Source organism: Nostoc sp. MS1 (assembly GCF_019976755.1).
Classification (GTDB): domain Bacteria; phylum Cyanobacteriota; class Cyanobacteriia; order Cyanobacteriales; family Nostocaceae; genus Trichormus.
Map to the genome: position 1 here is coordinate 3760662 of NZ_AP023441.1, position 115343 is coordinate 3876004.

Genomic DNA, 115343 nt, shown 5'->3' on the forward strand with positions numbered 1-115343 from the left:
AACAACTACCGACACCCGACTCACTAGTCAAGCGAGTAGAGGTAGTAAATAACCAAACCCTAATTACCCTGAATGTTCCCTTGGCTTTATCACCCAAGGTTAGCACCATTAATAATCCTGATCGCCTAGTTATCGATTTACGCCCCGACCCCTTAGAACCACGAGATATTACTTGGGCAAACGGAATACGTTGGCGACAACAGTTTCTTAATTTAGGTACAGACCGCTTCCCTGTGGTATCTCTAGAAATTAATCCCCGCACTGTGGGGCTAACCTTAAAACCTATTATTACTAACTCAGATACTTTAGTAGGCACAGCCCCCATTCTGCAAACAGCCCAACGTTATTTCGCAGTTGGGGCAATTAACGGCGGATACTTTAACCGCAACAACCGTTATCCCTTGGGTGCAATTCGCCAAGACGGTCAATGGTTATCAAGCCCAATTTTAAATCGAGGTGCGATCGCCTGGAATAATGCTGGAGAATTTTACTTCGGTCGCCTCAGCCTACAAGAGACATTAGTAATATCAAATGGTTTGCGATCAGCTACGCTGGGCGGAACGCCATCGCCAATATTATTTCTCAACAGTGGTTACGTGCAGAGCGGTATCGCCCGTTACACACCAGCCTGGGGGCAAACATACACCCCCCTAACCGACAACGAAAGAATTTTCCTAGTCCAAAACAACAAAATTAGTAATCAGTTTGCTGGGGATAAAGCAGGACAAACCAGCTTTCCCATTCCCAGAGACGGGTACTTATTAACATTACGTGGAAATGCTAGTGCGCTCACATCACAACTACCAATAGGTACTGATGTACAAATTACCAGTAACACTACACCTGCTGACTTTAACCGTTACCCCAACATCATCGGAGCCGGGCCACTGTTAATTCAAAACAGTCAAATTGTCCTCAATGCCGAAAGCGAACAATTCAGCAAAGCCTTCATCACCGAAAGAGCCATCCGCAGTGGTATTTGTACAACTGCCAACAACACCTTATTAATCACCGCCACCCATAACCGTGCAGGCGGACTAGGCCCAACCTTAGCAGAACACGCCCAACTCATGAAGCTTTTAGGCTGTGTCAATGCCTTAAACCTAGATGGCGGTAGCTCAACCAGCCTCTATTTAAGCGGACAACTACTAGACCGCTATCCCAACACAGCCGCTCGCGTCCACAATGGCATCGGTATTTTCCTCCAACCCCGCTAGAAGAGATGAGGGAGACAAGGGAGAGAGGGAAGACAAGGAAGAATAACTTTTGACTGTGGACTAATGACTAATGACCAATGACCATTCTTAATTTAAAGCTGAGAATAAGTCATCATCGCAATTGATGAAGAGTTTGTGTAAACCCCAAGTTTCAACCAATATTCTGCACCCTAGCCAATTTCCCTTTGCTATGTTTAGCAAGGTGCTACTAAATTACTAATTTCACGGTTGTAAAATTGCCCCAAATTTTCCATTAATTGTTCAGCTTAATAACGGTTTGTTTTGTCTCTAAAAGAGGTAACTATGGCCCAAACTCAAGAAACCACCACAAAAACCAACACCCTGCCCCTACCTACCACCATTAATAACCGTAGTGTTGCTGCAACTGAACTGCGTCCTTGGGGTTCTTTTACAGTTCTGGAAGAAGGACGCGGATATAAAATCAAACGCATCGAAGTTAAACCTGGACATCGCCTCAGCCTCCAAATGCACCACCACCGCAGCGAACACTGGATTGTTGTTTCTGGTACAGCTAGAGTAGTGTGTGGTGAAGCAGAAATTTTATTAGGCAATAATCAATCTACCTACGTACCCCAGTGTACTGCTCATCGTTTAGAAAATCCTGGTGTAATTCCTTTGGTACTAATTGAAGTACAAAACGGCGAATACTTAGGCGAAGACGATATTATTCGCTACCAAGATGATTACGCCCGTACAGGTAAATAAACTTCTTCTCAGTCTCAAAAATTATTAAACTCCCTCTGCGTCTCTGTGGTGAGAATTTAACCACAGAGTCACAGAGAATAAATTTCTCAGCACTCTCACAAGTTCAATTGGGCAACCCATCTGTAATACTGAAAGATGGTATCTTCACTTGCCCAAACAAGTTATGATTCATTTAAGCCAAGCCGCAGCTAGTGAAATCAATCGCTTAAAGTTAAAACAACAGCCAGCAGCCTTTTTTAGAATCACGGTGAAACCGGGTGGCTGTTCCGATTGGTTTTATGATATGTCCTTTGACGAAAAAATCCAACAAGGCGATCGCATCTTTGACGAACATAACGTCCAAGTCGTCATAGACAACGCCAGTTATAATTATATTAATGGTTTAGTCATAGATTATTCAGAGGATTTAATGGGTGGTGCGTTTCGTTTCCAAAACCCCCAAGCAGTAGCTACTTGTGGTTGTGGTAATTCATTCTCTACCACTAGACCATCTGCTATTTAATAAATAATATGGAAGTTTGACATAAAACCATTAAAAAAGATATAATCAGGATTTGTTAAAACTTAGACCTATAAGCAGCTTCACGCGCTGTGACTCATGCCAACAATACAACAGTTAATCCGTACTGAACGCGAGAAAGCGCGTCAGAAAACCAAGTCCCCTGCTCTAAAACAATGCCCTCAGCGTCGAGGAGTTTGTACAAGAGTATACACGACCACTCCTAAAAAGCCCAACTCAGCTCTACGGAAAGTAGCACGGGTGAGATTGACTTCAGGATTTGAAGTTACAGCTTATATCCCAGGAATTGGTCACAATCTACAAGAACACTCAGTTGTAATGATTCGTGGCGGTCGGGTGAAAGACTTACCAGGTGTAAGATATCACATCATCCGAGGCACATTAGATACAGCCGGAGTTAAAGACCGCAAGCAAGGTCGCTCCAAATATGGAACTAAGCGCCCGAAAGAAGCGAAAAAATAAATTAAGCAATTAATCGTACTTGATGCGGTTAGTTGCTTCAGCAAAAGCGGCTAAAACTGTAAAGTATCAATGTTTTTTCTGAAACAGTGATTAATTCATAGAATAGATAATCTGTTTTAGAAAATTAGCTCAAGCTTCTACCGCCAACTTACACTCAGCGAGCAAGTGTAGGCAGAATCAAAAAAACATTATGTATAGAAAGAGGCTAGGGACTAGAGGCTAGGGAGCAGAAAAGCAGAGGAGCAGAGGAGCAGGAGAAGACATTCTTCATTCAACTCAAAACTCAGCACTCAAAACTCAGCACTCAAAACTCAGCACTCAGCACTTTTTCAAATCAGCCAAAATGCTCAATTCTGAGCCGCGTTAGCGCTCAGAGATTACGCTGTCTGATAGCATATAATTTCGTTGCCAAGTCTGAATTAAGGGTAAAGTATGTCTCGTCGTGGTGTTATTCAAAGGCGGCCAATACCGCCTGACTCTGTGTATAACAGCCGGTTGGTGAGTATGATCATCCGCCGAATTATGCGTCATGGAAAAAAATCACTATCTGCACGCATTGTTTATGATGCGATGAAAACAATTGAAGAACGCACTGGTAATAATGCTCTAGAAGTGTTTGAAAGAGCAGTCAGAAACGCAACACCGTTAGTTGAAGTGAAAGCTCGTCGTGTCGGTGGTGCTACTTACCAAGTACCGATGGAAGTGCGTTCAGACCGGGGTACTACCCTAGCACTGCGTTGGCTGGTACAATTTTCTAGAAGTAGACCCGGCCGCACAATGGCAAGCCGATTAGCTAATGAGTTACTTGATGCTGCCAACGAAACCGGGAATGCTATTCGCAAACGGGAAGAAACGCACCGGATGGCGGAAGCAAATAAAGCATTTGCACACTATCGTTACTAAGTACAAAAGCGGTATATCGTGCATTTAAAAGCGGTATATCGCGGAATTACCAAAGAAAAGTCGGTTTTCTCTAAGAGTATAGAATCTTAACAAAGAGTAATATACAAGATATCATGAGGCAAAAACTATAGGAGGCTATTGTGGCACGTACAAACCCGCTAGAGAAGGTACGCAATATCGGTATTGCGGCGCATATAGATGCGGGCAAAACCACGACTACAGAGAGAATATTATTTTACTCTGGCATTATTCATAAAATTGGTGAAGTTCACGAAGGAACTGCTGTAACTGACTGGATGGAGCAAGAGCGGGAACGGGGTATTACCATTACTGCTGCGGCTATCAGTACCAGTTGGAAAGATCACCAAATTAACATTATCGATACTCCTGGTCACGTAGACTTCACAATTGAAGTTGAACGCTCAATGCGGGTGTTGGATGGTGTAATCGCGGTATTTTGTTCCGTAGGTGGTGTACAACCCCAATCTGAAACAGTGTGGCGGCAAGCAGACCGTTACAAAGTGCCTCGAATTGCCTTCATTAACAAGATGGATCGCACAGGCGCGAACTTCTACAGAGTTCACGAACAAATGCGCGATCGCCTGCGGGCTAATGCCATTGCCATTCAGTTGCCCATTGGTAGTGAAAACGACTTCAAAGGCATCGTAGACTTAGTACGTAAACGTGCATATATTTATACCAATGACCAAGGTACGGATATCCAAGAAACGGATATCCCGGAAGATATGCAGGATAAAACCGAAGAGTACTACACCAAGCTCATAGAAGCAGTTGCTGAAACTGATGATGACTTGATGACTAAGTACTTTGAGGGTGAAGCACTCACAGAAGAAGAAATTCGTACTGCTCTGCGTAAAGGTACAATTGCCGGTACTATCGTACCCGTACTTTGTGGCTCCGCCTTTAAAAACAAAGGTGTGCAGTTAATGTTAGATGCAGTTGTAGATTATCTACCTGCACCAACAGAAGTACCCCCCATTCAAGGCACACTTGCTAATGGGGATACCGTAGAGCGTCGAGCTGATGATGCAGAACCCCTAGCGGCTTTGGCATTCAAGATTATGGCTGACCCTTACGGCCGCCTCACCTTTGTTCGTGTTTATTCAGGCGTTCTCAAAAAAGGTAGCTACGTCTTAAATGCTACTAAAAACAAGAAAGAACGGATTTCTCGTCTAGTAATCTTGAAAGCAGATGAGCGACAAGACGTTGAAGAACTAAGAGCAGGTGATTTGGGTGCTGCACTAGGATTAAAGGAAACTTTGACAGGTGATACCATCACTGATGAAGGCGCACCAGTAATTCTAGAATCCCTGTTTATTCCTGAGCCTGTAATCTCAGTAGCGGTTGAACCCAAAACTAAGAACGACATGGACAAATTGTCCAAGGCTCTGCAATCTCTGTCTGAGGAAGATCCAACCTTCCGCGTCAATGTTGACCCTGAAACCAACCAAACTGTAATTGCCGGGATGGGTGAACTCCATCTGGAAATTCTCGTAGACCGGATGTTGCGCGAATTTAAAGTGGAAGCGAACGTTGGTGCGCCACAAGTGGCTTACCGCGAAACGATTCGTAAAACAGTCACCAACGTGGAAGGTAAGTTCATCCGTCAAAGTGGTGGTAAAGGTCAATACGGTCACGTTGTGATCAATTTGGAACCAGGAGAACCCGGTACTGGCTTTGAGTTCGTCTCTAAAATTGTTGGCGGTGTAGTACCTAAAGAGTACATTGGCCCCGCAGAACAAGGTATGAAAGAAAGCTGTGAATCAGGTATTTTAGCTGGATATCCTTTAATTGATGTCAAAGCAACGCTAGTTCATGGTTCTTACCACGATGTAGACTCTTCAGAAATGGCTTTCAAAATTGCTGGCTCAATGGCAATGAAAGAAGCTGTACTCAAGGCTTCACCAGTTCTGTTAGAACCTGTGATGAAAGTTGAAGTAGAAGTTCCTGAAGACTTTATCGGGAACGTTATTGGCGACCTCATCGCCCGTCGAGGGCAGATTGAAAGCCAAAGCACTGAACAGGGACTCGCTAAAGTGGCATCAAAAGTTCCACTGGCGACCATGTTTGGCTACGCCACAGATATCCGGTCAAAAACCCAAGGTCGGGGTATCTTTACGATGGAGTTCAGCCACTACGAAGAGGTGCCTCGCAGCGTAGCTGAAACTATCATCGCAAAAAGCAAAGGGAACGCTTAATTAAAAAAGGAAACGAGGATTCATGGCACGCGCAAAGTTTGAAAGAACCAAACCCCACGTAAACATCGGTACAATTGGCCACGTTGACCACGGTAAGACAACCTTAACAGCAGCTATCACCATGACCTTGGCTGCTTTAGGCCAAGCAGTAGCTAAAGGCTACGACCAAATTGATAACGCACCTGAAGAAAAGGCGCGGGGTATCACCATTAACACCGCTCACGTTGAATACGAAACCGCTAACCGTCACTATGCCCACGTAGACTGTCCTGGTCACGCTGACTATGTGAAGAACATGATTACTGGTGCGGCGCAAATGGACGGAGCAATTCTCGTAGTTGCTGCTACCGATGGTCCTATGCCCCAAACCCGTGAACACATCCTGTTAGCTAAACAGGTAGGCGTTCCCAAGCTGGTAGTCTTCCTCAACAAAGAAGACATGATGGAAGACGAAGAACTACTAGAGTTGGTAGAACTAGAACTCAGAGAATTGTTAACTGAGTACGACTTTGATGGCGATGAAATCCCCATCGTGAGAGGTTCTGGTTTGCAAGCTCTCGAAGCAATGACCAAGAGTCCTAAGACTCAACGTGGCGAAAATCCTTGGGTAGACAAAATCTACGCATTAATGGATGCTGTAGATTCTTACATCCCCGACCCAGAACGCGCCATTGATAAGCCCTTCTTGATGGCGGTAGAAGACGTATTTTCTATTACTGGTCGTGGTACAGTTGCTACCGGCCGGATTGAGCGTGGTAAGGTGAAAGTCGGCGATACTGTGGAACTAGTAGGTATCAGAGATACCCGCAACACCACTGTTACCGGGATTGAAATGTTCAAAAAGAGTCTTGAGGAAGGTATGGCAGGAGACAACGCTGGTGTACTCCTCCGTGGTATCCAAAAGGCTGATATTGAACGCGGTATGGTAATCGCTAAACCCGGTTCTATCACCCCTCACACCCAATTTGAAGGTGAAGTTTACGTTCTCACCGAGAAAGAAGGTGGTCGTAAAACTCCATTCTTCCCAGGCTACCGTCCTCAATTCTACGTGCGGACAACAGACGTAACCGGCACTATTACAGCTTTCACCTCAGATGAGGGTGCTGCGGCTGAAATGGTAATGCCAGGCGATCGCATCTTGATGACCGTAGAATTGATCAACCCCATCGCTATTGAGCAAGGTATGCGCTTCGCTATTCGTGAAGGTGGTCGTACCATCGGTGCTGGTGTCGTTTCTAAAATCGTCAAGTAGCACCTTTTAAACCATAACTAAGAGCAGAGATGCTAAATGCTTCTCTGCTCTTTTATCTGACCTTATATTAGGCATTGGGAAATAGTGAACTAGATAAACACAAACTTCACTACTCCCAACTCCCCACTCCCCAAACTCATCAGAACCTGGAAAATTTAAGATGGCAACTCTACAGCAGCAGAAGATAAGAATACGTTTACAAGCTTTTGACCGTCGTTTATTAGATACATCTTGCGAGAAGATTGTTGATACAGCTAACCGGACTAACGCTACAGCCATAGGCCCCATTCCCTTACCTACAAAACGGAAAATCTACTGTGTGCTGCGATCGCCACACGTAGATAAAGATTCCCGCGAACACTTTGAAACCCGCACCCATCGCCGGATTATTGACATCTACCAACCTTCATCTAAAACTATCGATGCGTTGATGAAACTAGATTTACCCTCTGGTGTAGATATCGAAGTGAAATTGTAATTTAGTCTATAGTCCACAGTCCGTAGTTGAAACTAATGACTATTGACTAATGACTAATGACTTCTGTATGAATATTTACTCTGCCCTGAGAAATTTCTTTCAGGGCTTTTTATTTACCTAAGAACAAGTGATAGAATGTAAAGGAAATACGGGAAAAGCAGAGAAAGAGAAATTTTAAAGATTAAATTTATACTCAGGTAAAAATGACATCTTCTTCTAGAATTGCCGTCCGCGAACTACCTCTGTTCCCGTTACCCGAAGTAGTTCTGTTCCCCACCAGACCGTTACCCCTACATATTTTTGAGTTTCGCTACCGAATCATGATGAACACGATTTTGGAAAGCGATCGCAGGTTTGGGGTGTTAATGGTTGACCCAGTGAAGGGTACAGTTGCCAATGTAGGCTGCTGTGCAGAAATTATTCACTACCAGCGCCTACCAGATGACCGGATGAAAATGTTGACTTTGGGACAGCAAAGATTTCGGGTTTTAGAATATGTAAGGGAAAAACCCTACCGCGTTGGTTTAGTAGAATGGATAGAAGACCATCCGCCAACAAAAGATTTGCGTCCTTTGGCGACTGATGTAGAACAATTACTACGGGATGTTGTTCGTCTTTCAGCAAAAATTACCGAACAAAATATAGAAATTCCCGAAGAATTGCCAGACCTACCTACAGAATTATCATACTGGGTAGCTAGTAACCTATATGGTGTAGCTGGAGAGCAGCAATCATTGCTGGAAATGCAAGATACGGCTGCCCGCCTAGAACGAGAAGCAGAAATTTTGACCACCACCCGTAATCACTTAGCAGCTCGTTCTGTTTTGAAAGACACTTTTAATACGAAGTAATAGCCTGCATCATTGTGGATTATTAACTGACAGTACACTATAGCTACCAAAAATTTTTAAAACTTCTGTGTAGGCATTTAGTTCTGCCAGAGCAGTTTCCATCTGTGGTGTACTGACATCAGATTCTATATCAATAAAAAATAGATATTCTCCTAGCGATCGCTTTGTAGGACGAGACTCAATACGACTCAAGTTAATTCCCAAGTGAGCAAATATTTGTAGTGGTTTAAGTAAAGCTCCGGGTACGTTGGCTGGCACACTAAAAGCAATAGAAGTGTGGGTAGGATTTTGTCTAGGTAGTTGATGCACAACCTCAGCTTGTGCTTGACTAACTACCCAAAAGCGAGTACAGTTCTCTGGATAGTCGTTAATATTACGGGCTAGTATGGGTAAATTGTACAATTGCGCCGCTCTACTAGAAGCGATCGCTGCTATTGTCAAATCCTGCTCTAATTTTTGTAGAGCTTCAGTTGTAGAATTGATGGGGATAACTTGGACATTGGGGAGAAAAGCGCCCAACCATCCTTGACACTGGGCTAAAGCCTGGGGATGAGAATAAACAGCTTTGATTTGATCTAAACTGTTAGCACAAGAAATTAAAGTATGAGCGATCGGCAAGACTAAAGCTGAGTGGATTTGCAAGCTGTCCAACTGCCACAATGTATCCATCGTCATAGTGACGCTGCCTTCAATTGAATTTTCTACAGGCACAACAGCTAACTCAGTTTTTCCGGCAGCAACGGCTTGTAGGGACTGGGCTATGCTTGGACACGGATATAAAATAGCTTCGCTTTCAGTTGTGTGAGTTAGCCAGTTAACATACAAAGCAGCAGCTTGTTCCGCATAAGTGCCTGGCGGCCCCAAATGGGCAATAGTTAAGGACATACGTTTAAACCTGATCGTTCTGTGAGATTTATAGACTATACCTCAGCCAAACCATGCTTGAGGAAATGATAAATTATTTTTGCTAATTCATTGAACTCTGGCAATGGTACAGTTTGTAACTGTATTCCCCCGCAGTTTTACCATATTGTTTATCCTGTACACATTGCTGAGATGCCAAATTAATCGGAGTACGGAACTCAACTAACCATACATCCAGAGGTCGGGTAATTTTCGCTATTGTGTCCTGTAATTTCTGCTCAGAATCAGTATATTCTTGACTGTTGGAATCTTTACCTGCTAGAAAAAATTGGACATTAAAATCTGCTTGCTGTTGAAATTCCCAAGCCAACCCCATCATCCTGCCAGTTTGCCCATGATGTAAATGTTTTGTTGCAATCAGCGTATTATGGGGGGAAACTCTATGAATAAGCGAAGCGAGAATATCTGGACGTTGGTTTTGCAAATAACCAAAATTCCCATCTACAATTATTCCTCCCAATAACGCCATTAGCAAAATTATACTGACGCTAACTTTCCCGTTTACAAGATGCTGCCAACAACCTGCTAATCCAGCCCCTAAAAGTAAAATAATTGCTGGTGCATAAATATATTGAAATCGTGCAGCTAAAGTTAAATCCTTACTTAGAATATAAGTAAAGAATAAACAGAGGAAGACGGTTGTTAACAGATACTCATACAAGATTTGTATCTCTAAACGACCATCAGACGATTTTTGTTGTGTTTTCAGCCCATAAATAATCTTAGGTAAGCTCCACAATAAAAATAGTAAAGTTGCCATACCAGAAGCAATAACAATCCCTATAGATAAGCTTGTAAACGCAGAAGGTAAGAGCAATAGCATACTAATATTCCACAGCAGTAATCGCCCTATAGGTTCTAGCCATCTGGTCTGCGGGTTACTAATGGCTACCCAATTTGTTAAGTCATTATCAGGAATACTTTGCCAGAAAGGTATCCAAACAAGACAGCCAATTAATGTACCTAAGACGGCTATCAAAATAGGCCACCAATTTGATTGTCGAGAGTTTTGCTTTCTGGTGCGCCAAATGTGAGCAAATAATACTAGTGCTTCCGCAGCCAGAGTTAAAGCAAAAAAATAATGGGTAGCCATACCTAAACTATTAATGGCTACCCAAGCTAATACCGTCCACAAAGGTAGAGATTGCTGGCTGTGGATAGATTGAATGGCTTTGATACAACAATATAAAGAAGCAATTACCAATAACATCGCCAAAGTGTAATGTCTGGCTTCTCTACCTAGAAAAACAATGTAGGGAGAAAGTGCCATCATCGCCGCCGCCATCTGTCCGACTAACTTAGAACGGAAGGTAAGATAACCAAAGCTAAACATGGCGGGAATTGATAACACACCAAAAATAGCACTAAGCGATCGCGCCAGCCAAATTGAGGCAATTTCCCCTGTTGGTGAAAACAGTTTCATCCAGAAATGGGCTAAGACAAAATAGGCTGGTGGATGGGTACTCTGCGTTAATAGTTCATGAATAACGCTGTTAATACCATTTGCCGGGTCAACTCGTAATGGCTGCAATAGTATATCGGAACTAATAACTTCATTGAGTGGTACGGTGCGGAAACTATTGCCCAGGCTGAAAACCATCGTGGCGCATTCATCAGTCCAAGGCGGTAAAGCCGCCAGACGCAGAAATCGTAAGAAAATACCAATAACTAGCCACAACAGCAATAGTAATAGGTGAGGGCGGTTTTTTATGATTGATGTTGTCAACATCCTCCAACCCTGAATTTTTGATTCACTATGCAACTCATATTTGTTATATTTTTTACATCAAAATGACTTTGAATCATTAACTCCTGCACTGCAAAAATTTATTAAGCAGAAATGCGTGCAATTTGATTTATAATTCCTATGTCTAAAGATAGTGATAAAGCTTTTTTAAATTATACATAGAGGGAAAACAATAACAAAAGATAGAGTTTTTATATAAGTAGTATTTATTTTGCAATTACTTTGGCAAAAACAAAGAATAAATATCATAAATTAATTAAGATATATAGATATAAAACAATTGATTTTTCTAAATCATGCTTACCAAGTTTACTGCCTCCCAACCAGTAGAAATTGCAGTACCAGATCAACCTATTCCTATTCAGCACTACTTACGTCAGCCACAACGTCTAGTTAATGCTTTAGTTGATCAAAAACGTATTCAGCAACTTTCTGAGGAAATATTTCGTTTAAAAATGCGTCCTCTATCTTTCATGTCATTAAGTATTCAGCCTACCGTAGACATGAGAGTTTGGGCAGAATCTAACGGAACTATTTATCTGCGATCGGTGGGTTGCGAAATTCGCGGTTTTGAGTATATTAACCAACGTTTCTCTTTAAATTTAAGAGGATATTTATCACCGTATCAATCTAGTACTGGTACTCGTCTAGAAGGTAGAGCTGATTTAGAAGTGCAAGTTGATTTACCTCCACCTTTTTCTTTCACTCCTAAGCCAATTTTAGAAACTACTGGTAATGGTTTACTCAAGAGTGTTTTATTGACGGTAAAACAAAGATTATTGCATCATTTATTAGCAGATTACCGCCAATGGGTAATTTCGCAAACTCAAGAACAATCTTTAAGTAAGGATGATACTCAATTGCCAATTCTGAATATAGAGTAGTTGAATCTTGAAAAGAGTTACTGCTAAGACTTGACTGTATGGCGTAAACAATATTACCTATGTCTATTTGGTATCAGTTGTCAGTGATAGATAAAAACTGACAACTTTTTTATTTTTTGAATTAACAAAAATAATGATGAATTAGCTAAGTAAGCTGAATTTGGCAGGGACGGAAAGACTGACGGTGTAAAGGTGAAGCACCGTATTCTTGCAGGGCTAATAAATGCTTTTTACTACCATAACCTTTATTACTTTTTAAATCATACATGGGGTATTTTACTGCTAGACGCTGTATCAAATCATCACGCCAAACTTTAGCCACGATACTAGCGGCGGCAATATTGAGCGATCGCTCATCTCCCTTAATAATAGTTTGTTGTGGCATAGGTAAACCTTTTACTGGCTGATTACCATCCACTAAACATAGTGCAGGTTGTACTTTCAGCTTTTGTACAGCCCGCCTCATAGCTAAGATTGTTGCCTGTAAAATATTGATTTGGTCAATTTCCGCAGTTGCCGCATAACCAATTCTCCAATCTATAGCCAAAGTGCAAATTTGCTGCGCTAACTGAACTCGCCGAGAGTGAGATAATTTCTTACTATCTTTAATCTCGGCTGTGACTAACTGAGAAAAAGCACTAACAGGCAATATTACAGCCGCCGCAACTACAGGGCCAAAAAGAGCGCCCCGCCCTACTTCATCTATCCCTGCTACTAAACCTGAGATATTTGCTAAATCAAAAGAAAACTCTAGCCAACTAGTTGCCTCTAGGGCTAAGGGTAACTCTAGAGTGTGGGCAGTTTGCCCCCTCTTCACCATAATGACAACTCACACCGATACAAAATATCTGAGCGATAGGTTAATGCCATTCTCCAAAACTCAGCAACAGCCACAAACACAAGAAATCCTGTCTAATCTAGCTTTGTTAATTTTGAATTGGCATAACATCTAAATAACACTAGCGCGTCTACTTTAAAGTGGTGCAAAAAATCCCTTTTCTTATCTCTAAGCTTTCTGTACCTCTGTGGTTTATTCATGCACTATTTGAACATAGACGCGCTAGTCATGTTATTTACAAGTAAAATTCAGCCTAGATTCTTAACTCTCATCACCCGTGTCTGAGTCTGTCGCAGAGGAACGACGACGACGACGACGGCTGGCTGTAGTAGCGCTGGTAGTTTCGGACTCTTCAAGAGTTGAGACTACTTTTATCGGCTCAGTTACCGTTGCTGAGACAGGTTTAGGTTCTGATTTTACTTTTGGCGTACTCACTTCAACACTAGGTGTCACTGTCGCTACTGGCTCTGGAGTAACTTCGGGTGATGCCGCCGGTGTTTGTCCTGGTTGAACAATGTTAATAATTACCGCTTTAGGATTTTTCACTTCCTGCTCTAACTTAATGAGCGGAGAAACTCCCATCAAGGCGAAAATATCTTGCTCTTCTAACGTCATTTCCACAGTCTTGATTTCCGGTGGTTCTACCACTGGCTTAACTGGCTCTGTTTTGATGACTTTAGTCCGTTCTACTCTGTCAGTCCAACTAGATTTACCCAAGTTAGGTGTGGGTAACTCTGGTGTTGTGCTTAATTCGCCATCCGTATCTAGGTCTAAATCTGGTTCACCAATAAAACCTATAGGATTACCATTAATTCTTGGTTCATCTTTGCCATTAGTCCCATTGATGCCAATGCGACTACGACGGGTACGGGCGCGGCGTTTGTTTTGGTCGTTTAGTTCTTGGTAACTAGGATGATTAATTAAATTTAAAGAACCCAAGTCAGAATCATTTTCAAATCCATCACCAAAGCTATCGTAAGTTTCCCGTGGTTCGGGAATACGTGCAGTTGGTAAGCGTGGCTCTCTTGTAGGCAAAGATACAAAACGCTCTGGCGCTTCTACTGGTGCTGATGGCGTAGGTAAGCGACTTTCGTTTTCTCCAGGTAAATGTACTGTATGTCCTAAGCCGCCACAGGTGGGGCAGGTATTACCAAACAATTCATATATATTTTGCCCTTGACGCTTCCGAGTCAGTTCTACTAAACCTAGTTCTGTGAGTTGGGCAATTTGCGGACGGGCTTTATCTGCGCGGAGTGCTTTATTAAAGTGTTCGAGAACCTGTAACTGGTCACGCCGGGATTCCATATCGATGAAATCAACAACTATCACCCCAGCAATGTTTCGCAGACGTAGCTGACGAGCAATTTCTGTGGCTGCTTCGCAGTTTGTCCACAAAACTGTTTCTCTCGCCGTTGCCGATCGCGTGAAGGAACCAGAGTTAACATCTATTACAGTGAGTGCTTCTGTTGGCTCAATTATGATATATCCGCCGGAAGGCAAATCTACCCGTGGTTTGAGGGCTTCGCGGATGGCGGCATTGATGCGGAAATATTCTAAAATTGGAGAGCGATCGCGGTGATGGTCAATCAGCAGTCCTTGTGGTGTCTGTCCACCGCTCCAGTTTTGTAAATACTGTTTGACTCGCTTCAAACCGGTACTAGAATCAACCACAATTCTATTGACATCCGCACCGTACATATCACGTAATACGCGCTGGATGAAGTCATCATCACGGTTAAGTAGTGCTGGCGCACGAGTTGATTGTGCTTCTTGTTGGATAGCTTCCCATTGCTTTTGCAGCACTTCCAAATCTTCAATAATTGCTTCTTCTGGCTTGCCTTCTGCTTCTGTACGCACCAACAAACCCATACCAGCAGGTTTAATTAAAATTGCTAATGCACGTAAGCGGTTACGTTCACTTTCACTCTTAATCCGTCGTGATAAATTTACACCCCGACCGTAGGGCATCAATACCACATAACGTCCGGGCATTGTGATATTACCTGTCAGCCTTGGGCCTTTTGTTCCCGTTGGCTCTTTCATTACCTGCACCAAAACTTTTTGTTGTGGTGCTAATAATTCTGTAATTGCTGCTGCGGATCGTTTTAAGCGTAAAGGGCCTAAGTCTGTTACATGAATAAAACCGTTACGTTCTGGATCGCCAATATTTACAAAAGCGGCATCAATACCAGGTAATACATTTTCTACTGCACCCAAGTAGATGTCACCGATTTGATGATGGCCTGTAGCTACAACGAGTTCTTGTATTTGATCTTCCGAAAATACAGCAGCAATTTGATGCTGCTCCGCGATAATAATTTGTTTTGGCATTCAATTTCCTCAAAAATCGGCAGTATCAACAGGCTTGGAGGTTTGTTATGCCTCTCGCCCCTGCCAGCCTCCAAAGACACTGCTGGTAATAAAAATTGTGAAGTTGAGCTTCAAAATAAAAAGCTATTGACTAGAAAATTGCGTTGATACGCCTGATTATTCCAGAACGGCTGCATATTGTCTAAGCAAATAAATCAACCGTCCTTGGTTGATTTCTGAATGTGATACCTTCACCATCTAGGGATTAGGCATTCAGCAGTGGTTTTTAAAGCATGGTGGTAGAGAAGCCGGCGAGCCTGCTGTTAATCCTAGTTCACAAGATAGCTATAAAGAGAGTGTTTTTTAATCTGCCTTAATTTGTCCGGGATAAAATCCTAGAATTTGCACTCTAATATCTTTACTTTTGCTCCCTGATTATCAGGGTAGTAGTGAACCAGTTTGTTCAATGCAGCGCCAGAAAATTTCTCTTGACCCCATTCTAACGCAACCTTGCCAAAAATCAATTCCCACGATGTACCACAAAAGAGTAACTACTAGCAAGTTACTCTCTAGGGATTATACCGCTAAAATTAGTTGATTGCGATGAATGTGCAGAAGATGAAATTCTTCTTTACCAGCAACTGCTTCTAGCATAAATAGAATTTGTTCGGGACGCAATAGTACACCGTCAAGACGGCAGCTACCCACATAACGCAAAACTGCTGTAGATTCAGCTTCGCGCTTATGGGTTGAGACTAATTCCAACTCAAACAAACGTGAGCGCAGATTTACTATTTGGCTCTTACCAGATTTGGTAATCTGTTCGTAGAAGATTTCGTCTCTTGCTTGGATGGCTTCAATCCAGTTTTGCCATTGTATAGATGTTACTTCCCCAAATACTGCTACTTTAATTACATACTCTGCCTTATCTAAGATTTGGTTAGCGGCTGGGGATTTTAAATCTATCTGTTCTACACGATATACAGGTATATCTGGAGGTAGTTCATCAGTTAGTTTTTGGAGAAACGCATCTACTTCTACTGGTTGAGTTAATTCAAAATCCACAATTTCACCACTGCTAGTAGCGCCCAATGCTAAGGCACTAGCTACAGCAATGCGAGGATTGGGATGAAACCCACCAGTATAAGCCACTGGTAAACTTGCCCTTCTCACCACGCGGTCGAATAGACGCATTAAATCCAAGTGGCTGAGTAGAGCTATATCGCCTTGTTTACCAAACCAAACTCGTAGCCTTTGAATTTTGGTGGTGTTAGGGACAAACTCTCCCGCAAATTGAGGAATTGGTGGTGGTTCAATGACGATGTTGTGACCAAAATCAGTGCCACAAACGCCACAATGCGAACAACCTTCAAAAGAGCAATCAGGAACAATTGCCGCTTCTAGAGCGCGTTGTAAGTCCTCTTGCAGCCACTTTTTATCTATGCCTGTATCTATATGATCCCAAGGAAGGGGAGCGTTAAGAGAATGGGGAGTGGGGAGTGGGGCGTTGTGAGTAGCTATAACTTCTCCCCCTACTCCCTCATCTCCCTCATCAGTATGGAACAAATTCCACTCGCCGTTTTCTACTTGGCGATACTTCCAATCTAGACCAGCTTCAGCGATCGCATTTTCCCAAGCGGTGAAAGCTTTATCTAAGCCTTCATACCAAGAATCCATACCTGCGCCTAATTCCCAGGCTCTACGCAATACTTTACCCAAAGTGCGATCGCCTCGTCCAATGAAGTCTTCCATTGCCGAGATGCGAACATCGGTAAAGTTGACTTTTACCCCACGTATCCGGCGGAATGCTTGACGCAATAAGTTTTGTTTGCGCTTAAATTCTGCCGTCGCTACAGAGTGCCATTGAAATGGGGTGTGAGGTTTGGGTGTAAAGTTGGAAATTGTAATGTTGAAGTTAAGGGGTCTTCTGCCTTTGGCTCTACATTCCCGTTGTAACCAACTTACCGTTTCTGCAATCCCGAAAACGTCGGCATCAGTTTCCCCTGGTAAGCCGATCATGAAGTATAACTTGATTTTATCCCAGCCTTGTTCCCAAGCTGTTTTTACACCTCTTAATAATTCTTCGTTGGTTAACCCCTTGTTGACTATATCCCGCATCCTTTGAGTACCGGCTTCTGGGGCAAAGGTGATGCTACCTTGCCTTGTACCGCCCAAGATGTTGGCAATGTTCTCATCAAATCTATCTACTCTTTGGCTAGGGAGAGATAAGGAAATATTTTCATTTTTTAATCGATTCTTAATTTCCATCCCCACAGCTGGTAGGGATAAATAATCAGAACAACTCAGGGACAATAAGGAAAACTCATTATAACCAGTTGCCCGCATTCCCTGCTCGATCGCATCTACTACTTTCTCTGGTTCAACATCTCTAGCAGGACGGGTCAGCATTCCTGGTTGACAGAAGCGACAGCCACGAGTACAACCCCGGCGAATTTCTATTGTTAAGCGATCGTGTACAGTTTCTACATATGGTACTAAACCAATGGAATAGGCGGGTATGGGGGTAGCAACTCGCCGTAAAATTCGTTTGGGTACATTTGGGCGTAGCGGTTCTACAGCACCACTGGCTGTCATTTGGTAAAACATCGGCACATAGACACCTGGTATTTGTGCCAAATCGAGGAGTAAATCTTCTCGACTTAATCCTGCTTTTTTACCTTCTTCTAATATCAAGCCAATTTCGCTTAGAAGTTCTTCACCATCTCCCAAGGCAAAAAAGTCGAAGAAGTCGGCATAAGGTTCAGGATTTGATGTTGCTGTTTGTCCGCCAGCAAAAATTAGGGGGTAATTCCCTTGTAGGCGTTCTCGCCAAGTTAGGGGTATTCCTGCTAAATCCAACATTTCCAGAATGTTAGTAGCCCCTAGTTCATAACTGAGACTAAAACCTAAAATATCAAATTCTCTGAGCGATCGCTTGGACTCGACAGCAAATAGGGGAGTATTTGTCGCCCTGAGTTTTGCTGCTAAGTCTGTCCCTGGTAAATAGGCGCGATCGCATAGTTGTCGTGGTTGGGCATTCAGGATGTTATAGAGAATGATATGCCCTAAATTGGATGCCCCGACCTCATAAATTTCTGGATAAGTTAATACCCAACGTATGACGGCGGTATCCCAAGGTTTATGTACTGCTAGGCGTTCGTTACCTAAGTAACGCGCCGGTTTTAGAATATCCGGTGTGATTAAGTTTTCAAATGCAACAGCCACTGTGCTAACTTCGAGCTACTTTGAATTACAGCTACTCACCTCCAACATTAGCATTGATTAGCTCTTTCCACAGGGTTTACTCTAGCAACTTAGGACTCCTTTACATAGAGTTGCTCTCAACCCAGAGTTTTTGTTAACATTATGTAACGTATTCTCAGAAAACTTTTATACTAACAACTCTGCTTTGTATTCAAAAATTTCAAACACACAGTCGAGTTGAGTGAGTTCAAAAATAATGCGGATGGCTGGCGAGACAGAGTAAAGTTGGAAACCCTTACCTAAATTTTGAGCTAGTTTTAGCGCAGATACCAAAGCCATTAGTCCAGAACTGTCTAAAGATTCAACATCTGCTAAATCTACAAACAGGCTTGAGACATCCTCCTGTGCCAGAGTAGTAGTTAAGTCTCGTTCAAATTCCAAAGCATTAGTCGCATTCAGGCAACCATAAGGACGGATTACCTGAATTTTGTGACTCTTCAGTACTGCCTGCATATAAAATCCTAATTAGAGTTACTGAATTGTGAAGCTTGAATTTATTTGAACATAAACTTTTTACTCTAGCATCGACCATATGTCCTAACTCTCTTTGCTGAATCTTTATGTTTTCTGTATGTCTGTTTAAAGATTGTCAGAACTTCTCAGGCAAATGTGTTTATATATACTTTTTTTTCATGAAGCTTGAAAAAAAATCATCATAGTAAGCCCCGCAAAGGAAAATTTACTCAAGATTCTGCTGGTAAGTTCTGTTTGTTAGTCAGTACAACTTATTGAAGTATCTTCTTAGAGGCGATTTAGGTGCAGAAGTCGTCATAAATCTTCAGATCAGTTGCGGGTCAATCAGGAACTATCTACCTAGTTTAATTGTGATCTAAATCACAGCTATATCTGTAGTAAGATCACATTTTATACTTAACTCTATCCTAGATAATTTAGTATCACCGAAAGTGGGTTCATACACCTATGAGAACTAGATATGCAATTCGGCAATTAGTAGAAAAGGCACTAGATATTAAAAAGTTAACACCAGAGATAGAAGACGAAATTAATTCTGAGCTAACTGCAATGGGTCACATCTCTGATGTTGATTATGAAGCTCTAGAATTGTTAATGGCAGAGATGGATGCTGGACGTATCCAACTAGTCCCTAGTTTTGGGTTAGGCTTTTAAATCTGCTGAGTTTTGTAGTCTTTTTTCCGTAAAACTTAATTTTTGCAATAATTAGTAACACTAAGCTTAATAAAAATTGATAATTAGCAGCGCATAGCCTTTATTACAAGCAAAGTGTATTTACTAATAAATTGCTTTAGTGATTTAGCTGGCTAGTGTGACGTAAACTGTGCTAATGAGCATCAACTTTTTCATTAGTCACAAGCTACCATGCAGTTTGCTAAACGTTTAGAAAAAATTCCTCCTTATTTGTTTGCGGAAATTAACCGTAAACGGGAAGAGCTGATAGCCCAAGGAGTTGACATTATTAATATAGGAGTAGGTGATCCTGATAAGCCAACTCCTACTCATATCATCCAGGCGTTGCATGAGGCAATTGAAGACCCCTCTACTCATAACTATCCTCCCTATGAAGGGACGCAGGAATTTAGAACAGCAGCCGTTAGGTGGATGGAACGGCGGTTTGGCGTGGCTGACTTAAACCCAAACACAGAAGTTGTTTCATCGATAGGTTCAAAAGAAGCAATACACAATACTTTTCTAGCTTTTGTAGAAGCAGGCGATTACACATTGATACCAGATCCTGGTTATCCGGTGTATCGCACTTCCACAATTTTTGCTGGTGGCGAACCATTCACTATGCCATTAAAGGCAGATAATAAATTTTTACCAGACTTGAATGTAATTCCAGAAGAAATAGCTCGTAAAGCAAAACTATTATGGATTAATTACCCCAACAATCCCACTGGGGCTATAGCAACGATAGAATTTTTTGAGGAATTAGTAGCTTTCTGCCAGCAATATAGTATTTTGTTATGCCATGACCATGCGTATTCAGAAATGGCTTATGATGGCTACAAACCGCCAAGCATTTTACAAATTCCTGGTGCAAAGGATATTGCTATTGAGTTTCACAGTCTGTCTAAATCGTACAATATGACAGGTTGGCGCATTGGCTTTGCCGTTGGTAATGCCCATGCTATCAAGGGATTAAGCCAAGTAAAAACAAATATTGATTCTGGAGTATTTAAAGCAATTCAAAAAGCAGCGATCGCAGCCTACGCCACTGATGAAGTAGAACTAAAAGCTTTAATGTCAGTTTACCAAAATCGCCGTGACATCATTGTTAAAGGATTGCAATCTTTAGGATGGCCTATCGAACCGCCAAAAGCCACGCTTTACGTTTGGGTTCCCGTACCTGCTGGCTATACCTCAACAGAATTTGCAAATTTACTCCTGGATAAATGTGGTATTGTAGTTCCCCCAGGTATTGGCTACGGTGCATCAGGCGAAGGTTATTTTAGAATAGCCCTGACTATCTGTGATGAACGTTTACATGAAGCAATTCAACGAATGCGAGATGCAGGAATTAGATATAGTCATTAGTCAACAGTCCATAGTCATTAGTTATTCTCCCTAACTTTTCCTACTCCCTCATTCCCCATCTCTCCCACTCCCTACTCCCTCCTGATAAGCTTGCCAAACTTGCTGGATAAATTGATGCAGTTGCTGTTTAGCTGCTAAGTCTGGTTCAGATTTTGGTTCCTTAACTAAAATCTGGCTTAGGAGGATGATGACTTCTGTGTCTAGGGCGTGGCGAAATAGTTGTATGGGCCAAAGTAAATCAGAACAATCTCTCAAGTCGGTGATGATGGGCTGTTCTTCGGTGTGAGTAACAAGTAGTAAAGGGCGTACCCAGCAAAGCTGGCGGGAAACTACAACTTGAATGACTTCTGCATATAAATTCTTTTCACCATGCTCTAAAGACACAATTTGTCCTGGTTGGAAGTTGAAACTCATTTCCATAATCATCTAAGGCAGTGGCAAGAATATATAGCTAAAGTGAGGTATTATAGTAAAAATATACTGCAAAACTCTTGTATGTAGTATCTCCGGTAATTCCGTTCTGCCTAGCCTAAGTCATGGCAAGAAATTTTTTCATGCCATCGAGTTTTGATGAAAATGTTATAAAATGAGTAAATAACTGTTAAGCGTTCAGCGATCGCCTAACATTTACATTGTTTTAGAAATTACAAAACCAAGAGCAAAAGCTGTGTCAGTCGAAACCATTGAGAAGCGTTCCACATCCCGCAAGCTCGCGCCTCGGTATCGCGTTTTGCTCCATAATGACAGCCATAATTCTATGGAGTATGTAGTACAAGTACTCATGACCACCGTGCCGAGCCTTACCCAGCCCCAAGCTGTTAGTATTATGATGGAAGCCCATACTAATGGGTTAGCCTTAGTCATTACCTGCGCTCAAGAACACGCAGAGTTTTATTGCGAAACCCTCAAGAATCACGGTTTGAGTAGCACAATAGAACCTGATGAATAATTTATAATTCGTAATTCATAATTAACAATTACCGATCAGTCATAATCTAGATTGCTGACTTGTGACTGAGTATGAAAAACAGACTTGATACTTTAGCCCAGCGTCCTGCTCCAATTAGGCTGGGTTATTTTATTTTCGCATTATTATTATTATGGTTGCCCTTGGCTGCACCGATTTACTTACTAATCGGTGATACTAATTTAGAGAGTATTTTGACAATCGTGCTGCTGTATATAGAGTTTATTTTCCTGCTCAAGCTATGGGGGAAAAACGTTTATCAGCAACCGCAAATACTTTGGCACTACGGCTTACAATTCACACAGCGTAACGGTATAGAAATGCTGTGTGGCTTGGCTATAGGTTTGATTAACATTGTAATTCTATTTGGCATACAAGGTTTATTGGGTTGGTTAATCTGGCAACGGCCAACAGTCTTATTACTTAAAATAATTTTAGAAGGGTTTTTCGTTGGCTTGGGTGTAGGATTTGCAGAAGAATTACTGTTCCGTGGTTGGTTGTTACATGAGTTGGAACGAGACTACAACCCTAGCTTTGCACTGTGGATAGATGCAGTTACATTTGCAGCATTACACTTTATTAAACCATTAGAGGCAATTATGCAAACACTGCCTCAATTTCCAGCTTTGGTGTTGTTGGGGTTAACGCAGGTATGGGGAAAGCGTTGGCGTAAGGGACGTTTGGGCTTACCAATAGGGTTACATGGTGGCTTAGTTTGGGGATACTACATTATTAATGTGGGAGGGTTAATTCAATATACAGGACAAGTTCCTAACTGGGTAACTGGAGTGAATAATAATCCTTTACAGGGTGTCATGGGAGTGGTATTTATGTTTGTTTTGGCATTATGGATGCGAAAGCAGAGTTTAAAAGCACCTTCTTAAATACATCTTTTAAGCAATATGATTTTCTATAAACTTAATCACTTCCTCTGAGTCTGGTGCAAATTTTCTAGCAAAAAGTACTTCACTACATCCAGATATACTTTGTCTATTAATTACATCCTCAAATTTAAAAGATTGTAACAATTCTACAGTTATGTAGTTTGGATGTTCTGAGTCATCCCACTTTGTAAAAGTTAGATTAGGCTTAATCCTTGACATAAAACTTGAATTACCTAATATTGTTTGGAAGAATGATTCATCAGGAATGAAAGCTGTTTGAAAGAATCTGACTACCTTCGGATTCTTTTCAATAAAATCTAAGATATATTGGCAAGCATCTCCAGATAATGCCCACCATTGACCACCTGCGTATGGTTTAAGATCACCTAGAGATTTTTTATAGTTACGCTGCCAATGGAGTACATTATTAATAACGAAATTTAATACCCTTTTAACACCACGTAAAATTTTATTATTAGAGGGAAAGCTAATTCGATATTGATGAAATCTATCCCAACCTTTACGATATTCTTCATGGGGAACTTCTACTAAAGTTATAAACTCTGACCCTTTTTTTCTTTGCAAAAAGTCTTTGATATATTGTGCATTCTTAAGAGGGTAATCGCTACCACTTATTAAAATCAAATACTCAAATTTTTGTTTGCTTAAAGCAGCTTTAATTAAATCTATAGTAGCTTGAACTATAGAAAACTCACCCCAAAAAATGATACTTCTTTCTTTAATAAAAGAGATATTTTCATTGCTGATTTTAGATTGAAAAGGTGATATATCTTGCTTTGCATCTATATGTATAAAAAAATGCGTGTCAGCCCCATCAAGAGCCTTAATCAGCTTCTGTAAATGGCTTGGGTTATTATGTGCCAATATTAAATATGCTAAATTCATTTGGTATGTTAATGGTAAAAATGAATTTTGTAGCTACTTATGGATTTGTTAGTGATATGATAAAAGTCTACTAAATAAATTTTCTCAGTTTAGAATTTAGTTTTTTAGAAATAAATATTAATTTTTCTAAAATAACTTCATAAAACTTATACCATACAAATACTAAAAAAAAATATACCTAAAGTTATATAGCTATAAATCAACAATAAGTATAGGTAGGAAATTGGCTATTGGGTAATCTGAAGTCGTGTTGATTTGAGTTGTCTGATAAATAAATATTCAAAATTTCTATATTCAGCAATGACACAGAGAATGCCATTGTTTAATATTTTTATGTACATATTGAGCCGAGATATACAAAGCTTCTGTTTTAGTCTTATTGAGATTTAATTCTAAAATACTCTCAATGCCTGTTAATCCCAATTTGCAAGGAACACCAATCACTACATGCTTTAAACCATATTCACCTTGCAGATATGCAGCCACAGGTAATAGACGGGACTGATTCAACAAAATGGCTTCTATCATCACACTTGTAGCTGATGCAGGGGCAAAAAATGCACCACTAGTCTGCATTAATTCTACAATTTCAGCACCGCCTTTACGGGTTCTTTCTACCAAGCGTGCGATCGCAGCTACATCTAACAATTCTGTTATAGGGATACCGTTAACTGTAGCATAACGAGATAAAGGAACCATTAAATCTCCGTGGCTTCCTATGACCATCGCCTTGACATCCGCAGGTAACACTCCCAATTCCAAAGCGATAAAAGTCGCAAATCTGGCTGAGTTTAAAACCCCAGCCATACCCATAATGCGGTGACGAGGTAAACCTGTAGCTTGCCAAGCTACATAAGTCATCACATCCAAGGGATTGGTGACTACGATCAAAATAGCATGAGGAGATTAGGCGATCGCTTGCTTTGCTGCTTCGATCTCAATCCTCGATATTTCATTGATTTGGATAATTCACATCAGACGTTAATTCGTAATGGGGTGAGTGGGGTTGAAGCAGAAAAACTCCAGGCTAGTCTTTTCCCCACTCCCAATACGGTTCGGATAAGCATTTTGAACTAATAATTGGTTTAGGGAAAAGGTTAAAGGGTAAGGGTTAAAGGTTTTTTCTTCCCTTTTCCCCTTCGCCTTTCCCCTTTAACCGAACCGTATTGTCCCCACTCCCTACTCCTATTTAAAATGATTCAAGTTGATCCAAACGTAACCAAATATTTGGTGTTGGTACTTGTCCAAACATAACAAGTGCATAATCACCTTTGATATCTACAACTTCACCTTTAGTTTCAAACAAGTAAGCTGGAAAACGAGTATCACTAGCTTTTGCTTCTACACTATTTTCTAGTTTCTCGCGGACAGCGCGAACCATTTCTCCCTTTTTAACTGGCATAAATTCCCCTCTATTTGTTCACATTGCTTTATAGAGGATTTTAGCTTGCAGCCGAGTAAAAAAGTTCAACTTATCTAGGTTTCAGTAGGTATCAATACTTTCAATAGAAACAATCATTTTTCCTCTACACCCCTAACGTTGACAATGTAGGCAAAAATGACTGGATCTTCCACCTAGCTTAATACGTTGAATGACATCGCCACAAACTCTACATGGTTCTCCCGCACGGTTGTACACCCAGGCGACACCACCATAGTTACCGTTAACGCCCTTAACATTCAGGAAATTACTAAAAGTTGTTCCTCCAGCTGCAATGCTGGTTTCTAGGACTTGAATTATAGCTGTTCGCAAAAGTTCTACTTGCTTTGGCTGCACATCTGTACATAGCGTTTCTGGTAACACGCCGCTTTTAAACAGTGCTTCATCAGCGTAGATATTTCCTAACCCCGCCACAACAGACTGATCTAATAATGCTGTTTTGATGGGACGGCGACGATGATGCAGCTTATCCACAAGATATTCAACAGTAAATTCTGGTGAAAAGGGGTCTACAGCAAGTTTACTTAAACCAGTAATCACACTTTCTACAGCCACTCCCGGCGGAACCCACCACATTTGACCGAAAGTTCGCTGGTCAACAAACCGCAATTCCTGCTGATTTTCCAAAAATATTCTTACGCGCGTGTGTTTGTGCAAAGGTTCCGCTTGGTTTAACCAAAGTAATTGACCAGTCATCCTCAGATGTACACCTAGCCAACCGAAGCCAGGAGAAAGTTCAGCCAGGAGATATTTACCGCGACGATGCCAAGTACTAATAGTACTCCCGGTAATACCTTTAATAAATTCACCAACAGAAAAAGGGTGGGCGATGGTGCGATGAAGCAACACATCTCCACCCGTAATTTTTTGGTTCAGGGTTAGTTGATTTAAACCCCGTCGGACTGTTTCAACTTCAGGCAATTCAGGCATTTAAGCTGATTGAGCAAGCAATAGGACTATTTTTGTGGAAATTCAAAGGTAGAAGGGATATAGATACTCTAAATTTTGTTTGCACCACTCAAAAGAATCCGTAAATACTCGCATGGCGGTTTTTAGGCGGTAGAGTAGGCTGGGGTGAAGAATGAAATTATAAATTTTCATACTTCATATCTATATTTGACCCTTCTCTTCATCATCCCATTAAATAATCCCTTTGAAACTGGGCTACTTATTTTTTAGCAGCCTTAGCTTTAGGTGCTTCTACTTCGATTAACTCATCTACCGCAAAGTTGTTGGTGTTGATACCAGCGTAGTTGACCTTATCAAAGCGGACAATTACTGGGTATTTGATGCCACTTTGGTCAACAGAAGCTACAGTTCCGACATCTTGGAACCAGTAGGATTCTGGGCGAAGAACACGTACTTTAGAACCACGTTGAACCATGATTATCTTCCCTTTTAGTTATCAATCGCCGAATATTTAGGGCTATTTGATTTCACTCTACATCTTGTAGGTCGTTACTAGAAGGTTTGTTAAGTTATTTGTCATTGGTGACTGGTCATTAGTCATGAGTCGGTTGTCAGTTTTTCTTCCTGTTCTTCCTTGTCTCTTTCCTAGCCTTGATCCCCGGTCATCAGTCAACCGCCAACTGTCAACCGTTAACAAATGTCTGCCTCTAGTCGCTGTTCTTCCTCACAATCTCGACTTTAATATGGGGTCAGACCCCACTTGACAAAGACCAAATGTTCGCGTAACTTCGTTCGCAACTACATTTTTCAGGAAAAGTTTATGTTTTACTTAAAACAAACACGCTACCCTCGTTACCCCTGCCAATCCGTAAATCGTGATCTATATACGTGATATCTAACCATCCCTTTTGGGTATCACTGTTTATAGGTACATCAATGGCTGTGAATTTTTTACCAGCTTCAATTTGTTGGATAAAATCTTCCGGGGAATTGTACCCAATTAATCGTTGTAAGCCTACAATAGAACGTTGAAATTTTACTTGGACTCGTCGCCCATCAACTGGTTCAAATTTAGCAGCCACGCTAACTAATCCTTCGAGATAAGGTAAGCCGTAAATCTCTGCTATGTTGTACACGCTGGTAGTTTCTACTCGAATACACTGGTAAATTTGTCCCAGTTTAGCTAAAGGCACACGATCTAAGTTCAAAAGAGCTTTACTTGTGGTATAAAGTAATCGCCAATCACCTTCGAGTAAATTGGCGGCTTCTACAGGACGAGGTGTAGGGTTGTGGTCTTCTAATGTAGCGATCGCTGCTAAGATAGACTGTTTCTGTTGTTCATTGGCTAACAAACCGCGATTTGTACCCGCGATCGCATCTAATAAAGCTGATTTTTTCAACATTACCCATTCCCTCAACAATCATCACAATTAAACTCACATTAAATTGATATTAATGCCCTATATATGGAGGTAGAAAATAACTCAGAATGTATTCCTAATTGGTTTATCTTTATTAAAGATTTTATTTTTATCAGCTTACGGATTTATTCCCCTAAGAGTTGAAGAAATAACTAAATTCTCCCGTCTCAAGTGATAGACTGCTTAATGTCTAGTTACAATAAGTTTTTTCTGCATTCATCGATATGTTGAACTCTCCTTTACGTGAAGAACCTCGTAATCAACGTGCTGCTGTCATCCCCCTAAAGCAAGAATCATCTCTATTAGATTGGTTGCAAGCTAATGGTCGCTTAATTGCCCGTGACGTGCATGAGCCTGATTTCTCCGAGGAAGAAGAAGAAATTTCAGAGTTCCTTGGCGGAGAAGATGGAATTGATTACTTGGATGATGATGATGACGAAATCACCATAGACGAAGATTAGTCTTTTGAGACAGGGATTTGTAACACATAATCCTTATAATTCAGTGTATTTAAGTGTGGAGTGAAGGGAAACATTTGTGGACGCTAAACTATCGCCTAATCAAGGATTAAACATTTCTGGAATTGGTCTAGCTTCTTCCTTAGCCGCCGGGTTAAGTATAGTAGCAGTAATTTTAGATTGGCTGGCAAACAGAACACCTTGGCAAAGTACATCTTTAACCTTGCCACTGGTACTGTGTGCTATCACATCAGCTGTGGTAGGTTACTTTGTCATACCTGTACTGCAAGCACTCAAAACAGGACAAATCATCCGCGAAGATGGCCCACAGGCACATCTGAAAAAAGCAGGTACACCCACAATGGGGGGAATATTCTTTATTCCCGTCGCTGTGGTGGCTGCTTGTGTATTATCTAACTTCTCTACAGATGTTCTGGCTGTCTCCGCCCTCACCCTCAGCTATGGGTTAATTGGTTGGATTGACGATTGGCAAATTCTCCGCCGCAAGTCAAACAAGGGTATATCCCCCCGGATGAAACTGGCTTTACAAATCGGTTTCGCGGCAGCCTTCTGTTTATGGTTAATGTTTAATCAACCTATTAATATTACGAGTATTGCTTTACCTTGGGTAAGCTTTGCTATACCTTTGGGTTTCTTATTCTGGCCTTTGGCTGGCTTTGTCCTGGTGGCAGAGAGTAATGCAACTAATTTAACTGACGGTATTGATGGCTTGGCTGGTGGAACTGTAGCGATCGCCTTACTCGCGTTAGGTGCTATAGTTGCTCCCACAGCACCCGGATTAATGATTTTCTGTGCAGCTTTAAGCGGTAGTTGTTTGGGTTTCTTAGCTCATAACCGCAACCCAGCTAGAGTATTTATGGGTGATACCGGTTCTCTTGCCTTGGGCGGTGCTTTAGCGTCTGTGGCTTTGTTAACTAACAGTTTGGTTGCCTTGTTTATCCTCAGTGGTATCTTCTTTGTGGAAACCATGTCTGTCATGGCACAGGTAACTTACTACAAAGCTACTAAAGGCCCCGATGGCAAAGGTAAGCGCCTGTTCAAAATGGCTCCCTTACACCACCACCTAGAATTATCAGGTTGGTCAGAATTGCAAGTAGTGGGTACATTCTACGCGATCGCTGCTATCTTAGCTGCTCTTTGTTTGGCGATCACTTCCGGTGGGGCGTAGCCCATCGCTCCCTTCTAAAGCGTTCATAAATCTAGTAACAAAAAAACAATCCTCTGCATATGTAAAGGGTTGTTTTTTTGTAAGTCCTTAAAAAACGAAAAACATCTTGTGAATGTTGTAGTTAATAAACACTGAACTTACTACTACATTGAATTTACAAGCAATGAAGACAAAAATCTCGTCTATATTTTTAGCTGGAGTTACTGCAACTTTAATGCTCAGTAATCCTAGTAGCGCCAACACAGCCAGCCAATCTTCTAATAGTAATTTCTTAATTTCTCAAGCGAATAATAGAGGTAGTGAAGAATTAATTGTCAATGGTACAGAACCATTTTGGAGCGTAACAATTAGCCGCAAGGGAATAGTTTACTCCACCCCTGAGTCCCGTCAAAACTTTCCTTATGTTGCACCTGTAACAGCATCAGGACGACCAGCAGATGTAGTTAGGGTGTACCGTTTAAGAGGGAGTAATAACATAACCAGCACATTAGTAATCAGAAAAGGCTCCTGTAGTGATGGTATGTCAGATACTAAATACCCTTACTCAGCAGTCTATATTTCAGGCAATAAAGTTTTAGAAGGTTGTGCTAGGGCAAAATAACCTAAATCTTTTGTCATTCAGCGAGGAACATCTGGCTTCTTTCCTTGTAAGCCAGGATGATGATAATCCAAGTTGCTAGTTATGTGAATGTAATTTTGAGATTTAGTAATAGGTCATAGGTAATTGAAAGAAAAAGCTTTACCAATTACCTATTGCCTATCACTGCTTTTTAATAGATAACTAACAATTTACACAAGTACTCCATTTCCCAAAATTTCAGCCATTTTGGCGCTTGACCCTTGCAGATAATGTGTTATGATCATCTGCGTGAATTAAGAAAACTGTCACTATTACTTAGTGGTAGTCGGGCTGTGGCTCTGTCTTCATAAAGTTTGAAGCATCGTACAAGTAGCGGCTAGCTTCCTCCTCTAAACGATGAATCAGATAAGGCTCAATAACGTTACTGTGCCGCAGTGCGGCTAGATAACCATCCAGATACATCCGCATTTCTTCCGTGCGATAACCGCGATTCCACAACTCGACGAAGGCATCGGTGATTCGTTGGTAATAGCGGATTGTTTGTGTGTCTTGGAGCATAACTGCTGATTGATCTCTTTGGAATGAGAATTGTAAATGATTCGGGCTGAAATGTGAAGGGTTATTTCTGCTTCAATTTCAGATGCAATTCTGAGTGGTCACTTTTAATGCTTTCTCCAGCAGCTACAATACAGTTAGATTTTATTCCAGAAAACTGGTTACTAATATCAGTCGTTAGGCTATTTTTATACTTTTTGCAGAAAACCCCTTAACTAAACCGAAAGATACAGCCATCAACTGAATTACAAAAGATTTAGGCAAAGATATTTTGAGAAATTGTTGTTGCTGAAGTTGTGTCAGCACTTTGCTTGATTGTAAGCGAAAATTATTTATTTAAAATAACTTTCAATAACTATAACAAAAATTTAATAAAATTATCAACTAAAGGCTGGGCAACGCATAAACTCAACATTTTGCCAACATAATTTATAAAAAAACGTAAAGGTAAATGCACCTGAAGTAACAAAGGCTACAAAACCTTGAGCATGGGCTTGTTACTTTGAAATTCTATCGACGCTAAGGGGTCTAGCCGCCGTGGGTTCGGTTTGTATTGAAATCGTTGAGGGGAATCCCCATCTGAGGTCGTTGCTGGGTTGGCACTTGCAACAATTGGAATATCGTGTCCATCAAGCTGCCAGCATATATCAAGCAAGAGAAGCCTTTTTGAGTCATCAGCCAACTCTAGTCATTCTAGATGCTGATTTACCGGATGGTGACGGTATTGAATTTTGCCGTTGGCTGCATCGTCAGCAACAGCCGTTAATTCTCATGTTATCTGCCCGTACAAATGAGGCGGATATCGTTGCTGGATTAAAAGCGGGGGCTGATGATTACTTGAGTAAACCTTTTGGGATGCAGGAGTTCTTGGCCAGAGTAGAAGCATTAATTCGCCGTAATCGTACACCTAGCGCACCTGCTTATCTAGATTATGGAACTTTGCAAATTGATCTAGTCCAGCGCCGTGTAAGATTCCAAGGAGAGTTTATTGACCTCACTCCACAGGAATTTAGTTTACTGTACGTTTTGGCGCAAGCTGGGGGTGTACCCTTAAGTCGGTCTGAATTGCTGCGTCGTGCTTGGCCTGATGCCATCGACAATCCGCGTACCATTGACACCCATGTCTTATCGTTACGCAAGAAAGTAGAGCTTGATCCTCGCCAGCCTAGCCTCATTCAAACTATCCGTAATGTTGGATATCGATTTAACATGGAAATTTTGAATGCTAATCTTCCCCAAACACAAGTAAAGTTAACAAAAGAGAGATTTAGCAATCAACGCTCAACGTTGAGTGGGCAGAGGGTGTAGAGGCTTAGGAGACAAGGAAGATGAGGGAGTAGGGGGAGATGAGGGAGAAAGATATTTGCATTTTTCACTCAGCACGCTGCTTACCGCTCCACTTCCGCTAACATAACTCAGCACTAGTGACTATGGACTAATGACTAATGACTTAGTTCCATTCCTCATTGGCTTGGTTTTGGGCGTGCATCAGCCTTTGTTGCAAGTCTAGCCAGTCAATTTCAGCAGGTGTTTGATTTACTAATAAACATCCTTGGTGTAAATATAAAAGCCGATTACAAAACATCTTGGCTAGTTCTAGCTGACTGTTGACCATCACAACTGTTGTTTGATGAGTTTGAGTTAGCTGGGTTAGGGCTTGGATGAGATGGGAGGCTATACCAATATCTAAATTAGAGGTTGGCTCATCCAACATGAGAATTTTCGGTTGAATGACTAAAGCACGAGCGATCGCTACGAGCTGTTTTTGTCCTACCGAAAGTTGTAATTCGGTGCGTCCCAACCAATCATTAGGAATTTGCAGTTGTTCTGTCCAATGACTGACTCGCTGGTGAATTGTTTCTTTGGACAAACCACGCAAAACTAAAGGATAAGCCAACGCTTGCTGGACTGTCATCCCCAGCAGTTTTGGTTCCTGTAATACCAGTGTCACCACCTGGCGTAACTGAGTTACCGGGATTTGGTGATACTCTTGGTTTTCTAAAAAAATTTTACCGCTAGTAGGTTCAGCTAGACGGTTTATTAAACGTAGCAGGGAAGTCTTACCAGCCCCAGAGGGGCCGATAATGGCAGTGCGATCGCCTAGATTAACCTCAAAAGAGATATCCCGTAATATGGGGTATCCCTGAAGCTGGGTTTTGAGCTTGGCATACAGATTAACTTGTTCTAGCCGTAATAGAGGTGTCATTTGTTATTAGTCATTAGTCATTAGTCCATAGTTAATTTAAAAGGAAGAGGTAAAGGAGTGAAGTTCTTTCACCTTTGACCTTTTCCCTACCCCCTAGTTCCTAATTGCTAATTCCTATTGCTGTGGCGATCGTCCAAGCATCAATTAAAAGTAATAATCCTGTACAACCTAATAAAATCAAATACATCCACGGCTGCGCCAAAGGGCGAACATCTGTGGTGTCTATTCCCGTTTTGGTTTGCACGATATTAACTAAACGGGCAAATCCAGCTACCCGCATCGGCAGCAAATAAGCTTTACCATCATGACTGAGAAAATAATAAACCAGCCCTCCTTGGCCAGTAGAGCGGGGCTTAATCTGTTTTACCTCTTTCCAAGGTAAAGACCAACCTTTGCGGAAAAATTTAGGAACCCAACCTGGGTAAGTCACTTGTATTCCTTGCTCATCTACAACGACTCGTTCTGTCAGCACTGCATACAAGCCAACAAAACCGATGCTAATTCCCACCCATAACAAAGTAGGTGGTGTAGGTGCTTTTGTCACCTGGGCTAAGAAAGGTAAGGGAACTGTCAGTGCTATGTACAGACTTAACAGGGTAATGCGAATTAAGGGAGATAAGCGAAAAACTGAAGTTGAATTATCGACTAAATTTGCTGTCACGGCTGAATTATGCTGATGGGCTTTTAAATTTAGTCTAACTGGGAAGTGAAGAATAGGGAGTGGCGATCGCTCATGTTGGGATCGGCTTTATATTGAATTAAATAGAGTCAGTAGTGTTATGACCAATTCACCTACCCTTGTCGAAAAATATATTGAACAACGAAATCAAGGTTATTGGATTAAGGGTAGCCGTATCTCTCTTGATTCAGTGGTTTATGCGTTTTTAAATGGCGACTCTCCTGAAAGTATTGTCCAAAACTTTCCTCTACTTTCTCTAGAAAAAGTTTATGGGGCGTAGGCGTAGCCCGTCGTAGACATCGCCTTTTATCTTGCCAACAGGGAGCTAGTTGATGCTTATTTAACGTGAGTTCGATGAGAGAAGAAAGCCAGAAAGCTAGTATAAAAAGGAATTGGCGAACAAGGAAATCAAAGAACAGTAAAATTTATGGCAAGAGGGTGAAAAAAACATAAAAAAGACCGAGACTAAAAAATATCATTACAAAATCAGGGTCTCGGCTATGTCTACTATTGTATCTCGCCTCGATATTACACAAGTATTCTGTGATGTAGATGATTTCTGTAAACAGTGGGAACAGTTATGGCAAGTGATCCCACAGCTACCATCGATAACAGGAGAACGTCGTAGTCGCTCAAGGATGAGCATATCGGAAGTGATGACAATAGTCATTGCCTTTCATGGTAGTGGATATCGAACATTTAAGGAATTTTATACATTGCACGTACTACCTGGTTGGCGTGGGGCATTTCCCAACTTGGTGAGCTACAACAGATTTGTAGAATTGATGCCGTGGTGCTTAATGCTGTTGTGCTGCTTTTTGCATACAAGGACAGGAGAAATTACGGGAATTAGTTTTATTGATTCAACGCCTATTAATGTGTGCCATAATTGCCGCGCCCATGCACATAAAGTATTTAAAGGATTAGTAAATTGGGGCAAAAACTCGGTCGGTTGGCACTTCGGATTCAAACTTCATTTGATAATTAATGACCAAGGTGAATTGTTGGCATTTAAATTAACTTCTGCCAACGTAGATGACCGCAAGCCAGTGCCAGAAATGACTGAGGATTTGATTGGCAAACTGTTTGGTGACCGAGGATATGTTTCACAAAAATTATTTGAAGAGTTATACGAACGAGGTTTAGAGCTAATTACTAAATCCAAGAAAAACATGAAAAATCGCTTGGTCAAGTTGCTTGATAAAATTTTGTTACGTAAACGAGCAGTCATTGAATCAGTGAATGACCATCTCAAAAATATTTGTCAAATAGAACACTCTCGACATCGTAGTCCACTTAACTTTTTGGTTAATTTAATGGCAGGCTTGGCAGCTTATACTTATTTGCCTAAAAAACCATCTATTGATATTTATCCAAAAGACTTGCCTGCTCTACCTCCTGCCATTTTTTAGCTCCGTCGAACTCACGTTTATTTAAAAGAAGGTGAGGCAGAGTTTGAAAAATTACAATTCCTTAAGAGATAAAAATCCCAGCCTCTATCAAAAATTGAAAGCTGCCCAAGTACAGAAACAAAGCTAATTATGACAGTAGTTCGATTTCAAGGCGACGCTGACCTTAAGCAAGCAAGATTAGAGATCGCTTAATCTCCTCATGGTAAATACTTTTGTACTACACTCCAACCAGTGAGCGATACCCAAGCAAAACCTGTAAACAAAATTATATTCAAGGTGATATGTAAAGACCTAGCCCAAGGTTTTCCAGCACTAATTTGTGTGGCGCTGAAAGCAGATAACAGAACCAAGGCGACTACAATGATTCCTGCCCACAAATGCGAGGAATGACCTAAAGAGCCAAAATGTCCCAAAGTGCCAACAATCCCAATTGCCAACAGCAGCAAGACTAAACTCACCATGCTGATACCCATGACCAAGTGTAGGGTGATCAGTTGGGAACGCGATACTAAAAAACCAGAAATAGACAGAGAATTTCTCATCCGCCACATCAAAAAGCCAGTGAGTGATAGCAGCAAATAAGCCATGAGCGACAACCCCATCGACCACGCCGCTATTTTCCACAACCAAATAAATGAAGGTAGGTGCATAAATATTTATTGTAGTGGGAGTGGGGAGAGATGTAGCTTGCTTCTCGTAGAGTGGGAGAAAGGGAAAACTGTGGACTATGGACTGTGGACTAATGACTAAATAAACAAAAAGGTTGCTGGAGTCAGCAACCTTTAATTTTTGGAAAACATTGTTTTTTTATTCAACGGATGCTAGATGAGCAACTGTTAAAGGTTTTGTATTATTTGTTTGCGAAATTGATTTTGTACTAATAGGGTCTGTCACTACGCTATCTGTATTAAATTCACTGTTGCTAGGCTCGTCCATGAGCAGGCGATCGCACGGAATGGTATCTGACAAAATTGCACTTGCCATCATACCTGTATGGATTTCCATTTGCCCCTCAATGGGAGCTTCAAACACGAGGCGTTGTCCAGGAAAGACCACCCTTTCAAAGTACCAATTAGGAATATTGGTGATGCGAGCGACCTGGATTTTGCTCGTGGCATTAACGTAGCAGCAGAGAACTTTTCCCGATTGCTCAGGTGGTAGAGGGTCTAATATTTGAGCCATAACTGCGGAGGAGCTTGTTGCCACAATTTTACATTACACTTGCAAAGTTAACACCTGCTGATCCCCATCTGCTGTAACTCCGACTACCAACTGAAAATTTCTACGTTATTTATATCTAAAGTTATGTTCAAGTTATGAATTTTTCATACAAAAAATTGCTGTACTGGAAATTTTACAGTAACAAATAATTTTTTCAAATTTTTTACCTATATTAATTAAGAATTTCTGTTTTTGAACAAGTCAGGGATCAACCTTAATGCTGATTAATTTGCTGGAACTCTGAGAAAATTTCTCATCTTATCTATTTTTAGACTTAGCCGCAGGGATCATCGCTTAAGTAATAAACTCAATGTTATGGTAAAGATATATGAATTTTTTCTTCATAAAACCAATCTATATTTCTTTGCAGCCAAGCCCTGTTTTTTATCAAGAATCTGGTGAAATGTCAAGCAAGCTTGCCATCAACCTTTCAAATTAACTCATACTTGGCAATTGAATTTCCCCGGTACACGGCAAGATGGAAGTTAAAACACCCACGATGGAAAATAGAATCCTCTATGTTCGCCTTCCTTGTAACCCCATCTTTCCTATTGGGGTTGTTTACCTGAGCGATCATGTCCATAAGATTTTTCCTCATATCGAACAACGTATTTTCGATTTAGGAACCGTCCCACCCTTAGATTACGCTTCCGCCTTAGATAGTTGTATAGACGAATTTAAACCCACATTATTGGTATTTTCTTGGCGGGATATTCAAATCTATGCTCCTGTTGGTGGGCGTGGCGGTAATCCTCTGCAAAATGCTTTTGAATTTTACTACGCCAAGAACCCGCTAATAAAATTACGTGGCGCTCTGGGTGGTTTACGCATCTTCATTGCCTACTATGTGGAGTTATGGCGTAACCTGGGACTGATTAAACGTGGTTTAAAACGTGCTGCCAAATATCATCCTCAAGCCCGTGCGGTTGTGGGTGGTGGTGCTGTTAGCGTATTTTACGAACAACTGGGTAAAAGCTTGCCTAATGGCACTATTATTTCCGTTGGTGAAGGCGAAACTTTACTTGAGAAATTTTTAGGTGGTAAAGAGTTCCAGGATGAACGCTGTTATGTTGTGGGAGAAGCGAAACCACGCCAGCGCCTTATTCACGAACAACCAACGCCACTGGAAAAAACTGCTTGTAACTACGACTATATCGAAAGCATCTGGCCGGAGTTTAACTACTACTTACAAGAAGAAGATTTTTACATCGGAGTGCAAACCAAGCGTGGTTGTCCTCACAACTGTTGTTACTGCGTCTATACCGTTGTGGAAGGTAAACAGGTACGCATTAACCCAGCCGATGAAGTCGTAGCGGAAATTCGCCAACTATATAATCGTGGGATTCGCAACTTCTGGTTTACCGATGCCCAGTTTATCCCCGCGCGGAAGTTTATTGATGATGCTGTCGAACTGTTACAAAAAATTGTCGATTCTGGCATGACAGATATTCATTGGGCAGCATACATCAGAGCCGACAACCTCACACCAGAATTATGTGAGTTGATGGCGAAAACTGGGATGAACTATTTTGAAATCGGCATCACCAGTGGTTCTCAAGAACTTGTCCGCAAAATGCGGATGGGTTACAACTTGCGGACTGTGTTGCAAAACTGTCGTGATTTAAAAGCGGCTGGTTTTAACGATTTGGTTTCCGTCAATTACTCCTTTAACGTCATTGACGAACGTCCCGAAACTATCCGCCAAACTATCGCCTACCACCGCGAACTAGAAAAAATCTTTGGTGCTGATAAAGTCGAACCTGCGATTTTCTTTATTGGGTTACAGCCACACACCCATCTAGAAGAATATGCTTTAAAAGAAGGTATCCTCAAACCAGGATACAATCCCATGAGTTTGATGCCGTGGACGGCTAAAAAACTTCTATGGAACCCTGAACCCCTTGGTTCCTTCTTTGGTGAAGTCTGCTTGCAAGCTTGGCAACAAAATCCCAATGACTTCGGACGGGAAGTGATGAACATCCTAGAGGAAAAACTGGGATGTGCTGATTTAGAAGAAGCACTATCCGCACCAATTGAGTCAAAAGGTAAAGAATTGGTGGGGGTTTGAGTCAAAAGAATTAAATGATGCGTAATTTATAGTTAAGTATAAATTACGCATTTTTTATATAAAAATATAAAAGCGATCGCCATTTACATCAATAGTGGACAGTTTGTGGTGTTACGGCTTAAAATCATTGGTCTCTCTGTATCAGGAGACATAACTTGCCACTACTGACGGATATTCGCTGGCGAACCATTATTTCTATAGCTATTATTCTCCCCATTGGACTTTTATACAGCCAATATCGGTTTTCTGTTTCTTGGTTAAACCAAGAAGTAGGAGGAATTTTTTATGAAATATTTTGGTGCTTGTTCGCCTTCCTATTTCTTCCTACTCGCCGCGCAGTTTGGCAAATTCCTTTATGGGTATTAATTAGGGCTTGCTGAAAAAGTCATTTCAAAGGAAGAGAAAAATTGATTAAGTAGTCAGTCCAGAAAAAAGATAAGTTTTTGTTGTTTAAGGTTTAATGAAATATCAGTTTCGATAATAGAAGAAGTAAAAAAAGACTCAGTTTTGAAAAATAGGCAAAAAAATACACAAAAAAGCCGTAATAGCAGAGTAGAAAGATTCATAACTAAAAAAGTTATGGCAATAGCGGTGAAAGAAGTATGAGGAAGTTTAGCCATAACTCTACCAAGGCTAAATCTTCGTTTACCTTGTCCAAACTTGCCCTCAATACAATTACGAATCCTTTCGTCATAAGCGGCTTGTTTCTTCTTTTCAGGGCTGACATTTTGGGGGGGTCTACCTAGTGGTGGGCCACTAATTCTAATTCCCCTTTCTTGACACCAAGCTCGATTCTCCCTCGTCCGATAAATCTTATCAACATGAACTGATTCAGGATAATATCCGGTGTAGTTTTTGTATGCTTCTACTTGTGATTTTAAGTCTCCTGATTCGTTAAAGTTGTCCCAACTAATATGGTCTAAAAATACATAGCCATCATAGTAACTAGCTGAAAACTTAGCCCCAAACTCTACTGTTCTCCCGGCTTTACCTCGGATAATCGGACGAATGTGTGGTTGGTTTAAACTGACAATGCGGTCTTGTATACTAATTTTTTGATTTTCATATAACCATAACTGTTGACGATAAACTTCTGCTACTACTAGCAACATCTTATATTGACTGTTGCTCAGTTTTAATAGTGACGCACCTAAATTTATTAGCTGCTGAATATGAGTTAAATTTCTGTTGATATATTGCAGTTGCTTTCTGATAGCTTTCCTTCTTTCTTTAACTGTTGGTTTTCTTTTCTTGGCTACTGCTAAATAATCCTTTCTTGCTTTGTTTCTGTAGGTTCTTGGTTTGTTGATATTTCTTACTAATAAGGACTTATATAATGTATCTATGATTGTTTCTGTTTGCTTTCTGGCTTGATTTAATAATCCTAAATCTGTCGGATAACTTATGTCTGCTGGCGCACAACTAGCATCTAATATTAATTTTCCTCTATTGGCTGGCTTACTTTTTGAATCCTCGACCTCTGGCTTTTTTGCTCTTACTTCTACCTCCTGTTTATTTTCTAACATCTTCCTGACTATTTCTTGATTGATTTTATTGACTAATTCTATATCTATCCTTTCTCTAAAATGAACTAGCATTGACGGGTCAAATGCAGATTCATTACTATATGCTGACATTCCTATAAAGTATTGCAGATACGGGTTCTCCCGAATTTGTTCTACTGTCTCTCTGTCACTTATTCCTAATTTTTCTTTAATTATTAATGCTCCCAACGCCATTCTAAATGTTTTGGCTGGCGCTCCCATTCTTGCTGAAAATATTTCTGCGTACTCTGCTTCAAATTTTGACCAAGGTATCATGTTCGCCATGATTACCCATCGGTTATCTGACGCTAGTTTTCCCCCAAAGGGTAGTTCAAAGTTTTCTGCTGCTTTTTCTTGCTTTTGCGCTCTTCGATACATTTTAACGCAACTTGCTACAAGGATTTTTACTTATCTTACCCTTTTTCTTTTCACCTTATTTTTCTTTCCTGACCCTGAAACTCTTCATTCTGCTATCTTTCGCCCTTATTCAGCCAGCCCTAATTATCACTTGCTTATTAGAATTTCTGCAATTGTGGCAGCCACCCTTTCTGCTTTGGGTGCGTTCATCATGGGCGGGAAGGATGGTATTTGGTAATGTTTTTAGTTGGGTCGATTTCCCCTATTATTTCGTTGGTAGTGGCTTAGGATGGCTGTGGTTAAGGCTGATAATTCGTGGGGCAAAATTAAGATAATTTTGTGATTACCTGTCCTGTGTTATCTCTGGTGGTAAAGCTGGTCTTCCTAATTCCGCTTGCTGCATTTCTGCTACCATTTGTTGACTACGACGCAAATATGCGACAAATAACAGAATTGTAAAACCGATAATGACAAGACCAAGCACACTATCACTAAATGTATTGTAAGAACCGTGTAACACCGCAGCCAAAGTCACACCTATAAACATAATTGGTAGTTGCCTTGAACGGTTAATTGCTGCTAGTCCGAGAAAATAGCCGACGATTCCGGCTAAGATGGCGTGAAATAATGGCAGTGAGACAAAGCGAATGGTATTTGCCAGAATATATGAACCAAAGCCAGATTGACCTCTAGCTAGGTTAAAAGCATATAGGATGGAGTAAGAGCTACCTTCAGCGATCGCAAATCCTAATCCTGACATAGCCCCATAAAAAGCCCCTGTCAGTGGTTCATTTAATTTCCTGGGACGCAACAGAAATAAATATACAGGTAAAGCTTTACATATCTCCTCCAATACTCCCACACCCAAGATAAAACCAATTAACTGTGGAATAATCCCTAAATTCGATTCCGCCGCCGCGTAAAGTAGTTGGAACAGGGGGAATCTTTGAATTAACAATAGTAAAGGGATACCAACAATAGCTGTAAAGAAAACACACTTCAGCGTCTCTTGCCATGAAAACCAAGTAGGTTTAATCAAGTTGTATAAAACTACGCCCCAAATACTGGCGTAGTAGATACCCAATATCCAAGCCGTTTGCTCAAGATTTGCTGGATTAGCTACTAAGCCAATCACTAAAGGGAATAGTCCGAAAAATAACAATAACTTTACCGTATTACTACTATATAGTTCGGAACTAAACACATCTTTATAAGGAACGACGGAAGTGAATTTAAACGTCCTTAGAGTGGCTAAAAACGTTGCTGTTTCCGCTTGCTGCTTTACCAGTAGAAATGTTTCTTCCCAGTCAGGGAAAGGTTCATCAGTCCTACGACCGTAAACTCGGACAGTATTAATTAATCTAGGTTGCCAAGTTGAAAGTTCTTGGCGTATAAATGCCATAGATGAGGCTTTATCAGGAACCTGCTCAGATTCCAAGATTAATTGTAAACAACCGTCATCAATACTAGCTTTGGCAGTCACACCCTGCGGTTGAAAATAAAGGTTCATCAACGAGGCGATCGCATTTACATCGCCTTGTTTGGCAAGTTGTAAATAGTCATTGGTCATTGGTCATTAGTTATTAGTCGACAGTCAACCTATCCATTACCTTAGTTTTAACTGCGATCGCAATTTACAGGGTAAATTTTTATATAGAAGCACATAGAACATATGTAGCGGTGGGTTGACAAATATCGACGATGATTTTGGTGAACCTGCCCCTACAACTGACACGCAAAGCACAGTAAACTAAAGATTCAGAAGCATAATCCCTTTTAGATCAAATTCCATTGTCCCTAGTGCCTCTGTGGCTCATATAACCAAACCCCATGTTAGAAGGTTCAATCCTACAACGGCTAGAAGCGTCCCATCGTCACAGCACCAGACCGATTCGATTCGGGGTGTATTACAAAAATACTCTGGTTGCCCTTTGTCATGCTTTGGAAGACCATATATTGGCAGATGAAAGTCAACCCTTGGTTATTACTGCCTTCCAACGGGGTAAGTGGTATTTACAAGAAGCCCAAAGATATGCAGACATTGCCAAGTCTAGCCGCCAAATTGCGATTATGGCAGCACCAGATGCGGGTTTTGCTGAACATCCTACCAGCCAATTGCCAAATGTGGATTTAGTCGCTTTAGATCCATCTGACCCAGTAGCGCAAGAATGGCATTTGATTATCTTGTCATCAAATTACACAGCAATGGTACTTTGTCAAGAGTTATCTGAGGCTGATTATGGTGTAGGTGGAAGACCGGATTCTGATTTAGAGCGGAAGTTTTATGGGTTGTGGACTTTTGAGCCGGAGTTGGTGAGAGAGACAGCAGAGTTAGCGATCGCGCATATTCAAAAGTACAATCCAGAGTTAGCCGAAAAACTACTCGCCTATGACCAGGAGATTGAGAAAGGAGCGATCGCCTCAGACGAATTGAGTAGTGTCGTTTCTCTTGTGGTAGATTACCTGCAAATAGGACAAGAAGAATTATCTATCCCCGCCGCCATTCGCCACCAAGCCTTAGATAACAACTTAGTTTCTAACGAAATTCAAGCATTTTTGCGCATGGCGCAGCTAATGGATTTAGCCGATATTAAAAATCCCCAAGCCGCCGCCGAAGTCGCAACTTTAGCAGAAACCTTGGCGCAACTTTTGGATCTACCTGCATGGCAAATTAAAAGATTAAAACTAGCAGGATTATTACACCGCATAGATCCATTGCAAAAAGCCGAAAGTATTTTCACGGGTGGAAGCTACCCACAATATCAAGAATCAGCCCCCAGTTGTCCATTAACTTGTGCTTTAGTACCAGGAGCGCAAGCATTACGCAAAATGTCAAGATTACGGGCTGTAGCGCAAATTATTACTCATCAGACCGAGTGGTGGGATGGTACAGGGCAACCTACTGGTTTAGCCGGTGATGAAATTCCCCTAGAGTCGAGAATTTTAGCTTTAGTTGCAGAGTTTCAGTGGCAAGTTAACCAGAAAAAAGTCACAAATCAAAATCGCCAAGAAATATTTGTACAAGCGTTGGAAGAATGCCGCAAGCAAGCAAGCCGCTTTGACCCTAAACTGATAGATGCCCTATCTTTATTAGTCATGGGCTTGCAACAGGGACTTGACTTACCCTTAATGACACCAAAATTTAGTACAGGTATGTGGCTACTTGATTCCCGATGGGATAGCCATAGTAAGACTAATGAGCAGATGAGTAGTTACCCACAATGAATATTGATGCTATTAAACAAGGACAACTCAAACAACTGCCAGGAGCTAATCTAGAAGATGAAGAACTCTCCCAACTAGATTTAAGCCGCATCAATTTGGCTGGCGCTAACCTTGTCGGTACTAATTTCGCTGGTTCTAAACTCGAAGGTGGGCATTTAGAAGGGGCTAACTTGATGGGTGCAACCCTACAAGAAGCTGACTTGAGGGCGAACCTGATGGGAGCCAATTTGATGCAGGCAGATTTAACAGGCGCGGACTTGCGTGGTAGCAATTTACGTGGTGCTAACCTGATGGGAGCCAGACTTAGCGACGTTACTTTGGCAGGTGCTTTCTTGAGTGGCGCTAATTTGATGAACGTCAATTTACAAGGCGTTGACTTACGCAGTGCTGACTTGCGAGGCGTTAACCTGACAGGGGCTAACTTGAAAGGCGCAGACTTAAGCCGTACTGATTTACAAGGTGCGTTGTTAAGCGAGGCGAATCTCGAAGAAGCCGACTTACGGGGGGCAAATCTGGCGGGGGCGAATTTGACAGGAGCTAACTTACTCTGTGCAGAGTTAGAAGGCGCAAATTTGCAAGGTATTAACTTAGATAAAGCCTGTTTTGTAGGAACATTACTAGAAACGAGTTTGTAAATATAGAATGGGTAAGTTGCGAATGGGTAACGGGTAATAGGTAATCGTTAAAACTAATTACCTATTACCACAGATGTCAATACAATATGCAGATTTCCCCAATCCGGTAGGATAGGCTTAGGCTAGACCTAAATGCGATCGCTATGGTAAGAAATCATCCACAATATCAAACAATTCCTCAATTAGAAAACGGCGACAAACTCACTCGTTACGAATTTGAGCGCCGCTACAACGCTACACCTAACATTAGAAAAGCCGAATTGATTGAGGGAATTGTTTATATCGCGCCTAATGCTGTGCGTTTTAGAAGTCACGCTGAACCGCATGGTTGGATAACTGGTTGGGTAGGTACTTACGTAGCAGCTACACCTTGTGTATCTTCTGGAGTGAAAACAACTGTACGCCTAGACTGGGATAACGAATTTCAACCAGATATTATTTTACTCATTGACCAAGCAGCAGGCGGTCAAGCAATAATAAGCGAAGATGATTATATTGAAGGTGCGCCGGAGTTAGTTGTAGAAATTGTTGCTAGTAGTGTAGCGATTGACCTTCATGCTAAAAAACAAGCTTATCGTCGTAACGGAGTTAAAGAATACATCGTTTGGCAAGTGCTTGAGCAAAAATTGACTTGGTTTTATCTAGAACAAGGTGAGTATTTAGAATTAGAGCCTGACGCTGATGGAATTATCCGCAGTCTCATTTTTCCTGGCTTGTGGTTAGCAGTGACCGAGTTATTAGCAGGAAATAAGCAGGCTGTTGTGAATGTTTTACAAACAGGCTTACAATCTCCTGAACACGGGGCTTTTGTTCAGCAATTAGCACAGGGAAGTAATTCGTAATCGCCATGCTCTAATACTATGATCGCAGCCAATATACTGATAAATGATACAATCGCCTGTACTGAATCATACTGAAGCGGTTGATATGGCAGCGCAATCTAACGTAGGGCTTGCTGAAAAAGTCATTTCAAAGGAAGAGAAAAATTGATTAAGTAGTCAGTCCAGAAAAAAGATAAGTTTTTGTTGTTTAAGGTTTAATGAAATATCAGTTTCGATAATAGAAGAAGTAAAAAAAGACTCAGTTTTGAAAAATAGGCAAAAAAATACACAAAAAAGCCGTAATAGCAGAGTAGAAAGATTCATAACTAAAAAAGTTATGGCAATAGCGGTGAAAGAAGTATGAGGAAGTTTAGCCATAACTCTACCAAGGCTAAATCTTCGTTTACCTTGTCCAAACTTGCCCTCAATACAATTACGAATCCTTTCGTCATAAGCGGCTTGTTTCTTCTTTTCAGGGCTGACATTTTGGGGGGGTCTACCTAGTGGTGGGCCACTAATTCTAATTCCCCTTTCTTGACACCAAGCTCGATTCTCCCTCGTCCGATAAATCTTATCAACATGAACTGATTCAGGATAATATCCGGTGTAGTTTTTGTATGCTTCTACTTGTGATTTTAAGTCTCCTGATTCGTTAAAGTTGTCCCAACTAATATGGTCTAAAAATACATAGCCATCATAGTAACTAGCTGAAAACTTAGCCCCAAACTCTACTGTTCTCCCGGCTTTACCTCGGATAATCGGACGAATGTGTGGTTGGTTTAAACTGACAATGCGGTCTTGTATACTAATTTTTTGATTTTCATATAACCATAACTGTTGACGATAAACTTCTGCTACTACTAGCAACATCTTATATTGACTGTTGCTCAGTTTTAATAGTGACGCACCTAAATTTATTAGCTGCTGAATATGAGTTAAATTTCTGTTGATATATTGCAGTTGCTTTCTGATAGCTTTCCTTCTTTCTTTAACTGTTGGTTTTCTTTTCTTGGCTACTGCTAAATAATCCTTTCTTGCTTTGTTTCTGTAGGTTCTTGGTTTGTTGATATTTCTTACTAATAAGGACTTATATAATGTATCTATGATTGTTTCTGTTTGCTTTCTGGCTTGATTTAATAATCCTAAATCTGTCGGATAACTTATGTCTGCTGGCGCACAACTAGCATCTAATATTAATTTTCCTCTATTGGCTGGCTTACTTTTTGAATCCTCGACCTCTGGCTTTTTTGCTCTTACTTCTACCTCCTGTTTATTTTCTAACATCTTCCTGACTATTTCTTGATTGATTTTATTGACTAATTCTATATCTATCCTTTCTCTAAAATGAACTAGCATTGACGGGTCAAATGCAGATTCATTACTATATGCTGACATTCCTATAAAGTATTGCAGATACGGGTTCTCCCGAATTTGTTCTACTGTCTCTCTGTCACTTATTCCTAATTTTTCTTTAATTATTAATGCTCCCAACGCCATTCTAAATGTTTTGGCTGGCGCTCCCATTCTTGCTGAAAATATTTCTGCGTACTCTGCTTCAAATTTTGACCAAGGTATCATGTTCGCCATGATTACCCATCGGTTATCTGACGCTAGTTTTCCCCCAAAGGGTAGTTCAAAGTTTTCTGCTGCTTTTTCTTGCTTTTGCGCTCTTCGATACATTTTAACGCAACTTGCTACAAGGATTTTTACTTATCTTACCCTTTTTCTTTTCACCTTATTTTTCTTTCCTGACCCTGAAACTCTTCATTCTGCTATCTTTCGCCCTTATTCAGCCAGCCCTAACGTACAAGTGACGATTTCTTTAACAGAACTGGGTTTAGATGATGAAGACTTGCAAGCAGCAGTAGCGAATTTGCGATCACAGTTAGAAGAAGTGGATGGAGTAGAAGCCGCAAATTTAGTTCCTGTCGAAGATGCACCGAAGAACAGTAAAGCTTTAGGTGGGTGGTTGTTGGGGTTGTTGAATGCAGAAGTTAACCCAGCTAATATTACAAAGTTGTTTCAATTTTTAGGCGATCGCTTCGGTAACAAACCGATTAAGATAGGTGTCAAAGCGCCTGATGGCAGAGAACTAAATATAGAAGCCAGCAGTCGAGAAGAATTTGAATTTGCCCTCCAAAAAGCCCAAGAATTTCTCAACGATAAATCAAACAATTAAGATGGCGAAGGTAGCACTGCTAATCGGGATTAGTGAATATCAAGAGGGATTAACACCGCTACCAAAGGCTGTTAATGATGTGGAAGCGATGCGGCGCATTTTGGTAAACCCCGAAATGGGTGGTTTTGCTGAAGCAGATGTAACAGTCTTGAAAAATCCTGAACGGCAGCAGATGGAAACTGCTATTTTTCAGTTGTATGCCAATTGTCAGAAAGACGATTTGGTACTGTTTTACTTTTCTGGTCATGGCGTGACAGTAGAAAATGGTGATTTTTACTTCTCAACTCGCATTACCAAGAAAGATAAGAATAAATTAATACTTCCCACAGCCGTAGACGCTACAAATGTTCATAAATGGATGAACCAGAGCAAGTCTAAGCGACAGGTAGTAATTTTAGATTGCTGCTTTAGCGGTGCTTTTGCCAAGGGTTTGACAGCCAAAGATGACGGAATTATTGACTTGCAAAAGTATCTAGGTGGTGAAGGAAGGGCAATTCTTACGGCTTCGACTTCTACGCAATATGCTTTTGAGTCTGATGGGTATGACCTTTCGATTTATACCCATTATCTGATACAAGGAATTGAGAAAGGCGCAGCCGATCAAGACGGTGATGGTTTAATTGCAGTAGATGAATTGCATGGCTACGCGAAAAGCAAGGTGCAAGAAGCATCTCCTGCTATGTCACCAGAGTTTTACCCCACTAAAGAAGGTTATCGGATTTTTCTGGCAAAATCACCAAAGGATGATCCTAAACTGAAATATCGTAGGGAAGTAAATAATATAGCGATTGAGGATGAAGGAGATATTTCTGCTCTCAACCGCATCTCTTTGAATTTCTTGAGGAATAATCTAGGTTTGTCAACTGATGAAGCTGATGCAATTGATTTTGAGGTTTTAGAACCTTATCGGAAACGTCAGGAAAAATTGCAAATTTATGAGCAGGCTTTATCTCAAATACAAAGATATCCCCTTAGTGACAGAGAACGCAATGCTTTAAAACGCTTACAGAATGTACTCAATTTTAGAGATGAAGATATAACACAGATTGAACAACGAGTATTGGCAGCAAAACAAGCAGAATATCAACATCAACAGCAGGAAGTTGAGAAGTTGCGCCAAGAACAAGAAGCGGCTGAACTTCAAAAACAACAAGCTGAAAAGCTACGTCAAGAACAAGAAGTAGCTGAATCTTCAAGAAAACAAGCTGAATTACAAGAACAACAAGAAAAGAAATTATCTATTTTAGATATTCCAACTAAGCCTTGTGAATTTGACAGAGCTAGCATAATCATAAACTCTGGGTTTTTAGGTTTCGGGAAAAAGCTTGAAATTAAGCGCAGTCGGGGACAGGCACAATATTTTACAGAACACTTGGGTAATGGCGTTGTTATAGATATGGTGGCAATTCCTGGCGGACAATTCCTCATGGGTTCACCAGAGAATGAGCCACAACGAAGTAACGCAGAAAGCCCACAGCATAAAGTTACTGTTCAACCTTTTTTTATGGGGAAGTTTCCTATTACCCAAGCTCAATGGAAGGCTATTGCTGCTTTGAATAAAGTAAATATTGATTTGAAACATTACCCTTCCAATTTTAAAAGTGCGAATCGACCTGTAGAGAGCGTGTCTTGGTATGATGCAGTTGAGTTTTGCTTGCGTCTCGCTGCCCATACAAACATAGAGTACCGTTTGCCTAGTGAAGCAGAATGGGAATATGCCTGTAGAGCCGGAACGACAACACCATTCCATTTTGGCGAAACAATTACATCAGACTTAGCCAATTATAATGCTAACTATACTTATGGTGCTGGTGTGCAAAGAATATATAGACAACAAACCACAGAAGTAGGGAGCTTTGGAGTAGCTAACGCCTTTGGATTATACGATATGCACGGAAACGTATGGGAATGGTGTCTCGACGATTTGCATAAAGACTACCAAGTTGCGCCAATAGATGGCAGTCCTTGGTTTAACGATATGGTTACTGAGCGCAGCACAACTAATGATAACCTTTATCAAAAGCAAGGAAGAGCCTTACTGCGGGGCGGTTCCTGGGTCAGCAATCCTAATAACTGCCGTTCCGCGTCTCGTGACTACATTTACCGCGATAAATATTCCTACAGTATTGGTTTTCGTGTGGTATGTGCCGTCGAGAGGATTCTCCGTTAGCCCTTTTTACTTTAGTCTTTTTACCCTTTACACTTGTTCTTTTTTCCTTTTTTGTTGCCTCTGACGACTAGATTTTTTTGACAAAAATACCTTCATAATCTTAGGGGCGGACTGTGGCACTGATAATTCTGAGTCATTACAGGAGCGACCAATTAACGTTGTGATGTGACTCGATTGTGATTGAAAATGAGCAGAGCGATCGCTAATTAACATTGTGATGTGACTTGATTGTCATGGAAAATGAGTAAAGCGATCACATCTAAATACTATGTCAGGGATCACAAACTACTAAAGCCGATAACTGTAACGTAGCATACTTGACAGTAGTCTAAATCAAGCATAAGGCATCTTGATTAGTAAAGGCGTAAACTTTTTCAACATAAACACCCGACTCTAGTTATAATTTCCTATAAGTTGAAAAAACTCTTAAGAATAAGCGTAACCAATACGCTGCTCTCACACCGACTAGCTGACAACTAAATTAGGAGGACTATCTATGGCGCTTGTACCAATGCGGCTGCTGTTGGATCACGCGGCTGAGAACGGTTACGGCATCCCAGCTTTTAACGTTAACAACCTGGAGCAAATCCAGGCAATTATGAAGGCGGCTGAAGAGACAGATAGCCCCGTCATTTTGCAAGCTTCCCGTGGCGCTCGTAACTATGCAGGTGAAAACTTCCTACGCCACTTGATTTTGGCTGCGGTAGAAACCTATCCTCACATTCCCATTGTCATGCACCAAGATCATGGTAATGCTCCTTCTACCTGCTACTCAGCTATCAAGAACAACTTCACAAGTGTAATGATGGATGGTTCTTTGGAAGCTGATGCTAAGACACCTGCCAGCTTCGAGTACAACGTTAATGTTACCCGCGAAGTTGTAAATGTAGCTCATGCTTTGGGCGTAAGTGTTGAAGGTGAACTCGGTTGCTTGGGTTCTCTAGAAACCGGCGCGGGTGAAGCTGAAGATGGTCACGGTTTTGAAGGTACTCTTGACCATTCTCAACTGTTAACTGACCCAGATGAAGCAGTTAGCTTCGTAGAAGCAACCCAAGTAGATGCTTTGGCTGTAGCTATCGGTACTAGCCACGGTGCTTACAAGTTTACCCGCAAACCCACTGGGGAAATTTTGGCAATTAGCCGCATTGAAGAAATTCACCGCCGTTTACCTAACACCCATTTGGTAATGCACGGTTCTTCTTCCGTACCCGAAGATTTAATCGCTTTGATTAACGAGTACGGTGGTGCTATTCCTGAAACTTACGGTGTACCTGTAGAAGAAATCCAAAAAGGTATCAAGAGCGGTGTTCGTAAAGTTAACATCGACACCGACAACCGTTTGGCTATCACCGCAGCTGTGCGCGAAGCTTTAGCAAAAAATCCCAAGGAATTTGACCCCCGTCACTTCCTCAAGCCTTCCATCAAATATATGCAGAAGGTTTGTGCTGAACGCTATCAGCAATTTGGTACTGCTGGTAATGCAAGCAAAATTAAGCAAGTTACTCTCGAAGATTTTGCTGCTAAGTACGCTAAGGGCGAACTCAACGCTGTTACCAAGGCTGCTGCTAAGGTTTAATTTTAGTCAAAAAGTTAATAGGGGCAATTGTTTGCTTCTGCAAGGTTTTTGATATTCATATAAATTAACCGGGGGATTTAGTTTTCCCGGTTTTTTGTATTTAGTCCTTCTTTGAGGACTAATACCGTTTCACTTTAATATTGATACACATAGGCAGCAGGGAAAACGAATTAGAGATTTATCATGTGTATCATGTATTTCGTGAATTGGTATAAAGTCCTCTCTGCGTTCGCGCAGCGTGTCGTAGACAGACGCTACGCGAACACTACGAACCTATTATTTCAAATAAATTAATAAATTTAAGCCTGGGATAGTGCGGGAGAGCGTCCACAAAACTAAGGTAATGTATAGCAAACCTAGAGTCCATTGATACCAAGCGAGGGTAGCAACTAGTCCTGGGAGGTGTTCGTCGCGCAGGCGGATATCGTTGAAGCCTAATTTGACTAAATTATTGAGACTAAAATCATAATAGTTGAGCCAGTTCCAACGGCGATCGCTAAGTAATGGCATATATCTTTCCCGAAAGGTTTGATTGCGGGGAATGACTGGTAAACGTCCAATTAGTAGCCGTAGTTGGCGAAAGGTTCCATCTTCTGTAAAGTAAGAGACTTTCAATAAATCATGATAGCGACCTTGTTGATAAAGGCGAACTAATAAACCTACTGGGACGGGAACAATAATTAAGAAAATACACAATAATGTGAGTAAAGGCTGCTCTGCATTTTGAAAAATAGCTAATAAACTAATAAATTCTAAACAAATAAAACTAACTAATATAGAAACAGTTTCGTAATATGTAGGAATAATCGCTAGAGGACGCAGACGACGCGCTCTGTCTATTAACCAAAAGAGTAACCCAAAATAAGCTATGATTACTCCCCCCACGCCAAATACTAACCAAAAGCTTGTTCCATAACCACTCAACAATAGTAATACACTCAATGCCAACCACTGTAAAGCTTCTAGCATCCAATTTCCTATAGATAGAGGTTCAGCTACGACTAGGCGATCGCTCAATTTGGTATATGTTTCTAAATCTATATCTGCTAAACTTAGCATCTCACTGCTATTACGAAATGGTTTGGCTTCCCGACGTTGAATAATTACATTTGCTTGGTTGAGTGAAAAACCTAAATTAATTAAACTTGTTACAGATGCACTATTAATATTTGTTCCTATTAAACGTTTAGTTAACTCTTTGAGGCGGAGTTGTTGTTTGGTGTATTCTAATTGATTAGCATCAGCGACTTGCTGCTGTTGTCGAAAATTCTGACCTAAATTACGCAAGACATTTTGATTACCTTGTAGTGTAGGAACATTAAACATTTTACCAATCTGCCCAGGATTACCTAAAATTTTGGCTTGATTAGAATTAAATGTTAATCCTGGCACATTTAAGAATGCTTCTTGAGAAAAGATAACATCGCTAAAATCTGCTTGGTTGAGAATACTTGCACCACGTAAATCAACTGGCTGATTAAATAAAGCTTCCCGAAAAATGACGGCTTGCTCAAAAGTTGTTTCTGTTAAGGAAAGTGTCTGATTAAAATTACCTCTTGTAAACCTTGCTTGATTAGCAAATCTCACACCAGAAAAGTCAGACTTTTCTTGCCATTGGACACTATTAAATTTAGCTAGTTGTTTAAAATAAGCTTGTTGGAAGCTGGCAGTATTTTCAAAGTTAGTCCCTTGAAAATTAGCAGTTTCTTGAAATTGTGTTTGTTTAAAATTGGCTTTATCGAAAAAAATACTATCTTGAAAATTACTGACTTGGCGAAAACTAGCATTCGTAAAGTTGACTGAACGGCTAAATCTCGCCTCATTCCAGCTAACTGGTTGTAGAAATGTGGCATTTTTGGCATCAACAGATTGTAAAAAAAAAGTATTAGCAAAGGTAACTTCGCCATTAAAACGGGCTTGTTCTAGTGTTAATACACCACGAAAAACCGTCACTTCACCCGATAATGGTGATTGAGTAGCCAGTAGCGATCGACAGTCTCTGGAATGGGGTAAACCTACAGCTAATGATTGCAAGCAAACAAGGCGGAGACGTTCTAATTGTGATTGTTCGGTGGCGGTGAAGATAGGGGCGATCGCTTGAGCATATAAAGGTGTTCTCAAGCCTAAATCACTACCAACAAAATCCCCTTGAATTAGAGCATAACTTAAATCTAAACCTAGAGGTTTTGCACCAGTTTTTTGTAATTCCTTGCGTAACAACTGATAAAAAGCATCACGAAAGCCGGGGTTTTCTGGACGCAAATCGATTACCATCTGCCGCAAATCTACTGTTAAATTACCTTCGCGGAGAATTGGCGATCGCAATCTTTCTTGTAACAATTCCAAAGTTAAAGGTGTGCGTTCTGGTTGTGTTGGAGCCGCCCAAACTGGTAAAGGCAGCAATAACACTAACAACGCACACAAACTTATCAATAATTTCCAGCAAGTAAACAATCTAGGCAATGGGATTTTGGCTTATTCATCGCTAAGGAGCAGAACAATTTTACCCGCAATACTCCCAGATTCAATTAATTGATGCGCCTTAGCTGCATCTTGCAAGGGGAATTTGTGGCTAACATGGATTTTTAACTTACCCTGATCAATCCAGTCAGCACATTTAGCTAAAATTTCTGCGTGATGTTCCTGCACCTCTACCAAGTTTAACAACATTGGTGTCAGCATTAATTCAAAACCAATCCGCAAGTTACGGTTTCTTGCTACCTTCCAAACTGTATTTGCATCTGGTTCGAGAATAGTCACAATATCGCCGTATATCCGCACGGCTGGAAAGGTTTTGTGAAAGGTTTCGCCGCCAACAGTATCAAAAGCTAAATCCACACCTTCGCCGTTAGTCCAGTCTAAAGCAGCTTGGGCAAATTCTGTCTGTTGATAATTGATGACATGATCAGCGCCCAGTTGTCTAACAAAACGCGCCTTTTCTTCAGAACTAACGGTAGTAGCGACACTTGCGCCTTTCAGTTTCGCCAATTGAATCGCTACATGGCCAACACCACCCGCACCCGCATGGATTAAAACTTTTTCTCCTGGTTCTAATCTTCCCCTTTCATATAATGCCTCCCAAGCTGTGATAAGTACCAGAGGCGCAGCTGCGGCTTCAGCAAAGGAAAGGGAATCTGGTTTATGTGCAGTAAAGCGTTCATCAACTACAGTATATTCCGCGTAATTACCTTGATGTCCACCTAAACCCCCATTGCAGAAGTACACCGCATCCCCCACACGAAAACGCTGTACACCTGCGCCTACAGCCTCTACAATACCTGCACCATCACATCCTAAAATAGCAGGCATTTTATCTGGGTAAAAAGTACCACGTTTGCGTAGTTTAGTATCAATGGGGTTAATTCCAGCCGCTACTAAGCGAACTAACAGTTCTGTACTTCCCACCGGAACACCAGGATTTAGAACTTCCTGTAATTGCAATACATCAGGATTTCCTGGCGCTGTCATCACAACGGCTTTCATGAGTTTTTCCTCCACGCTGAAATTATTTGCACATAGTGCAAATTTAGCGTATTTAAGAGGTAATACCGATTCAAAAAATATTTTCAACACATTTATGATCTGTATGAGCGTACAGGACTACCCCCGCGATTGAATAGTTTTAATTAATTCATAGAAAGGTTGCCAATTGTCTTCTTGAACAATTGGTTCCCAAACTTCCTCAATTACTGGTCTTAATAATGCTGTTTTGGGATTGTAATAAGCCAAATTTCGAGCAATTACATCCATTTTTTCCATGTCAAAATCATTGAGAATCTGATGATAAAGTACACACAAATGATCAAAATTCCCATCTGTACCTGAAGGGGGAACGATATCTGAACTACTTAACACTAATCCTGGCTCATCTCTCCATTTAACAGAAAATGTGCGTGCCAACTCATAGAAAAACTGATGGTAGCCGACTTGACTTTCTTGTAAAAATTTAATGGTGAGGCTTAAAAGCTCATCGGCTTTTGGAGTATCCAATTGTTCAAAGCCTAGTTTCTTCAACATTAAAGAGCGATATTCTGCATGACAATACTCACTAAACTTAGCTAACCCAGCCTCCATGTCAGCTTTGTCAATGACTGCTCTTAATGGAACTTGCAACATTTCCAAGTTCCACTGACAGATACTTGGTTGATGAATGTAACAGTAACGCCCATAATAATCAAAATATGCGGCTGTAAAGTAAGGATTATAAGTAGGAATAAACCCATAAGGGCCATAGTCAAAGCTTTCCCCAGTAATTGACATATTGTCAGTATTGAGAACCGCATGGCAAAAACCAGCCGCCATCCATTGGGCTACCAGTTCGGCTACTCGTTTAACTAACTCTGCATAAAATAAAGCGTATTTATCTGATTTATCGGCTAGGTGCTGATAATAGTAATCAATTACATGGTCTAAGAGTTTGTGAATTAAATCTGGGCGTTGAAGATAATGTAAACGCTCAAAAGTGCCAAAACGGATATGCGACTTGTTCATCCGCACCATGACAGATGAACGGGTAGGTGAAGGCTCATCACCCCGCCACAAAGCTAAACCAGTTTCAATCATGCTGAGACAGCGAGAGGTGCGTACCCCCAACTGATGTAGTGCTTCTGCGGCTAAAACTTCCCGTATACCGCCCTTGAGGGTGAGCATACCATCACCACCACGAGAATAGGGTGTGCGACCAGAACCTTTTGTCCCAAAATCGTACAATTCACCATCAGTCCCGCGCACTTGTCCATATAAAAAGCCTCGACCATCGCCTAAGTTGGGATTATACTCACCAAATTGATAGCCGTGATAACGTAGGGCTAAAAGAGGTTTACGTCCTTGGAATAGACCAAAAGCTGTGATAAAGTCCTCGTCTGTAACTGTTTGCGGTTCTAGCCCCAGTCTTGGTAGCAGCGCATCATTACGCCAACGTAGGGTGAGTTGAGGAAATTCGGCGGCTGTCACTTCATCGTAGTAGTCATTACCCAAAGCTTGTAAGGCAGGTTCATAATTGAGGGCAATCAGAGGATTGTGATGATTTTGGGGATTGGAAGTTTCCGCTAAGGTCATTGATCAGCAGGCTTAATTGATTCTTCCCTCAATACTATCGTTCTGGGCAAGCTATGAGGAAATTTCCCCAGAAACTGAGAATTTAGATGAGTATAAAAGCTTGAACCACAATGTAATAAATTTTTCTCAATGGTTATCACATTGATTATCTATGGAAGCTTACAGGTGTACACCCTTACAGATACACTCAGTGGAATCAAAACTGTAACTATAGTTTTAAATGATAGTTTACATCAATAATTACCCATTATTTTTTTAAAAAATCACATCATATATAGATTAAACGGCTATACCATTCTATAAATAAATGATTATCATCTACAAACCTCGATACATTGAATGGAACTACCTGTTTTGGGGATCAAATATAAAATTTTACTTATACAATCAATCTAATATTTATTTAATAAATCTAATTTTGAGTTGACCATTTTGACATTAAAACCTGTAAACTTAATTTCAATACAGTGAGTGAACCGAAAGGAAGCTCAAGTAAGACCAAGCAATTCAACTATTTTTATTTACTCAGTAAATGTATCTGCCATTTCCTAGCAGGAGTGGTGGGGATCGATTTGCTTAGTGTAGTGAAAAGGTTTGTGTAAGGAACAAGAAAATTTGTTCACCTTGCACTAAATTATCATGCTTAAAAAACTTAATTTGACTCAAGGGGCTGTGATGACAGAGTTTTTTAATCAAATTTCTCGCCGTAAATTTATAGTCACAGCAGGGGTATCTGCTAGTGCTGTACTTTTAAAAGGTTGCTTAGGAAATCCGCCAGACACTACTGCTAGCACACAACCTGCGGCAACAGCTCAACCAGCCGCTAATAACAGTAACCCAGAGCAAGCACCAGAAGTTACAACAATCAAATTGGGCTACATTCCTATTATTGAATCAGCTCCTTTAATTATTGCTCAAGAAAAAGGCTTTTTTGCCAAGTATGGCATGACTAATGTAGAGCTTTCCAAGCAAGCTTCTTGGGGTTCTGCTAGAGATAACGTAGAGATTGGTTCTGCTGGTGGCGGGATTGATGGTGGTCAATGGCAAATGCCTATGCCACATCTGATTACAGAGGGTTTAATTACCAAAGGTAATCAAAAAATTCCTATGTATGTGTTAGCGCAGTTAGTTACACATGGAAATGGAATTGCGATCGCCAGCAAACATCAAGGTAAGGGTCTTACCTTAAAATTAGAAGGCTCTAAGTCTTTATTTACTCAACTCAAATCTTCTACACCTTTCACAGCTGCATATACCTTCCCCCAAGTTAACCAAGACTTTTGGATTCGCTACTGGTTAGCAGCAGGTGGTATTGATCCAGATGCAGATGTCAAGTTATTGACTGTACCTGCGGCGCAAACTGTTGCTAATATGAAAACAGGTACAATGGATGCCTTTAGTACAGGTGATCCTTGGCCTTACCGGATTGTCAAAGATAAAATCGGCTTCTTGGCAGCTTTAACAGCCGAAATTTGGAAGAACCATCCCGAAGAATATCTTGCTATTAGAGCTGATTGGGTTGATAAGAATCCCAAGGCGACAAAAGCGCTGCTCAAAGGCATCATGGAAGCACAACAATGGTTGGATAACTTTGATAACCGCAAAGAAGCTGCACAAATTCTGGCGGGAAGAAATTATTTCAACCTCAATAATCCAGAAATTTTGGCGGAACCATACGCAGGTAAATATGACATGGGTGATGGTCGCAAAATAGATGATAAATCACTAGCGGCTTACTACTGGAAAGATGAAAAAGGTAGTGTTTCTTATCCCTACAAGAGCCATGATTTATGGTTCATTACCGAAAGTGTACGTTGGGGATTCTTGCCCAAAGATTATGTTGCCAATGGTGCAGCTAAAGCCAAAGAATTGATCAACAAAGTCAACCGTGAAGATATTTGGAAAGAAGCAGCAAAAGAAGCAGGAATTGCGGCGGCGGATATTCCGACAAACACATCTCGCGGTGTAGAAGAATTTTTTGATGGTGCTAAGTTTGACCCTGAGAACCCAGAAGCATATTTGAAGAGCCTGAAAATCAAGAAAGTTAGTGTTTAGTCATTAGTTAACAGTTAACAGTCATCAGTCATCAGTCATCAATCAAGAGAATCGCTACACTCTTGTAAAAGTTTCCACACGTTATTCGTCATCTGAGGAGCATAAATTACCATGACCGTAGCTCAAAAAAGACCAGTAAATACCAGATTTGATAACAACTTGTTAGCAAGTCTCCAAAAACAATTTCCTGACCTTATACCGCCAGCGATAGCCATTGTTATTTTTCTAGTAGTTTGGCAATTATTTTGCTTGACTCCGGGCGCTACACTACCAGGGCCAGTACAAGTAATTCAAGACACCTGGACTTTAATTCTCTACCCCTTCTATGACAAAGGTGGCACAGATAAAGGTCTATTTTGGCAGATTTTAGCTAGTCTCCAACGGGTAGCCATTAGCTACAGTTTCGCAGCAGTTGTGGGAATTGGATTGGGCATTTTAATCGGCGTTAATAGAACCATGTCCAAAGCATTAGACCCCATCTTCCAACTACTACGAACTGTACCACCATTGGCATGGGTTCCTATTTCTTTGGCAGCTTTAAGACAAAACGAACCAGCAGCCTTATTCGTAATTTTCATCACTGCAATCTGGCCTATCTTAATTAACACTGCGGTTGGTGTAACCCAAATTCCCCAAGACTACAACAACGTTGCCAAAGTTCTACAACTCAGCCGCAAAGAATACTTCACAAACATTCTTATTCCTGCCGCTTTACCCTACATTTTCACCGGCTTGAGAATTGCGATCGGTTTGGCTTGGTTAGCGATTATTGCGGCAGAAATCGTTATGTCTGGTATCGTCGGTATCGGCTTCTTTATCTGGGATGCTTATCAAAATAACAACGTCAGTGAAGTAATTTTAGCTCTTGTATATATCGGCGTTGTGGGTTTAATCCTCGACAAATTGATGGCTTGGTTGCAAAACCTGATTTTACCAGCAGAACAAAAGTAGTTATTGAGTCAATAGTCAATAGTCAATAGTCATTAGTCATTAGTTAATTGACTAAGGGCTATTGACCACCTAACAGAAGTCATGGGGAACAAAGAACATGAGTGTATTCGTTGCAGTTGACCAAATTGATAAGGTATTTGAATTAAGTGGCGGTGGTAAATATATTGCCCTCAAAGGAATTGACTTGCAAATCAGAAAAGGTGAGTTTGTTTCTTTGATTGGTCACTCCGGTTGCGGTAAATCCACTCTCCTAAACATGATTGCAGGTTTGGATTTACCATCTGACGGTGTGGTGACACTGGAAGGGCAGAGAGTCACTAAACCAGGGCCAGACCGGATGGTGGTGTTTCAAAACTATTCCTTGTTGCCTTGGCGGACTGTAAGAGAAAATATCGCCCTGGCTGTAAACTCAGTGATGAAGGGAATGCCAGAAGGTGAACGTAAGGCAATTGTTGAAAAACATATAGACATGGTGGGTTTGCGTCCCCATGCTGATAAACAACCAGCGATGTTATCTGGGGGGCAAAAACAACGGGTAGCGATCGCCCGCGCCTTAGCGATTCGTCCTAAACTACTACTATTAGATGAACCGTTTGGAGCGTTAGATGCTCTCACCAGAGGTAATCTGCAAGAACAGTTAATGCAAATCTGCGAAGAAAATGAAGTTACTGCGGTAATGGTAACTCACGACGTAGATGAAGCTGTGCTGTTGTCTGACAGAATTGTCATGCTCACCAATGGCCCTGAATCGAAAATTGGCGATATCTTAGAAGTTGATATCCCCAGACCACGCAAACGCATGGAAGTAGTAGAACACCCTAGCTACTACAGTTTGCGCAGTGAGATGATTTACTTCCTCAACCAACAAAAGCGCGTGAAGAAAATTCGCGCCCGTAAAACCGCAGATGTCGCTCGTCATGGGTTAGAAAAAGTTAACTTAGAAATTGGCTTCTTACCCTTGTCCGCTTGCGCCCCCTTAGCTGTTGCAAAAGAAAAAGGTTTCTTCATCAAGCATGGTTTAGATGAAGTCAACCTCGTGCGGGAAAGTAGCTGGCGGGGTATCGTTGATGGTATGAGTGGAGGTTATCTCGATGCAGCCCAAATGCCTTCCGGGATGCCCATGTGGTTAACATTGGGAGGACACAAAAACCAACCCCTTCCTGTTGTCACCGCCCTCACCATGACTCGCAACGGTAACGCCATCACCTTAGCAAAACGCTTCTATGATGAAGGTGTGCGTACCTTATCAGACTTCAAGAACTACCTACTGCGTACCCGTGACCAACGCCACACAATGGGAGTAGTCCATCCCGCATCAATGCACAACCTACTGCTACGTTACTGGTTAGCGGCTGGTGGTATTGACCCCGATATGGATGTGGATATGAAGACCATTCCGCCAGCGCAGATGGTAGCCGACCTGCAAAACAAAAGTATTGATGGCTATTGTGTAGGCGAACCTTGGAACTACCGCGCCGCAATGGAAGGTGTAGGCTTTACCATTGCTACCGACTTAGAAGTGTGGTTAGGACATCCAGGAAAAGTTCTGGGTGTGCGGGAAGATTGGGCAGAGAAGTATCCTAACTCTCACATTGCCTTAACTAAAGCTTTGCTAGAAGCTTGTGAATATTGTTCTAGATCAGAAAATGCGGAAGAAGTCAGAAGGATCGTTGCAGGTAGGGATTACGTCAGCACCGATTTAGATTACATTCAATTAGAAAATCCCGATAACCTTACTTGTGATTTAGAACACCCATTACGCGACTACGCCCATCACCAGTTTTTTGCCGACTCAGCTATCAACCGCCCCAGCCGTACCGAACAAATTTGGATTATGAGTCAGTTGGCGCGTTGGGGTGATACACCCTTCCCAAGAAACTGGGTGGAAGTTGTCGAACGTGTTTGCCGTGTGCGTGTCTTCAGTACCGCCGCCAGAGAATTAGGTTTAGATATCAACTATACTCGCCAACCTATTGAGCTATTTGACGGTACTCCTTTTAATGCTGACGACCCCATAGCCTATCTCAACAGCTTGCAAATTAAGCGTGATTTCTCCATTGCGGAAGTCATTCTTGACTCCCCAACTAGAAGAGTTGCTTAAACCAAAAATGGGGAAATCAAGATCATGGGTGAGTCGTGGAACTGCATTTATCTATGTCAAAACTTTGCTGGCGAGTATTGGAACTCCGTCAATGAGTCGTGGAACTGCATTTATCCATTTGAGAACTCCATGAGTGAGTATCAGAACTGCATTAGTAAGTCCCAAAACCTCGTTGACGAGTCTCGCCACTTCGTTGGTGAGTATGGGAGCTTCGTTGACGAGTCTCGAAACCTAGTTGATGAGTATCGCCACTCTGTTGATCAATGTTGCAACCAAGTTGATGAGTATCACAACTTCTTCACTGAGTATTAATTACTCATCCATGACTGAAAATTATCTTTCCCCATTCTCTACTCCCAATTCTTTCTTCCCGCAAACCTAACCACCAAATACATCACCATGCAAAACCGTAGATTGAGTGTTACCGAAAGACAGGAAAGACAATCAACAGTTTCCAGCAATGCTAGACCTTTCCTAGAAATCAAAGACGTTACCAAAATCTACCCCACTAAGAAAGGCCCCTTCACAGTTCTTGATGGCGTTAACTTAAACGTAGACAAAGGTGAATTTATCTGCGTCATTGGTCACTCCGGTTGTGGAAAATCAACACTGTTAAATATGGTGTCGGGTTTTAACTTTCCTACTTCTGGACAAGTGTTACTGGAAGGCGAACCCATCACCCAACCAGGCCCCGATAGAATGGTGGTATTTCAAAACTACGCTTTGCTTCCTTGGCGGACTGCGTTTGAAAACATCTACCTAGCAGTAAATGCAGTTTACCCCAATAAGCCAGAAGCAGAAAAACGGGCAATTGTGCGCGACCACTTGGCAATGGTAGGGCTAGGTGATGCAATGGACAAGAAACCCCCACAAATGTCTGGCGGTATGAGACAACGGGTGTCCATTGCCCGTGCGTTAGCAATTCGTCCCAAGGTACTAATTTTAGATGAACCTTTTGGTGCATTGGACGCAATCACCAAAGAAGAATTACAAGAAGAATTGTTGAAAATCTGGGGTGATAATCGCTGCACAGTATTGATGATTACGCACGATATCGATGAGGCGTTGTTCTTAGCCGACAAATTGGTAATGATGACCAACGGCCCCCACGCCAAAATCGGTGAAGTCATGGAAATTCCTTTCTCTCGCCCACGCGATCGCGCTCGTATCATGGAAGATCCACAATACTATAAGCTGCGTAACTACGCCCTAGACTTCCTCTTCAACAGATTTGCCCATGATGATGTGGGCTAACAACGTTCCCCAGATGACGACTGTTAGTATATAGGTAAAAGATAAAAGGCAAAATCACCCGATTTCGCCGCTTATCTTCTACCTTTTTTTTGAGTTATTGGGGGACAGTTGACAGTTGTTTTTCTCCCTTTGTCTCCCTCATCCACCTCAGCACGGGCTGAAAGCCCCGCTTCTGCTAACATCACTTTCAACTCAGGCGATAGGCTAATCTTCTTGAGATACAGTATCATCAGTTGATGCTTGATGTGCGTCATCATCTAACCAAGGATCATCTGCTTGAGAATGATTAGAAACTATCACTAACTCAGACTCACTTGGATGTTCATGTCCCCATTGATCTAAAATATCTTTGATTAATACTTCTTGTACCCAAATTTTGGCAACAACAGTCAGAGGTAACGCCAAGAATAATCCTAAAAAGCCGAAGAAGGTAACAAAGAATAATTGGGAAATTAACGTCACGGCTGGAAGCAATGAAACTTGTTGGGCCATGACAATAGGTGTGATGAAGTTACTCTCAGTCTGTTGAATGAAAAAGTAGAGAATCAGTACAGCTACAGATTTCCACGGCGTATCTAAAAGTGCGATCGCCATTGCTGGGACAACACTCATAGTAGGACCTAAATTGGGTATCAGGTTTAAAAATCCAGCTAAAACACCTAAAGCCAGTGCTGCTTTTACACCTAAAATTGATAAACCAACTACACTCATCAGTCCAACTACACCCATCGCAATAATAGCGCCTGTCACCCATCCACCTAAAGAGACTTCGCACTGATCTAAAATCCCGTCTACCCGGCGGCGATAAAAAGAGGGAAATAACCTAATAAATACTTTGCGGTAAGATATAGGGTTGGCTAGTAACATCCCTGTTAAAACTAACACCAGTAACACTTTGACCAAAACTTCTAATGAGCCGGAGACAAAGGCAACAGAACTTCCCAATGCTCTATTAACAAAGGGTTGTGCTTGTTTGATCAAGCTATTGATATCTGGTATATAAGGAACTAACTGTTGAGGAATGCGTGTTCTGAGTTCGTCAACCCAAGCATTGAAACGCTGAAACCCTTGGGGAACTCGAAAGGTAAGTTCATTAAACTGCTGGGCAAAAGGCGGGACAATTAGCCAGAAAAAACCAATGACAAGAGCAAAGAAGATTACCACAGCCAACAAAACAGCTAATCCTCGCTTCATCCCATGACGCTGAAAGACCTTTGCCAGACGATTTAGGGTTGTGGCTAAGACGACTGCGGCAAACATCAGCAACAGCACTTCTCGAATTTGCCACAATATATATAGAGATAAAACTAAAGCGATTAAGCCGATCCATTGACCAAGGTTCACAGGCTGACTCCCAGCTGTTGGTGACACAAGTTACACACAACTCCAGGCTGATTTTACCAATTTCGGCTGCATGATGAAGTTAATTTTGTTTTTGTGCTTGAAATCGCCATAAAAGAGCGATCGCCATAATGATACTAGGCGACAACACTAAAATCAGCGCATTGATATCTGTCGCCGGAATCGGCCAAAGTGGCGCAGCGTATTTAATCAATGCTGACAAAAAAGCGGACATTATAAGCAATTTGACAACAAAACTTAGCTGATTCTGCATATAGGTACGGCAATACACATTTTTGGGAGGGTATCCACTAATTTCTGCTTCCACCACCAAATCTCTACAATAAACCTAAGAGTACACAAAACTTTATCAAGTTAGGTAACAGCAGAGCAGAGGAGCAGAACTATGGACTGTTGACTGTTGACTAATAACCAATGACTAATTTTGAGGTTACATCAAAATGCCTGTTGAAACTGATAAAAAAAATTCAATTAAACCGCCGAGATTGCGGCAGTTTGGCGGCAGTTTCCTAATTCTGCTGACTTTGCTGTTACTGCTAAATTTTATAGTTCCGAGTTTCTTGGGGCCTCGCTTACCACAGGTTCCCTATAGTGATTTTATCGCTCAAGTACAAGCTGGGAAAGTAGACAAGGCGATTGTAGGTGGCGATCGCATTCAATACTCCATTAAAATTCAAGACGCTGATGGTAAAGTTGTAGATCAGATATTTGCTACTACCCCAGTAGCGATTGATTTAGACTTACCGAAAATTCTCCGCGACAATCATGTCGAGTTTGCTGCACCACCACCAGACCAAAACGGCTGGATAGGAACTTTATTAAGTTGGGTTGCGCCTCCGTTAATTTTCTTTGGCATTTGGGCTTTCCTAATTAATCGTCAAGGTGGCGGCCCGGCTGCATTGACTGTAGGTAAAAGCAAAGCTCGGATTTATTCTGAAGGTAGCACTGGGGTAAAATTCCCTGATGTGGCTGGGGTGGATGAAGCTAAGGCAGAATTGGAAGAAATCGTTGATTTTCTGAAAAATGCTACCAAATACACAAATTTAGGCGCGAAGATTCCTAAAGGTGTGTTGTTGGTAGGGCCTCCGGGAACTGGGAAAACATTGTTAGCCAAAGCGATCGCTGGCGAAGCTGGTGTACCATTCTTTAGTATCTCTGGTTCTGAATTTATCGAATTGTTTGTGGGTGTAGGTGCGGCGCGTGTGCGTGACTTGTTTGAACAAGCCAAAAAACAAGCCCCCTGTATCGTCTTCATCGATGAGTTAGACGCGCTGGGTAAATCGCGTGGTGGTGCTGGTGGTTTTGTCGGCGGTAACGATGAACGCGAACAAACCCTCAACCAGTTACTCACAGAAATGGACGGCTTTGATGCAAACACAGGTGTAATTATCATCGCCGCCACCAACCGTCCCGAAGTTCTTGACCCCGCTTTGCGTCGTCCTGGTCGCTTTGACCGTCAGGTAGTAGTTGACCGCCCTGATAAAATTGGTCGAGAAGCAATTCTCAAGGTTCACGCCAGAAATGTGAAATTAGGTGATGATGTCGATTTAGCTAATATCGCTATCAAAACTCCTGGTTTCGCTGGTGCAGATTTAGCTAACCTAGTCAACGAAGCTGCACTTTTAGCGGCTAGACAAAATCGTCAAGCCGTGGCGATGGCAGACTTTAACGAAGCTATTGAACGGGTTGTGGCTGGTTTAGAGAAACGTTCCCGTGTTTTGAATGAAACCGAGAAGAAGACTGTAGCTTATCACGAAGTTGGTCACGCAATTATCGGTGCATTGATGCCCGGTGCTGGTAGAGTTGAGAAAATCTCTGTTGTGCCTCGTGGTGTAGGTGCTTTGGGTTATACACTTCAAATGCCGGAAGAAGACCGCTTCTTGATGATTGAAGATGAAATTCGTGGTCGTATCGCCACTCTCTTGGGTGGACGTTCGGCGGAAGAAATCGTCTTCGGTAAAGTCTCCACAGGCGCAAGTGATGATATCCAAAAAGCTACAGACTTGGCAGAAAGATACGTCACTTTATATGGTATGAGTGATAAATTAGGCCCTGTAGCATTCGAGAAGATTCAGCAACAATTCCTCGAAGGTTACGGTAATCCTCGCCGTTCCATTAGCCCCAAAGTAGCCGAAGAAATTGACCGTGAAGTCAAACAAATTGTAGATAATGCCCATCACATTGCCTTGAGTATTCTGCAAAATAACCGTGAGTTATTGGAAGAGACAGCCCAGGAACTCTTGCAAAGAGAAATCCTCGAAGGTACGGTATTACGGGAACGCCTGAGCCAAGCTCAAGCCCCAGAAGAACTACAAGAATGGTTGCGGACAGGTAAAATATCCGAAGATAAACCATTACTGCAAACACTGCTAGTTTAAGTATTGTAAATGTAAGTGAGTAGGCGATCGCTCTTTTGGGGGCGATCGTTTTTTGCTAATATCATAAAACACAGCAAAACCCTCTCAAAAACCTCTGCGCTAAGAAAGTCCTTAAAAGTTTAATACCTGATGTTTCTCCTGCCCTTAATAGCTTTCATCTGGGTTCATAATCTGCAATTTCAGGTAGGATTATTTGATAGCCTATTGCCAAAACTCTGCATTAAATTGGGGTGATAGGAAGGCGATCGCATTTTATATCTAGCTAAACAGCAATGGCAATTTCTTCAACAATACACATATCTTAGGTAATCTATCTGATGCACATGCTGCTATTTGCTTGATGCTTGCGATAGAAGATTTTAAATTATTAATGTGTGGTGACAATAAAATTGACGAGTCACAATAGAAAGCACGGACTTTACATATAAAGTCTGAAGTTGACTCAGGAGTTCCTATCAGTGGTATTACAAGTACAAACCAGCACCTACGAAGCTAAAACTCAAGAAATTGCTAGACAATTATTAGCAGCAACTCAAGAAAATCGCTCATTTCTTGCTTCTTTGCGCGATCAAATGCGTTGGGATGATAAATTACTAGCTTGGGCGATGAGTAACCCCGGTTTACGGGTGCAATTATTTAGATTTATCGATACTCTGCCTGCATTACATAGTAAAGCAGAAATTGCTGCACATTTACAAGAATATTTAGGTGATGAATCTGTCGAACTACCAGCAGCTTTGAAGGGGATGCTGAATTTTGCTAACCCTGATTCTATGCCGGGACAGGTGGCTGCAACTACCGTATCTACAGCAGTTGAGACTTTAGCGCATAAATATATTTCTGGGGAAAATATTGGGCAGGTTATTAAGACTGTTGAAAGGCTACGAAAGGAAAAAATGGCTTTCACCATTGATTTACTTGGTGAAGCGGTAATTACAGAAACAGAGGCACAATCTTATTTAGAACGCTATCAAGAATTAATTAGTCAATTGACAGAAGCATCAAAGCGTTGGGGCAATATCCCGGCTATTGATGAAGCAGATGGTGAACAGCTATCAAAAGTCCAAGTTTCTGTTAAGTTAACAGCGTTTTATTCCCAATTTGACCCTTTAGATGCTAAGGGTAGTGAGGAGAGAGTTAGCGATCGCATCCGTACTCTTCTACGTCATGCCAAAAACTTAGGCGCAGCTATCCATTTTGATATGGAACAGTATGCGTATAAAGACTTAACTCTAAATATTTTGCAAAAAATCTTATTAGAAGATGAGTTTCGTCAACGTACAGATATTGGAATTACTATCCAAGCATACTTAAGAGATAGTGAGCAAGATGCTAGAAATGTAATTGCTTGGTTGAAACAGCGCGGTTATCCTTTAACAATTCGCTTGGTAAAAGGTGCGTATTGGGATCAGGAAACTATTAAAGCAGCGCAGAAACACTGGCCACAACCTGTATTTAATGATAAAGCGGCGACTGATGCTAATTTTGAGGCGATAACTCAGTTATTGTTGGAAAATCATCAATATGTTTATTCTGCCATTGGTAGCCATAATGTGCGATCGCAAGCTTTGGCTATGGCAATTGCCGAAACTTTGAATGTTCCCCGGCGGCGGTTTGAGATGCAGGTGCTGTACGGGATGGGGGATAAGTTAGCTAAGGCTTTAGTTGAGCGCGGGTATCGGGTTCGGGTTTATTGTCCTTATGGTGAATTATTGCCGGGGATGGCTTATCTGATTCGGCGGTTGTTGGAGAATACGGCGAATAGTTCTTTTTTACGGCAGAATTTGGAGAATCGTCCAGTAGAGGAACTACTTGCGGCTCCAAAGATTGATTTAGCTCACGCAAAAGCGCATACACACAAACAAGAAGCAGGGTTTGTGGGAGCGGCGGATACTGATTATGCGGAGGAGGAGGAAAGGAAGGAGGCGGCGCAGGCTTTTACAAAGGTGCGTGGTGAGTTAGGAAAGACATACTTACCTTTGATTAATGGGGAGTATGTGCAAACTGCTGAGGTGATTGATTCTCTTAATCCTTCTAATTTTAGTCAGGTGATTGGTAAGGTTGGGCTGATTAGTGTGGAACAAGCTGAAGCGGCGATGCAGGCGGCGAAGGCGGCGTTTCCTGGTTGGCGGCGGACTCCGGTGAAGGAACGGGCAGATATTTTGCGCAAGGCGGCTGATTTGATGGAACAGCGCCGCGCAGAACTTTCGGCTTGGATAGTTTTGGAGGTGGGTAAGCCTGTTAAGGAGGCGGATGCTGAGGTTTCCGAGGCGATAGATTTTTGTCGCTACTACGCGGAGGAGATGGAACGGCTGTATCAAGGTATAAATTATGATGTAGCTGGGGAAACAAACCGTTATATCTACCAGCCGCGTGGCATTGCTGTGGTGATTTCTCCTTGGAATTTCCCTATAGCGATCGCCTGTGGTATGACTGTTGCTGCCTTGGTTACAGGCAATTGTACTCTACTCAAGCCTGCGGAAACTTCTTCTGTTATTACTGCCAAACTCACGGAAATTTTGGTAGAGGCAGGGATTCCTAAAGGTGTATTTCAATACGTACCCGGTAAGGGTTCGCAAGTCGGGGCTTATTTAGTAAGTCATCCTGACACCCATCTAATTGCTTTTACTGGTTCCCAGGAAGTTGGTTGTCGCATTTATGCAGAAGCCGCTACCCTTAAGCCTCTACAAAGGCACATGAAGCGGGTAATTGCGGAGATGGGCGGGAAGAATGCCATTATTGTTGATGAAAGTGCTGATTTAGATCAGGCTGTTGTCGGGGTGGTACAGTCAGCTTTTGGCTACAGTGGACAAAAATGTTCTGCTTGTTCGCGGGTGGTAGTAGTCGAAGCCATTTACGATGCTTTTGTGCGGCGTGTGGTGGAAGCTACTAAGTCCTTGAATATTGGTGAGGCGGAGTTACCGAGTACCCAAGTCGGCCCTGTAATTGATGCTAATGCCCGCGATCGCATCCGCGAGTATATTGAAAAGGGTAAGTCAGAATCTCAAGTGGCTTTAGAATTAAGCGCACCCGAACACGGTTATTTTATCGGCCCAGTAATTTTTAGCGAAGTTCCACCCAATGGGACAATTGCCCAACAAGAAATTTTTGGCCCTGTATTGGCGGTAATTAAAGCCAAGGATTTTGCACAAGCTTTAGCAATTGCTAATGATACTGACTACGCCTTAACTGGTGGACTTTATTCCCGTACACCTTCCCACATTCAACAGGCACAGGCAGAATTTGAAGTTGGCAACTTATATATCAACCGTAACATTACAGGGGCGATCGTTGGTAGACAGCCCTTTGGTGGCTTTAAGCTTTCTGGTGTCGGTTCCAAAGCTGGCGGCCCTGATTATCTGTTGCAGTTCCTAGAACCACGGACAATTACAGAGAATATCCAACGTCAGGGTTTTGCACCAATTGAAGGAGCAGAATAAGATATAAACATAGGTGGGGCATTTGCCCTACCTGTGTAAATAATGAGAAATTATCATGTCAGATGTGATAATTAGAGTTGCTAAAATACCAGAAGAATTTCCGGCGATCGCCTCAATTAGAAAAACTGTATTTCAGAAAGAACAAGGAGTAGAAACAGCTTTAGAATTTGACGGCAAAGACGATATCTGCGAACATTTAATTGCTTATTTAGATGCACAGGCTATAGGTACTGCCAGAATTAGATATTTGGATGAGAAGACCGTCAAAATAGAAAGATTGGCTGTTTTATCCATAGCTAGAGGGCAAGGCATAGGTCAAAAGCTTATGGAAAAAGCATTAGAAATAATAGCTGAGAAAAATATTATTGAAGCTGTAGTTCATGCCCAAACTTATATCCAACCCTTGTATCAAAAATTAGGTTTTATCCAAGTAGGAGACGTATTTGAAGAAGCCGGTATTTCTCATATAGAAATGAAAAAGAAAGTCCAATTTTAAATATTAAAGTTCAGATAACCTCTGCCATCTATCGTCAATTCTTAAGAAATTATAAATAATTATTTCGTTTATAAGTAAATTTTAATACTAATGTAATGCTGTAATTAAGTTAATAATATATAAAGATACTTTTAGCACATCTTTCAAAAAACCTACTAGTCAGTTACATTAGGTATAAAGTGGAAAAAGCGTAAGTTCTTGAAAGTAAGCCACCGTTTGCAAGCAACAGAAATTAAGGACAAGCTCCATTCCCTGATTGAGCAGGCATCATCGATAGATCCTAACTTAGCCAGGAGATTGAGTGAAATTAATCGCTGGGTAAAAAATATTAAGCCGGGTTCTCTAACAGCAAAACCATACGTTTCGGCATTTCTTTTAGAGGTAATTACTGACTCTACCATTTGGCTGATCATTCAATCCTTACCTTCACCAGAAGAAAAACAAGCCAAATTCGAGCAAATGACGGCTAATGAGAGATATTGGTATAGTTATTTATTTCCCAAATGGATTAATGCTAGTGACTCCAAGTTCTACATTTGGAAACAAAAATTGATGGCGGGGGAGTTTAATCAAGTCGATGATGATATCATTAAAGCTATAGCGCAAGATATTGCTAATCGAGACGGGAGTTTTTGGCAGCGCTATATTGCAGACCTTTCTATGGCAACAGATTTGATTGTTAGTAATCATAACCAACAACCATTGTGTATTCAAGTGACCAGCGTTAGTAAAGAATTGCACCAGCAAAAATACCAAGCTTGGGAAAACACATTGCGATCGTGGGAAATTAAAAGAGGATTATTTTTAAGTTACAACCCTCAAGATACTAATTTTGTTAATCAATTAGTCAATATAGCACTGTATAACAGCGACTACCTTGCAGGTGGTAAATATCTCAATTTCTCGTAATGATAAAAGTCTGCTCCTAATATTGCCGTTTTCACCTATTATTTTATCTGCTAATCACAGCTTGATATGGCTAACTACAAAGAAACTAATAGCTACAACTCTCAGGTGGACGAATTGAAAGAAGTATTAGCAACAGCCAGAAGAATGCAGCAAGACTGGCTAAAATATGGGGTTAATTATGTACATCTTTACATTGAGGATGTTGATAGTGACTGGTTAGAAGAATGGAGAGATGAAGAAATATTCACTAGTTTTACACTAGATAAAATTAAAGAATTTTTAGTCAGTAATGATGCTGTAGCCAAGGAGTTAAGGCAGCATTTAGGGGAACGTTCATTATTTGAAATAGCAGTTAACCTAGAGGAGTGTTGGTACATTCCTTCAGATGAGGAAAGGTTAACTGCTGTGAAACATTTAATAGCAGATACTAAAACATCTGAAATAGAGATATCTGATTTAGCAGCTAGTTTGTTGCAAAGAATATCAGAAATTTTGTAACTTAGAATTGTCGGATGGGTACAGCTTGCAACTGTTGTACATGGGTTTTAAGTATATACCATGTTTGATTTGTCCGATTACAAGGTTGTGGTGCATCAAAAGTCACTGTATAGTAATCTCTGAGTTTCTCTCCTTGTTCGTACACAGTAGTACTATTTCTATTATCGTTAATAGTAGCGACAAAAAACTTTTCGCCTGTTCTGACTCCACATTTTCTAGTATTATCTGTAATTTGCGTTGACTGGAGAAACCAATTTTCTTGTAATTTGAAAGTTGTACCCCCACCAACTGTTACTCGCAAAATCTTAATCACAGGGAAACTTGGCGTTTGAGGATAAGCAGCGTTAGGAATCATTACACCTAACGACGTAGCGACAATACCTAAGCAACAAATCAATTTTTGGGGATGCAGCCTGGCGTTACTAGTAAGCATTGAGACTAACCTAAATTTTACGTATTGCGGATAGAGTTATGGCATGATTTTACATGAACATTGACCATACTTAGATAGATCAGACGTTGTGATATATAAAAAAATCATTTTGTTGTCATAAGTCTACAAAAAATTTATACATCTTTCAGGAGTTTTACCATTGGAGTTTTCCTGTAGTGCATAAGAACTTGGAAGAAGCGCTTTAATTAAAATCTTATGCAAAGTTCATCCCCAACAGCAGAAATCTCTAAAGAACTGGTTCACATTCAAACTAACACTGCTTTTGCAGTATCACCGAACTTATCCCTAATTTCTATTGGTAAACCCAATGAACACAAACCCCCGGATATTGATGTTTCCGGTTTACCTGATTCTGATGTAGTTTCCCGTATTCATGCACAAGTTTGGATAAATGGTGATGAATATTACATAACAGACTTAGGTAGCTCTAATGGTACTTATGTTAATGGAGTTAAGCTGCAACCTAAAGTATTTTCTACCTTAACCCCTGGAGATAGAATTGCTCTCGGACAAGGAGACAAGGTAACTTTTCTGTTTAAAATTAAGCCAAGTATTACATCTAGTACAAATAACTTCACACCAAACTCTGCACCAACTAAAATTACATCACCTACAACTACTCAAGAAGAAGGTGAAGTAGCCTTTGCCAATAAATTGATTGGTATAGGCTTGATACTAGCAGGTGTGACATTTTTAAGTACAAGCCTTTATGTAAGTATTTATTTCCGTAGTACACCCGCAATTTTACTATGTATAGCTGGTGTAGTAGCACTTAATTGGGGCGGACGTGATAATAGGATACTAGGTTGGGTAATTATAGGTATAGGGATGGCTTTATTTATCGCCAGTGGTGTAATTATCGGTTCAGTATCACTCTTTTCTTTGCTGATTTCATTCGCGGCTATTTCCTGCGGTATTCAATTGTTGACAACAGGTAAAGTATTTAACTTTAATCCGCTTACACTCCAACAGAGAATGAAAAAGTGATACTGAGTCACACTCAAAGATAGTAAGTAGGTGGACACAATTATTTATAAGACGCATTTCGACACTTCTCTGCGAGACGCTCCGCGAACGACAAGCTCAGTGACCACTACGCTCAATGCTCGTTAACCTTATTAGAAGAGGGTTGAGCGCAGTCGAAACCCGGCGCTATCAAGTTAAGTTTAATTTAGTCCTTCTACTTAACTTGGGGTGGAAGTGATGAGGTAGCGCTATAGGATGTTATCTATCTGGAAATTAAAGCGCAGAGGACGTAGAGAACACTAAGGAGGACAGAGGAATGTGCTGTAATATACAACTTGAATCTATCTAACGAAGATTTCGTCTACGGTAATAGTAACATCGGGAAAGCCAGGGATTGATAAAATTTGACTGCTAGTAAATTTCTGCATCTGTTGATATCCTACTGCTGTTGGTTGTTGGTATACTTCCAGCACTTGGGTATTAATATCTACTAACCAAACTTCAGTTATATTTGCTTGTGCATATAAAGGAATTTTCTCCTCTCGGTCATATATAACAGTTGTATCAGCAACTTCAATTAATAAGAAAATATCTTCAGGTTGGAGATGTGCGTTTTCATAAAAATCATCACGGGGTTTGAGTAAAGCTATATCTGGCTGGGGTTCTGAATTATCGTTCAAAGCCACAGGATTTTGAGCAGCAACTATCACCAGTTTTCCTAACAACTGCACTAATAAATTAACCAATCGATTTACACAAGCAGCGTGTTTTGTCCCAATTGGAGACATTTCAATAATTTCTCCCCTGATCAACTCCACTCGGTCATTCTCTGTGAGAATACCCGACTCAACCATTTTGTGGTATTGCTGCACTGTGAATTTTCGCCGTAGCAATTGTACAGTCATGACCATCTCCACTTTTGCTTGTATCTTAATTATGAAGTAAGCAATGCTGAGAAATCATCAAAGTAAGCAATCTAACGCCATCAAGGTTACTTTGTATAACAGAAAGAACTAGATATGGATGAGGAACAGTACATGAGATGATTATAAATAAGCGAAATTAACATCATCATATAAAGTCCACCTACTATCCACAAAAACCACTTTGTTTTTAGTTTTAAAAACCATCCAAATGCAAATGTAGTTGTGATAAAGCTACCAACAATACCGCCAAGAGCGATGAAAAAAAAAGTAAACAGTACAACTATGGAGCCAAGCCCACTACCGACTCCCCATCCTTCTAAAGAGCCTGGAGTAGTAATGGGTGGTATGATACACACAAGGATAGAACCTAAAAAAGAACCGACTATACTCACATATATTGTGTCTTGTATACGTCGTCTAATCGCCCCTACCACCAAACCGATGATAGAGCCAAAGATGACTGCAACAAAAATGCTTAAAAAGGTATGCCCAATTAGACGAGAAAAAATAAAAGCAATCATTTAATTAGAACTATTAATATTTAATTAGCCATCTTTAAAGACTTTTAGGCTTTAAAGATGGCATAAGTTGTTAAATTAGATTATCCAATAAAATTAGGCGATCGCACAATTAATCAGTTATCAGTGAACAGTTATTAGCTTAGATTCACTGTTCATTAACACATCCACTCCCTTGTCTCTCACCCTGCGGGTGAATCCTGCGGATACGCTGCGCGAACGCGTAGCGTCTGTCTCCGACACGCTACGCGAACGTTAGAGAAGCAAGCTACATCTCCCCCATTTTCCCCCACTCCCTCATGAAAGAAGTCCTCTCCATCTTGGGAATACTCTTGAGTCCTATTAGTCTATTCTTGAGTATTTGGATTGTAACTCCCGCACCTATTTATTCTTTACTACCTCTAGCAGTGGGAGCGCCGGAAGTCTGCCAGTGGCTACTATTGTTAAACACCACAACTTTTGTTTTATTGTTATTCAACCTGCAAGGTAGCTGGCTGCAATATGTGGGTTTGGGTATTAGCGTAGTGGGAATTATTTTAAGTATCTTGCCATTTGTGCAACTACCGAATGCCCAACAGCAGATGCAGTTGGTAATGGAAAAGCAATTAGGGCAAAGCTATTCGAGAACAATTTTAAAACAAGAGTATTTTGGGCGCTCATATCCTTTCAATTTAATAGATGCGTTCAAAGGCATCCATATCGGTGGGATACGCTACACACCAAGTATTCAATTCGCTGCACCTGATGGTGTACCCTTGCATCTTAATATCTACCGTCCTCCCCAACCAGGGAAATACCCTGGAATTATTATCATCCACGGAGGCGGCTGGCAAACTGGGAGTCCTGAAACGAATGCCGATTTTAGTCGTTACATGGCAACTCAAGGCTATACTGTTTTTGCAATTACTTACCGTTATGCACCCGCTTACAAATTTCCTGCACAACTTGATGATGTGCGTAGTGCCTTAACTTTCATCCAACAACACGCCACCGAGTATGAAACAGACGTTAACCGTATCGCCTTACTCGGACGTTCCGCAGGTGGACAGTTAGCCATGTTAGCCGCTTATCAGCAAAATCCTTTACCAGTCCGTGCAGTCATTAGCTATTATGGGCCATCCAACTTGGCTAAAGGATATCGAGAACCACCTACACCAGATCCCTTGAATGTACGGTCTGTACTTGAAGCCTTTTTAGGTGGTACACCAGACCAAGTTCCAGAACAATATACCAAAGCTTCACCCATTAACTATGTTAACCGCCCACTTCCACCAACTTTGTTAATACATGGTAGCCGTGACCATATCACATCCATAAAATTTCCCAGGATGTTATTGCAATCTTTACAAGCAGCAGGTAATCAAGCAATTTTATTAGAAATTCCTTGGGCTGAACACGCTTTTGACTATATATTCAACGGGCCGAGCAATCAACTAGCACTCTATCACACTGAACGTTTTTTAGCTTGGGCGTTGAAAGATATGGAAAAGTAGAATTTCTTAGAACGCTGCTCAACTCCCTGATAACGCTAAAAACACTCAGCAATTTGCTTCATATAGCGAAATTTATCACATACAAATAAAACTCTTCTCTCTAAGGGTAGAGTTTTCTATTTTGTGATTATTCACACACCCTAAGCATATGTTGAAGACATTGTAATTATAACAATAGTAATTGCTAAGTTGGCTATTTAATCAATGTATAAGTAATACTTGTAAATATGTGGACACAGTAATTGCAATAAACAGGTGACAAGAGCATTTGTCGTATTTGCCAGATAAATTAGTACACAAATTAACCATTACAGATAATATGAAACTTTTAAACCTGTAACCTGTTCTCTTTAACCTGAACTATACAATATATCCAAATTGCCTAAGAGGTGATATTAAAATGCCAAAATGGAAGGTAGTAACAGAATTTTCATTTAATAGCGCTCACTACATTAAAGATTATGATGGGCCTTGTGGTCGGATGCACGGTCATAATTATCAAGTCCGTATTGAAGCAACATCAACACAACTACATTCTTCTCAGTATTGTCCACATCCTGTAATGGTGGCTGACTTTAGAACGTTACGTTGGGCTAAACAAGATGTCACAAAAGGCGGTCTAGACCACGGTATTTTAAATGAAGTGATGCCTCCCGAATATGAAACAACTGCGGAAATGATTGCTAAGTATATTTATGATGAAACTAAGAAACGTGTACCATCAGATATACAATTAAAAGTCCATGTTTCAGAAACGCCTAATAGCTGGGTAGAATACGAAGACTAAAAGAAAATTCTGAACAACAATATCAGCAATATTTTTTATCAAGGGTGTATAATTACTTATAATGCACTCTTTTATTTTTGCTTAATTTACTTTCTAATAGATATAATTGTTGATTATGATAATATTTATTCAGTTTAAAAAGCTCATATACATAAATAATTTATTGGTTAATAGGTAGCTTAGAAATATTAAAATTTTTAACAAAAGTTTATATTTAATATCTTCACAAGAGCTTAAATTAGTTGTTAAGTATTAATTACTAGATGAGTTTATTTAGAGAAGTTAAAATCTGTAAAGAAGTTAATATAGTAAGCAAATTCTTAAACTTAATCAAGTTATAAATCGCTATGTAAAGCTTTTAATAATACTTGTCTCAGGTTGTAGGTTAATTTCGTGATCTGCTGTTGTAATTGTGTAATGTAAAAGTAACTAAGCTCAAGATTAAATTGAGGTCTGATGACTCCTAAAATTCTGCGTCAGCTTTGGTCATTAGTTGAAAATTCCCAAACTAAGACTCTCTTGCAGATGGACGATGCTAGCTTGGTGCAATGGTTGGTACATCAAATGACAACCCAAGCGTTGTTAGAACCCACCGAAACCGACTACTTGGTTGATTACATTCAATCTCGGCTAGCTCTTATACGTGATATGGCTTATGAACGACACTATTAACAACAATAAGTTAGTCCATAGTCAATGGCGATCGCGCTTTGGCTATGAACTATTATTTATTGTTTTTTTGCAGGCAAATACCCTTCTACTAAGCAATCGGAACCCACAACACGCCAACGCACACGTTCTAAAAGTAGCGCCTCGGTCATCGTATCAAAACCTAAATCACCCACAGGCGTAGGTGCATGGCTACCACCGATAATTTTTGGGGCAATAAAAGCGAGAATTTTTTGTACAGCGCCTTGAGCGATCGCACTGGCAGCTAGAGTACCGCCACACTCCCACAATACGCTACAAAAACCGCGATCGTATAAATGGGACATCACCACCTCTGGTGTCAGCGATGGTAACTCCAATACCTCTACACCCTTTTGCTGCAACAGTTTTTGAAAATCAGGATTAGCTCCTAATTGCGTCAAAACTAAAGTCGGAGCCTCGGTTGTGTCCCACAAGTGAGCATCTGTTGGCAAATCGAGCTGACGACTCATTACCACCCGCAAAGGATTATGTACACCCTCCTGGTGACTGGTTAAGTAAGGATTATCTCGCCGTACCGTATTACCGCCGACAATGACAGCATCACATCCAGCCCGTAGTTGATGAACTTCACCACGAGCCGAAGGATTTGTCACCCAGGCACTATGACCAGAAGTAGTCGCTATTTTGCCATCTAAAGTCATGGCATATTTCAAAATACCTAACGGGCGCTTATGCAGGATACGATGTACAAAACCTTCATTTAGCTGCTGACAAGCTTCCATCTCCACACCCACCAACACCTCCACCCCAGCCGCACGTAACTTGGCAATACCACCACCCGCCACGAGTGGGTTCGGATCAACCATCCCTACCACTACCTTAGCCACACCAGCCGCAATCAACCCTTCCGAACAAGGAGGAGTGCGTCCATAATGATTACAAGGTTCAAGGTTGACATATACCGTAGCACCACGCGCCCGTTCTCCTGCCGCCCTCAAGGCAAAAACTTCGGCATGAGGCTCACCAGCGCGGGGATGAAACCCTTCCCCCACAATTTCCCCATCCTGAACAACTACCGCCCCCACCAACGGGTTAGGTGAAGTCCGCCCCAAAGCACGGCGTGCCAGTTCTAAGCACCGTTGCATCATGCGGACATCAAAATCACTTCCGACCTCCGGCGATGAGGGTTCATGTTGCTGAGTATTGTTAGGTTGGGATGCACCTGCTTGAGCTACCACTGGAACTTTATCCATAATTTCGGAAATTACTGTAAATATTTTGCACGCTAACTGCTCGAATAGCGATATTTAAACAGTAATATCCTTTAGTCATTAGTCCATAGTCCATAGTCATTAGTCCATAGTTTTAAAACTAAATCTTGAGTTTGGGACTATTGACTGTTGACTCTTGACTATTGACTGTTGACTATTGGCTCTCCAATACTTTCATCCGCTCCCACCAGATATTGAGGGGATAGTACAATACAGGGGCCCAAAGACTGCTGAGGATAGCGGAGGCAAGGGTGACACGTTGATAGTATGCCCAGATGTATTCGGCTGGGCGATCGCCTGCTAAATTTAGTAGGGATGCAAACACTGTTTCCGCCAAAATCGCCATGACAAAAACAATCAAGGCAACAGAAATAAAGTCTTCTTGAATGAAACGCTGCTTTTGAATGAATCCAGTTACAAATCCTACTAAACCTAAAGTGATGGCATGGGAAGGTTCTGGTGATGTCATGGCATCCTGAAGAAACCCTAAAATAATACCTGCCAGAGTACCTGCCCATACCGAGCGTTTGACACTCCAAGCTACAACCCAAATTAACAGCCAATTAGGGCCAATTCCTAATAATTCCATCCCTGGTAAGCGGGTAGGCAATAAAAATAAACATAATAAAACAGAGCCAAACGTTACTCCCGAATCGAGTAACTGAACTAAAGCCGGATGCCGACGTGACAAAGGTATACGCCGACCGTTGAATTTTTGCTTCGGCTGTTTTGATTTACTTTTAAATGAAGGTAGCTTCATTATTTTGAAATTTAATTAGATTTTTTTGATTCTGGGTTAGTTGGTTGTTCTGGCTCTGGGTTTGTCGGCTTGGGATATACAGCCACCCAATCTAGAGAACTAATAGCCGGAAATAGTTCAATTTTGGCTATTGATGCTGGTAGTTTTTTCAAATCTAAAGATTTAATTCTGCCAACTGGCAAACCTGCGGGGAATTTCTGGCTATACAGCGATGTAGAAACTAAATCCCCTACTTTCACATTTGGCACTTTCTCATAAAATTCCAACACAGCTTCTGAAGAAGAATCTCCCCGAAGCACACCTTTAGCTGAAGTGCGGCTGATAGTTACACCAACTTGGCTTTTAAGGTCACTGATTAACAATATGCGGCTAGTGTTAGAACTAACACTGTCCACTTGACCAACTAATCCCCCCTCAGCTTTGACAATGTAACCTTCCTTAATGCCGGAATTTGCACCCCGGTTAATAGTTACTTGTTGCCACCAATGGTCAGCGCTGCGTCCTATTACCCGCGCTGGAACGGGACGTGATGCTAGTGGTTCTTGTTGAACGTAACCTAATAAATCTTGCAGCTTTTTGTTTTGGCTTTCTAACTCGGTAATGCGCGTTTGCATTTCCAAAAATTGGGCTGACTTGAGGCGTTCTTCCTGACGTTCCTCCAGACTTGGCCCCGTCTGCAACATTTGCAAAGGACGAGTAATAACTTGGTATGCTTCCGCTAAAAACTCGCCTTGAGTCTGGCGCAACATCCAAGCACCGCCAATTGCTAACCCTAATAACCCAACTTGTAAGACTTTACGATCCCACCAACGACGTACAGTAACCATTGATACCTATTTTCAAATTTAGGAGATAGTGGATTCTATTTATATAAAACCCAAATCATAGTCAAATAGAACCTAATATCAAAAAATTTTTCTCTTGACTAAAGCTTACCCACCAAAATTGTCTGTTGAGGCTAGGTTTAAAGGGGTAAGAGTGTAAGAGTTTTAACCACCTACACCCTTACCCCTCTGTTACAAAGTTCTGAGCGGAGGTTTTCTCCACTCAGACTGTGGGCTATACCCCTACATCCTTGCCCAAACCCTTGATTTTTCGTTCTCATCCTCAGTTCCACTTACATATTTCGAGAACGAGCGCTAAAGACTCTTTCGTGCTGCTTAAAGTTCTCTAACACCCGACCTGTTCCCAAAACAACGCAGCTGAGAGGATCGGCGGCGATATGGGTAACTATGCCTGTTTCGTGACTGATTAAGGTATCTATACCTTTAAGCAAAGCACCACCACCAGCGAGCATGATACCTCTATCGATAATGTCGGCTGCTAATTCAGGTGGTGTACGTTCTAGCGTCCGTTTCACCGCTTCCACAATCACTGATAAAGGTTCCATCATACTCTCACGAATTTCTGGGCCTTTAATAGTGACAGTTCTGGGTAAACCGGAAAGCAAGTGTAAACCTCGGACTTCCATCATCAAGCCATCATCATCATGGGTAGGATAGGCAGAACCCATGCGAATTTTGATATCTTCCGCCGTCCGTTCTCCAATCACTAAGTTATGAACTTTTTTCATGTACATGATGATGGACTCGGTTAATTCATCGCCAGCAATACGTACTGATTCGCTGATCACAGTACCTTGCAGACTTAACACGGCAACTTCAGTAGTTCCACCACCAATGTCAATAATCATGTTACCAGTAGGTTCCGCCACTGGTAAACCTGCACCGATCGCAGCTGCTACTGGTTCATCAATTAAATATACTTCCCTAGCTCCAGCTTGCGCCGCCGCATCCATGACAGCGCGTCTTTCTACCCCAGTCACACCACTAGGAATCCCAATTACAATCCGGGGTAATATCAAAGACCGACCATCATTCACCCTTTGAATAAAGCTTTTCAGCATTAATTCAGCCGTATCAAAGTCAGCGATTACCCCATCACGCAAAGGGCGCAGAGCAATCACATTCCCTGGAGTACGGCCAAGCATTTTTTTAGCCTCTTCCCCAACTGCCAAAGCTACCTTTTCATTTTGGTCGATAGCCACTACAGAAGGTTCTTGCAGTACAATACCTTTACCAGAAACATACACGAGGGTATTTGCTGTACCGAGGTCGATACCCATATCCCACGATGAACGAAAGTTCCTAAACAGCCCCACTCGTCTCTACGCCCCCTATCTGTGACACTTCTAGACTACAACTGATAATGCGAACCGTGCTGGATCTTATTATGATTTTGACCATGAGTCCAGCTAAATAGACTATATTTTCCTGACTTTTCTCTAATTCTTATCTATCGCCAAACATCAACAACCTTGATATTCTCTGACTCATTCAGTATATCCGTATATTTTTTTCATTTTGTCAAGTAACTTTGCAAATTTTTATACTATAAATTTATTGCTAAGTTTTTAGCACATTTTCAATCAGTCCACAATTAGTTATGATTGAAGTCAAAACAATCAGTACTGGTGTACTAAAGGTAAGTCAATGAGCATTAATATAGTTACCCTAGTAGGTCGAGTAGGCACAGACCCAGACATTAAATATTTTGAGTCTGGTAGCGTCAAGTGTAGATTAACTTTGGCAGTGAAGCGCAGAACCCGTAACAGCGACGAACCAGACTGGTTTACCTTAGAACTGTGGGACAAAACAGCAGAAGTAGCAGGGAATTATGTCCGCAAAGGTAGTTTAATAGGAATTAAAGGCTCCTTAAAGTTTGACACATGGAGCGATCGCCAAACCGGAGCCAACAGATCCACACCAGTAATCAGAGTAGATCAACTAGAACTGCTAGGTTCCAAACAAGACAGAGACGGTGGCGGAGACTTCTCCTCAGAGAATTTTTAATTAGTCGATAGTCGATAGTCAACAGTCAAACAATTTTAGATTTTGGATTGACTGCACCCACAAGGGGATGCAGCTTGGAGATTTTGGATTGACGAAGCAGCGCGATTTGTTCCGCCACGCCACTTCTCTCAAGTCGGGAAACCCGCCCACGAGAGTGGCTCCACCAGGGGCTGGGCTTGAACCAAAAATAATCCAAAATCCAAAATTTAAAATCTAAAATTAGTACGGTCAACAGTCAATAGCTAAAAGATTCAGACTATGGACTATGGACTATGGACTATGGACTATGGACTATGGACTAATGACTAATAACTAATTTGCAACGTTACCGATGCTTCAACTTGTTGTTCACCACCGATGATAGGCGTAGTCCTAGCCGCTAGCGAGTCCTTGGTATTTGCAGTAGAGTACAATACGGGTGGTGGAGGCGCAGCACCATCAACTTGAATACTAACTATTTCTTTGGCTTGAAAACCCAGGCTACTGAAAACAGCATCGGCTTGTTGTCGTGCGTTTTGGGTAGCTTCTTTTAAAGCTTGTTGCCTAGCAGATGCGATCGCTTCATCAGTCGCCACAAAACTGATACCGTTAATTTGGGTTGCACCCGCCTTTACAGCTTCATCTAACAAAGTTCCAGCTTTGTCAGAGGCAACACGAAAACTCACCGTATTACTAGCAGCATAGCCAGTAAGTCGTTGCACATTATTGTTGTAACTATAAACTGGGTTGAGACGAACCCCAGCAGTTTGTAACTTCTCTACATTACGGCTTCTCAGTAAAGCCACCACAGCCGATGACCGACGTGCGACTTCTTGCTGTACTTCCTGAGCCGTTTTACCCTGAATTTCCACCCCTAAATTGACTTCTGACAACGTAGCAGGAACTGACTCCACTCCACGACCACTGACACTCAAAGTTCGGTACAATCTTTCTTTTTCTTGCGTTGACCCAGGCTGCATAAAAGTCACAAAAACCAATAACGCTAACGGTAAAGCTGGCCACAACTTCCCAATACGCAACCCAGAACCAGCTAAAGCGGCTCTAACCATAAATCACACTCCTCAGAAATATATACAGATAATCTTTTTAAACCGTATCTATCACAGGAGTATAGGGGCATAAGGGTATTGATGTTTACCTACTTATCCCAACCTCATACCAAGAATTTCCTGATGCAGTTATCGATACGATTTGTATGTTCCCACTTTGGCATTATCACAGCCAAAAGTTAAAACCGTTACATTTTTGGAAACTAAAAAACTCACACTCCTCCCCTCCGCGCCTCTTTGTGCTTACCTCCGCGTTCCTCTGCGTTTAAATTTCCCTCTTTTTACTTCCTTCATACAAGAGTTAGTCACCCTAAAAGAGTAAAAATGTAATAGAACAATGTTCACGTAACAGCACGTAACAAATGCAGTTTATTAACGCGATCGACTTCATGTTCCCCCTCCTGGCTAATACAACCCAAGCCGCAGACAGTTCGCTGGTACTAGCCGCAGTCTTACTGAGTTTAGTAGTAGTTTACTTTGCCGGCAAACTTGGCGGTGAGCTATGTAACCGAGTGGGTTTACCACCAGTCTTAGGTGAACTAGTGGGTGGTGTAATCGTAGGTGTATCTGTCCTACATCTGTTGGTATTTCCTGAAGGTGGTGCAGACGGTTCCAGTTCTTTGATCATGACCTTCCTCCAGACTACTGGGGGTTTAACACCCGAAGCGACACCCGCAGTATTTACAGCCCAGTCAGAGGTAATTTCTGTTTTAGCTGAACTGGGTGTAATCATCCTGCTGTTTGAAATTGGTTTGGAGTCAAACTTAAAAGACTTAATGGCAGTGGGTATTCAAGCTACAGTAGTTGCCATAGTAGGAGTAGCAGTACCCTTTGCCGCCGGAACAATTGGTTTAATGACCTTGTTTGGGATTGATGCTGTACCCGCAATTTTTGCTGGCGCGGCTTTAACTGCAACCAGTATCGGTATCACTTCTAAAGTCTTGTCAGAATTAGGCAAGCTTAACTCCAAAGAAGGACAGATAATTCTGGGTGCGGCTGTAATTGACGATGTTCTGGGGATTATTGTTTTAGCCGTAGTTGCCAGCTTGGCTAAAGATGGTGTAGTAGATGTCAGCAAAGTTATCTACTTAATTATTAGTGCCAGTGGCTTTCTATTAGGGGCAATTTTACTAGGTAATGTTTTTAATAAAGCCTTTGTAGCGATCGCTGATATGCTCAAAACACGGGGCGGACTAGTTATCCCGGCTTTCATTTTCGCCTTTGTGATGGCATACTTGGCTGCTGCCATTCAATTAGAAGCCATCTTGGGCGCATTTGCCGCAGGTTTAGTTCTAGAAGAAACAGACAAGCGCATAGAACTACAAAAGCAAGTCTGCCCGATCGCGGATATGCTAGTACCGATTTTCTTCGTTACCGTTGGTGCAAAAACTGATTTAGGTGTACTTAACCCAACTATACCCGACAATAGGGAAGGTCTAATTATGGCAACTTTCCTGATCATTGTAGCTATCTTCGGTAAAGTAATCACAGGCTTGAGCGTCTTTGGTCAACCTCAAATTAACCGCCTAGCGATCGGTGTGGGGATGATTCCTAGAGGCGAGGTTGGCTTAGTATTTGCTGGCGTGGGTGCTGCGAGTGGCGCACTCTCTAAACCACTAGGGGCAGCGATTATTATGATGGTTATTCTCACAACCTTTTTAGCCCCGCCCTTGTTAAAATTCGTTTTTCCAGACTCAGACGATGGTACAAACGACTCAGGGCAATTAATTTTAGATGCCTCTACACAAAAACCATTAGCTTTAGAAACACAATCATCTGTTGTATCTACTGGTGGTGATAGTGGGAATGTAAGTTAAGGCAGGAGGCGGTTGACAGTTGACAGTTGACAGTTGACAGGAGGTGAGGCAGCCCCCGTCTTCTCTTCGAGACTCTCTGCGAAGGCAGTTCCCGTCGTTCGCGGTAGCGTCTCCGTTGGCGCAGCCTCCCGAAGGGAAGGAGATGGGGAACTGCCGAACCTTTAGGGCAGGAGGCAGAAGGTTAAAAACTTTTACTCAGAACTCATCACTCCCCTCAAAGGAAACTTCTCCCTTTCAATCTCCGTCCCTGGAAATTATCGATTTTATTTTTTATCTCATCAATATTTAGTATTCGGAATGTTTTTTATTGCATAACCCTAAATCAAACACTGTTGTAATTAGATTCAACCGTCAAACAATGATAATATTTTTCTCTTAAAGAAATTTTCAACTTAAATCTAGAATCCAAAATGATCTTAATTCTCAATCTTTAGTAAACGCAACAATTGCTGATTAATATTCTTCAATGAATGTAGTAAATTCTCTGTAGTGCAGTGTTTTATTTAATGCTTCACAGCAAAATCATGTGTTCTGATAGTACGGGAATAATTAAGGGAATACTGAGAATCTAAGCTCTTAAACTGTGTTTTTATACCGTATTTCCAGACAAGAAGAGGGTATCAAGGCTGAAAATAAACTGGTAAAAAGGTGACGACTTACCAATATGTTGAGGTATTGAAGACTCTCGTGAAAGCGAATCAGGAGAAAGAATTGTGAAATTACACTGGTTACTATCTGGTACTGTTGGCACTGTCTTATTACTGTCGTCGCCGGCGTTGGCTACGAGGTTAAATTCTTGGCGCTTTGATGTTAATCAAAACCGCTTAGAAATTAATACTACAGGTGCTGTACAACCCAGAGCGCAACTGATTTTTAACCCCACACGTCTAGTAATTGATTTGCCAAACGTTACATTTGGGCGATCGCAGTTAAGACAAGAGATAGGCGGTAGAATCCGTTCTGTACGTATAGGGCAATTTGATCCGCAAACTACCCGGATAGTAGTCGAACTCGCTCCTGGTTACACTCTCGACCCTCAGCAAATCAAATTTATTGGTACTACTGCTAGTCGTTGGACGGTACAATTACCTACACCAATCGCCGAGCAAGTACAGTCTGCCCCAGACAATAGTTATAATGTGGTGACTATTGACCCGGATAGTAAAACTAATTTACCAACTAATCCCAGACCAGAGTTACCAACTAATCCCAGACCAGAGTTTTCCGATAATGTAGTTAGCGCCGCCACCGCCGCCACTCAAATTGAAAACCTGCAAGTAACAGGCGATGGCTTTTTTGTGCGGACAAGTGGCACAGATGCCAAAGTTAGAAGAGTGATTCGCAGCTTTGATCGCACTTCTATTTTTGTGGATATGGACGATACAAATTTATCGCCTCGTGTTCAGCGAAATATTGCGGTCAATAGACATGGTGTTAACCGAGTTGAATTTACTCAAAAACAAGGCAGAACACCCGGTATTACTATGGTGTTGCGGGTAGATAAAAATAGTCCAGACTGGCGAATATCTAACAGTAGTGCTGGTGGTTTAGTAGTTCTGCCTAATCGTTTAGTAAGATTACCTAACAATGAATACAGCGAAGGCAACACATCGACTTTACCTGACCGAGTATCTACAACCGACTCCATAGCCACAATTAACTCCGTTGACTTGGCTAGTAACGGTACACAATTACTCATTAGAGCCGACCAAAGAGTATCTGCTAGCAGTGGTTGGGATAGAAGCACAGGTTTATTCCGTATTACTATTCCCAACGCCAGGTTATCGCCTCAAGTCACCGGGCCGCGTTTGAATGCTAATAGTCCTATTCTCCGGGTACGGCTGCAAAGACAAGAACCTAACACTGTAATTGTGCTAGTCCAGCCAGCAGGTGGAGTACAAATTGGGGAACTCAACCAAGTCGGCAACCAACTTTTAGCTTTAGAATTACAAGGTTCCCGTCGTCTGGGAACAACACCACCCCTACCCCCCATCCAAGGACAATTACCAGATCCAAGCAATCCCCGCCCTACTGTACCTCAACCAGGAACAAGACCAATTCCTAAAGGGAGAGTAGTAGTATTGATTGACCCAGGACACGGTGGGAAAGACTCAGGCGCAATTGGTATTGGTGGAGTCCGGGAAAAAGATATTATCTTGCCCATCAGCGAAAAAATTGCTCAAGTTCTCCAGCAAAATGGCGTGCAAGTAGTATTAACACGAAATGCTGATTATTTCGTCACTCTTCCCGGTCGAGTTCAAATGGCGGAAAGGATTGGTGCTGATGTCTTTGTCAGTATCCATGCTAATTCCGCAGGTGCAGGTCGTCCTGAAGTCAGTGGTTTAGAAACTTACTATTATGACAATGGTTTGGGTCTTGCCCGGATAGTTCATAACAACATTCTCCAAAGTGTGAATGTCCGAGACAGAGGAGTACGCCGCGCTAGATTTTACGTCCTCAGAAAAAGTTCCATGCCTTCTATTCTGGTAGAGACGGGATATTTGACTGGTAGAGATGACGTTTCTAAACTACAAAGTGCAGCTTACCAAAGACAAATGGCAGAAGCGATCGCTCGTGGTATTCTCCAGTATCTTAGAAGATAATCATCCTGATTGCCGGATTATCTGTGTTATTCCTCAAGAGTTTGTGTGAATACTAACCACATCCTTATATCGTGAACCTAAATCTCATGCCTGTGTGGCATGAAAAAATTAACAGGGCATGTTAGAATGTTTCGCCATTAGTTTTATTTTTATACCAGTGCATAATTTTATTGCCGCAAAGCTGAAGTTTGTACGGTGATGGTGTGAGGATTAACCAACATTTTGGAGCATTAAAAGCTCTCATGAACGCATATCAGGAGTAAAATTGTGAAATTACACTGGTTACTATCCGGTACGGTTGGAACCATCTTATTACTATCATCGCCAACTTTAGCAGCGAGGCTAGACTCTTGGCGATTTGACGCTAATCAAAATCGCTTAGAGATTAACACCACCGGTGCTGTACAACCCAAAGCGCAACTAATTTTTAACCCTACACGTTTAGTCATTGATTTGCCAGATACCGCATTTGGCCAACCCCAGTCAACACAACAAATTGGCGGTACAATTCGGGCTGTACGTGTAGGCCAGTTTGACCCACAAACTGCACGCATTGTCGTTGAACTCAGCCCAGGTTATACTATTGACCCCCAACAAATAAAATTTGTAGGCATTAGTCCTAGTCGTTGGTCTGTACAGCTACCTACCCCAACATTCCAAAGAGTTGCATCGCAAACTGAAATCGTCCAGCAACCAGTACCGACAATACCATCAGACAGTGTTGATGGAGGTTCTGCCTTATCACCTAGAAATGTCTACTCTGTTACACCAACTACTCCAGAACGACCTGTTAATAATATTGCCTCTGTTACTCAAATCGAGAGTTTAAGAGTTACAGGCGATGGTTTTTTTGTCCGCACTCGTGGTGGTACACCTCAAATTCAAGTTAATCGTACAGATGATAGGCGTTTAATTAATATTAATGTTGCTGGCGCATCTTTATCACCTAGTATTCAGCAGGATTTACCAGTTAATCGTTACGGTGTAAATAGTATTCAATTTACACAAACGTCACCGCAAACTGTACGTATTTCCATGCAGGTGGATAGAAACAGCCCTGACTGGCGAGTCACTAACAGTAGTGTAGGTGGATTTATTATCTTACCCGGTAGGAATCTGGCTAACCTATCCCAAAGCAATACTCCTAACAACATCTCAACCAATGCCAACTCACCAGCCATTATTCAGGCGATAGAATTGGCTGATAATGGTACACAACTTTTAATTCGTTCTGACCAACCTGTATCTGCTAGAGGTGGTTGGGACAGAGCTTCAGGACTATATCGTATAACTATTAATAACGCTAACTTATCTCCTAGAGTTACAGGCCCAGTTTTTAACGCCAACAGCCCTATCCTGCGTGTGCGCCTGCAACCCCAAGCAAATAATACAGTAGTTGTTTTAGTCCAACCAGCAGCCGGAGTGCAAGTAGGGGAACTCAATCAACTTAGCAACCAGCTTTTAGCTTTGGAATTGCAACGTTCTCGGCAATTGATACCCCCCATAGGTTTACCTCCCCTACCATCACCTAATCGTAATCAATTACCAGACACAAATATCGATAATCCGATCAATGTTCCGCAACCAATATCTAGACCAGTTCCTAGAGGTAGGCTTTTAGTAGTTATTGACCCTGGACATGGTGGTAAAGACTCTGGCGCACCTGGTTTGGGTGGTTTGCTAGAAAAAGATGTGGTTTTGCCTATAGGTCGGAAAATAGCCTCTATTTTAGAGCAGAATGGCGTGCAAACAATCCTGACAAGGGATGCCGACTTTTTTGTGGAGTTACAAGGACGGGTAGATATTGCCGAACGAGCCAACGCGACTTTATTTGTCAGCGTTCATGCTAACTCTGTCGATGGTCGTCCTGATGTGAATGGGCTGGAAGTATATTACTACGATAGTGGTTATGGTTTAGCGGAAACAGTCCGCAAGACTATTCTGCAAAATATTGGCACACTCAAAGACCGAGGTACACGCAAAGCTCGGTTCTATGTCTTAAGGAAGAGTTCGATGCCCTCAATTTTGGTCGAAACCGGTTACATGACTGGTAATGAAGATAATCCCAGACTAGGATCACCAGAATACCAAAACCGCATGGCAGATGCGATCGCTCGTGGTATCCTGCAATATTTAAAGAGATAGTAAAATTTTCATCAAGTTAAAAATTTAGACTAAAATCCTCACCCCCAAGGTGGTAATTAAACTCGATGTAGATGCAGAATTTAGTGGTCAATTGGTAAATTGTCTGTTAAATTCTGTATTTTAATATTCAAAAATCTCTCACCATATTTGCCTGTGTATTCATCTTCCAGCTTTGAAGGTAATCTTTACGGTTTCTCAGAACAAGAACCTCAACGCGCCCCTATTGGCGTATTTGATAGTGGTGTGGGTGGGCTAACGGTACTACGTCAAATCTATCGTCAGCTACCTAATGAATCTGTAATATATTTTGGTGATACAGCAAGACTCCCCTACGGTATTCGCTCACAAGCAGAAATTCTCCAGTATGTGCGCGAAATCATGGACTGGATGCAGCAACAGCACGTCAAATTGGTAGTCATGGCTTGTAACACCAGTTCTGCTCTAGCTTTAGATATAGTCCGAGAGGAATACGATATTCCCATTCTTGGCGTTATCCTCCCTGGTGCTAAAGCCGCAGTCCAACAAGGTAAGCGTATTGGTGTTATTTCCACACCAGCTACAGCAAAAAGTAACGCCTACCGTCAAGCGATTTGGGAAATAGACCCTAGTGTCGAAGTTTGGCAAGTTGGTTGTCCTGAGTTTGTTCCCCTCATAGAACAAAACCGCATTCACGACCCCTATACAACCGAAGTAGCTAAGGCATATCTAGAACCACTCATTCAGGAAGATATCGACACCTTAGTTTACGGCTGTACCCATTATCCCTTACTTGCGCCAGTGGTGCGATCGCTCCTTCCCCCCCAAGTTAAAATCATTGACCCAGCCGTCCACGTCGTCACAGCTTGTATTCAAGAATTAGACTTACTTGGCTTAACCAATACTCATCCACCATTACCAACGCGCTTTGCTGTTAGCGGTTGTCCCCAGCAGTTCGCACAGTCAGGTGTACAATGGCTAGGCTATACCCCATTGGTGGAAGCTGTAGATTTTGCCGCCGTACCAATTTCTCAATTTCAGTAAGATTTTGGGTAATTCGTAATTTTCACCCTACAAATACAAGCTCTTGTGATTAGTGACTATAAATCTTACTAGCTGGTCTGTAGGGTATTACGAATTTATCATTAGTATTTATTAGGTCACTAATAACCAATGACTAATGACTAATAACTATTGACTATTAACAACTTCAGAAACTGTATGTGAAACAGATAATTTCTGCTGAATATTATTTGTATCAACTACAGATTGATTATTACTAGGTTTTTTCCCAGTTCTTTTAGCTAATCCTAATAATAAATAAACTGTGAATAGGTATCCAGCCGCTAAAATAAAAATCATCATAGGCATATCCCCATAAGTCATTGTTCCACCAAAACTTTTTCCAATACATAATCAAATTGCATAAAGTTAGCAGGACATCAACCAATCAAGTAAATTCTTGATGGCCGTATTTTGCTATGGCAAATCTTTCCGTAGAGTTTTAATTCTCTTTGCCCAACGGATTTACTATTCAATTGATTTTGCAGACTATACATTCAACAACAGCTAAATCACTAACATAGTGATTCAAACTGCTTGTCTTAGCAGCCTACCTAGTCCGCTTGATTTTTCATAACATCTTTATGCCAGAGCCATGCTCACGCTCAACGCAAGCTAAAAACTTGCAGCAACTTCTCCAAGAGAGTTGCCTAGCTCTAAATAAAGAGTTCTCATCGTCAAAAAAGAAAGCAAGAAAATACTTTCTTGATTCTCACCTTAACGATGTACTATTTTCGATTCACGACACCAAGCAAGTAGCATCACTTAAAAAGCGACCTACTTGTGAGCGGTGAATGCTTGAAAAATTTAAAATCCTTACATTTTAGCGTAACACAATAACCCCAGATTTGAAGCTAATTTTGAGGCTAAATTGCAAATTTTCTAGATGGTTACACAGAGGTAAGAAATACTTACTCTTAACCTAAAAATAACTCATCTGTAAGAAGTAATAGTGAAGACAAAAAATGTACCTCTGGGGTTGTATTCAAGGCCACTAAAGATGTGTATTGCCCAACTCAAATTTGCTATATTTACGAATTAAATGAAAACAATAAAGACTTTTTGTTAAAACAGCTAAAGTATAATCATTTACACAATAGAATTTTACTACGGAGCATACGGTAGTAACTTAACTTAAGAAACCGCAACAGAAGGCAGGCGTTAATTAATAACTTTTTTATCTCACTACTCAGCATGGGCTAAACGCCCCGCTTCCGCTAACATCACTCATCACTCAGCACTATCTCCTTAGAGAAAATGAGAAAAACCTTGCACTAGCACAGGGTTATCTTAAAATGAGTATAGGATATGTAAACTTTCGTAACCTAAGTCTGAGTCCGCCAATCCATGACCCCAGCCACCTCCCTGTTTACCCCTGTGGAAGCAGACCTGCGAATACTAGCAGATAACCTGAAACAGCTCGTCGGAAATCGCCACCCCATTTTATTTGCGGCAGCCGAACATCTTTTCGGAGCTGGGGGAAAGCGTATCAGGCCAGCAATCGTGCTGCTGATATCAAGAGCCACAATGTTAGATCAAGAGATTACGCCACGTCATCGCCGACTAGCCGAGATTACAGAAATGATTCACACGGCAAGCTTAGTACATGACGACGTGGTAGATGAATCAGAAGTACGGCGAGGCGTACCCACCGTTCACAGTTTGTTTGGTAATCGCATTGCCATTTTGGCAGGAGATTTCTTATTTGCTCAATCTTCCTGGTATTTAGCAAACTTAGATAACTTGGAGGTGGTCAAACTCCTCTCGGAAGTCATTATGGATTTGGCTACAGGGGAGATTCAGCAAGGGCTAAACCGCTTCGACGCTAGTATCTCCTTGGAAACGTACCTCAACAAGAGCTACTACAAGACTGCTTCCCTAATTGCCAACAGTTCTAAAGCTGCTGGTTTACTGAGTGAAGTGTCTAGAGAAACCGTTGATCATCTCTATGGCTATGGTCGCCATCTGGGCATAGCATTTCAGATTGTCGATGACATTTTAGATTTCACCAGCACTACAGACACTCTTGGTAAACCAGTAGGATCAGACCTCATAAGTGGCAACCTCACCGCGCCAGTTTTATATGCTTTAGCGGAAAAACCCTACTTAGAGGTGCTAATTGAGCGCGAGTTTGCCCAAGAAGGAGATTTAGAGCAAGCACTAGAACTAATCCAAAATAGTCAAGGCATACAGCAGGCGCGAGACTTGGCTGCTCACCACACTAAGTTAGCAATTGAGCATTTAGCAACTCTGCCACCTTCTGAATCTCACCAAGCACTGATCAATATAGCTGAATATGCACTAAGCCGATTGTATTAGTGGATTTTATAATTTTTCTTTTAAAATTAGCGATTCTTGACATTTGCATTTTTGGGTGTGGGATGTATTGAAAAAATCCCACACCCAAAATTTTTTTAGGCAATATTTGGGGGTATGGATTTAGGCGATCGCTGCTTTTTTAGCTCTTTGTGTATACGTTTTTGGAAATCATCACGCCGAACTTCGTATGTATGAGTGGTTTTACCCGGCGTTTCCAAAAAAACGATACTATCTACGGGTTCTAATGCCACTAATTGGAACAAAATGTGGGTAGATGGGGTAATTACCGCCCCAAGGTGAGGGTCTAGCCCAGCATCTAAGATCAAAGAAGTATCCTGTATGGTAGGGAAAGCGTAAACAACACGCTTTTCGATTCCTGGGCTTGCTCGATGCCTCAACGTAGTTAAGACCCAGCTACCTTCTGAATCTTGAAGAATGTAGTACTGGGAATGACGCAACTTTTGAGCGATCGCCACAAGCAAAGGAGCAATTGCTGCCACAAGATTTGGTGTTACACCATCATTGGGTGCATTGTTAATCAGCAATTGTATTTGTGCTTCTAAATCCATATTACTTGTCAACGGCTCCTGGGTAATAGCAATAACATTTATCAAAATGTGATCTATTCCATCAGACTTGGGAATAATAAAATCAACCACATCCTCATGGCAGAACTGGTATGCGTTTAGTGTATATGCAAAACCATCAAGCCAATACCCAAGGTCGTCGCAGGTTGTTTATAAAGTTTATGTTAGGGTCTAGTGAATATCGACACTATGAATTCAGCCGCAACCGCAACTATTCCAACCGCAAATCTTCTAGAAGAAAACTCTATTGGTGTGGAGGTAATCTTTAAACTGGTTTATCAGGAGTTTAAACAGTTTACCAAAGCTTCAGACCAAAATTGTCACGATGTAGCAAATCGTATCACTACAGAAGTATATCGGATTTGTACCGAAAGTAAACGGATTCAAGCTTCCGGTGCTATAGAAAATTCAGCCATGACCCTAGCCAAGCATCGGCTACAACAATGTCTGAGATATTATCAACAAGGTTCTAACCGAGGCAGAGTGGAACTCCACAGTACACTCAGCGCTATTATTTATCGATACATTAATCCCCCTCAGCGCCAATTAAGTTACCAAGGGCGACTGACTATCATAGAAGATTTCTTACAAAGTTTTTATTTAGAAGCCTTAAATGCTTTCCGCCGCGAAAATCAACTAGGCCCTACATACCGTCCCCAAACTCTGCTTGAATTGTCAGAGTATATGGCATTCACCGAGCGCTATGGTAAGCGCCGGATTCCCTTACCAGGACGGCAACAACAGTTGATTATCCTGCGGGCGCAAACCTTTTCCCAACAGCAACCCCCAGAAGCTAACGTTGATATAGAACAAGCATCCGAAGGTAGTTCTAATGAAGGTGATGGTTCTTGGGAGGAGCCAGCCGTACAGAGATTGCGCTCTGCTATGGCTACCCAACCAGCACCAGAACCTGAAGAAGACACCTTACGCTCTGTAGTCATTACAGAATTAATGGACTATTTAGAGCAAAGGCAACAATCTGACTGTGCTGATTACTTTTCCCTACGTCTTCAGGACATGTCAGCTCAAGAAATTGAGAACGTTTTAGGATTAACACCACGTCAGCGAGATTACTTACAACAACGCTTTAAGTATCATTTGATTCGGTTCGCTTTGTTACATCGTTGGGAATTAGTTCACGAATGGTTAGAAGCTTCTTTGCATACTAACTTAGGTTTAACTCCCCAACAGTGGCAAGCCTACACCGACCAACTGGACGAGAAACAACGGTCTTTATTAGACTTAAAACAACAAGGTCAACCAGATGAAAAAATTGCCAAAACTTTAGGGTTATCAATGGCACAACTACAGAAGCGGTGGTTTAAGATTTTGGAACAAGCTTGGGAAATTCGTAATTCCTTAGTGTCCGGATCAAGTGCATCCGCTCATGAATAGTGACTCAGAATCCTTACAAAATTACTTACTCGGTTTGTTGGCATATCCTGTCAACAAACACGAAAATAGTAGGAAAGTTGTCAGGAATCGATAGGGAACATCTTGATCAATTAACCTGCTACTTGACGAAGTAGTCAGCATAACTGGAAAAGATAGCCCCAAACCTTTTGATTAGGAGAAATTCCTACTGTGCAAGAACGTTTTCAATCCGTCCTTAAGCGTCGGTTACAAATTCACATCGAAAATAACCCACCCCTCTTCCCTTGGGAAAGTCAGATAGTTGATTACCCAGATTATGTAGAAGAGCCATCATTGGTTTTAACTCCTAATTGGGGATGGTTAGCCCAGCAAGCAAAGCTGAACTTACCTGTAACCCTACCAGAGAAAGTTTTTCAAGAAATTTTGGAAAGATGCCAGCAGATGGTGACATCTACGTTACCCTTGGGTGCAAAATTAGTCCAGGTAGTAGAGGGTTTCTTCCCTAACGAGTCACAAACAATTAATGACTTGGCTGGGTTAGTACTGCGAACTAGTTATAGATCGTCTGAAATGGATACCATGCCTAATATTCAGAGCGATTACGCAGACTTAGAACCTCGCCAACAAATGGCTTTGTCTTTGCTGGCAGCGAAACATCTACTAGGTAACTTGACTTTGCCAGTTTCACCAAACCAACCAGTTGTAGAAAGGCTTTGGCTAACTAGTCTTGGGGCTTTAACTTTGCGCGTAGAATACTACAGCAAAGACGATGTTACCCAGTTAGTTGTCCATAGCGATTTACCAACTCAGGGAATTTTGACATTGCAAGGTAATGGTAGTATTGCGATGGCTCAATCGTCAACCCCAGGATGCTTGAGTGTAGAGTTAACCAGCAAACAACCTCAAACAAGTTACACATTAGAGGTTGATTGTCCAGAACTCGATCAGCAACCTTTGCTATTTGTCATTAATCCTACAATCTAGCGGAAATTACCAGCGCTAGCACTATATATATGAAGGCAGTAGGCAAAAGGCAGCAGACAGAAGGGGATAACCTTTCTAACTTCGGCTTTAAAGCTTTTTCAACTAGCCATTTATTTGTGTAAAGCTGCACTAGTTGAACAATGCCAATCATCAATAATCTTGCAGCTAACTAATTTTTTCTCAGTCAAGGGTCATTAGGGCTTCTACAATCACCCGCAGCGAGAATGAAAATTTACGACTTACCTAATACTCCCAAAAGTTACTTTCGGGGAGTTCCTGTTTTCTTAAAGGAACTTCCCGAAAGTTTGTATCTATTCAAATTCGGTTAATACTTATGATAGCTTTGGGCTGGCTGGTAATAAGTAAGGGTAATGGGTAAGTAGGTGGACACAATTTTTATAAGACGCATTTCGACTACGCTCAATGCTCGTTAACCTGATTAGAAGAGGGTTGAGTTTCGACTACGCGGTAATCCGAGCGTAGTCGAGATTCAACTCTCGCGCAGTCGAAACCCGACGCTATCAAGTTAATTTTAATTTAGTCCTTCTACTTAATTGTTTTTTGCTATGACCGATTAGCGATTACCAATTACCAATTACCAACCTCCACAGATACTATAAGTATTCAACCAGACATGATAAAAGCATCTACTTTATTTCTTTGCTGACAATTAAAATGTTTAAATTAACCAGGTTCAATCAATTTTGGCCTTTGAGAGTCAGTTTGGATTGGCGAAAAAATACCCAGGGTTCGCCATTGATGGAAGTAGAAGATTCCATTCCTTTGCGGGTACTAGTGCTAGCGTTGGTAATTATCGGTATAGCGGCAATGGATATTGCTGCTTCCACCACATTTAGTTTTTGGGCAATACCAATAAGTGTGGTGGGTACAGTTTGGGGTTATTATTATCGTCGCAAACCTAATATTCCTATTAAGTTTTGCATTGCGATCGGGATGTTAGCGGCACTGGGTGCTTTTTTTGGGCGAATATTTGGCGAATTAAATGATACACGCTTGGCTTTAGCTGAGTTGTTAATACAATTACAAGTCCTCCACAGTTTTGATGTACCCAGGCGTAAAGACTTGGGTTACTCGATTGTAATTGGGTTGATTTTATTGGGTGTAGCTGCGACATTAAGTCAAACGCTGGCATTTGCACCTGTACTACTATTATTTTTAGCGATCGCTCTCCCTACATTAGTCTTTAATTACCGTTCACAATTGGGAGTAGACAATTCAAAATTCAAAATTCAAAATTCAAAAAAACAGAAATTATCTGCTGGGGTTCCTAGTTATTTCTTATTATTTGGTGTAGTTGTGGGGTTGGGTTTGGTGGTTTTTGCCTTACTACCCCGGTTCCCTGGCTATCAACTGCGGACTTTCCCTGTTAGTTCTCCTATCGAAGTCAATCAGAGTTTTACTGGTCGCTCTATTATTAATCCTGGTTATGTTCGTCAAGGTAATGCTGATAACCAAGGTAATGGGAATGGGAATGGTAATCAGCAAAATCAAAATGGTCAACCAGGAAAGGTAGATAATGATTTCTATTACGGGTTCAATAGCCAGATGAACCAAAACCTGCGGGGAGAGATGAAACCCAAGGTGGTGATGCGGGTGCGATCGCAGGCTGAGGGATTTTGGCGAGTGTTGGCTTTTGACCGTTATACGGGTAAGGGTTGGGAAATTTCCCGTAATGATGATGTAACGACGATTAAGCGATCGCCTTGGTCTTATCAAATATATATTCCACCAGCACCAATATCTGGCAAAACAAAGGAAGTAGTGCAGACTTATACTGTGGTGTCGGACTTGCCTAACCTGATTCCCGCCTTGTACTATCCCAAAGAACTTTACTTTCCGACACCGATGATCGCTGTTGATAAGGAAGGGGGGTTACGCGCACCTGTCGGCTTATCGAAAGACCTTACCTATACAGTTATTTCTGAAGTTCCTTACCGCGATCGCACTTTATTAGGGAAAGCTGGTAACGATTATCCTCAAAATATCAACAAACATTATTTGCAAATCCCCCCAGAAATTGCTGATAAAGTCAAGCAACGGACTGAAGAAATCCTTGCGGAATACAGTAAACAACTGGTATGGAAATCTGATACTCCCAAGACTCTTAATTCAAATTATGAAAAGGTGTTGTATTTAACGCAGCACCTCAAGCAACATTATTCCATACCGGAAAATCCTTTCGAGTTTCCCCATTTAAGTGATAACGAGGACTTAGTAGAGTCATTTTTATTCCAGCATCAAGGTGGTTATGCAGACCACTTCTCTACAGTTCTCACAGTGATGTTACGGTCTATCGGCATTCCTGCGCGGTTAGTAGCGGGTTTTAGTCCGGGAGAATTTAATCCATTCACAGGGATGTATGTTGTGCGTAATACTGATGCTTACGCGATGACGGAAGTATATTTCCCTAAATATGGTTGGTTTTCTTTTGACCCTATTCCCAATCATCCCCTTATTCCCCCATCGGTTGAGGATGTACAGACTTTTAGTGTGCTACGGCAATTTTGGCAATGGGTAGCTGGGTGGTTGCCTTCTCCAGTGACAGGTTTACTAAATAATGTATTTGGCACATTATTTAGTTGGATTGGTAAAGCGATCGCTTGGTTTTTCCGCCTGTTTACTCAAGGTTGGTTTGGGATTTTAACTGGCTTGATTGTAGGAACCTCTACAGCTTTTCTGGCCTGGCTGGGTTGGACGCAGTGGAAAGGATGGCGTACTCGTCGCTGGTTAGGTAAACTACCGCCAATGGAAAGCCTATATCAACAAATGCTGCAATGGACAGCCCAGAAAGGTTTGGGTAAACATCCAGCCCAAACACCATTGGAGTATGCCCAAGTTTCATATCAGCATCATGGTAAGACAACTGCCCAAGTCATTGACGAGATTTGTCAAGCCTACGTTAGCTGGCGATATGGTGGGCAAAAACCTAACCTAAATCAACTGCGCCAAAGATGGGAACAGATGAAAAAGACAAGTGGCGATCGCGTGAATAGTGGATTGTAGCTACTTTGCTTAAGCTGTTAGGTTAAGGGTGAAACGGTACAACTTCTGCTTCACCCTCAATAAACTTTGTATTTTGGGGTTAATCTTAATTGGTTGTGACTCGAAGTTGTGGAATATTAATCTAGTCAGAAGGACGACCAGGGAGATCAAGATAACGAGTTAACCATAAAGGCTCTTTATCTTTACGTTTTACATATGCAATGATTGTAAACTCACCCCAAAGATTTAACCATAACTCAAACTGGTTGTTCTTTGCTTCTGTAGCAATCACTTGGTGGCTAAAGCTTTCATGCAAACGATAAATAACCTTTTCACATTCATTAAAGTTATGTTCTGTATACGCCTCTAGCCACACTTTAACCCGGTATTTTTCCTGGGATTTTCTGTTCTTGGGGTAATTACTTCAGATGTATGAAGTAAGTAAACTTCTTCAGTAATACCTTTAGAATACTGTTGATAATTTAAGACTTGCTGATGCTGGTTCTCAGGAACACTAACTCCTTCGGTTCCCTCTGAAGTTGCTGTTGCTACTTGTTGGCTAGTAATTGCAGGAGGTGCGCCTAAAGAAAAAGTGCCTGCTTGAATAGGAGAACCCTGTTGTACTCTTTTCACAAAAGCACTGAACAATTCACCCAACTGCAATTTGAAATTACGGTTAATATAGCTAATTAGCATAGTCCAGAAGAAAATCCATGCCAAGGTTTGGAAAAGGGGAACCCACCCAGAGTCAAGCATTCCTCCTTTTACATTAGTAGGGGATGATGGAGATTGATTTGACTGAGCAATATAAACACTCTTAAATTCTTCCATAATGTCTTGGCATTAACCTTCTTTAGGCTTTAACTGCTATTAATAAGTCTAAAAATACTAAAATTTACTCACTGCATGATTAAGCGTGAGATATTAAGCTTTATAGCGTATTAGTGAATTAACTAAGCAATTATACATAAAATTTCTGCATCATCCACTTATTCAGAAATTGGACAGATTTTTCAATAGAAAAATACATACATGATGCAGTAAAAATTTTTCCTCAATAGCTAAAAAATGTAATGTATTTTTTTTAATTTGATTTTATATAGTTAAGAAAATCAGGAACTTGTTGTAAATAAGACCAATCATAGATGGTTCACTCAAGATTTTAATATCTTGAGGAAGAGGAAAGAAGTTAGCAATTACCCTTAGATGGTATTTGTAATTATCAACTTGGTACTAGCGCGTAGTAGCAGATCAATACCTATGTCTTTAGGAGGATTTTAAGTAAATTTGACTAATAAATAGCTAAAAAAAGCATCGGATAGTAAAAAACTCAATATGGCTAAATGTAATGCGTTGTAACTCTTATTTTTTCGGGATAACATGAGAATACAATCTTCTTTAGCTTTGTACACCACATAAGGTGTCAGTTTTTCTATGGAAATACAATTAATTAATATCGGTTTCGGTAATATTGTTTCGGCTAACCGAGTGGTTGCCATTGTGAGTCCAGAATCTGCTCCTATCAAGCGGATCATTACCGATGCTAGGGACAAAAATCAGCTAATAGATGCGACTTATGGTCGCAGAACTAGAGCTGTAATTATCACCGATTCCAGTCACGTAATTTTGTCAGCGATTCAACCGGAAACGGTAGCGAATCGTTTCGTTATTTCCCGCGAGCATCAGAGTGTAGAAAACTAATTCGGGAGGGGAGTAAAACCCTACTCCTGTTTGCAGCATATCGGCAGTACCATGTGGATTAGACAAGTTTTCTGTCACTCGTGCTACACATTCATTAGTTAAGGTTTGCGTTAATAACGTAGACTAGATTAAATTACTAACTTACCTAATGAACGCTTGTTCTTGATTAATTCACAGGTTTACGGATGATGCAAGTTTTATCCATCCATCGTGCTACTACCACAGAATCACCGTTTTCAGGCAAATTGATTGTGCTTACCGGGCCTAGTGGGGTCGGTAAAGGTACTTTAATGCGATCGCTCCTCCAGCGTCATCCAGAACTGTATTACTCTGTCTCGGCGACAACTCGCGCTCCCCGTCCTGGGGAAGTCGATGGCAAAAACTATTATTTTATTAGCCGCAGCAAGTTTGAACAATTGGTTGCTCAAGGCGAATTTCTTGAATCGGCAGAATTTGCGGGTAATTATTATGGTACTCCCCGCGAAGCTGTGCTGAATCAAGTCCAGTCTGGCAAATTAGTTGTGCTAGAGATTGAACTAGAAGGGGCAAGACAAATCCGCGCTTCCTTCCCCCAAGCTCTGAGTATCTTTATTCTGCCGCCTTCCTTTGAAGAGTTGGAAAGACGGATTCGGGAGCGGGGACAGGATTCACAGGAAGCGATCGCCCGTCGTCTAAAACGCGCCAAGGAAGAGATTCAAGCTGCTGAAGAATTTGATATTCAAATCGTAAATGACGATTTTGAAGCTGCTGTTAATGCGATCGAAACAGCATTATTTGGATAATTAATATCCTGTTTAATCATACTCAAACATTTTTACACCAAACAATCTGAGGACACATAAAGAAGATGATCTTTTTCTTTTGTGTCCTTAAGTTTTTTGAATTAATCAATTTTGCTAGATTTCCAAGTCATAATGGAGCATTAATCACAAAAACTCTACCCGCAGAGGGATAGAGTTTTGTCAGTGGTCAGTAGTCACTATGCAGAATCTGTCAATGTTTTAATACCATCTACTCTTGGGTAGAAGTATTAAAATATCACCAAAAACAACTGACTAAAAACAACTGACAACTGACACACACTGCAAATTGAATTAACCTAATAGACCTTGAATCAAAGCAATATTGCTAGTCAAGAAGTAAGCAACTACTGCACCGCCAATACCGCCAATCAAGAAAGCGCTGGCAAAATTGTTCCAGCCTTCTTTAGATTGGAAAGCATCAGGGGGAGCCGCAGTCACAGTAGCGAGGGGTTGGGGAGGATTGCTGCTAGCGTATAGAGATAAACCAGCAGTTAAAATGACAACTAAGCCGATGCTTGCTAGTAATCCAGCGAGGTTAGCATTAGGTGTATCACGCAAGGGGCCTAATTTAGCGAAGGGGCCAAAAATCCAGTAACCGTGAGCCATACCAATTTCTAGCCCACGTCTAAAAGGTGTGAGATTTTGACGATAAGCAGGTAAATTGTTAATGTATGACTTGCTTAAGTAGGAAGCATTAACCGGAGTTTCTAAGTTACCCCATTGAGGATCGCGTCCGGCTGGAAAAACCACTTCCCGATTTCTAGGATCGCTAGGGGAATTTTTTGATGCGTCTACTGCTTGCGCCATATTTTATGTTTGCCTCAAAAATACAATGGTGGCATTTTTATATTAATAATAATTGCAGCCAAAGCTTTTTTTTATTCGAGAAGTTTAGAAAAATTAATTTAGATTGTTTAAGATGCTGAAACTCGTAAGCTAAATCAAGCTTTACGAGTTGTGAATAAAATTTTTAGTGCCTATTTGTGTGATAAATACACTTAATTAATTAAGCCAATTCATCACACAAATTAGGCAAAAAACAACAGATTAATCCGTCTTAAATCTGAGTTTCAATTTATGGTAGGGGATGAAAAAGTAAATCTGGGAAAAAGCGATTGAACTCAATTAAAATCCCGGCTGTGATGGTCAACCAGATGGTAGCAGCTACGGGTGCTGTGGAAATAAACTTAAGTAAGTAGCCGGATTGATCGGTTTTCTCTGCCATGATGTTATGCTCCAAACAAGATAATAGATTAAGCGGGATTAGCGGGGAGAAACAGTAATCTCAGAATCCTTAGCTGTTAATTTGCCAGATAGGAGTTCTTGAACTGCGGCTAGTGGCCAAGTAAAGCCACTGAGGATGATGGGTAGAGCAATACTCAAATCGATTTGGATTTCCTTTTGCTCAGAATCATCGCCCTTCTGAACTGTTTGTAAGTAAGCACGACCTACCCAACCAATCCAACCAGCAATGTAGAGGAAGAGAATGCTAGGAATGAGAAAATCACCAGCTTTGTCAAGACGGCCATCTACAATTAGGTGAGGATAGCCTTCTGGCCCGCAAAGTTCTTGAGAATAACGCTCAAAACGTTTTTGTCCTGATTTGGGATCAGCCGTAGTATTGCGGGCATTTTTTGCCAGTGCTTGGAATGCAGGATTTTCTGCACAAGGTGTCAGGTTAGCTCCCAAGGCTTTTGCTGGGGGCGCAAAGCTGAACGACAGACAAATCACCAAAATCAAAGCAAACAATCGACGCATGGATTTGTTTCCTTTTATTACACAAGAAAAAGTTTTTTGTACAAAACGAAGCGGCTTGTACATTCTTGATTTGCTTAACTAGCAAGTCATCATACTCTTGCGCGGGAATCGAGTAAAGTTTAAGTAAATAAAAGTTAAAGCTTCTCAAACAAATCTTTAGAGAGTACTGAGTACCGAGTGAAGAGTGCTGAGTAGAATTTTTCATAATTAGGGAAAATTATTTTAGACCTCATACTTGGAAACTCAGGACTCAGGACTCAGCACTCATTACTTAGTCGTAGCAATGACAACTGTTTTAGCAATCGAAACCAGCTGTGATGAAACTGCCGTGGCAATTGTAAAGAATCGTCAAGTTTGCAGTAGTATCATAGCTTCGCAAATCCCAGTTCACCAACAGTATGGCGGGGTAGTCCCGGAAGTAGCCTCACGAGCGCACTTGGAAACGATAAATGACGCGATCGCCCAAGCAATGGCACAAGCTCAACTAGATTGGGGTAAAATCGACGCGATCGCTGCCACTTGTGCGCCTGGACTTGTAGGAGCGCTACTAGTGGGGCTAACTGCTGCCAAAACTTTAGCAATTTTACAAAATAAACCATTTTTGGGAGTTCACCACCTCGAAGGTCACATCTACGCGACTTATTTGAGTGAGCCAACTTTAGATCCCCCTTTTCTTAGCTTACTTGTTTCTGGAGGACATACAAGCTTAATTTACGTTAAAGAATGTGGTAAGTACGAAACCTTGGGGGAAACTCGTGATGATGCAGCCGGCGAAGCTTTTGACAAGGTAGCTAGGTTATTGAAGCTAGGTTATCCTGGCGGCCCAGTCATTGACAAACTAGCCCAAACAGGCGATCCCCAAGCCTTCGCTTTACCAGAAGGAAAAGTGTCTCTACCAGGTGGAGGATTTCACCGCTATGACGGCAGTTTTAGCGGCTTAAAGACGGCTGTACTGCGTTTAGTGCAGCAATTAGAGAAAGAGGGGGATAAACTGCCAATAGAGGACATTGCCGCCAGCTTTCAGACGACTGTAGCTAAGGCTCTAACTAAAAGAGCGATCGCCTGTGCTTTAGACTATGGTTTAGACACCATCGCCGTAGGCGGGGGAGTAGCTGCTAACAGTGGTTTAAGAAAACACCTCCAAGCAGCAGCTACAGAAAATAAATTGCGTGTGCTGTTCCCACCCTTAAAATTCTGTACAGATAACGCCGCCATGATAGCCTGCGCCGCCGCAGACCACTTATCACGCGGACACACTTCCCCCCTAACTCTAGGCGTAGAGTCAAGGCTAAATCTAAGTCAAGTCATGAAGTTATATCAATAGTCCATAGTGCATAGTCCATAGTTCAAGAACTCAGCCTCTATCTTTGACTGTTGCCTAATGACTAATGACTAATGACTAATGACTAATTCCCGAATATGATTTGCAACTGCATCTGGCTGTTCCAACATTGCCAAATGTCCACAATTAGGAATTTCAATCACATTGTCGCCACAGTATTGGAAAAGCCTATGAAAACTTGCTAAGTGGCGTACATACTTTGGTTCCATTACCTTATCGTCAGTCCCAGCCAGGAAATAAACTGGCTGCTTTAACTGCGAGACTAACTTGGGTAAACGGTTAACTTCTTCCTCGGTTGTGGAGTCTAGCAACGCGCCTAAAGCTGCTTCCGGGTCAGCAACGATAAAATCTATGACTCGCTGACGCGCCCACTGACGGTCTAGGGGACGAGATACACTAGCTCTAGTGAAGAGTAAATCAATTAGAGGTACTTGGGATAACCAACGGGGACGGAGTTGTAAAAATTTTTGTCCTGCTAAACGGAACTGTTCAAAAGCTTCTTTGAGATAAATACCGCCGCCTGCGTTGATACAAATGACACCCTTGATACACTCAGGCATTTGTGATGCTGCCCATAGAGCGATCGTACCTCCTAATGAATGACCAACAAGCCAAGCACTGGTAATATTTAGTTGTTTCAAAAGTGCAGCCAAATCCTGAGCATAAGCAGCTGGGGTATAGACAGACTCTAAAGATAGATTTATATCTTGCACAGACTGAGCCGATAAACTGACAGAACCAGATTCTCTGTGAAAATCACTTTCTAATTGTGATTGAGATTCCCCAAAGCCTCGTAAATCATAGGACAAACACTGTAAATCTATTGACAGTCGAGAAATCACAGGTTGCCAGTATCCACGGCTATTGAGCCAACCGTGAATAAATACTAGAGTATCAGGGCAGGATGTAGGGGCTGTCAGCTCGTATGCGTGGGGAAAGCCCAAGATTTCGATAGTTGCCATATCTATATCGTAACCCCAAGGGTGGGCGCGACAGAATAAGCAACTTAAAAATAGAAACGTTTAGGTTAGAGGTGGGACAGATGAGGGAGAAAGCTTTTCCCTTTCCCAATACCCAGCACAAATTCACTTCCCTAACAATCTTTGACGTACCCCTTCAGCAATCTTGTGTCCGAGATACTCAGGAATTAGACTTTCATTTGGCCCTAACAGATAGAGAATGAGCCTAGTACGTCCACGCCAAACTAGTAAGTTGGCATTAACTACCAATAGGTCTTCCTGCCAAATGGCGTACATGACCTTGTAAAATAACCCTGGTTGATTATCAGCTTCAATTACCAAAGCTGGAAGATGAAAAACTGGATCAACATAAAATTCAGTCTGTACTTGTTCTAAACCAACGTCTAGGTTGAACTCTACAGCTAACATTTCTTCTACTTCAAACCGCCCTCCTAAAGCCTCACGAATGGCACGACAAACATTCTCGGCTGTTTTATCTGTCAGGGCTTTACTACCACGGGATACCAAAAGTTTAATAAAAACCAGCATCGGTGGTTTAATCTGCCCATACAGACTCAAACCATGAATAGTTAGTCCATAGGCGGCTAGCACACCAAAAATGTCACTGAGAAGAAATGACTGATTGCGGTAGGCAAAATGCAGCGCACTTTTACTACCTTCCGGCTTCAACTCAATTACGGCACGTTTAGTTTTATAAAGACGATAGGCTAGCCGCAAATTTTGCAGTTGAATCTCACTGCTGACAAATTGTTCATAAAACTGGGGAAACGCTCTGTTAAAACGCTTAAGAAGTTCCAGTGTCGAAGATTTTAAACCAGAAGCCATTGTAGGTGTAAAACTCGCTTGCTTTTGTCGCCAGAGGAGTAGAGAGTGGGGGGAGATGAGGAAGAGGGGGAAGTAGGGGGAGATGGAGAAGAATATCTACTTACTTCATCACCCTGAGATCCTTATCTCTTTTCTTTTATATACAATTCGCTATTAGAACTTTTCGTTTTCAGGAATTTGTCCTAGCCTTTACAACAAAGTGCTAAAGTTGAAAATAATTGGTGTGAAACACACTGTAACCGGTTGTAGCCACTGAAAGTCTGAAAAATCCTCACAAATTGAGTGTACGGACTAAACAATGGTATTCCCTGTGTCAAATGTGAATCAACACTTTATATAGTGGACACCAATTTAGTTATACTACCCGAACCGCATTGGCATGGGTTTTTGGAAAACTTGGTTTAGTACTCCTGAATCTGGGACAAGTAAAACACAATCCTTTGAAGATCAGACGTTAGACGCTACGGGCAACTCTAACCCGAAAAGCGATGCCTCAGCAGGTACAAGAAATGCAGAACGTATCGTTTTTAGCACCGAGCGGGATATCGACCTGTATGAACTCGAAGAACTTTGTGATGCTGTAGGCTGGTCACGTCGTCCGTTAAGGAAGGTGAAGAAAGCCATTGAGCATAGTTTTCTCGTAGCTACTATGTGGCAAGTACGAGGAAACCAAAGACGGCTGATTGGTTTTGCTCGTGCTACCTCAGATCACGCTTTTAACGCCACTATTTGGGATGTGGTAGTTCACCCAGATTTTCAAGGTAAAGGACTGGGTAAGGCTTTGATGAAGTATGTACTCAAAAAACTCAGGAGTGAAGAAATTAGTAATGTAACCTTATTTGCTGACCCTCATGTTGTGGACTTCTACCGCACTATGGGTTTTATGCCAGATCCGGAAGGCATAAAAGGCATGTTTTGGTATCCTCATTAAATTTTCTCTAGAAAGAAACATAGCCAATAGTCAAAAAATTAGCTATAATGGTAAGAGACTTGTGTGATTAACACACAATCGGGATGTAGCGCAGCTTGGTAGCGCGCCTGCTTTGGGAGCAGGATGCCGCAGGTTCAAATCCTGTCATCCCGATTTAACTTGATTATTAATGAAGAAAATCCATACTCTGGCAAACAGGGTATGGGTTTTCCTTATAGATATCGTCAGAACAATTAGAATTTACTATCTTAGTTATTAGTCAATATCAAAAAATGCTATTTATAACTGTGTTTATACATAAAGGAGTAACCTGATTGAACGATTGTATATCGCCCGATTAGTAATAATTACTAGCAAATTTTTATAGTAAACAGAATTGAATAAATTAAAGATAGATGTATAAAATTAAACTTTTAATTAACTCGCGTGAGAAGGAACGATCGCTATTAAATAACGTCCCTAAACTTAGCTAAGAGCAATAAAATGGCATTGACTGTATTTACAAAAAAGGGAAGATTTTCGTCCTGGTGACGACTATATTTAATAGGCATCTACATGGATGTGTAGTGAATAGTTAAGCAAAACAGAGAAAAGCACAACTAAAAATACGGTCAACAGGTAGCAAGGAAATTACGAATAAACTTAAGAGTTTGAAAATATCAAGCTTTAAGTGTAAATTGGGAGCATTTAACGACTACCACAACTTTTTCTCATTTCCCAGAAATTGATATATAACTAAGACGAGTTGGTGGCGCGTGAATCCAACAATTGGTCTAACTAGAATTGAACACATTGATACGAGGAATACTCATGAAAGCATTGGTTCGCTGGGGCGCAACATTAGGTTTACTTGGAAGTACTTTACTAGGAACAGTATATTTTGGCAGCTTGCCAGCATCTGCATTATCAGAACAACAAATTAAAGAAAAATTAGATGGTGTACCTGTTTATTTAGTGACAAATGAAAAAGGTTTACCATTAAGCCGTCCTCTACCTACTCCACAAAACGGGCAGAAAGCTGGTGGTTCAATCACAGGGGTTTATATGAGTCGTCAAGAGGCTCAAGCTTTCATTAACGAGTTGCGTAACGCTAAAAATAAAGACCCCAAGATGGAAGAAATCATCAAAAGTCTACAGGTGACACCTGTACCGCTAGGGGTGATTTATCAGCAATTGCAACAAAGTAAAAAAGACCCCAACCGCTTGTTGTTCGCATTTAAACCTGTGGATCAGGAAGTTAAAGGAGCAATGGATTTATTGCGCCAAACTGGTCAACAGGTAAATCAGTTTAAGAGCGTGCCGATGTTTGCTGTTAGATTTGCACCCGATCAAGGTTATGTCTCAATCAAAGCAGGTAATGCAAATGAACAACAGTACATACCTTTATTCTTGAGTAAACAAGATGCACAGGGTTTGTTAGGACAGGTCAAGCCAAAACACCCGAAAGCGGATATTCAAGTTCTAGATATAGATGGAGTAATTCAGACATTACAAGCTAAAAATGATCCCTGGTTGAATCAAGTTGTCATCGTACCATCACCAGAATCTAGAGAATATATTCGGACTTTACCCAAAAACCAAGGGTCTAACACTCCTGCTGCTCCTAATCGGAACAACAATCCTACCAAGCCTGGGGCAAGGTAGAACTCGCGTTAAGTATGACAGATCAACGGCTGAATGTAGTTTCTGGTTTACAACTTTGGCAATGGCGCAATAGGGCGACTCAAAGCGCGATCGCTCACAATGTCCCTGTGGTAGAAGTAGACTGGTTATTGCAAGAAATAGCTGGTTTAGACCGTTTGGCACTACGTTTAGAGTCGTTTAAAGATTGGTCGGAGATTTCCTTGAGTTTGTCTCTTGACGAGTTAGACCAGTTGTGGCAAAGGCGATTAAGCGATTGCCTACCCGTACAATACATCGCTGGGGTAACACCTTGGCGCAACTTTAAGCTCACAGTGTCCAGTTCTGTTTTAATTCCCAGGCCAGAAACCGAGTGCTTGATTGATTTAGCTGTGGCAGCTGTTGCTAATAGTGAAGCACCACAGTTACAACAAGGACATTGGGTAGATTTAGGAACGGGGAGTGGGGCGATCGCTCTGGGGTTAGCTGATGCTTTCCCACAAGCAACAATTTACGCCGTTGATTACAGTCGAGAAGCTTTGGCGATCGCTAAACAAAATGCCCGTGATTTGGGTCTATTTGAGAGGATACGCTTTTATCAAGGTCGCTGGTGGGAGCCTTTAAACTTACTCAAAGGTCAAGTTAGTGGCATGATATCGAACCCTCCTTATATTCCCAGTAATGTTGTGCCTACGCTACAACCAGAAGTAGTAAACCATGAACCGCATTTAGCCTTAGATGGTGGTACTGATGGCTTAGATGCTATCCGCCATTTAATAGATGTAGCCCCCAGTTATTTACAACCTGGGGGTATATGGTTAATTGAAATGATGGCAGGTCAAGCAGAAGCAGTTAAAACTCTGCTGCAACAGCAAGGGAGTTATGAAAATATTCAAATTCACACTGATTTAGCTGGGATTGAACGCTTTGCCCTAGCATATATTCAGTCCTGAGTTCTGTGTAATAAGTTATTGGTCAGTAATAATTGCTTTAATTCATAATTGCTGATTAATAATTACGAATTACGTTAGCGTTCGCGTAAGCGTCTCGTAGAGAACGTAGAGAAGCGGGGCGTAGCCCATTACAAATTATTTATGACTAGGGTTTCATTAGAAGCATTGATAGCTGGTGTACGTAGTGGCAGTTTAGTGAGTTTTCCTACGGATACTGTGCCAGCGCTGGCAACTCTACCAGAACAAGCAGAATTAATTTTTGCCGCTAAACAGCGCAGTCAGGACAAGCCTCTAATTTTAATGGGGGCGATTGCTGAAGATTTATGGCCTTATGTTAAAGGTAGTGAGCAGGAGTATCAAATTTGGCAGGAAGTGGTTAGCAAATATTGGCCGGGAGCGCTGACATTAGTATTACCAGCAAGTAATCGCGTCCCGAAAGTAATGAATCCCATTGACCCTACAACTATTGGTATTCGTGTGCCGAAGAGTGCGATCGCGCAAACAATCTTGGCTCAAACCGGGCCTCTTGCTACTACTAGCGCCAACTTCTCAGGACAGCCAGCTTTATTAACAATGGCAGAGATTGATGTTCAGTTTCCTACAGTGTTAACACTAGAATCTGATGCAACGGCAGAAGCCTCAATTGGCTTACCTTCTACAGTAGCTAAATGGGCGGAGGAAGGTTGGCAAATATTACGTCAAGGAGCGGTAACACTTGACAGTTGACAGTTGACAAATTATTTCTACTGTTTACTGTCCATTGTTCACTATCTAGTTCTTGATACAATGATGTAGCTTTCAAGTTTATAGGTTATAAAGCTGTGCTAGCTGCCTTACTTTATGGTCAGGAAGATTTACGTTTAGAACAAGTTGCTGACCCTTCTCCAGATATTGGGGAAGTAGTAATTAAGGTGGAAGCAGCTACAACTTGTGGTACAGATTTAAAGGTCTGGCGGCGTGGTGGTCATGCCAAGATGTTGAAGCCGCCTACTTTGTTTGGTCATGAAGCAGCCGGAGTAATTGTTGCAGTTGGTGCTGATGTAACTGGTTGGCAATTAGGCGATCGCGTGGTAGCAAATAACTCTGCTCCATGCAAAAAATGCCTTTTTTGTCAACGACAAGAATATTCACTTTGCCCTCATTTGACTTGGAATAATGGTACATTTGCCCAATATTTGAAAATTCCCGCGCCGATAGTCCAGCATAATCTACTGCCCGTCCCTGATGAGTTACCAATTGAATTGGCGGCAATGACGGAACCTTTGGCTTGTGTGCTGCATGGGGTAGCCCGTTCTCATATCAAACCTAGAGATAGGGTTGTAGTATTGGGAGATGGGGCAATTGGGTTAATGTTTGTGGCGGCTTTGGCTGATAGTGTTGAGGTCTTATTGTGGGGTGGTAACGACCAAAGGCTGGAAATTGGTAAAAAGTTAGGTGCAGCGAAGACTTTTAATTATCATCAAAATTCAGATATTCCAGATGTAGTGAAAGAACTCACTCAAGGCTGGGGTGCAGATGTGGTAATTGAAGCAACGGGAGTACCTAGCGTTTGGGAAATTGCGATCGCCTGCGCTCGTCCTGGTGCTACTGTTAATTTATTCGGTGGTTGTCCTAGAGATACAACAATTACAGTTAATACCGAACAATTACATTACAGTGAACTTACCCTCAAAGGCGTATTTCACAATACTCCAGAATATGTTCGTTCTGCACTTGCTCTTATAGCTACTCGAAAAATTCCTTTTGAATTACTAATTAGTGAACAGCGCCCATTAAAAGACTTAGAACAAGTTTTTTATGATATGAAGGCGAGAAAAGTAATTAAAGTGGCAATGATGTGTAATTAGTACGGCTGTAAGATACTTAGGGTACGGTTGGTAATAGGTAATTGTTGTTTACTATTACATATTACCATTGAAAAATTAAATTTTTAATAAGCTAAAGTTTCTAAAGTTTCCCGCAAATAACGCTGTACTTGCTGTTCTAAATGCAATTCCTTCAGGTGAATATTACTTTCTAACTGCCAACGCTGAAAACCTGAACTAGCTGCGATCGCATATTGGAGACTATTCCAAATATCAGGATCACTAGAAAAGTTATAATTACTGGTAGCTGGAATCTTAGCCATAGTTCCTCATTCCTCTGTTTTTATTTTCACAGGTAACTGGGGCAAGATTTTATTAACCCGCACCCCTAAAATTGTAAAATCCTGGTTTATCTTCTCTAAAGGTAATGGTTCTATCGCTGCAAATTCTGTGTCATTTGTCACTAAAATACGTGCTACACTCACGGGAATTTGCAGAAAAAGATTACTTGCTAAAAAGGTCAAAGCCGCTAGTATTAAACCTAATATGCGCCACTGAGGCAAATGACGAGTGATAGAGACAACTAACGGCGTTGCTTGATATAACTGCCACAACACAAAGAAAGACACAATTGCTGCCAAAAGTGCCAATCCACGATTCAATTTTGTATTAATTAAACAAAGTATTTTTCTTTGCTGCTCGGTCAGATTTTCTGGTTTGAGAGCAATTCCTAAAATGGCATATATATAAAAGGGTCGGCGTAACTGCATCCACAAAAGCGGAATTACACCAGCTGCCGCTACGAGTAAAAGTTCCACCCATACAGGTAAGATTGGCTCACCTACAGATAGAAACAATAAGCACAGCAGCAAAAAGACTGGCAGTGTTGCCAATCCAGCAATATGAATCCACAGTATTGGTTCTGAGCGAAATGAGGGCATAAAGGAGTCCTGAGTTAAACCAATTCAAAATTCGTCTTGAAAAGTTTCCTACGGCGGGAAACCCGCCTACAGAACTTTCCGCAAAATTCAAAATTCAAAATTAACAAAGCCATATTTTACGAGAGTTTTTGATTATGACTTATGTTGCTGAATTTTTGGGAATTGGTAGTTTGAGTGCTGAGTATGGGTATAAAACCAATTGTATGATTTGTTTAAATCGGTATGAGTTGGGCTTGGCCAACTCTATACTCATAACTCAGCACTCGTTCCTCAGCACTATCTTGTTAGCGCTAGGGTACGGCGTTTTGTCACCATTTGATAGGCTTCGATGATGTCACCTTCAACCCAGTCATGGAATTTATCTATACCAATACCACATTCATAACCAGCGTTGACCTCACGCGCGTCGTCTTTCATCCGTTTGAGGGAATCTAGCACGCCTTCGTAGACCACCTTACCGTTACGACGTACCCGCACTTTGCAGTTGCGGACTAGTTTGCCGGATTGGACGTAACAACCAGCAACAGCACCACGACCCACTGGGAAGACGGCGCGGACTTCGGTTTGACCCAGAGGTTCTTCTACCAACTCTGGTTCTAACAGACCTTCCAATGCGCCTTGGATATCTTCGATCAGTTTGTAGATGATGTTGTATTCCCGCACATCTACACCTGCTTCATCAGCAGCCTGTCTGGCTCCACTGGCGTAGGTGGTGTTGAAGCCGATAATTACGGCTCCACTGGCTGCGGCTAAGTCGATATCTGTTTGGGTGATTTCGCCAGCCGCCGTTAACAGCATCCGAATTTGTACTTCGTTTTGTGGAATTTGCTTGAGTGATCCTACGATCGCTTCTACAGAACCTTGTACGTCGGCTTTGAGGATCAGGTTGAGTTCTTTCAACTCGCCTTCTTGAGCCTGAGCGGACAGGGTGGTAAGGGTGACACGTCCTTGTAATAGACGAGATAGACGTTGCTTGTCGGCGCGGTCTGAGGCCAATGCTCTGGCTTCTTTCTCGTTGTTGAACACCTCGAACTCATCACCTGCGGCGGGTACATCACTTAAACCGAGTACCTCAACTGCAAATGAAGGCCCAGCTGCATCTACTCTTCTGAGGCGATCGTCAACCATCGCCCGGACTTTACCAAAGGCTGAACCAGCAACGAGGATATCTCCTACATGCAGAGTACCGTTCTGAATCAACAGAGTGGCAACTGCGCCCTTAGCTTTATCCAAGTGGGCTTCAATTACAGTACCTCTAGCATTCCGGTCTGGGTTGGCGGAGAGTTCGCCTACTTCCGCTACCAGAAGAATCATTTCCAGCAGTGTATCCAGGTTTTCGCCCTTGATGGCACTGACGGGAACCATAATGGTTTCACCGCCCCATTCTTCTGGGGTCAGACCATACTGGGTGAGTTCTTGTTTTACCCGGTCTGGTTGTGCGCCTTCCTTGTCAATTTTGTTGATGGCTACCACAATGGGTACTTCAGCTGCTTGAGCGTGGCTGATTGCTTCTACTGTTTGCGGACGCACACCGTCATCGGCGGCTACGACTAACACAGCGATGTCTGTCACCCTAGCCCCTCTCGCCCGCATAGCAGTAAAGGCTTCGTGACCAGGAGTATCTAAGAAGACAATTTGGTGTGGATTACCGTCATGGACAATATCGACGTGGTAAGCACCGATATGTTGGGTAATACCGCCTGCTTCACCGGCTGCAACTTTGGTTTTGCGAATCGAGTCGAGGAGGGTGGTTTTACCGTGGTCTACGTGACCCATGATGGTGACAACCGGCGGACGACGAATTAGATGTTCTAAGTCATCGACTTCGATCATTTCGGTGACTTTCCGCGCTTCCGCTTCTGGTTCAACGGTTTCGACTTCTATCTCTAACTCTTTACCTACTAAGGTAATTGTCGGGATGTCGAGGTTTTGGGTGATGCTCACCGCCATGCCTTTCATGAACAGGATTTTCACAATCTCTGTATCGGCTACGGCTAGGAGGTCGGACAACTCCTGTACAGTCAACGGCCCAGTGACTTCAACTTTTTGGGGACGCTCGCGTTTGACTTCTGTTTCCTGGCGGCGGTTTTGGTCACGGTTGTTACTGTTAGACCTTTTACCTCTGGCAGTTGGACCGCTGATAGGCGCGGCTATTGCCGTTTGTGCTGTTTTAGCTGCTTTTTGTTTGGGAGGACGAGCAATAGATAGACTAACTTGGACCGTTGCGGGTATCTCTAAGCCCTCTTCATCTAGTAGGTCTTCATCTTCAAAATCATCTTCCATTACTGGCTTGACACGCTTGCCTTTAACGCCTGCCTTGCCAGCTTTTTCTTTGATTTCGTCGATGATTTCTTCTTCCTGCCACTTTTTGCCACCTTTGCCGATGCGGGGTGGGGTGGGGCGTTTTAAGTCGAGGAGGTCTGGTGCGATCGCTGCTGTATCTACATTGCCTCTTTCTCCTCTACCAGGGCCACCGGGGATCGCTCTTGGCGGTGTAGCGACTGGCGCAGCTTCTACTGATGGACGGGCAGGTCTTTGTGGACGTACTCCGTCGCCTCCTGGTGCGCCTGGTCTACTGCTGCGCTGCTCTGGTTTTGTGGGGCCTTGACCGGGACGAGATGGCTTTTGTACAGGCGCTGTTGATACTTCTCCCTGTACAGCTTTGGCAACTCTGGGTTTACCTTGTTCGCGCTCATCTTCTTGCCGTGGGCGATCGCGTTTGAGAATTGGTTTCTCGCCTGAAGCAATTGTTACGTCTGCTATGAGGTTGGCCTTTTCTGCCACCGGTCTGCTTGGTGGTGCTGCCAGTTGGGGTTTTGGCGCTCTTTCCTGCTTACTCGGTCTTGGTTGAGCAGGTTTTTCTGACTTCTGGGCTGCAACTTTGTCTGGAGCCGGCGGTTTGGGGGTTGGCTCTGTTTCTGGTACATCTGGTTGTGGGGTCTCAGATGTATTGCGTGGTACAGGTCGAGATGGAACCGTCGGCTTCATGGGTGAGACTGGTGTGGCAGGCCGTGGAGGTGTTGGAGAATTAGCTTCAGAAGAAGCAATTTGGTTATTAGCAACTGACGCTTCG

At 41.6% G+C, this 115343-nt stretch carries 106 protein-coding genes, 1 tRNA gene and 2 pseudogenes (2 of these 109 cut by a window edge); 63 read left to right on the forward strand and 46 right to left on the reverse strand.

Annotation, left to right across the window (positions count from 1 at the left end; genetic code table 11):
- The 9 genes from NSMS1_RS16220 to NSMS1_RS16260 form a co-directional block, all read left to right on the forward strand.
- Positions 1 to 1217, forward strand: the 3' portion of a protein-coding gene (locus tag NSMS1_RS16220) for a phosphodiester glycosidase family protein (RefSeq protein WP_224085598.1). The gene continues 763 nt to the left of window position 1, outside the view; the window shows 1217 of its 1980 coding nt (coding positions 764-1980); its start codon lies beyond the left edge, outside the window; it ends in the stop codon at positions 1215 to 1217.
- Positions 1218 to 1520: 303 nt separating this feature from the next.
- Positions 1521 to 1943: a cupin domain-containing protein gene (locus NSMS1_RS16225; RefSeq protein ID WP_224085599.1), complete on the forward strand. Its 423-nt coding sequence runs from the start codon at positions 1521 to 1523 to the stop codon at positions 1941 to 1943.
- Between the two features lie 163 nt (positions 1944 to 2106).
- Positions 2107 to 2445, forward strand: coding sequence for a HesB/IscA family protein (locus NSMS1_RS16230; protein ID WP_224085600.1), 339 nt, complete (start codon positions 2107 to 2109; stop codon positions 2443 to 2445).
- Between the two features lie 96 nt (positions 2446 to 2541).
- A complete protein-coding gene (gene rpsL, locus NSMS1_RS16235) occupies positions 2542 to 2925 on the forward strand; it encodes a 30S ribosomal protein S12 (RefSeq protein WP_006196398.1) in 384 nt (127 codons plus the stop codon).
- Positions 2926 to 3357: 432 nt separating this feature from the next.
- Positions 3358 to 3828: a 30S ribosomal protein S7 gene (rpsG, locus tag NSMS1_RS16240; RefSeq protein ID WP_067764936.1), complete on the forward strand. Its 471-nt coding sequence runs from the start codon at positions 3358 to 3360 to the stop codon at positions 3826 to 3828.
- A gap of 140 nt (positions 3829 to 3968) precedes the next feature.
- On the forward strand, positions 3969 to 6047 hold the full coding sequence (gene fusA, locus NSMS1_RS16245; RefSeq protein WP_224085602.1) for an elongation factor G: 2079 nt from the start codon (positions 3969 to 3971) through the stop codon (positions 6045 to 6047).
- Positions 6048 to 6069: 22 nt separating this feature from the next.
- Entirely contained in the window at positions 6070 to 7299 is a 1230-nt protein-coding gene (gene tuf, locus NSMS1_RS16250) for an elongation factor Tu (protein WP_224085604.1), read from the forward strand.
- A 160-nt stretch (positions 7300 to 7459) separates the two neighbouring features.
- A complete protein-coding gene (gene rpsJ, locus NSMS1_RS16255) occupies positions 7460 to 7777 on the forward strand; it encodes a 30S ribosomal protein S10 (protein WP_010998474.1) in 318 nt (105 codons plus the stop codon).
- Positions 7778 to 7980: 203 nt separating this feature from the next.
- Positions 7981 to 8628, forward strand: coding sequence for an LON peptidase substrate-binding domain-containing protein (locus NSMS1_RS16260; protein WP_224085605.1), 648 nt, complete (start codon positions 7981 to 7983; stop codon positions 8626 to 8628).
- Positions 8629 to 8637: 9 nt separating this feature from the next.
- Here NSMS1_RS16260 and pheA read toward each other — a convergent pair whose 3' ends face one another.
- Positions 8638 to 9513, reverse strand: a complete 876-nt coding sequence (gene pheA, locus NSMS1_RS16265) for a prephenate dehydratase (RefSeq protein ID WP_224085606.1) — start codon at positions 9511 to 9513, stop codon at positions 8638 to 8640.
- A gap of 82 nt (positions 9514 to 9595) precedes the next feature.
- Positions 9596 to 11281 carry a phospholipid carrier-dependent glycosyltransferase gene (locus NSMS1_RS16270; RefSeq protein ID WP_224085607.1) on the reverse strand — a complete coding sequence of 562 codons (1686 nt, stop codon included), beginning with the start codon at positions 11279 to 11281 and terminating at the stop codon, positions 9596 to 9598.
- Positions 11282 to 11595: 314 nt separating this feature from the next.
- Between NSMS1_RS16270 and NSMS1_RS16275 the strand changes: the two genes are divergently transcribed.
- Entirely contained in the window at positions 11596 to 12183 is a 588-nt protein-coding gene (locus tag NSMS1_RS16275; protein ID WP_224085608.1) for a DUF1997 domain-containing protein, read from the forward strand.
- Positions 12184 to 12328: 145 nt separating this feature from the next.
- Here NSMS1_RS16275 and NSMS1_RS16280 read toward each other — a convergent pair whose 3' ends face one another.
- Positions 12329 to 13003, reverse strand: a complete 675-nt coding sequence (locus tag NSMS1_RS16280; RefSeq protein ID WP_224085609.1) for a ribonuclease HII — start codon at positions 13001 to 13003, stop codon at positions 12329 to 12331.
- A gap of 1 nt (position 13004) precedes the next feature.
- Between NSMS1_RS16280 and NSMS1_RS35120 the strand changes: the two genes are divergently transcribed.
- A complete protein-coding gene (locus tag NSMS1_RS35120) occupies positions 13005 to 13136 on the forward strand; it encodes a hypothetical protein (protein WP_263432515.1) in 132 nt (43 codons plus the stop codon).
- A 146-nt stretch (positions 13137 to 13282) separates the two neighbouring features.
- On the opposite strand, the gene NSMS1_RS16285 is transcribed toward NSMS1_RS35120, so the two are convergent.
- The 3 genes from NSMS1_RS16285 to NSMS1_RS16295 all read right to left on the reverse strand — a co-directional run bounded on the left by NSMS1_RS16285 (position 13283) and on the right by NSMS1_RS16295 (position 19048).
- On the reverse strand, positions 13283 to 15352 hold the full coding sequence (locus NSMS1_RS16285; RefSeq protein ID WP_224085610.1) for a ribonuclease E/G: 2070 nt from the start codon (positions 15350 to 15352) through the stop codon (positions 13283 to 13285).
- Between the two features lie 555 nt (positions 15353 to 15907).
- Positions 15908 to 18556: a TIGR03960 family B12-binding radical SAM protein gene (locus NSMS1_RS16290; protein WP_224085611.1), complete on the reverse strand. Its 2649-nt coding sequence runs from the start codon at positions 18554 to 18556 to the stop codon at positions 15908 to 15910.
- Between the two features lie 165 nt (positions 18557 to 18721).
- Positions 18722 to 19048: an STAS domain-containing protein gene (locus NSMS1_RS16295; protein ID WP_224085612.1), complete on the reverse strand. Its 327-nt coding sequence runs from the start codon at positions 19046 to 19048 to the stop codon at positions 18722 to 18724.
- Between the two features lie 468 nt (positions 19049 to 19516).
- On the opposite strand from NSMS1_RS16295, the gene NSMS1_RS16300 reads away from it, so the two are divergent.
- Positions 19517 to 19723 carry a hypothetical protein gene (locus NSMS1_RS16300; protein WP_067764907.1) on the forward strand — a complete coding sequence of 69 codons (207 nt, stop codon included), beginning with the start codon at positions 19517 to 19519 and terminating at the stop codon, positions 19721 to 19723.
- Between the two features lie 210 nt (positions 19724 to 19933).
- Positions 19934 to 21109: a pyridoxal phosphate-dependent aminotransferase gene (locus NSMS1_RS16305; protein WP_224085613.1), complete on the forward strand. Its 1176-nt coding sequence runs from the start codon at positions 19934 to 19936 to the stop codon at positions 21107 to 21109.
- 48 nt (positions 21110 to 21157) lie between these two features.
- Here NSMS1_RS16305 and NSMS1_RS16310 read toward each other — a convergent pair whose 3' ends face one another.
- Positions 21158 to 21529 carry a hypothetical protein gene (locus NSMS1_RS16310; protein ID WP_224085614.1) on the reverse strand — a complete coding sequence of 124 codons (372 nt, stop codon included), beginning with the start codon at positions 21527 to 21529 and terminating at the stop codon, positions 21158 to 21160.
- A gap of 247 nt (positions 21530 to 21776) precedes the next feature.
- On the opposite strand from NSMS1_RS16310, the gene clpS reads away from it, so the two are divergent.
- Entirely contained in the window at positions 21777 to 22058 is a 282-nt protein-coding gene (gene clpS, locus NSMS1_RS16315; RefSeq protein ID WP_224085615.1) for an ATP-dependent Clp protease adapter ClpS, read from the forward strand.
- 71 nt (positions 22059 to 22129) lie between these two features.
- Positions 22130 to 22960 carry a CPBP family intramembrane glutamic endopeptidase gene (locus NSMS1_RS16320; protein ID WP_224085616.1) on the forward strand — a complete coding sequence of 277 codons (831 nt, stop codon included), beginning with the start codon at positions 22130 to 22132 and terminating at the stop codon, positions 22958 to 22960.
- A 9-nt stretch (positions 22961 to 22969) separates the two neighbouring features.
- Here the strand turns inward: NSMS1_RS16320 and NSMS1_RS16325 are convergent, their stop codons facing one another.
- The 6 genes and pseudogenes from NSMS1_RS16325 to NSMS1_RS16350 form a co-directional block, all read right to left on the reverse strand.
- Positions 22970 to 23866 carry a beta-1,6-N-acetylglucosaminyltransferase gene (locus NSMS1_RS16325; protein WP_224085617.1) on the reverse strand — a complete coding sequence of 299 codons (897 nt, stop codon included), beginning with the start codon at positions 23864 to 23866 and terminating at the stop codon, positions 22970 to 22972.
- A gap of 294 nt (positions 23867 to 24160) precedes the next feature.
- Positions 24161 to 24814, reverse strand: a pseudogene (locus NSMS1_RS16330) (lactate/malate family dehydrogenase); the annotation flags it as partial.
- Between the two features lie 241 nt (positions 24815 to 25055).
- Entirely contained in the window at positions 25056 to 25268 is a 213-nt protein-coding gene (locus NSMS1_RS16335; protein WP_224085618.1) for an NAD(P)H-quinone oxidoreductase subunit O, read from the reverse strand.
- Between the two features lie 132 nt (positions 25269 to 25400).
- Positions 25401 to 26237, reverse strand: coding sequence for a DNA-formamidopyrimidine glycosylase (locus NSMS1_RS16340; RefSeq protein ID WP_224085619.1), 837 nt, complete (start codon positions 26235 to 26237; stop codon positions 25401 to 25403).
- A gap of 238 nt (positions 26238 to 26475) precedes the next feature.
- A complete protein-coding gene (locus NSMS1_RS16345) occupies positions 26476 to 26691 on the reverse strand; it encodes a photosystem I reaction center subunit IV (RefSeq protein WP_067764886.1) in 216 nt (71 codons plus the stop codon).
- A gap of 343 nt (positions 26692 to 27034) precedes the next feature.
- Positions 27035 to 27619 carry a PAP/fibrillin family protein gene (locus NSMS1_RS16350; RefSeq protein ID WP_224085620.1) on the reverse strand — a complete coding sequence of 195 codons (585 nt, stop codon included), beginning with the start codon at positions 27617 to 27619 and terminating at the stop codon, positions 27035 to 27037.
- 242 nt (positions 27620 to 27861) lie between these two features.
- Here NSMS1_RS16350 and NSMS1_RS16355 point away from each other — a divergent pair, with 242 nt between their 5' ends.
- The 3 genes from NSMS1_RS16355 (at position 27862) to NSMS1_RS16365 (ending at position 29885) form a co-directional block, all read left to right on the forward strand.
- Positions 27862 to 28098 carry a DUF3134 domain-containing protein gene (locus NSMS1_RS16355; protein ID WP_224085622.1) on the forward strand — a complete coding sequence of 79 codons (237 nt, stop codon included), beginning with the start codon at positions 27862 to 27864 and terminating at the stop codon, positions 28096 to 28098.
- Positions 28099 to 28174: 76 nt separating this feature from the next.
- Positions 28175 to 29284, forward strand: a complete 1110-nt coding sequence (mraY, locus tag NSMS1_RS16360) for a phospho-N-acetylmuramoyl-pentapeptide-transferase (RefSeq protein WP_224085623.1) — start codon at positions 28175 to 28177, stop codon at positions 29282 to 29284.
- A 163-nt stretch (positions 29285 to 29447) separates the two neighbouring features.
- Positions 29448 to 29885: a COG3650 family protein gene (locus NSMS1_RS16365; protein WP_224085624.1), complete on the forward strand. Its 438-nt coding sequence runs from the start codon at positions 29448 to 29450 to the stop codon at positions 29883 to 29885.
- Positions 29886 to 30179: 294 nt separating this feature from the next.
- Here NSMS1_RS16365 and NSMS1_RS16370 read toward each other — a convergent pair whose 3' ends face one another.
- On the reverse strand, positions 30180 to 30422 hold the full coding sequence (locus tag NSMS1_RS16370) for a DUF6761 family protein (protein WP_067764871.1): 243 nt from the start codon (positions 30420 to 30422) through the stop codon (positions 30180 to 30182).
- A 534-nt stretch (positions 30423 to 30956) separates the two neighbouring features.
- Here NSMS1_RS16370 and NSMS1_RS16375 point away from each other — a divergent pair.
- The gene (locus NSMS1_RS16375; RefSeq protein ID WP_224085625.1) at positions 30957 to 31727 is read left to right on the forward strand and encodes a response regulator transcription factor; all 771 of its coding nucleotides are present in this window, start codon (positions 30957 to 30959) and stop codon (positions 31725 to 31727) included.
- Positions 31728 to 31869: 142 nt separating this feature from the next.
- On the opposite strand, the gene NSMS1_RS16380 is transcribed toward NSMS1_RS16375, so the two are convergent.
- Both NSMS1_RS16380 and NSMS1_RS16385 read right to left on the reverse strand, forming a co-directional pair.
- Positions 31870 to 32625: an energy-coupling factor ABC transporter ATP-binding protein gene (locus tag NSMS1_RS16380; protein WP_224085626.1), complete on the reverse strand. Its 756-nt coding sequence runs from the start codon at positions 32623 to 32625 to the stop codon at positions 31870 to 31872.
- Positions 32626 to 32725: 100 nt separating this feature from the next.
- Positions 32726 to 33286 carry a hypothetical protein gene (locus tag NSMS1_RS16385; RefSeq protein ID WP_224085627.1) on the reverse strand — a complete coding sequence of 187 codons (561 nt, stop codon included), beginning with the start codon at positions 33284 to 33286 and terminating at the stop codon, positions 32726 to 32728.
- 118 nt (positions 33287 to 33404) lie between these two features.
- Here NSMS1_RS16385 and NSMS1_RS16390 point away from each other — a divergent pair, with 118 nt between their 5' ends.
- Both NSMS1_RS16390 and NSMS1_RS16395 read left to right on the forward strand, forming a co-directional pair.
- Positions 33405 to 33584, forward strand: coding sequence for a DUF433 domain-containing protein (locus NSMS1_RS16390; protein WP_224085628.1), 180 nt, complete (start codon positions 33405 to 33407; stop codon positions 33582 to 33584).
- A gap of 220 nt (positions 33585 to 33804) precedes the next feature.
- Positions 33805 to 34716 carry an IS982 family transposase gene (locus tag NSMS1_RS16395; RefSeq protein ID WP_224085629.1) on the forward strand — a complete coding sequence of 304 codons (912 nt, stop codon included), beginning with the start codon at positions 33805 to 33807 and terminating at the stop codon, positions 34714 to 34716.
- A 197-nt stretch (positions 34717 to 34913) separates the two neighbouring features.
- Here the strand turns inward: NSMS1_RS16395 and NSMS1_RS16400 are convergent, their stop codons facing one another.
- Complete coding sequence (locus NSMS1_RS16400; protein ID WP_224085630.1) at positions 34914 to 35366, reverse strand: DUF4079 domain-containing protein; 453 nt, start codon at positions 35364 to 35366, stop codon at positions 34914 to 34916.
- Between the two features lie 157 nt (positions 35367 to 35523).
- On the reverse strand, positions 35524 to 35898 hold the full coding sequence (locus NSMS1_RS16405; RefSeq protein WP_224095251.1) for a DUF1830 domain-containing protein: 375 nt from the start codon (positions 35896 to 35898) through the stop codon (positions 35524 to 35526).
- Between the two features lie 517 nt (positions 35899 to 36415).
- Between NSMS1_RS16405 and NSMS1_RS16410 the strand changes: the two genes are divergently transcribed.
- Positions 36416 to 38005: a photosystem II high light acclimation radical SAM protein gene (locus tag NSMS1_RS16410; protein ID WP_224085632.1), complete on the forward strand. Its 1590-nt coding sequence runs from the start codon at positions 36416 to 36418 to the stop codon at positions 38003 to 38005.
- Between the two features lie 155 nt (positions 38006 to 38160).
- Positions 38161 to 38382: pseudogene (locus NSMS1_RS16415) on the forward strand (DUF2809 domain-containing protein); the annotation flags it as partial.
- 42 nt (positions 38383 to 38424) lie between these two features.
- Here the strand turns inward: NSMS1_RS16415 and NSMS1_RS16420 are convergent.
- A complete protein-coding gene (locus NSMS1_RS16420; RefSeq protein WP_224085439.1) occupies positions 38425 to 39927 on the reverse strand; it encodes an IS5 family transposase in 1503 nt (500 codons plus the stop codon).
- An 11-nt stretch (positions 39928 to 39938) separates the two neighbouring features.
- Between NSMS1_RS16420 and NSMS1_RS16425 the strand changes: the two genes are divergently transcribed.
- Positions 39939 to 40241, forward strand: a complete 303-nt coding sequence (locus tag NSMS1_RS16425) for a DUF2809 domain-containing protein (RefSeq protein ID WP_224085633.1) — start codon at positions 39939 to 39941, stop codon at positions 40239 to 40241.
- An 8-nt stretch (positions 40242 to 40249) separates the two neighbouring features.
- Here NSMS1_RS16425 and NSMS1_RS16430 read toward each other — a convergent pair whose 3' ends face one another.
- Positions 40250 to 41476 carry a PrsW family intramembrane metalloprotease gene (locus NSMS1_RS16430; RefSeq protein WP_224085634.1) on the reverse strand — a complete coding sequence of 409 codons (1227 nt, stop codon included), beginning with the start codon at positions 41474 to 41476 and terminating at the stop codon, positions 40250 to 40252.
- Between the two features lie 260 nt (positions 41477 to 41736).
- Between NSMS1_RS16430 and NSMS1_RS16435 the strand changes: the two genes are divergently transcribed.
- The 3 genes from NSMS1_RS16435 to NSMS1_RS16445 all read left to right on the forward strand — a co-directional run bounded on the left by NSMS1_RS16435 (position 41737) and on the right by NSMS1_RS16445 (position 44608).
- Complete coding sequence (locus NSMS1_RS16435) at positions 41737 to 43131, forward strand: DICT sensory domain-containing protein (protein ID WP_224085636.1); 1395 nt, start codon at positions 41737 to 41739, stop codon at positions 43129 to 43131.
- Entirely contained in the window at positions 43128 to 43766 is a 639-nt protein-coding gene (locus NSMS1_RS16440; RefSeq protein WP_224085637.1) for a pentapeptide repeat-containing protein, read from the forward strand. Before NSMS1_RS16435 ends, NSMS1_RS16440 begins: the two co-directional genes overlap by 4 nt.
- A gap of 143 nt (positions 43767 to 43909) precedes the next feature.
- Positions 43910 to 44608, forward strand: a complete 699-nt coding sequence (locus tag NSMS1_RS16445; RefSeq protein WP_224085639.1) for a Uma2 family endonuclease — start codon at positions 43910 to 43912, stop codon at positions 44606 to 44608.
- Positions 44609 to 44764: 156 nt separating this feature from the next.
- Here the strand turns inward: NSMS1_RS16445 and NSMS1_RS16450 are convergent, their stop codons facing one another.
- Complete coding sequence (locus NSMS1_RS16450; RefSeq protein WP_224085439.1) at positions 44765 to 46267, reverse strand: IS5 family transposase; 1503 nt, start codon at positions 46265 to 46267, stop codon at positions 44765 to 44767.
- A gap of 130 nt (positions 46268 to 46397) precedes the next feature.
- On the opposite strand from NSMS1_RS16450, the gene NSMS1_RS16455 reads away from it, so the two are divergent.
- The 3 genes from NSMS1_RS16455 to fba all read left to right on the forward strand — a co-directional run bounded on the left by NSMS1_RS16455 (position 46398) and on the right by fba (position 50512).
- Positions 46398 to 46766 carry a sugar ABC transporter permease gene (locus tag NSMS1_RS16455; protein WP_224085641.1) on the forward strand — a complete coding sequence of 123 codons (369 nt, stop codon included), beginning with the start codon at positions 46398 to 46400 and terminating at the stop codon, positions 46764 to 46766.
- A 1-nt stretch (position 46767) separates the two neighbouring features.
- The gene (locus tag NSMS1_RS16460; protein WP_224085643.1) at positions 46768 to 48936 is read left to right on the forward strand and encodes a caspase, EACC1-associated type; all 2169 of its coding nucleotides are present in this window, start codon (positions 46768 to 46770) and stop codon (positions 48934 to 48936) included.
- A gap of 496 nt (positions 48937 to 49432) precedes the next feature.
- Positions 49433 to 50512, forward strand: a complete 1080-nt coding sequence (fba, locus tag NSMS1_RS16465; RefSeq protein ID WP_190476624.1) for a class II fructose-bisphosphate aldolase — start codon at positions 49433 to 49435, stop codon at positions 50510 to 50512.
- Positions 50513 to 50788: 276 nt separating this feature from the next.
- Here fba and NSMS1_RS16470 read toward each other — a convergent pair whose 3' ends face one another.
- From NSMS1_RS16470 to NSMS1_RS16480, 3 genes are all read right to left on the reverse strand, one after another.
- A complete protein-coding gene (locus NSMS1_RS16470) occupies positions 50789 to 52975 on the reverse strand; it encodes a pentapeptide repeat-containing protein (protein ID WP_411908632.1) in 2187 nt (728 codons plus the stop codon).
- A 12-nt stretch (positions 52976 to 52987) separates the two neighbouring features.
- A complete protein-coding gene (locus tag NSMS1_RS16475; protein ID WP_224085647.1) occupies positions 52988 to 53995 on the reverse strand; it encodes a zinc-dependent alcohol dehydrogenase family protein in 1008 nt (335 codons plus the stop codon).
- A 117-nt stretch (positions 53996 to 54112) separates the two neighbouring features.
- Positions 54113 to 55570 carry a protein adenylyltransferase SelO gene (locus NSMS1_RS16480; protein ID WP_224085650.1) on the reverse strand — a complete coding sequence of 486 codons (1458 nt, stop codon included), beginning with the start codon at positions 55568 to 55570 and terminating at the stop codon, positions 54113 to 54115.
- A 675-nt stretch (positions 55571 to 56245) separates the two neighbouring features.
- Here NSMS1_RS16480 and NSMS1_RS16485 point away from each other — a divergent pair.
- The 5 genes from NSMS1_RS16485 (at position 56246) to NSMS1_RS16505 (ending at position 61931) form a co-directional block, all read left to right on the forward strand.
- On the forward strand, positions 56246 to 57625 hold the full coding sequence (locus tag NSMS1_RS16485; RefSeq protein ID WP_224095253.1) for a CmpA/NrtA family ABC transporter substrate-binding protein: 1380 nt from the start codon (positions 56246 to 56248) through the stop codon (positions 57623 to 57625).
- 111 nt (positions 57626 to 57736) lie between these two features.
- Positions 57737 to 58576: a nitrate ABC transporter permease gene (gene ntrB / locus NSMS1_RS16490; RefSeq protein WP_224085653.1), complete on the forward strand. Its 840-nt coding sequence runs from the start codon at positions 57737 to 57739 to the stop codon at positions 58574 to 58576.
- A 97-nt stretch (positions 58577 to 58673) separates the two neighbouring features.
- Positions 58674 to 60677 carry a nitrate ABC transporter ATP-binding protein gene (locus NSMS1_RS16495; RefSeq protein WP_224085655.1) on the forward strand — a complete coding sequence of 668 codons (2004 nt, stop codon included), beginning with the start codon at positions 58674 to 58676 and terminating at the stop codon, positions 60675 to 60677.
- 24 nt (positions 60678 to 60701) lie between these two features.
- Positions 60702 to 60989, forward strand: coding sequence for a hypothetical protein (locus NSMS1_RS16500; RefSeq protein WP_224085656.1), 288 nt, complete (start codon positions 60702 to 60704; stop codon positions 60987 to 60989).
- Between the two features lie 87 nt (positions 60990 to 61076).
- Positions 61077 to 61931, forward strand: a complete 855-nt coding sequence (locus tag NSMS1_RS16505; RefSeq protein WP_224085658.1) for a nitrate ABC transporter ATP-binding protein — start codon at positions 61077 to 61079, stop codon at positions 61929 to 61931.
- Between the two features lie 204 nt (positions 61932 to 62135).
- Here the strand turns inward: NSMS1_RS16505 and NSMS1_RS16510 are convergent, their stop codons facing one another.
- Positions 62136 to 63275, reverse strand: a complete 1140-nt coding sequence (locus tag NSMS1_RS16510; protein WP_224095254.1) for an AI-2E family transporter — start codon at positions 63273 to 63275, stop codon at positions 62136 to 62138.
- A gap of 79 nt (positions 63276 to 63354) precedes the next feature.
- Positions 63355 to 63546, reverse strand: a complete 192-nt coding sequence (locus NSMS1_RS16515) for a hypothetical protein (protein ID WP_224085660.1) — start codon at positions 63544 to 63546, stop codon at positions 63355 to 63357.
- A 187-nt stretch (positions 63547 to 63733) separates the two neighbouring features.
- Here NSMS1_RS16515 and ftsH point away from each other — a divergent pair, with 187 nt between their 5' ends.
- The 5 genes from ftsH to NSMS1_RS16540 all read left to right on the forward strand — a co-directional run bounded on the left by ftsH (position 63734) and on the right by NSMS1_RS16540 (position 71014).
- On the forward strand, positions 63734 to 65671 hold the full coding sequence (ftsH, locus tag NSMS1_RS16520; RefSeq protein ID WP_224085662.1) for an ATP-dependent zinc metalloprotease FtsH: 1938 nt from the start codon (positions 63734 to 63736) through the stop codon (positions 65669 to 65671).
- Between the two features lie 458 nt (positions 65672 to 66129).
- On the forward strand, positions 66130 to 69111 hold the full coding sequence (pruA, locus tag NSMS1_RS16525; protein ID WP_224085664.1) for an L-glutamate gamma-semialdehyde dehydrogenase: 2982 nt from the start codon (positions 66130 to 66132) through the stop codon (positions 69109 to 69111).
- Positions 69112 to 69166: 55 nt separating this feature from the next.
- Positions 69167 to 69607: a GNAT family N-acetyltransferase gene (locus NSMS1_RS16530; protein WP_224085666.1), complete on the forward strand. Its 441-nt coding sequence runs from the start codon at positions 69167 to 69169 to the stop codon at positions 69605 to 69607.
- A 216-nt stretch (positions 69608 to 69823) separates the two neighbouring features.
- On the forward strand, positions 69824 to 70516 hold the full coding sequence (locus tag NSMS1_RS16535; RefSeq protein ID WP_224095255.1) for a hypothetical protein: 693 nt from the start codon (positions 69824 to 69826) through the stop codon (positions 70514 to 70516).
- 66 nt (positions 70517 to 70582) lie between these two features.
- Positions 70583 to 71014, forward strand: coding sequence for a hypothetical protein (locus NSMS1_RS16540; protein ID WP_224085669.1), 432 nt, complete (start codon positions 70583 to 70585; stop codon positions 71012 to 71014).
- Between the two features lies 1 nt (position 71015).
- On the opposite strand, the gene NSMS1_RS16545 is transcribed toward NSMS1_RS16540, so the two are convergent.
- On the reverse strand, positions 71016 to 71447 hold the full coding sequence (locus NSMS1_RS16545) for a hypothetical protein (protein WP_224085671.1): 432 nt from the start codon (positions 71445 to 71447) through the stop codon (positions 71016 to 71018).
- Positions 71448 to 71663: 216 nt separating this feature from the next.
- Between NSMS1_RS16545 and NSMS1_RS16550 the strand changes: the two genes are divergently transcribed.
- Positions 71664 to 72455, forward strand: a complete 792-nt coding sequence (locus tag NSMS1_RS16550; RefSeq protein WP_224085673.1) for an FHA domain-containing protein — start codon at positions 71664 to 71666, stop codon at positions 72453 to 72455.
- Positions 72456 to 72775: 320 nt separating this feature from the next.
- Here the strand turns inward: NSMS1_RS16550 and NSMS1_RS16555 are convergent, their stop codons facing one another.
- The gene (locus NSMS1_RS16555; protein WP_224085674.1) at positions 72776 to 73339 is read right to left on the reverse strand and encodes a Uma2 family endonuclease; all 564 of its coding nucleotides are present in this window, start codon (positions 73337 to 73339) and stop codon (positions 72776 to 72778) included.
- A gap of 86 nt (positions 73340 to 73425) precedes the next feature.
- On the reverse strand, positions 73426 to 73881 hold the full coding sequence (locus NSMS1_RS16560) for a hypothetical protein (RefSeq protein WP_224085677.1): 456 nt from the start codon (positions 73879 to 73881) through the stop codon (positions 73426 to 73428).
- 296 nt (positions 73882 to 74177) lie between these two features.
- On the opposite strand from NSMS1_RS16560, the gene NSMS1_RS16565 reads away from it, so the two are divergent.
- From NSMS1_RS16565 to NSMS1_RS16575, 3 genes are all read left to right on the forward strand, one after another.
- Positions 74178 to 75371 (forward strand): alpha/beta hydrolase, encoded by a 1194-nt coding sequence (locus NSMS1_RS16565; protein ID WP_224085679.1) that lies wholly within the window; start codon positions 74178 to 74180, stop codon positions 75369 to 75371.
- 400 nt (positions 75372 to 75771) lie between these two features.
- Positions 75772 to 76158: a 6-pyruvoyl trahydropterin synthase family protein gene (locus tag NSMS1_RS16570; protein WP_224085681.1), complete on the forward strand. Its 387-nt coding sequence runs from the start codon at positions 75772 to 75774 to the stop codon at positions 76156 to 76158.
- 456 nt (positions 76159 to 76614) lie between these two features.
- A complete protein-coding gene (locus tag NSMS1_RS16575; RefSeq protein ID WP_224085683.1) occupies positions 76615 to 76830 on the forward strand; it encodes a hypothetical protein in 216 nt (71 codons plus the stop codon).
- A 56-nt stretch (positions 76831 to 76886) separates the two neighbouring features.
- On the opposite strand, the gene ribD is transcribed toward NSMS1_RS16575, so the two are convergent.
- The 4 genes from ribD to NSMS1_RS16595 all read right to left on the reverse strand — a co-directional run bounded on the left by ribD (position 76887) and on the right by NSMS1_RS16595 (position 80965).
- The gene (gene ribD, locus NSMS1_RS16580) at positions 76887 to 78062 is read right to left on the reverse strand and encodes a bifunctional diaminohydroxyphosphoribosylaminopyrimidine deaminase/5-amino-6-(5-phosphoribosylamino)uracil reductase RibD (protein WP_224085685.1); all 1176 of its coding nucleotides are present in this window, start codon (positions 78060 to 78062) and stop codon (positions 76887 to 76889) included.
- Positions 78063 to 78234: 172 nt separating this feature from the next.
- Positions 78235 to 78840: a rod shape-determining protein MreD gene (gene mreD / locus NSMS1_RS16585; protein WP_224085687.1), complete on the reverse strand. Its 606-nt coding sequence runs from the start codon at positions 78838 to 78840 to the stop codon at positions 78235 to 78237.
- An 11-nt stretch (positions 78841 to 78851) separates the two neighbouring features.
- On the reverse strand, positions 78852 to 79667 hold the full coding sequence (gene mreC / locus NSMS1_RS16590) for a rod shape-determining protein MreC (protein ID WP_224085689.1): 816 nt from the start codon (positions 79665 to 79667) through the stop codon (positions 78852 to 78854).
- Between the two features lie 290 nt (positions 79668 to 79957).
- A complete protein-coding gene (locus NSMS1_RS16595) occupies positions 79958 to 80965 on the reverse strand; it encodes a rod shape-determining protein (protein ID WP_224085691.1) in 1008 nt (335 codons plus the stop codon).
- 367 nt (positions 80966 to 81332) lie between these two features.
- Between NSMS1_RS16595 and NSMS1_RS16600 the strand changes: the two genes are divergently transcribed.
- Positions 81333 to 81692 carry a single-stranded DNA-binding protein gene (locus NSMS1_RS16600; protein WP_067774524.1) on the forward strand — a complete coding sequence of 120 codons (360 nt, stop codon included), beginning with the start codon at positions 81333 to 81335 and terminating at the stop codon, positions 81690 to 81692.
- A gap of 67 nt (positions 81693 to 81759) precedes the next feature.
- Complete coding sequence (locus tag NSMS1_RS16605; protein WP_224085496.1) at positions 81760 to 81909, forward strand: hypothetical protein; 150 nt, start codon at positions 81760 to 81762, stop codon at positions 81907 to 81909.
- Positions 81910 to 81997: 88 nt separating this feature from the next.
- Here the strand turns inward: NSMS1_RS16605 and NSMS1_RS16610 are convergent, their stop codons facing one another.
- Positions 81998 to 82741, reverse strand: coding sequence for an SIMPL domain-containing protein (locus NSMS1_RS16610; RefSeq protein ID WP_224085693.1), 744 nt, complete (start codon positions 82739 to 82741; stop codon positions 81998 to 82000).
- A gap of 362 nt (positions 82742 to 83103) precedes the next feature.
- On the opposite strand from NSMS1_RS16610, the gene NSMS1_RS16615 reads away from it, so the two are divergent.
- From NSMS1_RS16615 to murI, 4 genes are all read left to right on the forward strand, one after another.
- Positions 83104 to 84558 (forward strand): cation:proton antiporter, encoded by a 1455-nt coding sequence (locus tag NSMS1_RS16615; RefSeq protein WP_224085694.1) that lies wholly within the window; start codon positions 83104 to 83106, stop codon positions 84556 to 84558.
- A gap of 713 nt (positions 84559 to 85271) precedes the next feature.
- Positions 85272 to 87161, forward strand: a complete 1890-nt coding sequence (locus NSMS1_RS16620; RefSeq protein WP_224085695.1) for an N-acetylmuramoyl-L-alanine amidase — start codon at positions 85272 to 85274, stop codon at positions 87159 to 87161.
- Between the two features lie 267 nt (positions 87162 to 87428).
- Entirely contained in the window at positions 87429 to 89306 is a 1878-nt protein-coding gene (locus NSMS1_RS16625) for an N-acetylmuramoyl-L-alanine amidase (RefSeq protein ID WP_224085696.1), read from the forward strand.
- Between the two features lie 153 nt (positions 89307 to 89459).
- A complete protein-coding gene (gene murI, locus NSMS1_RS16630; RefSeq protein WP_224085697.1) occupies positions 89460 to 90326 on the forward strand; it encodes a glutamate racemase in 867 nt (288 codons plus the stop codon).
- Between the two features lie 147 nt (positions 90327 to 90473).
- On the opposite strand, the gene NSMS1_RS16635 is transcribed toward murI, so the two are convergent.
- Positions 90474 to 90668, reverse strand: coding sequence for a hypothetical protein (locus tag NSMS1_RS16635; RefSeq protein ID WP_224085699.1), 195 nt, complete (start codon positions 90666 to 90668; stop codon positions 90474 to 90476).
- Between the two features lie 1023 nt (positions 90669 to 91691).
- On the opposite strand from NSMS1_RS16635, the gene sds reads away from it, so the two are divergent.
- Complete coding sequence (gene sds, locus NSMS1_RS16640; protein ID WP_224085701.1) at positions 91692 to 92663, forward strand: solanesyl diphosphate synthase; 972 nt, start codon at positions 91692 to 91694, stop codon at positions 92661 to 92663.
- A 95-nt stretch (positions 92664 to 92758) separates the two neighbouring features.
- On the opposite strand, the gene NSMS1_RS16645 is transcribed toward sds, so the two are convergent.
- Positions 92759 to 93232: a hypothetical protein gene (locus tag NSMS1_RS16645; protein WP_224095256.1), complete on the reverse strand. Its 474-nt coding sequence runs from the start codon at positions 93230 to 93232 to the stop codon at positions 92759 to 92761.
- A gap of 207 nt (positions 93233 to 93439) precedes the next feature.
- Here NSMS1_RS16645 and hetZ point away from each other — a divergent pair, with 207 nt between their 5' ends.
- The 3 genes from hetZ to NSMS1_RS16660 all read left to right on the forward strand — a co-directional run bounded on the left by hetZ (position 93440) and on the right by NSMS1_RS16660 (position 98632).
- Positions 93440 to 94645: a heterocyst differentiation protein HetZ gene (gene hetZ, locus NSMS1_RS16650; protein ID WP_224085704.1), complete on the forward strand. Its 1206-nt coding sequence runs from the start codon at positions 93440 to 93442 to the stop codon at positions 94643 to 94645.
- A gap of 189 nt (positions 94646 to 94834) precedes the next feature.
- A complete protein-coding gene (locus NSMS1_RS16655; protein ID WP_317986519.1) occupies positions 94835 to 95608 on the forward strand; it encodes a PatU in 774 nt (257 codons plus the stop codon).
- Between the two features lie 675 nt (positions 95609 to 96283).
- Positions 96284 to 98632, forward strand: a complete 2349-nt coding sequence (locus tag NSMS1_RS16660) for a DUF3488 and DUF4129 domain-containing transglutaminase family protein (protein WP_224085707.1) — start codon at positions 96284 to 96286, stop codon at positions 98630 to 98632.
- A 121-nt stretch (positions 98633 to 98753) separates the two neighbouring features.
- Here NSMS1_RS16660 and NSMS1_RS16665 read toward each other — a convergent pair whose 3' ends face one another.
- The gene (locus NSMS1_RS16665; RefSeq protein WP_224085710.1) at positions 98754 to 98987 is read right to left on the reverse strand and encodes a pYEATS domain-containing protein; all 234 of its coding nucleotides are present in this window, start codon (positions 98985 to 98987) and stop codon (positions 98754 to 98756) included.
- Positions 98978 to 99442, reverse strand: a complete 465-nt coding sequence (locus NSMS1_RS16670) for a hypothetical protein (RefSeq protein WP_224085713.1) — start codon at positions 99440 to 99442, stop codon at positions 98978 to 98980. The genes NSMS1_RS16665 and NSMS1_RS16670 overlap by 10 nt, the downstream gene beginning before the upstream one ends.
- 603 nt (positions 99443 to 100045) lie before the next feature.
- On the opposite strand from NSMS1_RS16670, the gene remA reads away from it, so the two are divergent.
- Together remA and gmk are read left to right on the forward strand one after the other, a co-directional pair.
- Positions 100046 to 100312: an extracellular matrix/biofilm regulator RemA gene (gene remA, locus NSMS1_RS16675; protein WP_010994282.1), complete on the forward strand. Its 267-nt coding sequence runs from the start codon at positions 100046 to 100048 to the stop codon at positions 100310 to 100312.
- A 185-nt stretch (positions 100313 to 100497) separates the two neighbouring features.
- Entirely contained in the window at positions 100498 to 101094 is a 597-nt protein-coding gene (gmk, locus tag NSMS1_RS16680; protein ID WP_224085715.1) for a guanylate kinase, read from the forward strand.
- 312 nt (positions 101095 to 101406) lie between these two features.
- Here gmk and NSMS1_RS16685 read toward each other — a convergent pair whose 3' ends face one another.
- The 3 genes from NSMS1_RS16685 to NSMS1_RS16695 form a co-directional block, all read right to left on the reverse strand.
- Positions 101407 to 101922, reverse strand: a complete 516-nt coding sequence (locus NSMS1_RS16685; protein ID WP_224085717.1) for a photosystem I reaction center protein subunit XI — start codon at positions 101920 to 101922, stop codon at positions 101407 to 101409.
- 268 nt (positions 101923 to 102190) lie between these two features.
- Complete coding sequence (psaJ, locus tag NSMS1_RS16690; RefSeq protein ID WP_224085718.1) at positions 102191 to 102340, reverse strand: photosystem I reaction center subunit IX; 150 nt, start codon at positions 102338 to 102340, stop codon at positions 102191 to 102193.
- A gap of 38 nt (positions 102341 to 102378) precedes the next feature.
- Complete coding sequence (locus NSMS1_RS16695) at positions 102379 to 102873, reverse strand: Photosystem I reaction center subunit III (protein ID WP_224085720.1); 495 nt, start codon at positions 102871 to 102873, stop codon at positions 102379 to 102381.
- Between the two features lie 283 nt (positions 102874 to 103156).
- Between NSMS1_RS16695 and tsaD the strand changes: the two genes are divergently transcribed.
- The gene (gene tsaD, locus NSMS1_RS16700; protein WP_224085723.1) at positions 103157 to 104197 is read left to right on the forward strand and encodes a tRNA (adenosine(37)-N6)-threonylcarbamoyltransferase complex transferase subunit TsaD; all 1041 of its coding nucleotides are present in this window, start codon (positions 103157 to 103159) and stop codon (positions 104195 to 104197) included.
- A gap of 68 nt (positions 104198 to 104265) precedes the next feature.
- Here the strand turns inward: tsaD and NSMS1_RS16705 are convergent, their stop codons facing one another.
- Both NSMS1_RS16705 and NSMS1_RS16710 read right to left on the reverse strand, forming a co-directional pair.
- On the reverse strand, positions 104266 to 105177 hold the full coding sequence (locus NSMS1_RS16705; RefSeq protein WP_224085725.1) for an alpha/beta fold hydrolase: 912 nt from the start codon (positions 105175 to 105177) through the stop codon (positions 104266 to 104268).
- Between the two features lie 123 nt (positions 105178 to 105300).
- Entirely contained in the window at positions 105301 to 106020 is a 720-nt protein-coding gene (locus NSMS1_RS16710) for a hypothetical protein (RefSeq protein ID WP_067774584.1), read from the reverse strand.
- A 379-nt stretch (positions 106021 to 106399) separates the two neighbouring features.
- Here NSMS1_RS16710 and NSMS1_RS16715 point away from each other — a divergent pair, with 379 nt between their 5' ends.
- The 6 genes from NSMS1_RS16715 (at position 106400) to NSMS1_RS16740 (ending at position 111371) form a co-directional block, all read left to right on the forward strand.
- Complete coding sequence (locus NSMS1_RS16715) at positions 106400 to 106951, forward strand: GNAT family N-acetyltransferase (RefSeq protein ID WP_224085728.1); 552 nt, start codon at positions 106400 to 106402, stop codon at positions 106949 to 106951.
- A gap of 79 nt (positions 106952 to 107030) precedes the next feature.
- Positions 107031 to 107104: transfer RNA gene (locus tag NSMS1_RS16720), tRNA-Pro, on the forward strand.
- Positions 107105 to 107761: 657 nt separating this feature from the next.
- Complete coding sequence (locus NSMS1_RS16725; RefSeq protein ID WP_224085730.1) at positions 107762 to 108595, forward strand: Tic22 family protein; 834 nt, start codon at positions 107762 to 107764, stop codon at positions 108593 to 108595.
- A 14-nt stretch (positions 108596 to 108609) separates the two neighbouring features.
- On the forward strand, positions 108610 to 109524 hold the full coding sequence (prmC, locus tag NSMS1_RS16730; protein WP_224085732.1) for a peptide chain release factor N(5)-glutamine methyltransferase: 915 nt from the start codon (positions 108610 to 108612) through the stop codon (positions 109522 to 109524).
- Positions 109525 to 109665: 141 nt separating this feature from the next.
- Positions 109666 to 110250 carry an L-threonylcarbamoyladenylate synthase gene (locus NSMS1_RS16735; protein WP_224085735.1) on the forward strand — a complete coding sequence of 195 codons (585 nt, stop codon included), beginning with the start codon at positions 109666 to 109668 and terminating at the stop codon, positions 110248 to 110250.
- 95 nt (positions 110251 to 110345) lie between these two features.
- Entirely contained in the window at positions 110346 to 111371 is a 1026-nt protein-coding gene (locus NSMS1_RS16740; protein WP_224085738.1) for a zinc-dependent alcohol dehydrogenase, read from the forward strand.
- A gap of 83 nt (positions 111372 to 111454) precedes the next feature.
- Here NSMS1_RS16740 and NSMS1_RS16745 read toward each other — a convergent pair whose 3' ends face one another.
- The 3 genes from NSMS1_RS16745 to infB all read right to left on the reverse strand — a co-directional run.
- Positions 111455 to 111652 (reverse strand): hypothetical protein, encoded by a 198-nt coding sequence (locus NSMS1_RS16745; RefSeq protein WP_224085739.1) that lies wholly within the window; start codon positions 111650 to 111652, stop codon positions 111455 to 111457.
- Positions 111653 to 111658: 6 nt separating this feature from the next.
- Positions 111659 to 112270, reverse strand: a complete 612-nt coding sequence (locus tag NSMS1_RS16750) for a low-complexity tail membrane protein (protein WP_224085741.1) — start codon at positions 112268 to 112270, stop codon at positions 111659 to 111661.
- A gap of 276 nt (positions 112271 to 112546) precedes the next feature.
- Positions 112547 to 115343: the 3' portion of a translation initiation factor IF-2 gene (gene infB, locus NSMS1_RS16755; protein ID WP_224085743.1), read on the reverse strand. Its footprint extends 329 nt past the window's final position; the window shows 2797 of its 3126 coding nt (coding positions 330-3126); its start codon lies beyond the right edge, outside the window — the gene reads right to left on this strand; its stop codon occupies positions 112547 to 112549.

What these genes read in the sequence shown, in the direction of transcription:
- NSMS1_RS16225 (WP_224085599.1), top strand. Translation starts at nt 1,521, where the DNA reads ATGGCCCAAACTCAAGAAACCACCACAAAAACCAACACCCTGCCCCTA.
- NSMS1_RS16230 (WP_224085600.1), top strand. Translation starts at nt 2,107, where the DNA reads ATGATTCATTTAAGCCAAGCCGCAGCTAGTGAAATCAATCGCTTAAAG.
- rpsL (WP_006196398.1), top strand. Translation starts at nt 2,542, where the DNA reads ATGCCAACAATACAACAGTTAATCCGTACTGAACGCGAGAAAGCGCGT.
- rpsG (WP_067764936.1), top strand. Translation starts at nt 3,358, where the DNA reads ATGTCTCGTCGTGGTGTTATTCAAAGGCGGCCAATACCGCCTGACTCT.
- tuf (WP_224085604.1), top strand. Translation starts at nt 6,070, where the DNA reads ATGGCACGCGCAAAGTTTGAAAGAACCAAACCCCACGTAAACATCGGT.
- rpsJ (WP_010998474.1), top strand. Translation starts at nt 7,460, where the DNA reads ATGGCAACTCTACAGCAGCAGAAGATAAGAATACGTTTACAAGCTTTT.
- NSMS1_RS16260 (WP_224085605.1), top strand. Translation starts at nt 7,981, where the DNA reads ATGACATCTTCTTCTAGAATTGCCGTCCGCGAACTACCTCTGTTCCCG.
- pheA (WP_224085606.1), bottom strand. Translation starts at nt 9,513, where the DNA reads ATGTCCTTAACTATTGCCCATTTGGGGCCGCCAGGCACTTATGCGGAA.
- NSMS1_RS16270 (WP_224085607.1), bottom strand. Translation starts at nt 11,281, where the DNA reads ATGTTGACAACATCAATCATAAAAAACCGCCCTCACCTATTACTATTG.
- NSMS1_RS16275 (WP_224085608.1), top strand. Translation starts at nt 11,596, where the DNA reads ATGCTTACCAAGTTTACTGCCTCCCAACCAGTAGAAATTGCAGTACCA.
- NSMS1_RS16280 (WP_224085609.1), bottom strand. Translation starts at nt 13,003, where the DNA reads ATGGTGAAGAGGGGGCAAACTGCCCACACTCTAGAGTTACCCTTAGCC.
- NSMS1_RS35120 (WP_263432515.1), top strand. Translation starts at nt 13,005, where the DNA reads ATGACAACTCACACCGATACAAAATATCTGAGCGATAGGTTAATGCCA.
- NSMS1_RS16285 (WP_224085610.1), bottom strand. Translation starts at nt 15,352, where the DNA reads ATGCCAAAACAAATTATTATCGCGGAGCAGCATCAAATTGCTGCTGTA.
- NSMS1_RS16295 (WP_224085612.1), bottom strand. Translation starts at nt 19,048, where the DNA reads ATGCAGGCAGTACTGAAGAGTCACAAAATTCAGGTAATCCGTCCTTAT.
- NSMS1_RS16300 (WP_067764907.1), top strand. Translation starts at nt 19,517, where the DNA reads ATGAGAACTAGATATGCAATTCGGCAATTAGTAGAAAAGGCACTAGAT.
- NSMS1_RS16305 (WP_224085613.1), top strand. Translation starts at nt 19,934, where the DNA reads ATGCAGTTTGCTAAACGTTTAGAAAAAATTCCTCCTTATTTGTTTGCG.
- NSMS1_RS16310 (WP_224085614.1), bottom strand. Translation starts at nt 21,529, where the DNA reads ATGGAAATGAGTTTCAACTTCCAACCAGGACAAATTGTGTCTTTAGAG.
- NSMS1_RS16320 (WP_224085616.1), top strand. Translation starts at nt 22,130, where the DNA reads ATGAAAAACAGACTTGATACTTTAGCCCAGCGTCCTGCTCCAATTAGG.
- NSMS1_RS16325 (WP_224085617.1), bottom strand. Translation starts at nt 23,866, where the DNA reads ATGAATTTAGCATATTTAATATTGGCACATAATAACCCAAGCCATTTA.
- NSMS1_RS16335 (WP_224085618.1), bottom strand. Translation starts at nt 25,268, where the DNA reads ATGCCAGTTAAAAAGGGAGAAATGGTTCGCGCTGTCCGCGAGAAACTA.
- NSMS1_RS16340 (WP_224085619.1), bottom strand. Translation starts at nt 26,237, where the DNA reads ATGCCTGAATTGCCTGAAGTTGAAACAGTCCGACGGGGTTTAAATCAA.
- NSMS1_RS16345 (WP_067764886.1), bottom strand. Translation starts at nt 26,691, where the DNA reads ATGGTTCAACGTGGTTCTAAAGTACGTGTTCTTCGCCCAGAATCCTAC.
- NSMS1_RS16350 (WP_224085620.1), bottom strand. Translation starts at nt 27,619, where the DNA reads ATGTTGAAAAAATCAGCTTTATTAGATGCGATCGCGGGTACAAATCGC.
- NSMS1_RS16355 (WP_224085622.1), top strand. Translation starts at nt 27,862, where the DNA reads ATGTTGAACTCTCCTTTACGTGAAGAACCTCGTAATCAACGTGCTGCT.
- NSMS1_RS16365 (WP_224085624.1), top strand. Translation starts at nt 29,448, where the DNA reads ATGAAGACAAAAATCTCGTCTATATTTTTAGCTGGAGTTACTGCAACT.
- NSMS1_RS16370 (WP_067764871.1), bottom strand. Translation starts at nt 30,422, where the DNA reads ATGCTCCAAGACACACAAACAATCCGCTATTACCAACGAATCACCGAT.
- NSMS1_RS16380 (WP_224085626.1), bottom strand. Translation starts at nt 32,625, where the DNA reads ATGACACCTCTATTACGGCTAGAACAAGTTAATCTGTATGCCAAGCTC.
- NSMS1_RS16390 (WP_224085628.1), top strand. Translation starts at nt 33,405, where the DNA reads ATGACCAATTCACCTACCCTTGTCGAAAAATATATTGAACAACGAAAT.
- NSMS1_RS16395 (WP_224085629.1), top strand. Translation starts at nt 33,805, where the DNA reads ATGTCTACTATTGTATCTCGCCTCGATATTACACAAGTATTCTGTGAT.
- NSMS1_RS16400 (WP_224085630.1), bottom strand. Translation starts at nt 35,366, where the DNA reads ATGCACCTACCTTCATTTATTTGGTTGTGGAAAATAGCGGCGTGGTCG.
- NSMS1_RS16405 (WP_224095251.1), bottom strand. Translation starts at nt 35,898, where the DNA reads ATGGCTCAAATATTAGACCCTCTACCACCTGAGCAATCGGGAAAAGTT.
- NSMS1_RS16410 (WP_224085632.1), top strand. Translation starts at nt 36,416, where the DNA reads ATGGAAGTTAAAACACCCACGATGGAAAATAGAATCCTCTATGTTCGC.
- NSMS1_RS16420 (WP_224085439.1), bottom strand. Translation starts at nt 39,927, where the DNA reads ATGTATCGAAGAGCGCAAAAGCAAGAAAAAGCAGCAGAAAACTTTGAA.
- NSMS1_RS16430 (WP_224085634.1), bottom strand. Translation starts at nt 41,476, where the DNA reads ATGACCAATGACTATTTACAACTTGCCAAACAAGGCGATGTAAATGCG.
- NSMS1_RS16435 (WP_224085636.1), top strand. Translation starts at nt 41,737, where the DNA reads ATGTTAGAAGGTTCAATCCTACAACGGCTAGAAGCGTCCCATCGTCAC.
- NSMS1_RS16440 (WP_224085637.1), top strand. Translation starts at nt 43,128, where the DNA reads ATGAATATTGATGCTATTAAACAAGGACAACTCAAACAACTGCCAGGA.
- NSMS1_RS16445 (WP_224085639.1), top strand. Translation starts at nt 43,910, where the DNA reads ATGGTAAGAAATCATCCACAATATCAAACAATTCCTCAATTAGAAAAC.
- NSMS1_RS16450 (WP_224085439.1), bottom strand. Translation starts at nt 46,267, where the DNA reads ATGTATCGAAGAGCGCAAAAGCAAGAAAAAGCAGCAGAAAACTTTGAA.
- NSMS1_RS16460 (WP_224085643.1), top strand. Translation starts at nt 46,768, where the DNA reads ATGGCGAAGGTAGCACTGCTAATCGGGATTAGTGAATATCAAGAGGGA.
- fba (WP_190476624.1), top strand. Translation starts at nt 49,433, where the DNA reads ATGGCGCTTGTACCAATGCGGCTGCTGTTGGATCACGCGGCTGAGAAC.
- NSMS1_RS16475 (WP_224085647.1), bottom strand. Translation starts at nt 53,995, where the DNA reads ATGAAAGCCGTTGTGATGACAGCGCCAGGAAATCCTGATGTATTGCAA.
- NSMS1_RS16480 (WP_224085650.1), bottom strand. Translation starts at nt 55,570, where the DNA reads ATGACCTTAGCGGAAACTTCCAATCCCCAAAATCATCACAATCCTCTG.
- NSMS1_RS16485 (WP_224095253.1), top strand. Translation starts at nt 56,246, where the DNA reads ATGACAGAGTTTTTTAATCAAATTTCTCGCCGTAAATTTATAGTCACA.
- ntrB (WP_224085653.1), top strand. Translation starts at nt 57,737, where the DNA reads ATGACCGTAGCTCAAAAAAGACCAGTAAATACCAGATTTGATAACAAC.
- NSMS1_RS16495 (WP_224085655.1), top strand. Translation starts at nt 58,674, where the DNA reads ATGAGTGTATTCGTTGCAGTTGACCAAATTGATAAGGTATTTGAATTA.
- NSMS1_RS16500 (WP_224085656.1), top strand. Translation starts at nt 60,702, where the DNA reads ATGGGTGAGTCGTGGAACTGCATTTATCTATGTCAAAACTTTGCTGGC.
- NSMS1_RS16505 (WP_224085658.1), top strand. Translation starts at nt 61,077, where the DNA reads ATGCAAAACCGTAGATTGAGTGTTACCGAAAGACAGGAAAGACAATCA.
- NSMS1_RS16515 (WP_224085660.1), bottom strand. Translation starts at nt 63,546, where the DNA reads ATGCAGAATCAGCTAAGTTTTGTTGTCAAATTGCTTATAATGTCCGCT.
- ftsH (WP_224085662.1), top strand. Translation starts at nt 63,734, where the DNA reads ATGCCTGTTGAAACTGATAAAAAAAATTCAATTAAACCGCCGAGATTG.
- NSMS1_RS16530 (WP_224085666.1), top strand. Translation starts at nt 69,167, where the DNA reads ATGTCAGATGTGATAATTAGAGTTGCTAAAATACCAGAAGAATTTCCG.
- NSMS1_RS16540 (WP_224085669.1), top strand. Translation starts at nt 70,583, where the DNA reads ATGGCTAACTACAAAGAAACTAATAGCTACAACTCTCAGGTGGACGAA.
- NSMS1_RS16545 (WP_224085671.1), bottom strand. Translation starts at nt 71,447, where the DNA reads ATGCTTACTAGTAACGCCAGGCTGCATCCCCAAAAATTGATTTGTTGC.
- NSMS1_RS16550 (WP_224085673.1), top strand. Translation starts at nt 71,664, where the DNA reads ATGCAAAGTTCATCCCCAACAGCAGAAATCTCTAAAGAACTGGTTCAC.
- NSMS1_RS16555 (WP_224085674.1), bottom strand. Translation starts at nt 73,339, where the DNA reads ATGACTGTACAATTGCTACGGCGAAAATTCACAGTGCAGCAATACCAC.
- NSMS1_RS16560 (WP_224085677.1), bottom strand. Translation starts at nt 73,881, where the DNA reads ATGATTGCTTTTATTTTTTCTCGTCTAATTGGGCATACCTTTTTAAGC.
- NSMS1_RS16565 (WP_224085679.1), top strand. Translation starts at nt 74,178, where the DNA reads ATGAAAGAAGTCCTCTCCATCTTGGGAATACTCTTGAGTCCTATTAGT.
- NSMS1_RS16570 (WP_224085681.1), top strand. Translation starts at nt 75,772, where the DNA reads ATGCCAAAATGGAAGGTAGTAACAGAATTTTCATTTAATAGCGCTCAC.
- NSMS1_RS16575 (WP_224085683.1), top strand. Translation starts at nt 76,615, where the DNA reads ATGACTCCTAAAATTCTGCGTCAGCTTTGGTCATTAGTTGAAAATTCC.
- ribD (WP_224085685.1), bottom strand. Translation starts at nt 78,062, where the DNA reads ATGGATAAAGTTCCAGTGGTAGCTCAAGCAGGTGCATCCCAACCTAAC.
- mreD (WP_224085687.1), bottom strand. Translation starts at nt 78,840, where the DNA reads ATGAAGCTACCTTCATTTAAAAGTAAATCAAAACAGCCGAAGCAAAAA.
- mreC (WP_224085689.1), bottom strand. Translation starts at nt 79,667, where the DNA reads ATGGTTACTGTACGTCGTTGGTGGGATCGTAAAGTCTTACAAGTTGGG.
- NSMS1_RS16595 (WP_224085691.1), bottom strand. Translation starts at nt 80,965, where the DNA reads ATGGGTATCGACCTCGGTACAGCAAATACCCTCGTGTATGTTTCTGGT.
- NSMS1_RS16600 (WP_067774524.1), top strand. Translation starts at nt 81,333, where the DNA reads ATGAGCATTAATATAGTTACCCTAGTAGGTCGAGTAGGCACAGACCCA.
- NSMS1_RS16605 (WP_224085496.1), top strand. Translation starts at nt 81,760, where the DNA reads ATGCAGCTTGGAGATTTTGGATTGACGAAGCAGCGCGATTTGTTCCGC.
- NSMS1_RS16610 (WP_224085693.1), bottom strand. Translation starts at nt 82,741, where the DNA reads ATGGTTAGAGCCGCTTTAGCTGGTTCTGGGTTGCGTATTGGGAAGTTG.
- NSMS1_RS16615 (WP_224085694.1), top strand. Translation starts at nt 83,104, where the DNA reads ATGCAGTTTATTAACGCGATCGACTTCATGTTCCCCCTCCTGGCTAAT.
- NSMS1_RS16635 (WP_224085699.1), bottom strand. Translation starts at nt 90,668, where the DNA reads ATGACTTATGGGGATATGCCTATGATGATTTTTATTTTAGCGGCTGGA.
- sds (WP_224085701.1), top strand. Translation starts at nt 91,692, where the DNA reads ATGACCCCAGCCACCTCCCTGTTTACCCCTGTGGAAGCAGACCTGCGA.
- NSMS1_RS16645 (WP_224095256.1), bottom strand. Translation starts at nt 93,232, where the DNA reads ATGGATTTAGAAGCACAAATACAATTGCTGATTAACAATGCACCCAAT.
- hetZ (WP_224085704.1), top strand. Translation starts at nt 93,440, where the DNA reads ATGAATTCAGCCGCAACCGCAACTATTCCAACCGCAAATCTTCTAGAA.
- NSMS1_RS16660 (WP_224085707.1), top strand. Translation starts at nt 96,284, where the DNA reads ATGTTTAAATTAACCAGGTTCAATCAATTTTGGCCTTTGAGAGTCAGT.
- NSMS1_RS16670 (WP_224085713.1), bottom strand. Translation starts at nt 99,442, where the DNA reads ATGGAAGAATTTAAGAGTGTTTATATTGCTCAGTCAAATCAATCTCCA.
- remA (WP_010994282.1), top strand. Translation starts at nt 100,046, where the DNA reads ATGGAAATACAATTAATTAATATCGGTTTCGGTAATATTGTTTCGGCT.
- gmk (WP_224085715.1), top strand. Translation starts at nt 100,498, where the DNA reads ATGATGCAAGTTTTATCCATCCATCGTGCTACTACCACAGAATCACCG.
- NSMS1_RS16685 (WP_224085717.1), bottom strand. Translation starts at nt 101,922, where the DNA reads ATGGCGCAAGCAGTAGACGCATCAAAAAATTCCCCTAGCGATCCTAGA.
- psaJ (WP_224085718.1), bottom strand. Translation starts at nt 102,340, where the DNA reads ATGGCAGAGAAAACCGATCAATCCGGCTACTTACTTAAGTTTATTTCC.
- NSMS1_RS16695 (WP_224085720.1), bottom strand. Translation starts at nt 102,873, where the DNA reads ATGCGTCGATTGTTTGCTTTGATTTTGGTGATTTGTCTGTCGTTCAGC.
- tsaD (WP_224085723.1), top strand. Translation starts at nt 103,157, where the DNA reads ATGACAACTGTTTTAGCAATCGAAACCAGCTGTGATGAAACTGCCGTG.
- NSMS1_RS16705 (WP_224085725.1), bottom strand. Translation starts at nt 105,177, where the DNA reads ATGGCAACTATCGAAATCTTGGGCTTTCCCCACGCATACGAGCTGACA.
- NSMS1_RS16710 (WP_067774584.1), bottom strand. Translation starts at nt 106,020, where the DNA reads ATGGCTTCTGGTTTAAAATCTTCGACACTGGAACTTCTTAAGCGTTTT.
- NSMS1_RS16715 (WP_224085728.1), top strand. Translation starts at nt 106,400, where the DNA reads ATGGGTTTTTGGAAAACTTGGTTTAGTACTCCTGAATCTGGGACAAGT.
- NSMS1_RS16725 (WP_224085730.1), top strand. Translation starts at nt 107,762, where the DNA reads ATGAAAGCATTGGTTCGCTGGGGCGCAACATTAGGTTTACTTGGAAGT.
- prmC (WP_224085732.1), top strand. Translation starts at nt 108,610, where the DNA reads ATGACAGATCAACGGCTGAATGTAGTTTCTGGTTTACAACTTTGGCAA.
- NSMS1_RS16735 (WP_224085735.1), top strand. Translation starts at nt 109,666, where the DNA reads ATGACTAGGGTTTCATTAGAAGCATTGATAGCTGGTGTACGTAGTGGC.
- NSMS1_RS16745 (WP_224085739.1), bottom strand. Translation starts at nt 111,652, where the DNA reads ATGGCTAAGATTCCAGCTACCAGTAATTATAACTTTTCTAGTGATCCT.
- NSMS1_RS16750 (WP_224085741.1), bottom strand. Translation starts at nt 112,270, where the DNA reads ATGCCCTCATTTCGCTCAGAACCAATACTGTGGATTCATATTGCTGGA.